This is a genomic window from Longispora sp. NPDC051575 (genome assembly GCF_040681875.1).
GTDB lineage: Bacteria > Actinomycetota > Actinomycetes > Mycobacteriales > Micromonosporaceae > Longispora.
On record NZ_JBFAZP010000007.1, the window covers coordinates 283978 to 394134 of the forward strand.

Consider the following 110157-nt stretch of genomic DNA (forward strand, 5'->3'; position numbering starts at 1 on the left):
GGGTCCGCGTGTTCTACCGGGAGACCGGCTCCGCCGACGCCCCGGTGCTCCTGCTCCTGCACGGGTTCCCGTCCGCGTCCCACCAGTTCCGGGGGCTGCTCGGCGCGCTGGGCGACCGGTACCGGATGATCGCCCCTGATCTGCCGGGTTTCGGGCGCACCGAGACCCCCGAGGGCTTCGCGTTCACCTTCGAGCGGCTCGCCGACATCACCGAGGGCTTCGTCAAGGAGCTCGGCCTGGAACGGTTCTTCGTCTACGGCTTCGACTACGGCCTGCCCACCGCGCTCCGGCTCGCCGGCCGGCTGCCCGAGCGGATCGCCGGCCTGATCGCGCAGAACGGCAACGCCTACGCCGAGGGCCTCAGCGAGATGGCGCACGGCCTGCTCACGGCCACCCCCGACCAGATCCGTCCGGTACTGGAACCCGAAGGCACCCGGCGGCAGTACCTCACCGGTGCCGCCGACCCCGACCGGATCGACCCGGACAGCTGGCTGCTCGACCAGCACTACCTCGACCTGCCCGGCCGCAAGGACATCCAGGTCGAACTGGCCCTGGACTACCCGAGCAACGTCGCGCTGTACCCCACCTGGCAGGCCTGGCTCCGCGCCCACCAGCCGCCCACGCTCGTCGTGTGGGGCACGGAGGACCCCTTCTTCCTGGTACCGGGCGCGCGGGCCTACCTCCGCGACCTCCCCGACGCCGAACTGCACCTGCTGCCCACCGGACACTTCGCCCTCGAAGAGTGCCTGTCCGAGATCTCCGCCCTGATCACCCGCTTCATCGAGAGGACCACGTCATGAGGATCGCCGTCATCGGAGCCACCGGTTTCATCGGCCAGGCCATCGCCCACGAGGTCGCCGCGCGCGGCCACCAGCTGACCGCGCTCACCCGGTCCGGCGGGTTCGACGCCACGGACCCGGGCGACCGGCTCGACGGCCACGACGCCGTGATCGCGGCCGTCAAGGGCGACGCGACCGCCGCCGCCCGCGCTCTGCTCGCCGCCGCGCCCGCCCGGCTCGTGTTCGTCGGGGGCGGCGGCAGCCTGACGACCCCGGACGGCACCCGGCTGGTGGACCTGCCGGGCTTCCCCGAGCAGTACCGCAAGGAGGCGCTGGACGCCGCCGGGGCGCTCGACGTGTTCCGGGCCGCCGACACCGACGTGCACTGGTCGTTCGTCAGCCCGCCGCCCGCGCACCTGGTCCCCGGCGACAAGACCGGCGGGTACCGGGCCGAGGCCACCGACACCCCGCTCGTCGGCGCGGACGGGGACAGCCGGATCACCACCGGGGACCTGGCCTCGGCGATCGTGGACGCGGTGGAGCAGGGCACCTTCCGCCAGCAGCGGTTCTCCGCCGCCTACTGACGGCGGTCCGCCCCGCCCGGGACCAGTTGCCCCGGCTGTCGAGGCCCGGTCCGGGCGACGCGGGACGACCGAGGCGGATCCGCTCGCCCGTCCGGATGTTCGGGTCCGCCCGGAGTGCCCGGGTAGTGATGTCCCCGACAGAGGGTGGTGTCGGGGACCCGGGGCCGGAAGGATCGCGGCCATATGGACACCGCCGCGATCCTCCTGCTGCTCGCCGCCGCGCTGGCCGCCGGCTGGGTCGACGCGGTGGTCGGCGGCGGCGGACTCCTCCAGCTCCCGGCCCTGCTGCTCGCCGCCCCGGGCACGCCGGTGGCCACCCTGCTCGGTACCAACAAACTGTCCTCGGTCTTCGGCACCACCACGGCCGCGATCACCTACGCCCGGCGCACCAAGCTCGACCGGCGGGTGATCTGGCCCGCCGCCGGCCTGGCCGTCCTCGGCTCGGCCTGCGGGGCGCTGCTGGCCGGCTCGCTGTCCTCGGACGTGCTCAAGCCGGTGATCCTCGCGATCCTGGTCGGCGTGGCACTGTTCATCACGTTCCGGCCCAGCGTCGGCCTGGTCGTCGTCGCCGAACGCGACACCCGGCCGCGCCGCCTGACCGCCGTCGCGCTCGCGGGCGTCGGCATCGCCACCTACGACGGCCTGATCGGCCCCGGCACCGGCACGTTCCTGATCATCTCGTTCGCCACGGTGCTCGGCGCCGACTTCGTGCACGCCTCGGCGATGGCGAAGATCGTGAACGTGGGCACCAACCTCGGGGCGCTCGCGGTGTTCGTGCCCCGGGGCCACGTGATGTGGGGGCTCGGGCTGGGCATGGCCGCGTGCAACATCGTCGGCGCCCGGCTCGGCGCGCGCACGGCCCTGAAGCGGGGCGCGGGGTTCGTCCGGATCGTGCTGCTGGTCGTCGTGGTCGCGCTCGTCCTCAAACTGGGCTACGACCAGCTCTCCTGACCCGCACGGCGCGAAAACCCGGATCAAGGGCATCAGAGGGTTACGGGGGCGCCCGCCCCGGTGACTGAAGGTGCTGCCCGGGTGGTCCGGTCGGGGCGTTCGGATCAGCCCGGTCCGGGATCCAGGTCCGCAGTGGACGGACCCGGTCGGCGTCCGAGACCTCACGGAACCCGCGCAGGCTCGCGAACACCACCACGTTGCCCGTGTAGTGCCCCCGCCCCGCGTCGAACGCGCCCCCGCACGTGACCAGGCGCAGGTACGCCCCGTCGTCGCGGCCGTACACCTCCGCCGCGGGGAACCGGTCGCCCGGGTACGAGGCCACCCCGTCGACCTCGAACACCGCCACCGTCCCGTCGAGGCGGGTCACCTCGACCCGCTGGCCGGGGCGGAGCGCGCCGAGCCGGTAGAACACGGCCGGGCCGGTCCGCCGGCTGTCCACGTGGCCGAGGAGCACGGCGCTGCCGCGTTCGCCCGGGGTGACGCCCTCGCGGTACCAGCCGGCCAGGTGCGCCTGGTCCAGCGCCGGGGTCTCCACCTCGCCGTCCGGGCGGAGTCCCACCGGGCGCACCGGGGCGCGCAGGTCGATCGGCGCGGCGTCCACCCGGACCGGCTCGGACGGGGTCATCCGGGGCGCGGTCGGGTCGAAGGGGCGCGGCTCCGGCACGTACCCGTCGGAGGGTTGCGGGGGTTGCTCCGGTGCGGCGGCGAAGCCGGCACCGACCAGGCCGCCGCCCGCGACCGCGAGCGCGGCGACCACCAGCCACAGCCCCAGGCTCCGCGCGCTCACCCCGGGCTCCGGTGAGCCGGATACCGGGGGCCACGTGCTCGGCGAAGCCCGCCCACAGGGGCACGCCTGTGCCGGCCGCTCGCTGACGCGGTCGGCCCACCGGCGCCGGGAGCTGTGTTCACGCGGGCACCAGTCAGGAGATCGGGCGGCGGCGGAGCAGGAGGAGGCCGCCGGCCGCCGCGAGGGCCAGCGCGCCGCCCCCGGCCGCGACCAGCCCCGGGTCGGGTCCGCCGGCCGTCGCGCCGTCCCCGGTGGCCGGCCGCCCCGCCGGGCTGACCACGAACGCGGTCCTCGGCGTCAGGTCGTCCTCGCAGAACACCCACACCGACCAGGTGCCCGACCGGCCGTTGCGCGGCACGGTGACCGCGCCCCGGCCGCCCGGCCCGAGCTTGCTGACCACCTCGGGGCGGGTGGTGGAGCCGGGGCCGGCGATGTTGATGTCGCTGCCCTCCCGGCAGCCGCCGGTGACGGTCACGGTGACGGTGCCGCCGGGCGGGACCGTCGCGGGGGAGACGGTCACCGTGGTGGCCAGGGCGGTGCCGGGGGTGGCGAGGAGCAGGGCGGCGGTGCCGAGGCCGAGGGTCGAGGCGATCCGGGCGGCGGCTGCGGTGGGTCGGGTGGTGGCTCGGTCGGGCCGCCCGTCGGTGACCTGAGCGGCGGTGATCCGGGCGGTGGCCGGGGCTGAGTCGGCGGCGACCGGAGTGGACCGGGTGGAGCGGGGAGTGGGCCGGGTGGTGGCGACCAGGGTGCCGGCGGCGGGCTGTCCGGTGCGTTTCATGGTCGCGGCTCCTTGGGCGGGGAGTGGGCTCTCGTGGCCTAAGTAGTTAATTACGCCCTATGCGCCTTTTGTGCAATAGATCCGGCGCTGTGACGGCCCGCACCCGCTAACGACCTGCGCGGCGGGCTTTGTCCGGTCTAGCATCATTCGCTATGGCGAATGATCTCGATCAGCCCGTGGTCACAGCCACCGCGCCCGCCCCGCCGGAACCGGTCCCGCACTGGACCGCCCCGCCCCGGAGCTGGCGGCGGTACGTGCCGAAGGTGTTCGCCGCCCTGCTCACCCTGGTCGCGGTGCTCTCCGCGCTGTCCGCGATCAGCTCGGGGCTCGGCCGGGGCGTGCACCCGGTCCGCTGGTTCGTGGACAACCTGCTGCTGCCGGCCCCGGCCAACCTCGGCTACGCGGTCCTGGTCGCGATCCTCGCCGCCGCGATCGCCCGCCGGAAACGGGTCGCGTGGTGGGGGCTGCTGATCCTGCTCGTGGTGCAGCTCCTCGCCCTGCTGCTGGTCGGGCTGCTCGTCCTCCTGTACTTCACCGACACCGGCATCCGGGCCGAGATCGAGGCCGACGCGCCGATCCGGACCTGGGAGGTCTGGACGCTGGGCATCAGCTCCGTCCTCACCCTGATCATGATCGTCGCGCTGCTGCTGGCCCGCCGCGAGTTCTACGCCCGCGCCCGGCCCGCGAGCCTGGCCCGGGCGGTCGGCGCGTTCCTCGCCCTCCAGGCCGTCTTCATCGGGATCGGGTTCTCCCTGGTCTCGGCGTTCCCCGGCGACCTGGTCGGCACGGTGCCCAAACTCGGCTACACCGTCGGCCGGGTACTCCTCGGTGGCGTGTTCGACCTGCGCCGCGCGGGCCGGGCCCCCGGCTGGGTCAACCTGGTCCTCGGCCTGATGGGCGCCATCTCCCTCGTCGTGGCCGTCGTGCTGCTGTTCCGTTCGCAGCGGGCCCGGTCGGCGCTGCCCGTGGAGGACGAGGCGCGGATCCGGGGCCTGCTCGCCGAGTACGGGGACGCCGACTCGCTCGGCTACTTCGCCACCCGGCGCGACAAGGCCGCCGTGTTCGCGCCCAACGGCCGGGCCGCCGTCACCTACCGGGTCGAGTTCGGGGTGTCGCTGGCCAGCGCCGACCCGGTCGGGGACCCGGCGGCGCACGACGCGGCCATCCAGGCGTGGCTGGACCGGTCGCGGTCCTTCGGCTGGGTGCCGGCCGTGATGGGCGCCTCGGAGGAGGGCGCCACCGCGTACGACCGGTGCGGGCTCAAAGTCATGCAGCTCGGCGACGAGGCGATCCTGAGGCCGCGCGAGTTCGCCCTGGAGGGCCGGGACATGCGCCCCGTCCGGCAGGCCGTGAACCGGATCGAGCGCGCCGGGTACACCTGCCGGGTCCGCCGGCACCGCGACATCCCCGCCGACGAGCTGACCCGGGCCGCCGAGCTCGCGGTCGCCTGGCGGGACACCGACGCCGAGCGGGGCTTCTCCATGGCCCTCGGCCGGCTCGGCGACGACGCCGACGGGGACTGCGTGCTGGTCGAGGCGGTGGACGCGGACGGTCGTACCGTGTCGCTGCTGTCCTTTTCGCCCTGGGGTTCGCACGGCATCTCCCTGGACCTGATGCGCCGGGACCGCACGGCCGACAACGGGCTGATGGAGTTCATGGTCGCGACCCTGATGCGCGAGTGCGGCCGGCTCGGCGTGGACCGGGTGTCGCTGAACTTCGCCGTGTTCCGCGCCGTGTTCGAGGAGGGCGCCCGGATCGGCGCCGGCCCGATCCTGCGGCTGTGGCGGCGGATCCTGGTCTTCTTCTCCCGCTGGTGGCAGCTGGAGACCCTCTACCGGTCCAACGCGAAATACCATCCCGAATGGGTACCGAGGTTCCTGTGCTACGGCGAGCGCCGCGAACTCGCGAAGATCGGGATCGCCGCCGCCATCGCCGAGGGCTTCCTGCCCGTGGCCGGCGCGCACTCCTCGACCCTGCACACCACCAGCCCCGAGGGCCTGACCGCCGAGGTCGCCCGGTTCGCGCCCCTGATCAGCCGCGCCGAACCCGGGGCCCGGGTCGGGTCGGAGCAGACGCGGGTCCGGCTGGCCAAGCTCGACGCGATCCGGGCGGCCGGCCGGGACCCGTACCCGATCGGTTTCCCCGTCACCACCTCCTGCGCCGCCGTGGCCGCCGAGCACGGCCACCTCGAACCCGGCACCATGACCGGCCAGCGGGTGTCCCTCGCCGGACGGGTCGTCCTGGCCCGCGACCACGGGAAGATCGGGTTCGCCACGATCCGGGACTGGACCGGGGACCTGCAACTGTTCCTGCGCGGCGAACCCCTGGTCGGCTGGAAGTCCGATGTGGACTTCGGCGACCACGTCGGCGTCACCGGCGAGGTCGGCATGTCCAAGCGCGGCGAACTGTCCGTGTTCGTCGACGAGTGGACCCTGACCGCCAAGTGCCTGCGCCCGCTGCCCGACAAGCACCTCGGGCTCGCCGACAACGAGGCCAAGGTCCGGCAGCGCTACGTCGACCTGATCGTCAACCCGGAGGCGCGGGCGACCCTGAAGGCCCGCAGCGCCGTGGTCCGTTCCCTGCGCAACACCCTCGACGACCACGGCTTCATCGAGGTCGAGACGCCCATGCTCCAGGCCATCCACGGCGGGGCCAACGCGCGCCCGTTCGTCACGCACATCAACGCCTACGACATGCGGCTGTACCTGCGGATCGCCCCCGAGCTGTACCTCAAGCGGCTCGCGGTCGGCGGGGTGGAGCGCGTCTTCGAACTGGGCCGGACGTTCCGCAACGAGGGCGTGTCCTTCAAGCACAACCCCGAGTTCACGATGCTGGAGGCCTACCAGGCGTACGCCGACTACATGGTCATGCTCGACCTGACCCGCACCCTGATCCAGTCGGCGGCCCGCGCGGCGCTCGGCACTACCGTGATCACCCACGAGGGCACCGCCTACGACCTGGCCGGCGACTGGCCCGTGATCGCCATCAACGACGCCATCTCGGCGGCCCTGGGGGAGGAGGTCGGCCCGGACACGTCGGTCGACCGGCTCCGCGAGCTGTGCGAGTCCCGGGAGATCCCGTACGACCCCAAGTGGGGCCACGGCCAGCTGATCCTGGAGCTGTACGAGCGGCTCGTCGAGCACCACACCCTCGCGCCCACCTTCTACAAGGACTTCCCGACCGACGTGTCCCCGCTGACCCGCCAGCACCGCGACGACCCGCGCCTGGCCGAGCGCTGGGACCTCGTCGCCTTCGGCACCGAGTTGGGCACCGCGTACTCCGAGCTGATCGACCCCGTGGAGCAGCGCCGACGGCTGACCGAACAGTCGCTGCTGGCGGCCGGGGGCGACCCGGAGGCAATGGAACTCGACGAGGACTTCCTGACCGCGCTGGAGTACGCGATGCCGCCGACCGGGGGGCTGGGGATCGGGGTGGACCGGGTGGTGATGCTCCTGACCGGGGGGACCATCCGGGAGACGCTGCCGTTCCCGCTGGTCAGACCCCGCTGAGCCCGACCGCGCCGGTCCTGCCCCGGCGGAGCCCGCCGCGCTGATCCGGACCGCGCCGGTCCCCGCCCGGTCGGACCGGCCCCGCGGAGCCCCCGCCCCGGTGGCGACCGGGACCGGCCCGCTCCGCGACCCGGCCCCGGTCCGGCGGATCCCCGGACTCACCGCCTCCCCAGTGGTTCAATGAGGGGTAATTGTCGAGAAATGGGGCGGCGATGGCGGGGGAGCGGACGCGGCCGTGGCGGCAGGTCGCCGTACTCGGCGTCATCCTGGTCGGACTCTGGTCCCTGGTCCTGTTCACCGGCCCCGGGAAGCTGTTCAGTACCGAACGCCTCAAGCCCCGCCTCGGCCTCGACCTGGTCGGCGGCACCACCCTCACCCTGATCGCCCGCACCCCCGACGGCAAGCCGCCCTCGCCGAGCAGCCTCGAACAGGCCCGGCGGATCATCGAGAACCGGGTCAACGGCCTCGGCGTGGCCGAACCCGAGGTGGTCACCGAGGGCGACTCGAACATCAAGGTGTCCGTCGCGGGTTCCGGCGGCGACGCGATCAAGCAGGTCGGCCAGCCCGCGCAGCTGAAGTTCCGCAAGGTGGTGGGCGGCGCGCCGGTCACGGCCGCCGAGCCCGCCCCGCCCGCCGACGGCCCCGGCACGCCCACCCTGGACCAGGTCAAGGCGAAGCTCGGCCCGGCGTACGCGGTCGCCGAGGCGATGGCCACGCCGGAGGAGGCGGTCGCGAAGGCCGCCGAGCTGGCCCCGTTCGGCACGCTGACGCCGAAGGAGGTCGCGGTGCTGCCGGCGGCGCTCCAGCTCCGGGTACCCGCCGTGACCTGCCGGCAGCTCAACGAACGCCCGCCGGGCAGCATCGACCAGGCCGACGTGCAGGTGGTGGCGTGCGACGAGGGGTTCAAGTACCTGCTGGACGTGGCCAAGGTGGTCGGCACGGACGTGTCGGGGGCCAGCTTCGGGTTCCAGCAGGGCTGGCAGGTGACCCTGACGTTCACCGGGGACGGCCAGAAGCGGTGGACGGACCTGACCCGGGAGGCGTACGACAACGGGGCCATGAACCAGGTCGCCATCGTGCTGGACAACAAGGTGGTGTCGGCGCCGAGGATCCAGGGCGTGATCAACTCCGACGCGCAGATCACGGGCTCGTTCAGCCGGCAGCAGGCGGAGGAGCTGGCGAACCAGTTGAAGTACGGCGCGCTGCCGTTGTCCTTCGAGCAGGGCGAGGCGAACTCGATCTCGGCGACCCTGGGCACCGAGCAGCTCCGGGCGGGCCTGCTCGCGGCCGGGATCGGCATGCTCCTCGTCATCGTGTACGCCCTGTTCTACTACCGTCTCCTCGGCACCGTCATCCTCGGCAGCCTGGTGATCTCGGCCCTGCTCACCTATGCCGCGCTGGTGCTGCTGGGCCGGCAGATCGGCTTCACCCTGACCCTGGCCGGGATCGCCGGTTTCATCGTGTCCCTGGGCGTGGCCGCCGACTCGTTCGTCATCTACTTCGAACGCCTCAAGGACGAGATCCACGAGGGCCGCTCGCCGCGCAGCGCCGTGGACCGGGCCTGGATCCGGGCCCGGCGCACGATCATCTCCGCGAACGTGGTGACCATCGGCGCGGCCGTCGTGCTCTACGTGGTCTCCGTCGGCGCGGTGAAGGGGTTCGCGTTCGCGCTCGGCCTGGCCACGATCCTCGACCTGCTGGTCGTGTTCCTGTTCCGGCACCCGATGATGACGATGCTCGCCGGGATGCGGGCGTTCCTGTCGCCCCGGGTGTCGGGGCTGGGCCGGGTGCTGAAGACAGCGGCCCCGGGGCGCGGCTTCCTGGCCCGGCTGTACCGGGGCGAGGCGAAACTCGACATCGTGGGGAAGCGGCGGATCTGGTACACCGTCTCGTTGGTCATCGTGGTGGTCGCGGTCGTGAGTTTCGTGTTCCGTGGCTTCCACCTGGGCATCGAGTTCAAGGGCGGAAACTCCTTCCAGGTACCGGCGTCGTCGGCCGCCAGCGTGGACGTCGCCCGGGACGCGGTCACCGCCGCGGGCGCGGTCGTGGTCTCCGCCCAGCGGGTCGGCGGCACCACCCCCACGTACCTGGTCCGCACGGCCCCGCTGACCGCCGAGAAGACCCTCGCCGTGAAGAACGCGGTGGCCACCACCCTGAAGGTGAGCCCCGACCAGGTGTCCGACAACCGGGTCAGCGCCGCGTGGGGTTCGCAGATCACCCAGGCCGCCCTGTGGGGGCTGCTCATCTTCCTCGCGCTCGTCATCGCCTACCTCGTCGTGCGGTTCGAGTGGCGGATGGCCGTCGCCGCGATCGTCGCCCTGATCTTCGACCTGATCGTGGCCGCCGCCGTGTACTCCCTGATCGGCTTCGAGGTGTCGCCCTCCACCGTGATCGGCATGCTGACCATCCTCGGCTTCGCCCTGTACGACGTCGTCGTCGTGTTCGACAAGGTGCAGGAGAACACCGAACGGGTCACGGCGGGCACCCGGCAGACGTACGCCGAGGCGGCCAACCTCGCCGTCAACCAGACCCTGATGCGCTCCATCAACACCTCCGTCATCGCGCTACTGCCCGTCGCCGGGATGCTGTTCATCGGGGTCGGCTTCCTCGGGGCCGGCACCCTGAAGGACCTGGCCCTCGTCCTGTTCGTCGGCATGGCCACGGCCGTGTTCTCCTCGATCCTGCTGGCGACCCCGATCACGGTCGACCTCAAGTACCGCGACCGGCGGATCCGGCTGCACGACGAACGGGTCCGGTCCAAGCGCACGGCCCTGGCGACGGGCTGACCCCACCGGCCGGCAGGGGAGGAGCCGGCCGCAGGGTCGCACCCGCGCCGAGGGGACCCGCGCGGGCCACCGCCGCCCGGCCGCACCGCCGCCCGCGGTTCACGGGTCGCCCGGCCCACGCGGCTCGCGGGTCGCCCGGCCGCGCGACGCTCACGGGTCGCCCGACCACTCCGTGCGCCGAACCCCCGCCAACCGCCACAGCCGCCACCCGCCCCCGGGCCCCCACCGGGCCAGATAGCCGTGCCCCCGGGCCAGCCACGCCTCCCCGTGCGACGTCGGCACCGCGGCGGCGGGCACCCCGGAGCGCCACAGCCGGTACGCCCGCCCCGGGGTCACCCACGGCCCGCCCGACACGGTCCAGGACCGCCCGTCGTGCACGAGGCCGTAGGTCGGGCCGGGGGCGAGCCAGTACGGATAGTCGGTGTCGGCGTGGAGGACCAGCCCGCGTACCCGGAAGAGTCCTGCGGTTTCCCGGGTGTCGAGGAGGCCCAGCGCCGTCGCGGTGCGCGGAATCATGCCCCCAGCTTCGCGAACCGGCCCCGCCCGGACCATGGCATCCATGTCGCATCCGTGTGGCAGTTGTGTGGCATCTGCGCCGCTGACCAGGCGGAACACGCTCCAGTAGGGCATCTAGGCCGTCCCCAGGCCGTCATCGGGCTTGGCTTCGTCCAGGAGGCCGTGGAGGGCGTCTCGGGTGATCTCGTCGTCGCCGGGCATCAGGTGCATGTAGACCCGCAGCGTGAACGCGGGGTTGGAGTGCCCGAGGTACTCCGACACGGCCCTGATGCTGCGGCCGGCGTCCAGCAGCGCCGAGGCGTAGAAGTGACGCAGTGCGTGCATGCCGTTGCGGGGATCCTTGGGGATCCCGACCCGGGCGCAGATCCGCCGCCAGTGCACGTCGAAGGTGGGCCGGCTGATCGCGGTGTGTCTTTGACTGGTGAACACCAGCGGCACGGTCACCAGCTCGGCGGAGTCCGGGTCCTCCCACGGCAGGGTGATCAGGACGGCCGGATGGTTGGCCAGATGCTTCCCCAGGGTCTGTCCCACACTGACCGGCAACGGTGCCCGCCGCTCCTTGTCGCTCTTCGGCAGACCGAAGACGAGGCGGCCCCGGATCCACTTGATCTGGCGTCGGACATGCAGCCAGCCGGTCTCCGTGTCGATGTCGTGGGTTCCCAGCCCGAAGACCTCACCCTGACGCAGGCCACACGACGCGGCGACGTCGACCATGGCCCGGTAACGCGGCATGAGACCCGCACGCATCGCCAGCACCCGATCAAGGGTCCACGGCACCACCTTGCGCTGTTCCGCCTTCGGCCGAATCACCGACTTGGCCGAACAGGGGTTCTTGCCGATCAGACCGTCATCAACAGCGGCTTCCAGGATCATGTTCACGTGGGAGAACAGCGACGAACGGTAGGAGCTGGCGAGCTTGGTCGCAAGCTCGGCGTCCCACTCCCGGATCTGTGAAGGGCCGATCGACGCCAACGGACGCGAGCCGAAGAACGGCAGGACATGAAGTCGCAGGTTGTCGCGCGTCTGCACCCTCGTGGAGACGTCGACAGGCCGCAGATCAAACCACCGATCCGCGTACGCGGCAAACGTGATCCGACCGGCGTCCGGATCGATGTAGGTACCGCTCAACTTCTTCGACTCGACCTCGATCAGGAACGCGTCAGCCTCCCGTTTCTTCCTGTCCGGGAACGACTCCGACTTCTCCCTGCCGTTCGGCCCGATGTAGCGGACCCGGTAGCGCATCCCCTTCCCGTAGAGGTCGCTCCGTTCCAGCACGGGCTTGCCAGAAGGCCCCAGGACGGGCTTTCCCTCCTCATCCTTGACGACCCTGTGCCAGCGGTCTTCTACGTGTCCCATGTCAACTCTTCCTTGACGCGAACCAGGCGTGGACGTCGGCGGGGTCATAGCGCAGCTCCCGGCCTACTTTTGCCGCCAGCGGGCCGTAGGAGACCTTGCGCCAGCGGTAGAGGGTGGCGACGGGTACGCGCAGGAACGCGGACACGTCTTCGATGTTCCAGAGGTTGGCCGGTGGTGTGGGTTTGCTGGTCATGGCGTGTGTTCCTCCCCGGTGTGCTGGTCTGTTCAGGCGTGCGTTCCTTCCTCGTGGGCCAGGTCTTCTCGGCCTGCTTTCTGGTGTTCGCGGGCGAGGGCGGCGGCGGTGTTGGCGAGCATGGCGTCACCGGTGTTGCGCCATCCGGACCCGGCGTAGGTGAGCCGTCCGACGATGAGCGTCGTTTCTTCCTCGACGTGCTCGACGGCGGCGATCGGGTTGTACTCCGGGCCGTTGCCTTCTGAGCGTCGGTAGGTGACGCGGGCGTGGCGGAGGGCGGCGAAGGTGACGGAGTAGCGGCGGGCTTTGGTGAGGAAGTGTCCGCCGAAGCCGAGCATGTGAGCCCAGCGGCGTAGCCCGGTCCAGGCGTTGACGCGTCCGAGTCGCCAACAGGCGGCGATGAGCCGGGCGGGGTGTGAGCCGGCAGGATCCGCGTAGACGCCGATGGTGTCGCCGTCGAGGCGTCGGGAGCTGTGACCGGTCGACTCGGTGCCTTTGGTCGAGTACTTGGCCAGATAGCCGGCGACCATGGAGTCTGTGACCGTGTTGTCCCCGGACAGGGTAATGACCCGCACGTCGACCTGGCGGCCCCAGCCGATCAGCCACCCGGACGACCGGTCGGGATGGGTGTCGGTGGTGTAGGAGATCGCGGCGGCGGCGTGCTTGACGGCGTCGTCGATGTCGGAGACCGTCATCCCGGGCGGGGGTGGCAGCACGAGGGTTTTGTCGTCTGGGTCGACGGCGTCCAGGCGCAGGAGTACGTGGAAGTGGACGGCTCCCCGGATCTGGAACTCAGCGGCTTTGCCGTGGGAGACGGCGAGCTTGCCGGGGATGCCACGGCGGCGGCGTAGCCGGTTGAGGTAGCGCTCGATGTGCTGCTTGGTGCGTCGCCACAGTTCGCCGGCGCCGTGGTTCCAGACGACTTGGTGGTCGTGGTCGTAGCAGTCCAGGCACAGTGGATGCCCGAGGGCACCGTCGTCGTGTTCGTGGCGGGCGAAGCAAGCCGCGGCTTGGCCGTGTTCGCAGTCGGGGGTGTCGCGGCGGGCGTGGCAGGGTTCGGGTCGGCAGCCGCAGCGGTTCTTGTCCGCGCAGCTGTGCTTGCGGACGTGGCGGGTGTGCACGGGCCCGAAGCTGGGGGCGGTGAAGGTGGCGAACACGGCCGGATGCTGCGAGACGGTGTCGGGCACGGACTTGCCTCCGACGAGGCCGGCCCGGAGGAGTTGGAAGGCGTCGCGGCGGTAGACGACGGAGCAGGCTGGGCACACGGCGGCACGTCGGTTCCCACAGGCCTTGTAGATGACGCCGTCGGGGAGGGCTTCGGTGTGCAGGGCGGATAGCTGGGCTCCGGTGCGGGCGTCGAGCGTGAGGACCTGGCCGTGAAGCCGGATCGGGTGCGCGCAACCAGCAGCCGGCCACACGTGATCCAGCCACTCGAAGTAGTCGCCCTGACCGGCTCGGGCCATGACGTGTTCACGGGTGTACAGCGGCGATCCGGTGGACACGGCCGTACCCGGAACCGCGATGGGGGTCCCGGGTACGGCGGTGAGCAGCGGAGCAACCATCAGGCAGCCACCGGCATGTCAGCGGTGGTGTCACGCTCGACGGCGAGGATTACCCAGCGGTGACCATCCTCGCGGGTGATCATGTAGTAGGGGTTGAGGTACCACGGCCCCTGATAGCCGAGGTGGGTCGTGGTGACCGACCGGATGGTGGTGGTGTTGGTGCAGTGCCGGCAACGGCGATGCGGTGCTTTCGCGGTGCAGGGCACGGTGGCCATGACGGTGCCGACCTGGATGGTGACCGGGGACTCGCACTCACCGCCGGGCACGACGGCGACGATGTGCTGTTCGGACCGCACGACGTGCGGGGCGGCGTCCCCGGGGCAGGTGTGGGTGTAGTCGATCCGGTCGACCAGGGTGTGGGTCATGCCGACACCCCCGAGCAGCCGAGGCACTCGCCGTAGCGGCGAGGGATGTAGTACTCCTTGACCTCACCGCAGGTAGAGCAGGTGCGCCGGGCCAGCAACGCCCGACCGATCGCGGCGAGTTGGGCGGGGGTGGCCTGCCTCTTGGGCAGAGCCTTGGTGATGTCGTAGAGGTAGGCGACCCGGCGGCCCTTGCGCCAGGAGATCTCACCCACCACGTCCTGACCACCCGGACGCAGGCCCAGTGAGCGGAGCTGTCGAACGGTTGCCAGCCCGGAGGGGGCCAGGTTGAAGCGGTAGACGGGGATGCCCATCACTTCTCACCGCCCCAGCGCTGCTGGGCGGCCTGGCGGGAGATGCCGAGCCGGGCGCCGATCTCGGCCCAGGAGTAGCCGAAGTCCCGCAGGCCCTCGACGGCGTTGAGGAGGGCGGCGTCCAGCTCGGCGGACAGGTTCACCAGGTCGGTCAGGCCCTCGACATCCCCGGAGGCGACCCGGCGACCGTGAGCGCGCACGATCCGGCGAGCGAACTTGGCGAACGCGTCGTTCTCGACAACGCGCTGCGCCTGGTCGGGCGTCAAGTTGCGCTTGACGGTGTTCTTGCTCATGCCGCACCACCGGACTGAGCGGCACGCCACGCCTCGGCGGCGTTGTGCATCGTCGCTGAGACCTCATCGGCCGTGCGACCGTGGGTGTCGTTCCAGACGTCGACGGACTCGATGTCGTCGCACGCGCAGTCGTCGGGGTTGATGTCGATCGGGCAGGTGCACTGCCTGATGCTGTTGATGTATTCGCCCAGGACGCGGACGGCGTCGCGCTCTCCGGTGACCTGGAAGATCGCCCCCAGGGCGCAGGCTGGCGGGTAAACCATGCCGAAGCTGAGCGTGTCGACGTCGAAGTACTGGTCCTGGCACCAGCCGTAGGCGGTGATGTAGTCGGCGGCAGCGTCCAGGACGTCAGCCGGGGTCAGCAAGTTAGGCTTCATGACAAACCTCTTCCTTGATGGGTTGCGGTTGCGGGGCTGGTCGGTCTTGGCGGAAGGACCAGCCCGGAAGGTTTCCGGGGCCGCACCCAAGTGGATGTGGCCCCGGAGACGTTGTTGGTCAGCTCTCGACGCGCAGGAGCTGCCAGCTCAGGACGACCAGCTGCATGGTGTGGTCGGACTTCTTGAGGTTGTTGGCAAGCGCCAGCACCTGCTTGGTGGAAGTGATCTCCTCGGGGAGACACACCTCAGCGGAACCGAAGCCGGATCCCACGTGGTTGGAGAAGTTGTAGGCGATGTAGTAGAAGTGCTTGGACATGTGGTGTCTCCTTTGAGACGGGCGGCCCTGAAAGCCGCTGTTGGTGGATGGGTCTGCCGTCCAGATGCCGTTCAACGGCTCGGATGTGTTGGCAGGCAAGAGAAGTGCGCCTTTCGGCTGCCCTCCTCGGCGGCCCGGTGACGTGGTGTGACATAGGTCGACGTCACGGGGTAGCCGACTGGGGCTCACGACGGGCCACTCGGCCCTGTACGGCTGGACAATCGGCGGCGGATGGCGTGCATGGGAACCTCCTGGTTGGTGGTGTTGGGCCGATCCGTGGTGACTGCGACCGGCCCAACGGGGTCTCGGCCTAGTCCTGGACGAGGAGGCCGGACGTGCGTCGCGTCCAGGCGGCGTAGTCGGCGATCGCGTGGATGTCGGAGTCGGTGAGGTACGCGGCCTTGATCCGGCGGGGGAAACCGCCTTCTGCGAGGAGAAGGGCCTCGCCCTGGTTCTCGGGGGCGATGGTGTGGGCGGAGTGGCCGAGTTCGGCCCAGCCGTTGCCCAGCACGATGTTCGAGCTGTTCGGGGTGGTGCACCGGAAAGCGGCCCGGTAGCTGAACAGGTCCCGCAGCGACGCGGGGATGATGTCCCAGGACGGACGCTGGGTCGCGGCGACGACGGGAATGCCGCAGGCACGGCCACGGGCCACCAGGTCCCGCAGGAGCGTCGCGAACTCCTCTTGTTCCTGCTTGGTGCCGGCGACGGTGGAGTAGTAGGCGATCTCATCGAAGATCGCGACGAGGATGCGCATTCCGTCAGCCGGTGTGATCTTGCGCCGGCCACGGGCCATCAGCCAGGCGTAGCGGTTGTCCATGACGACCTGGAGGCGGCGCAGGGTGGCGATGGCGTCGGTGATGTCGGGGCCGACGAACTTGTCGGCGCAGTCCCGCCACAGGCCCAGCTCGACCTGCTTGGCGTCGAAGAGGACCAGGCGGCTGTCGTGCGCCATAGCCGCGTGGGCGCAGACGGTGTTGAGGAGGCCGGACTTGCCGCCACCGGGCTCGCCACCGGCGAGGAGGTTGCGGTAGACGAAGGTGGTGTAGACCGGCTGGCGGTTCTCATCGATGCCGATGAACACCGGGTCGTACATGCTCAAGGCCGAGGCGACCGGAACCGAGTCCGGGCGAGCCACGGCGGCCGGGTTGGTCAGATTGGGCTTCGGCAGGGTGACCGAGGTGAGCACGGTAGCCATGAGAATCACTCCTTCAGGTGGCCGAAAATGGGCGCAGAGATCCCCGCAGGAGGCCCCTGCGCCCGTCGTGCGAATGGGTGGGTGGTTCGGCCGGCTAGATCCAGTCGGCCATGTCGTCCCCGGCATCGGGCTCGGGACGACGCTGGTTGTTGGTGTCGTTGGCACGCTTGCGTTGCTGAGGCGTGCCGTTGACGGCCGGGGCTTCCGGCACGTCGGTGAGGTCCAGGGCCTCGGGGACCAGGACCAGGGGCTTGACGGTCGCCGGGGTGTTCGGGTCGACCATGTCGACCAGCGGCGAGACGACCTGACCAGTGAGCACGTGACGACGCTTCAGGTCGACACGCACCAGAGCCGCGTAGGAGGATGAGCCCTTCGAGATGGACACCTCCGAGCACCAGCAGGCCGTAGCCAGCTTGTCCGTGCGGGACTCCAGATCGCTGATCGACAGACCCGGACGCAGCCAGATCCACGTCCGCTCACCGACAGGCGTCGGCCAGGCGAACAGGATCAGCGGTAGACTGCCCGTGCGGTTGGCAGTGATGAACGAGTTGAAGCAGACCCGCAACCGGTGCCGCACCACCAGGCACATCGCAACAGCGATGATCCAGCGGCGAACGACCGGGACAGCAGCGGGAACGCCCACCACCAGGGCGACGACCAGGAGCCGCACCACCATGTTGGTGTGCTTGGCAAGTTGGACCCAGCCGACGAGCAGGACCAGGCCGACAACGAGTTCCGGAAGCCACCACCAGATGACCCGGATGACCGCCCACGTGCGGACCAGGGTCCACGCCACAGCGGCACACCCAGCACCCAGCAGACCGCCCACGAACGCGGCCAGGACCGGGTGCATCCTGTCGGCCAACACGACAGCCGACAGCAGCCCCACCGACAAAAGGGTGAGGTAGAAGGCCAACTTGGCCCTACGGGCAGACGACCGGTGAACCCGGTCCTCGATCACGGTGACAGTCCCGGAACGACGTCCGAAGAGACTGCGTCCATTAGACTTGGACATGACACGTCCTCCCTCACGGGTGTTGACGAGTTGGAAGAGGTGCAAGGCCGGTATGGATTGCGAGTCGGTGCCGGCCTTGCCCTCGTATTTCTTGCTCAGGTCACCAGGTGACCTCTCATGCTGCGATCAGGTTCATGCGAGTCGGTAACGAACCCGAGCGAAGCGGACACTTCCTACTTGCTTGACTAGGACCCGGCCTTACCGGACGGTCCCGCCAGCGGCTTGATCTCCGTCGCCCGGTAGGCGACACCGTGCTTGCCGTTCTGGTTCCACGGCATCGCCTCGAACGACGCCAGGGTCACCGTCTGCCCCAGGTTGACCTTCGGCATCTCTCCAGCCACGGTCACGCTGATCACGGACGCACCCTCACCGGCCTGCATGGCCACGACCTGCACGCTCCACATGGGCCGCCCGTCGCGGTCCCGCCGCTGAACCTTGTTCTGGTCGACCTTCTCCTCGACGTCCTTCGACACCGTGAAGACCATGTTGGTCGTGTCCAAGAAGTGCTTCATGACGTTGACTCCCTTCGAGCCTCTGAGCCTCCCCCGTCAAGAGGGGGCTTGACTACGGCAACCGTACAGGGCGGGCTTGACGATCGTCAAGGGTGCTCTTGACTTTTCTTGGTGCCAGATCTTGGACGGCGTAAAGGGAGGGGTTTACACCCCCTCTATGCTGGAGGTATGGCCCAACGACACGACGGCGGGGGACAGGACCCGGCTGCCGCTCTGGCTGCATTGATCAGCGCATACGAGAACGCGGCGAAGGCATTTCGGGCGATCCCTGAACCTCAAGTGGCGTTCGAGTACGCCACCGAGCTAGCGAACACGCTGCGTGATCTTGCGACATCCGGAGCGGGCCTTCGAGCCCAAGCCGTCAAGCAAATCTGGGATGCAGAGCAACTTTCCCTGTCCGGTCTCGCGAAGCGGATCGGCGTTTCAAAGCAACGCGTTGACCAGCTACTAAAGACCGCAGAAGCAGAACAGGAGGACAGCAGTGAGTGAACCGATGACTGTCTTTGTCGAGGTATGGCCGGTCGCAGCCGATGAGGCCGGGATTTGGCTTCTCAGCGGTGACGACGCGTGGCGCTGGAAGACGCCGGTGATGGCCGACTCTGAACCGCATGGCGAGGTCGAGTTATTGCTAGCGAACAACGAGGCCCTTGAGAGCACTGCCCTCACTCACTCGACCTCGTGGAGGACTGACGGGACATCCGTCGTGCTGACCTACGTTGCAGTTCTGCGATGTGTCGAGGCGGTGCGAGCGACTTGGAAAAGCGCCAGGCCGATCAGCGTGCCCCTGACCAATGCTGTCGGAGCACCTCCGACCCATGCTCCCGTCGAAGCTCCTGCCCCCAGGTACATCGACGTGCTCTTGCACGGAGTTCGACACCTGCGATTTCTACTCGACACGGATGCGACAAGCGCGGCAGCTCTGGATGGGCATTGGCCTCGACACCTTGAAGACCTTCAGCCCTCCCTTGCCGGGATGTACAGCCAGCGCCACATTGAGCCATAGGCAGAGCCGCACCGCAGCGAATTGGTCCGCTCTCCGTGGGGGCGGACCCGCTTTTTGTCTCGATACGTGTGAGAACTTTCTGTACGTCTTCAAGGCGGCCCGCAAAACGCGGGCCGCGCGTGCGATCCGGCCGCTGCCGGGTGGCCCCGGCGGACGCGGCCGGCAGCCCGTCCGCACGCAGACGCGAAGGAGCCCCGGGCCGCCTGGACTACAGGAGGTGCCGGGGCTTCCGGTTGTTCGGTGGTCTAGCTCGCGGGGGACGGGCCCCCGCACCCCCAACTTCCAAACCGTCCGGGGTGGTCCGGACCGTGCCCGCTCTCGGTGGGTGGTCCAGGCCGTGCCCGAGCTGCCGGGCCGTGCGTGGTCAACCGTTGTGGTCGAGGGTGCCGAAACGAAGATCGCCAACCACACCCGCCAGGCCGTCCCCAGGCCGTCATAGGCCGCGAGTAGGCCGTCAAGCGCCGCCCAATGTTGCCCAGTGTGGACCAAGGTTGCCGTCTATCTGGCCAGCTCAGAAGCATGGTCAACACGCTGACCAGGGCCACGGCAATACTGTCAGACGCTAGTGGCAGTTTTGTGGCATGCGCCGTCCCCGCACCCCTCTCGCCGCGCGCCGCCGGGCCCGGGGCCTCAGCCAGGAGACCCTCGCCGAGCGGCTCGGGGTCGACCGGTCCACAGTGGCGCGGTGGGAGGATGCGCGGACCGTGCCGCAGCCGGGGTTCCGGCCCGGGTTGGCGGCGGCGCTGGGCTGGTCCGCCGACGAGCTGCACGCGGCCCTGACGGAGCCCGGCCCCGCTGTCCCGACCGCCTCGGGAACGGAGGATCCGGTCCCGCCGGAGGGGGAGGCGGGCCTCCTCGACCTGCACGACCGGCTCTACGCCCTGGCCCGCCGCTACGACACCGTCCCCTCGGCCCGCCTGCTCGCCCCGGTCGCCGCCTGCCACCGCGAGGCCTCCGCCCTGGCCCGCACCCTCCGCGACCCGGCCCTCCTGCCCCGGGCGCGCACGGCCCTCGCGGAGGCCGCCATCCTCCTCGGCCGGGTCGTCTGGGACGCCTCCGCCCGCACGGAGCACACCACCGCCCTCGCCCACTTCGACCGGGCGGCGGCGATCGCCCGGGCGGCCGGCGACCCGGTCGCGGAGACCCACGCGCTGCTCCGCACCAGCTACGTCGCCCTCTACGGCCGGCACGACCCCGCCGCCGGGGCCGTCCTCGCCCGCCGCGCCGTGGCCAGCGCCCGGCACAGCCCGTCCCTGCGCGCCCTCGGCCTGCTGCACGTCGCGGAGGCGCACGCCACGCTCGGCGCGGCCCGCGACTGCGAGGCGACCCTCGACGCGGCGCACGGGCTGCTCGCCGACTTCGACGTGGACGACGTGGGCCGGTTCCTGCTCGGCCCGGTGCCGGGGCCCAGGCTCGCGGCGGTCTGCCACCTGCGGCTCGGCCACCCCGCCCGCGCCCGCGCGCTCCTGGAGGGCGCGGCAGACCTGCCGACGACCAAGACCACAACCCTCCTGTTGGGTACGCTGGCGCGCGCCCACGCCCGCGAGGGCCACCTCGACGCGGCGGTGGCCACCCTGCACCGGGCGCTGAGCCAGCTCGACGGGCACCGGGGCGCGGCCGGGCTCCAGGCGGTGCTGGGCGCCGTCCGCGACCTGGACCGCTGGCCCACCGACCCGGCCGTCGCCACCCTCCGCGATCATCTCGCCACGCTCCGCGCGGCTTGACCGTGCCGATCGCCGCGTCCGGCACGCGGCCGTAAGCCTCCGAGTTCTCTGCCGTGCGACGCCGCCCGGAGCCTGGTGACGTGGCCCGTGCGTGCCGTCGCGGGGTATACCGGTCGCCTTGACCGGGCGTTCCGCCGAAGCCTGGTGAGACGGCCCGTGCGCGCTGTCGCGGGGTAGGCCGTGCGCCTTGACCGAGTATTCCGCCCGAAGTTTGGTGGCGCGGTTTGTGCGCCTGGTCGTTGGGGGTGTGCCGTGTTGTTGGGGTGTGCCGTGCGCCCGTCACGCCCGGGGCCCGATCCCGGATCCGGTATCCGTTACTCGGTATCCGGCTCCGGCGAAGTCGGCGGCTCCGGGCGGGCGGGGTGCCGAAAACGTGCCACAAGCTGGGCGGCGGTTCCTCGGTACCCGGGAATGTCGGTGGCACCGGGTAGCCTGCTCTGCGTGCTGACTGTCTCCACCGTGAATGTCAACGGCCTGCGCGCCGCCTCCGGCAAGGGCTACCTCGAGTGGCTCGCCACCACGGGCGCCGACGTCGTCTGCCTGCAGGAGGTGCGCGCCGAGGCGCACCAGCTCGCCGACGAGGTCCGCGAACCCGAGGGCTGGCACACGTTCTACGCGCCCGCCGCCGCCAAGGGCAGGGCCGGTGTGGCCGTGCTCACCCGCCGCGAGCCCTTCGAACACCGGGTCGGCTTCGGCTCCACCGAGTTCGACGGCTCCGGCCGCTACCTGGAGGTCGACCTCCCCGGCGTCACCATCGCCAGCCTCTACCTGCCCTCCGGCGAGACCGGCACCGAGCGCCAGTCGGAGAAGGAACGCTTCATGGCGGAGTTCATCGACTACCTCGCCGGCCTGCGCAAACGTGCCGAGTCCGAGGGCCGCGAGGTGCTGGTCTGCGGCGACTGGAACATCGCGCACCGCGAGGAGGACCTGAAGAACTGGAAGACGAACAAGAAGACGGCCGGCTTCCTCCCGGAGGAGCGCGCCTGGCTCACCCGGCTGTACGACGAGGTGGGCTACGTCGACGTCGTCCGCAACGTGCACCCGGAGGGCCCGGGCCCGTACACCTGGTGGTCGTACCGGGGGAAGGCCTTCGACAACGACGCCGGCTGGCGGATCGACCTGCACGTGAGCACGCCCGGCCTGGCCGCCCGCGCGACCGCCGCCCGGGTGGAACGCGCGGAGAGCTACGAGGACCGCTGGTCGGACCACACCCCGGTCACGGTGACGTACGCCCCACAGAGTTAGAGCCCCGCGTGTGCCCCGGGGCGGCGGCGCGGTGTCGGGTCCGCGCCGCCGCCCCGGGCGACCGGGTGCCGCTCAGCTTCGTGCGGCGGGCGGGTGATCCGGGCCGTGGGCGGTGAAGCTGCCGTGCCGGCTCGCGCCGTGTTCGGCGGGCGGGTAGTCCGGGCCGTGGGCGGCGAAGCCGGGGTGCCGGCTCGCGTCGTGTGCGGCGTGCTGGTGATCCGGGCCGTGGGTGGCGCGAAGCTGGGGTGCCGCCCCGGTCCGCGTGCGGCGTGAAACTGGGGTGCCGCCCTGGTCCTCGTGCGGCGGGCAGGGCGTTCCGGGCCGTGGGCGGAGTGAAGCCGCGGTGCCGGCCCGGAGTCGTGTGCCCCGGGGGCGCGTGGTGATCCGGGCCGGGCGGTCAGCGGGTCAGGAGTTCGAGTTCTCGCAGTGGTCCTTGGCCGCGTAGACGACGCCGGTGGCGAGGTTGCGCAGCGGGTACACCCGGTTGGAGACGTAGAAGTCCGCCGACCAGACGATGTTGTCCCTGGTCCAGGTGTAGTTGTGCGTGATGACCGGCGAGCCGCCCAGGCTGCCCACGACCGACGCGCTCAACGACGGGGCGGACCGGACGGGCTGTCCCACACCGGCGGCCGTCACGTTGTAGAAGCAGTGGTTGGGGACCGCCGCCGAGGCCGCCGTGGGCACGGCGACGGCCGCCAGCGTGGCCGCGCCGGCGAGGGCGAGCGCCGCGAACCGGGAACGGGTAAGGACAGAAGTCATCATTGCCTCCTGGGTTGGGAACGCGGAACCTCCCGCGCCCCTCCAGCAGACCCCGCCGGCCCGCCGATCGGCACGCCGAACCGGGTTCACGAAGTGGACATGACCACTAGTTACGCGCTCCCGGGTGTCGGAGTGCCGCTCGTCCGCGCCGTGGTCGCGGACCCGGGCACGTAGAACGTGTCCGGTCCGGGGCGGGAGCACGTCTCCCGCCCCGGACCGGGGGTAGATCTGGGGGTCAGGGGCCGGTGGTCGGACCGCCGACCCGGCGCCGGTGGATCAGGAGGGCAGGGTCCAGTCGATCGGCTCGGCGCCCTGGGCGGCCAGCAGCTCGTTGGCCCGGCTGAACGGCCGCGAACCGAAGAAGCCCCGGTCGGCCGACATCGGGCTCGGGTGCACCGACTCCACACAGGGCGTCGAGCCCAGCAGCGGCTTGAGCCCCTGGGCGTCGCGGCCCCACAGGATCGCCACCAGCGGCTTGTCCCGGGCGACGAGGGCGCGGATCGCCTGGTCGGTGACCTTCTCCCAGCCCTTGTTCTTGTGCGCGCCCGGGTTGCGCGGCGCGGTGGTCAGGGACCGGTTGAGCAGCAGCACACCCTGCTCGGCCCACGGCGTCAGGTCACCGGTGGCGGGCTTGGGCAGGCCCAGGTCCGTCATGTACTCCTTGAAGATGTTGATCAGGCTCGGCGGGATCCTGCGCGTCTCGGGCGACACCGAGAAGCTCAGCCCGACGGCGTTGCCGGGGGTCGGATAGGGGTCCTGGCCGACGAGGAGGAGCCGGACGTTGTCCAGCGGCTGGGTGAAGGCGCGGAGGATGTTCTCCCCGGCGGGCAGGTAACTGCGCCCGGCGGCGATCTCCTCGCGGAGGAATTCACCCATCGCGGTGATGTTCGGCTGCACGGGCTCCAGCGCGGTAGCCCAGCCCGGATCGACGAGTTCGGTCAATGTTGCCACGCCACGAAACCTTAGTCGCCACCCCCGACAAAACCCTCTCCGGGCACCGAACTGCCCCCGTGCCAGCGACTATCCACCGACCACGGCCCGACAGCCACGCACCGTTCGCCATTGCTCGTTCGGCACGCGCCGTTCGTCGTGGCCTGTTCGGCAGGCATCAACCGCTCGGCGCAGCCGTCACGCACTGTTCGCCACGGTCGAACCGTCTCGGCCGAGCCCGCATGGACGGACCTTCGACGCCCTCGACGCCTCCGGCACTCCCGGCGCGGACGGTCCGGCGCGGCGCGGGGCAGAACGCGCCGCGCCGGCCCCCGCGTCCCGGCCCGGCCCGGCGACAATCCGGGGCGGCCCCCGAGACGGAGCCCGGCCCGGGCCGGCCCCGCGACGGAGGCCGGCCCGGTCGCCGGCTACGCGTTCTGCGCGGCGTTGTACAGGTTCGCGGCGTCCGCGCCGAAGTACGGGCCGAACATCCACGTGTTCGAGAAGCTGTACTTGAAGCTGTTCACCGAGTTCAGCAGCCCCGTGCCCGCGCTCTCGTTGAACTGCAGGAACCACGGCCCCCCGCTGGCCCCGCCCGTCATGTTGCAGGTCAGCCCGAGGTCCCCGGTCCCGAGGAACTCGTTGAACGCCTTGCCGCTGCAGTAGATGAGCCTGGTGCCGTCGTAGGGGGCGGCGGCCGGGTACCCGAACGCGTACATGTTCTGTTGTTTCGCCTGGTTGAATGCGATGCCCTGGGCTCCGACGACGTCGGTCAGGTACGCCCCGTTCAGGGTGCTGACGACGGCCGCGCCGATGTCGTAGCTGATGTTCTCGCTGGCGACCCACTGCGGGGTGGCCTGCAGGGCGCGGGCGCTCCACGTGCCGTAGGGGGTGGTGCCGTTGTTGTAGGCCGGCGCGAACACCCAGTTGGTGTGGAACGCGCCGTCGAGTTTCACGCAGTGCCCGGCGGTGATGACGGTGCTCTTGTTGGCGCTGGTCACGGCGTTGCCGGAGCAGGAGGCGGTCCGGCCCTGGTAGGTGAAGAACACCCGGCCGGCGGTCTTGACGATGTTCCCGGCCCCGGTCCAGGGGCCGCCGGACTGCGGGATCACGGTCGGGGCGACGGCGGACGGGGCGCCGGCGGCGACCTGGTGGGTCGGCGGGACGGCCACCCGGGGCGCGTCCATCGGGGCGGCGGCGCGCATCCGGTCGGGGGTCCAGAAGGTCCGCGCGGCCTGCTGGGACCGGTCGGTGACGAGGGTGTCGGCGGGGCGGGCCACGGCGGTGCCGGAGAACGCCACGACGCTGAGTCCGGTGGTGAGGAGGGCGGCGGCGGAACGCCACAGGGTGCGGTTCATGTGGTCTCACACTCCAACGGTCGAGAGGTGGTACCGGGTTCCGCCGAAGATAGTGGAAACTTCTCATGTTTTGCTAGTGATGAACTTCGATGCATGCTGAATGTGGCACAGCGCGGACCCTTGCGGGCCCCGGCTGTCACATAGGGAAAACCCTTGATTTGCGCGGCATCCTGCGCAGATGCGCGTCATCGGAGGACAACTTCGCGTCTGCCCCTTGACAGTGCATTATTCATAAATCTAAATCTGTGTAAGGCCTAACAGGCCCTGTTACATGAACCCCTCATCATGGAGCGTGAACATGACTCCCAAGAGCTTCCTGCGCGGTGTGCGGAACGTGACCATCGCTGTCGCGGTCGCGAGCAGCGCACTGCTCTTCGGTGGCGGCGCCGCCCAGGCCGCGCCCGCGGCCGCCCCGGCGCCCCTCGCCGTCCGGACCGTGGTCTACAACGCCAGCGGCGCCGGCCAGTACTCGGGCACCACCGACCAGGCCGCCGCCATCTGGAACCAGCGGGTCCCCAACCTGCGGCTCGTCAAGACCGGCACCCCCACGATCCGCGTCTACGTGACCAACAGCGGCGGCTCCCGCGCCTACGTCCAGGGTCTGGGCCGGGGCACCGTCTACATCGACACCACCCAGGTCAACCAGGGTCACAGCCCGCTGCGCATCCTCGCGCACGAGCTGGGCCACATCCTCGGCCTGCCGGACAACTACAACGGCAACTGCGCGATCCTGATGTCCGGCGGCAGCGCCGGCACGTCCTGCACCAACCCGAACCCGAGCACCTCCGAGGCGTCCCGCGTGAACTCGCTCTTCGCCTTCGCGCCGGCCCTCGCCGGTCGGGATGACACCTTCGTCGCCCCGGTGACCCGCATCTACTAGGAACGGTAAGTCCGGAGCCGCCGGTCCCACCACGACCGGCGGCTCCTCCGCGCCCTCAGCCCGGAACCGACACGCTCCCGCCGGACCCGACACGCGCCTGGCCAACGACGACACGCCCCCCGGCCGGCCACGACCGGCGCCCGGCCCGCGACGACGCGCGCCCGGCCCGCGACGAGGGGCCGGTCAGGCCTTCTTCTCCGGCCACAGCCAGTTGTTCAGGCACTCCCTGGGCTGCTGCGGGTACACCGGAGGACGCACGCACGGGTACGTCCCGGGCGGCGGGGTACCCGCCGGGGACGGTGGCTGGGTCCACACCGAGTCCGAGGGCGACGGCTTGGGCGACTCGGCCGGGTCGTCCGGTTCCGGGTTGATCACCGTGGTGCCCGACGGCGACGGCTGCGGCCAGACCGACGGCGGCACCGCCCCGGCCGGCCCACCGGCGGCCCCGGCGGCCAGCAGCGCCGCGATCAGCAGCCCCCCGCCTACAATGGCAACCAAACGTCGCATTACATCCCCCCTCGTCGGCCAGGTATGCCGGAGGGGATCATTGCGCGCCCGGCCGGGCGAATGTAAGGCTTCCCTCTGGCAAAGAAGGGCGTGTCCACAAGTGGACACCCGACGCGCCCGGTCAGCCGCCGGGCCGTCGGTGGGCCCCGCGGTGGGGGAGGGAACCGGTGTTCGAGCAGTTCGGAGTGTCCAGTGTGGCCGTGTCCGCCTACCGGATCCTCCTGGCCCACCCCACCACCGTCCCCGAACTCGAGGCGATGCTCGGCCCCGACGTCGCGGCCCGCGCGCTCGCCGAACTGGCCGAGCACGGACTGCTCAAACAGGTCCCCGGCCCCGAGGGCCCGGTGACGATCCTCGGCCCCGAGCGCGCCGTCGACCTGCTGATCGCCCGCGAGGAGGAGGCCCTGGAGGCCCGTCGCCAGGCGCTGTCCGGGCTGCGGGACTCCGCCGAGGGGCTGGTGTCGGAGTTCATCGGCGGCCGCAGCCGTACCGTCGAAGGGTTGATCGAGGAACTGCGCGGCCCGGACGCCGTGCGGTCCCGGATGCACCAGTTCTCCCGGAGCGCCCGGCGCCGGGTGTGGAGCGTCAACCCGGGGCCCGCGCTGCCGCCGATCGCGCTGGACGCCGGCCGGGCGATGTCGCAGCAGAGCCGGGCGCGCGGCGTGCACAGCCGGACGATCGTATCGGTCGCGGCGGCGGCGGATCCGGACATGGCGGACTTCCTGCGCGAGTGCGTGGCCGAGGGCGACGAGGTGCGGCTGCACCCCGACCCGCCGCTGCGCCTGCTGCTGGTCGACGAGGACGTGGCCCTGGTGCCGTACGACCCGGCGTGGCACGGCCACGGCGCGTACGTCCTGCACGGCCCCGCCCTGGTGCACCCGCTCACGACGGTCTTCGAGGTGCTGTGGCGCGAGTCGGAGCTGTTCGGACCGGTCGCCGAGCCGCTGGACGAGGCGGACGAGGCCCGGCTGCGCCAGGTCGTCGACGCGCTCGCCGCCGGGCAGAAGGACGAGGCGATCGCGCGCCGGCTCGGCGTGTCGGTGCGTACCGTCCGGAGGCTGATCTCCCTCGCGGTCGAGCGGCTGGGGGCGGAGAGCCGGTTCCAGGCGGGGGTGTTCGCGGTCCGCCGGGGCTGGGTCCGCCCCTGACCGCCCCCGGACCAGAGCCGCCTCCCGGCCGCGCGGGCCGGCCCTGAGAGCGCGGCCCGGCCCGCTCCGTGGACACATGGCTTGCCCCTGGCTGCGCGACCGGCCACGGGACCGCGACCCGGCCCGCCCCAGGACGCGCCGCCCGCGCCCGTCCCGCGCGCCCCGCCGACCGGGGATATCCCCGCGACCAGCCCCGACCCCCCGACTAGGCTGGTGATCATGGCTTCCGTGCTCTCCCTGAACATCGGCAGGATCATCCCGACCGAACACGCCGGCGTCGGCGAGACCGGCATCGACAAGCGCCCCGTGCCCGGCCCGGTGGCCGTGGCCGCCCCCGGCCCCAAGGGCGTCGGCGGCAGCGGCCTGGCCGGCGACCGGATCCGCGACCTGCGCCACCACGGCGGCGACGACCAGGCGGTCTACGCGTACGCCCGCGAGGACCTCGACGTCTGGGCCGCCGAACTGGGCCGGGAACTGCGCGACGGCGTGTTCGGCGAGAACCTGACCACGACCGGCCTCGACGTGACCGGCGCGCTGGTCGGCGAGCGCTGGCGGATCGGCGCGGAGGTCGTGCTGGAGGTGACGTCCGCCCGGATCCCGTGCCGGACGTTCGCCGGCTGGCTGGGGGAGCGCGGCTGGGTGAAGCGGTTCACGGAACGCGGCGTCCCGGGGGCGTACCTGCGGGTGGTCGTGCCCGGGGAGATCCGGGCCGGCGACCCGGTCGAGGTGGTCCACCGGCCGGAGCACGACGTGACCGTGGGGACGGCGTTCCGGGCCATGACCACCGACCGCGACCTGCTGCCGAAGCTCCTGGAGGTCCGGGGACTGCACCCGGAGGCGCGGAAGCAGGCGCGGTCCGGCGGCACGATGGTCCTTGACGGGTCCTGACCGCCGCCCCGGAGCCGAGCAGCCGCCCGACCCGTGCTCCGAGCCTGAGCCGTGCCGTGCCGTGCCGTGCCCCGAGCCTGAGCCGACCCGCGCCCCGAGCCCGAGCCGCCGCCCGCACCGAGCAGTGCCGGCCCCGGGCCCTGCCCCGTCCCCGCCCATGACAACTGTCATGCCAAGATCATGACTCGCGGCCGAGGCCCACCCCGCCCCCTCCCGGCAGAGTCGAGGGCATGACAACGACAGCGACTGTCCAGGCCGGAACGGCCGTCAGTCTGACCGGACTGCACAAGCGCTACGGCGACCTCCGCGCCGTCGACGGCATCGACCTCACCATCGCCCCCGGCGAGGTCGTTGCCCTCCTCGGCCCGAACGGGGCCGGCAAGTCCACCACCGTCGACATGCTCCTCGGCCTGAGCCGGCCCGACGCGGGCGATGTCCGGATCTTCGGGAAGACGCCGCGCGAGGCGGTCCGGGCCGGCGTGATCGGCGCGATGCTCCAGAAGGACAACCTGCGGGCGAACGCCACGGTCCGCGAGACGATCGAGATCGTCGCCACCCTGCACGGCAAGCCCGGCCGGGTCGCCCCGACGATGGCGACGGTCGGCATCACCGACATCGCGAAGCAGAAGTGTGGCAAGCTGTCCGGCGGGCAGAAGCAGCGGGTCCGGTTCGCCCTGGCCATGGTCAGCGACCCCGATCTGCTGGTACTGGACGAGCCGACGGTCGCCATGGACGTCGAGATCCGCCGGCAGTTCTGGCGGTCGATGCGGGAGTACACCGACGCGGGTCGCACGGTGCTGTTCGCCACCCACTACCTGGAGGAGGCGGAGGAGTACGCCGACCGGGTCGTCCTGCTCCGCGCCGGCCGGGTGATCGCCGACGGCACCGTGGCGCAGGTCCGGTCCGCCGCGTCCGGTCGTACCCTCCGAGCGGTCGTTCCCGACGCCACCGAGGCCCAGCTCGCGGCCCTGCCCGGGGTCACCTCGCTGGAACTGCGCGACGGCCGCGCCGTCCTGAGCTGCGCGGACTCCGACGCGACCGTCCGTGCCCTGCTGCACCGCCACCCCGAAGCCCACGACATCGAGATCGCCGCTGTCAACCTCGAGGACGCGTTCCTCGCGCTCACCGGAGAGGACGCCCGATGAACTTCCGCTACCTGGCCATCGAGGCCCGCCTCGTACTCCGCAACAGCCGTTTCACGGTCTTCACGGTCGTGATGCCCTCGGTGCTGTTCCTCATCTACTGCGGCCTGTGGGCCAAGAACGGGGCCACCTACCCCGACGGCTCCCCGGTCGCCGCGTCCCTGATGGTCGCCATGGCCGGCTACGGTTCGATGGGCGCGGCCCTGTCTACCGGCGCGCAGATCGCCATGGAGCGCGGGATCGGCTGGCAGCGCCAACTGCGGCTCACCCCGATGTCGGGCGTGACGTACATGCTGACCAAGGGGCTGCTCGCCATGCTGATGGCGTTCCCGACCATCGCCCTGGTCTCGCTGCTCGGCGTCATCCAGGGCGTGGAGCTCGGCGGCGGCCAGTGGTTCCGGCTGATCTTCGGGCTGTGGCTCGCCGCCGCCCCGTTCGCGGTGCTCGGCATCATGATCGGCCAGTACGCCACCGTCGACAGCCTCCAGCCGATCGTCAGCGGCCTGATGATGGTGCTCGGCCTGCTCGGCGGCATGTGGATCCCGGCGCAGATCGTGCCGGACTGGATGCAGAACATCATGAAGATCACGCCGACGTACTGGCTCCGCGAGGTCGGCCAGGCCGCCTTCGCCCCGCACCCTGTGCTCGGCACGGCGGCGGCGGTCCTGGGCGGGTACGCCGTGCTGGCCGGTCTGCTGGCCGCCCGCCGGTACGTGACCGACACGGCCCGCGTCTAGTCTCCCGCTATGACGACTTCCACCCGCCCGGCGCCGGTACCCCCGGCGCCGGGCGCCGTGCGCGGCCCCCTCGGTCGGCGGGCCGGCGTCGTGATCACGGTGTTCTTCTCGCTGTTCCTGGTCTCGTTCGCGGTCGACGTCCTGCGCGCCGACGGCTCCACGGCCGCGAAGACCGCGCACCTGGCGGTCCTCGCCGTGTACGGCCTGAGCTACGGCTTCGGTGCGGTCCTGCTGTGGAACGCGGACCTGCGCCGCAAGCTGGCCCTCGTCGCCTGGCTGACCGTGCTGCTCGTCGCGCTGCTGGTCATCGGCGGGCTGGGCACGATGATGCTCGCGACGTACATCATCGGCCCGTTGTCCGTGATGTTCCCGTTCCGCTGGACGGTCGGCCTGGCGGGGGGCCTGCTCGCGGGCCTGCTGGTGGCGATGGTGGTCACCGGCCAGGAGGTGATGGGCGCGTGGCTGGGCCTGCTGGCCGTCGCGGCCTCGGTCGCGCTGATGGGCCGGCTGATGACCGTCAACCGGGAGCTGCACACCGCCCGGCACGAGCTGGCCGCGATGGCCGTGAGCGAGGAACGGGCCCGGGTCGCCCGGGACCTGCACGACGTCCTCGGCCACAGCCTGACCACGATCACGGTGAAGGCGGGCCTGGCCCGGCGGATCCTGGAGTCCGACCCGACCGGCGTGGACCGGGCCGTCGCCGAGATCGCCGACCTGGAACGGCTGTCCCGGCAGGCGCTGACGGAGGTCCGGGCGACGGTCTCCGGGTATCGGAAGGCCTCCCTGGCCGCCGAGCTCGCCGGCGCGAACGTGGCCCTGGCCGCCGCCGACATCGTGGCGGACCTGCCGCAGGCCGTGGACGACGTGCCGCCGGAGCTCCAGGAGTCCTTCGCGTACGTGGTGCGCGAGGGGGTCACCAACGTGCTGCGGCACTCGGGGGCGACCCGGTGTGGGATCCGGCTGGGGGCGAGCTGGGTGGAGGTCCGCGACGACGGCCCGGCCGAGGCGGCCACCGACGGGACCGCGCGTCCGACCGCCCTCCCCGGCAACGGCCTCACCGGCCTGCGCGAACGCCTCGCGGCCGTCGGCGGCACCCTCGACGCCGGCCCGCTCGCCGGCGGCGGTTTCATGATCAGGGCGTCCGTGGAGGAGAAGGCATGATCCGGGTACTGCTCGCCGACGACCAGGCGCTCGTCCGGGGCGCCCTGGCCGCGATGCTCAGCCTGGAGGCGGACATCGAGATCGTCGCCCAGGTGGCCTCGGGCGACGAGGTGCTGCCCGCCGCCCGGGAGACCCTGCCCGACGTGGCGCTCCTCGACGTCCAGATGCCCGGCAAGGACGGCCTGACCGCCGCCGCCGAACTGCACCGCGCCCTGCCGGCGGTCCGGATCGTCATCTGCACGACGTTCGGCCGCCCCGGGTACCTCGCCCGGGCCATGGCCGCCGGGGCCGTCGGCTTCGTGGTCAAGGACGCGCCCCCGGAGCAGCTGGTCGACGCGGTCCGCCGGGTGCACGCCGGCCTCCGGGTCGTCGACCCCGCCCTCGCCGCCGAGTCCCTGGCCACGGGCGCGAGCCCGCTCACCCCGCGCGAACACGAGGTCCTCCTCGCCGCGGTGGCCGGCGGCACGGTCTCCGACCTGGCCCGCACCCTGCGCCTCTCGGAGGGCACGGTCCGCAACCACCTGTCCTCGGCGATCGGCAAGACGGGCGCGCGCACCTCCCCGGAGGCGGCCCGGATCGCCGAGGAACGCGGCTGGCTCTGACCCCCAGATCAACCCCTTCCATCTGATTACGGTGAGCGGTCCCCGACACCTGAAGGCACTGCCCAGCACCAACCCGACCGGGCGCCCGCGCCACCGGCCCGCAAAGGCCCCGCCAACCGGTGCGGCCCGGCCGAACACCTGCCGCGAGGCCCCGCCCGGCCAGATGTCCCGAGCTGAACGGCCGCGAAAGGCCCAGCCCGGCGGGGCGGTCCGTGGCTGGCCGACCTCCGAAGCCCCACCCAACGGGGCGCCCGGCGCTGAACACCTAGCCGAGCCCCACCCAGCGGGGCGTCCGGCGCCGAACACCCAGCCGGCCCCCACCCAGCGAGCCAGTCCGGGGCCGCACCCTCCAAGCCCTCCCGGCAGGATGCCCCGGTGCCGAACGGCGAGCCCAGCCCCCACCCAACGGGGCGTCTCGGCGCCACCCCTTGAGCCCCCTCGAAGCGCCGCTCGGGGGGTGGGCAGCCCCCTGAACGATCGGTAGGCTCCGCCCCATGACCTACTCCATCGTCGCCCGCTCGGCCGACGGCTCCGCGCTCGGCGTGGCCGTGGCCAGCAAGTTCCTCGCCGTCGGCATGGCCGTCCCCGCCGCCGAGGCCGGAGTCGGCGCCCTGGCCACCCAGGCGTACGCGAACCTGGCGTACCGCCCCCAGGGCCTCGCGCTGCTCCGCACCGGGCTGGCCGCCGCCGACGTCGTCGCGGGCCTGACCGCCGCCGACCAGGGCCGCGCGGACCGCCAGCTCGGGGTGGTGACGCCGACGGGCGACGGGGCCACGTACACCGGTGCGGGGTGTTTCGACTGGGCCGGCGGCCTGGCCGGAGACGGTTACGCCGTCCAGGGCAACATCCTCACCGGCCCGGAGGTGGTCGCCGAGATGGAACGGTCCTGGCTGGGCAGCGCGGACCTGCCGTTCCCGGAGCGGCTGCTGCGCGCCCTGGCGGCGGGCGAGGCGGCCGGCGGGGACAGCCGGGGCCGGCAGAGCGCGGCGCTGTACGTCGTCTCCCCGGGCGGCGGCTACGGCGGCCTGAGCGACGTGGCCGTGGATCTGCGGGTGGACGACCACCAGGACCCGGTGGCCGAGCTGGCCCGGCTGTACGTGCTGCACGACCAGCTGTTCGGGCACGCCGACCCGGAGTCGCTGCTGCCCCTGGAGGGCGCGGTGGCCGAGGAGGTCGCGACCCGCCTGACCGCCCTCGGGTACGCCGTGGACCGGGGCCTGGACGCCGGGCTCGCGGCCTGGGCGGGCTCGGCGAACATGGAGGAGCGCCTGGTGGAGGGCAGGATCGACCCGGTCGTGCTGGAGGTACTCCGCGCAGGTTAGGGTCTGGTAATGGTTCAGCGCTTCCTGTATGGTTCAGGCGTGCTGACCGCTGAGACCCATCTCGACGCCATGACCCGGATCGGCCGGGCCCTCGCGGACGAGACCCGGTGCCGCATCCTCGTGGAGCTGGCCGCCGCCCCGGCCTACCCGAGCGAGCTGGCCGACCGGCTCGGGGAGTCCCGGTCGAAGATCAGTAACCACCTGTCCTGTCTGCGGGGCTGTGGCCTCGTCGTCGCCTCGTGGGAGGGCCGCAAGGTCCGCTACGAGATCGCCGACCCCCGGCTCACCCACGCCCTCGGCGACCTGCTCGGCGTCGTCCTCGCCGTGGAACCCCACCCCGAGGCCGACGGCCCGCACCCGACGCCAGACGGGCCGCACCCGACGCCAGACGGGCCGCACCCGACCGCCGACGGACCGGGCCCCGTGGTGGACCACCCGCACCCGACGGCCGATCTCCGGCACCCGGCCGCCGTCGACGCCCACCGCCCCGGACACGTCACGCCGCACCGCCTGCCCCGCTCGCTCCCGGGCGCGCCCCTTCCCGTAGCCGCCGAGCCCGCCGGGCTCCACCCCGCAGACCAGGACGCCCGATGAGCCACGACCACTCCCACGGCCACGGCCATTCCCACTCGCACGGCGTCTCCGCCGACGCCGACCGCCGCTGGCTCACCATCGCCCTCGTCCTGATCACCGGCTTCATGGCCGTCGAGGTCGTCGTCGGTCTCGTGGCCCAGTCCCTCGCCCTGATCTCCGACGCCGCGCACATGCTCACCGACGCGGCCGCGATCGTCCTGGCGCTGATCGCGATGCGGCTCGCGGCCCGGCCGCCGCGCGGCGGGTACACCTTCGGGCTGAAGCGGGCGGAGATCCTCTCGGCGCAGGCGAACGGCCTGAGCCTGCTCCTGCTCGGCGCCTGGCTGGCGTACGAGTCCATCGAGCGCCTGATCGACCCGCCCGAGGTCAAGGGTGGTCTGATGCTGGTCACCGCGCTGGCCGGCATCGTGGTCAACGTCGCGGCGGCGTGGTGCCTGAGCAAGGCGAACCGGTCGAGCCTCAACGTCGAGGGCGCGTTCCAGCACGTCCTCAACGACCTGTTCGCGTTCATCGCCACCGCCGTCGCGGGCCTGGTCGTGCTGCTCACCGGCTTCACCCGGGCCGACGGGATCGCCACCCTGATCGTGGTGGCCCTGATGGTGAAGGCCGGTGTGGGCCTGCTCCGCGAGTCCGGCCGGATCCTGCTGGAGGCCGCCCCCGCCGGGTTGGACCCGGAGGCGCTGGGCGCGGAACTCGCCGCCGTCAAGGGGGTCGCCGAGGTGCACGACCTGCACGTCTGGCAGATCACCTCGGGGCAGCCGGCGCTGTCGGCGCACATCCTGGTCGACCGGGGCGGCGACTGCCACGCCGTGCAGGCCGAGATCGAGGTGCTGCTCCGCGAGGGCCACCACCTGGACCACACCACGCTCCAGGTGGACCACGCGGCGGCCGAGGGCCACTGCCTGGAACCCCACGGCCAGGTGTACCGGTCGGTCTGACCTCCCGACGGCCCGCTCTTCGGGCAGGATGGGGTCATGTGCGGCAGGTACGTGTCCCGGCTCGCCCCCGAGGCGATCGTCGAGGAGTTCGGCGTCGACCGGGTCGCCGTGTCCGAGGTGCTGGAGCCCGACTTCAACGTGGCCCCCACCAAGCAGGTGTACGCGGTCCTCGACCGGATCCACGAGGACCACCCGGAGCGCCAGCTGCGTTCGGTCCGCTGGGGCCTCGTCCCGTCCTGGGCGAAGGACGTCAACATCGGCCGCAAGCTGATCAACGCGCGGCTGGAGTCGGCGGATGAGAAGCCGGCGTACCGCAAGGCCTGGGAGAAGCGCCGCGCGATCCTCCCGGCGGACGGCTTCTACGAGTGGACCCCGGAGAAGACCCCGTTCTACCTGCACCGCCCCGACGACGGCGTCCTCGCGCTGGCCGCCCTCTACGAGCTGTGGCGCGACCCGGCGCTGCCGAAGGACGACCCCGACGCGTGGCTGTGGTCGGCCGTCGTGCTGACCACGGTCGCCACCGACGAGGCGGGCAAGGTGCACGACCGCGCGCCGCTCGTCGTCCCCGCCGCCGCGTACGACGCCTGGCTGTCCCCGGCCGGCCACGACTCCGACGCGCTGCGCGCCCTGCTGGTACCGGCGACGAGCCTGGTGGTCGCGGACGAGGTGTCGCGCGAGGTGAACAACGTCCGCAACAACGGCCCGTCCCTGATCACCCGCGTCGCCTGACCCGGGAGCGGCCCTCCCGCGCACCGTCCCGCGCCGCCCGACAGCCGACGGCGTGGTCCGGTCCGCATCCCCGCTGCTCCCGGCGGAACCGTGGTGGCCCCGCGTCGCCTGACCCGCGGCCCGCCCGTCCGCCGCCGGTCGCCCACCGTTCCGCCGCCGTTCGGATCCCGTACGTTGTTGTCTATAGTGGACAAATAACACGATGCGTGCATGACGCGAACCCTCGCCCGCCTCGCCACCCTGCTCACCGCCGCCCTCGCCGGCACCCTGCTCGCCACCCCCGCCTGGGCCGACACCGTCTCCCAGCCGCTGCGCACCGCCGTCGCCGGCCTGCCGGTCGCCGCCGAGGTCCGCACCGGCTACAACCGGGACCTGTTCCCGCACTGGGTGGACGCCGACAGCGACGGCTGCAACACCCGTTACGAGGTACTCATCGCCGAGGCCACCACGACCCCCTCGGTCGGCTCGGGCTGCGCCCTGTCCGGCGGCCGCTGGTACTCCTACTACGACGGCGCCTCCTGGACCAACCCCGCCGACCTGGACATCGACCACTTCGTGCCGCTCGCGGAGGCCTGGGACTCCGGCGCACGGAGCTGGACCACGGCGCGCCGCCAGCTGTTCGCCAACGACCTGGGCGACGTGCGCTCGCTGGTCGCGGTGACCGACAACGTCAACCAGGCGAAGGGCGACCAGGACCCGGCGACCTGGATGCCGCAGCTGGAGAAGTGCCGCTACGTCGGCGAGTGGGTCGCGGTCAAGCTGCGCTGGCGGCTGACCGTGGACTCCGCCGAGAAGTCGGCCCTGACCACCCTGGCCAACGGCTGTTCGAACGTCACGATCACGGTCACCCGCGCCTTCTAGTCCACGGGCGGTCCGCGCCGCGACCCGCGCCGCGCGCCACCCGGCCACGCGGACGGTCCACGTCGATCCTGTGTGGACTGCCCAGGTCAGTACCCGAAAAGGGGCCGTTCCGGATCTTCCGGGGCGGCCCCCGTGTAGCAAAGCCGACAGCGCGTTGTGACCTTGGCGTGACAGTGGGACCCTCCAGTCAACCATCGTCAGATGTCGATTGGATGAACTCCATGCGCGCTAGATCCTTGATAGTCGCCCTGCTGGTCGCGGTGTGCGGCGCGGTGCTCGGGCCGGTCGCCCCGGCCCAGGCCGCCACCGCCGACCAGTGGGGCTTCGCCCTCGTCGACAACCCCACCGTCCCCCTCTTCACCACCCTCAACACCAGCCGCCAGTGGGGTACGTGGAAGACCGCGTTCCCGGCCAGCTGGGCGTCCGGCGGCAAGCTCGCGACGGGCCGGTTCCGGGTGAAGTTCCCGAACATCGGTACCCCCAAGGGCTTTGTGCACGTCACGCCCGTGAACCGGACCGGCAACTACTGCGAGATCGTGTTCTGGACGCCCTCGGGCGCCGACGAGATCGTGGACGTGCAGTGCCACAAGCCGGGCGGCGCGGCCGACGACACCCCGTTCACCGTGCTGTGGAGCGTCAGTTCCGGGGTGCTGCCGAGCAGCCAGCCGGGCAGCCACGCGTACCTGCGCTACGGCACCGCCGGCATCACCGACTCCTACAACTCCACCGGGCTCGGCGCGGCGGGCGGCCCGACCGGGGTCGGCCAGTACACGTTCAAGCTCTACGGGGTCGGCCTCGCCACGATGCTCTCCGGCAACCTCCAGGCCACGGCCATCCAGCCGAACGCGGCCCCCCGCCGGTGCAACATCTACAAGTGGAGCTTCTCGGGCACCGACATCCTGGCCACGGTGTACTGCTACAACCAGGCCGGCGCCCTGACGAACTCCGAGTTCACCCTGTCCTACCACCGGGAACGCACGGTGCTGGGCTCCTTCGCCCCGCCGAAGTACTTCGGGTACGTGTGGAGCGCCGGCAACGTCGGGCAGACGAACTTCAACTACCCGACCGCGCTGAACGCCAACACGATCGGCGCGACGATCCCGGTCGGCCGGTACATCGTGAAGTACCCGAACCTGGGCGTGAAGGAGACCACCGCCCAGCTCACGGCCAACAGCCCGACGTCCAACTACTGCAACCTGACGTCGGCGTGGAGCTACGCGGGCGTGGACGCGGTCGTGGACGTGATCTGTTTCGACAACGCCGGCAACCCCAAGGCGGAGGTGTTCCTGTCCACGTTCACGTCCCGGATCTGACCCGGGCCGGCCACGGCGGGGCCCGGCCACGGCGGGGCCCGGCCACGGCGGGGCCCGGCCACGGCGGGGCCCGGCCACGGCGGGGCCCGGCCACGGCGGGGCCCGGCCACGGCAGGGCCCGGCTCCCGGCCGGAACCCGGGGCGCGGTCCTCGACCACCGCGCCCCGACCCGAGTCCGACGCGGCCCCGGAGGTGCGATCCGGGGCCGCGTCCCGGCGGGTTACACCTTCCCCCGATGTGACCTGAGACACCATACTGATGAGTAATCGTCGACCCTGGGGGTTCCGTTATGCGCAGTACGATGCAGGATGTCCCGCTCAACCTCTCCCGGCTCCTGGAATACGGCGGCACCGTGCACGGCACCGCCCGCCTCCTCACCGCCGAGCCGGGCGGCTACCGGGAGTCCAGCTACGCGCACGTCGCCGCGAACGCCGCCCGCCTCGCGCACGCCCTGGCGGAGCTCGGGATCGGCGAGGGCGACCGGGTCGCCACGTTCATGTGGAACAACCAGGAACACGTCGAGGCGTACTACGCGGTGCCCTGCATGGGCGCGGTCCTGCACCCGCTGAACATCCGGCTGCCCGCCGACCAGATCCTCTACACCGCCCGGCACGCCGAGGACCGGGTCGTCATCGTCGACAACTCCCTGCTGCCCGGCTTCGTCAAGCTCCTCCCGCACCTGCCCGGCATCGAACACGTCATCGTCAACGGCGCGTTCGAGCAGCCCGAGGGCCAGAACTTCCACCTGTACTCGGAGCTGATCGCCGACCGCCCCGACACGTACCCGTGGCCGGTGCTGGACGAGAACACCGCCGCCGCGATGTGCTACACCTCCGGCACCACCGGCGAACCCAAGGGCGTGGTCTACAGCCACCGCTCCATCTACCTGCACTCGATGGCCAGCGTCATGCCGGACGTCTTCGCCATCTCCTCCCGCGACCTGATCCTGGGCATCGTGCCCCAGTTCCACGTGCTGGCCTGGGGCCTGCCGTACTCGGCGTTCCTGGCCGGCGCGAGCCTCGCCATGCCGGACAGGTTCCTCACCCCCGAACCGCTGGCCGCGTTCATCGCCGCCACCCGCCCGAACAAGGCCGGCGGCGTGCCCACCATCTGGCAGGGCCTGCTCCAGCACGTGGAGGCCACCGACGGCGACCTGTCCTGCATCACCGAGGCGATCATCGGCGGCTCGGCCTGCCCGCCCAGCCTGATGGAAGCCTACGACCGGCACGGCGTCACCCTGCTGCACGCCTGGGGCATGACGGAGATGTCCCCGCTGGGCTCCCTGGCCCGCGCGCCGCTGGGCACCCCCGACGACCAGGTGATGGCGTACCGCCTCACCCAGGGCCGGTTCCACGCCGGCGTCGAGGCCCGCCTCCTCGGCCCGAACGGCGAGATCCTGCCGCACGACGGCGCCAGCGTCGGCGAACTCCTCGTCCGCGGCCCCTGGATCACCGCCGGCTACTACAAGGGCGAGGTGTTCCCCGACGGCTGGCTCCGCACCGGCGACGTCGGCCGGATCAGCCCCGACGGCTTCCTCACCCTGACCGACCGCTCCAAGGACGTCATCAAGTCCGGCGGCGAGTGGATCTCCTCCGTGGAACTGGAGAACCACATCATGGCCCACCCGGCCGTCCTCGAAGCGGCCGTGGTCGGCGTCCCCGACGACAAGTGGGGCGAGCGCCCGCTGGCGACGGTCGTGTTCCGCGACGACGCGGCCGTGTCCTTCACCCAGCTGCACGCCTTCCTCGCCGAGCGCCTGCCGCGCTGGCAGCTCCCGGAGCGCTGGACCCTCCTCGAGGAGGTCCCCAAGACCTCGGTCGGCAAGTTCGACAAGAAGCAGATCCGCGCCCGCCACGCCTCCGGCGACCTGAAAATCGAAACCCTCTAACCCCTTTTTCAATTACGAGGCACGGCCACCCCATCTGACGTTGCCCGCCCCACCGCCGCCCCGCCGCCCCTCGAAGTAGCCGGGGCGGCGGTGGTCCCAGCTGGCCCGACCGACGTCGCCGGCCTCGTGGGCTGTCGACAAGGGAGGGGCGGACGTAGGCTCGGTGGATGGCGTACCTCGGGCAGCGCATCCGGTACTGGCGTCGCGTTCGCGGCGGGATGACCCAGGAGGTCCTGGCGGGCCTGACGGGCTGTTCGCAGTCCTACATCTCGAAGGTCGAACAGGGCGTCAAGACGGTCGACCGGCGGGCGACCCTGGTCGCGATCGCCAACGCGCTGGACATCACGGTTGCCCAGCTCCTCGACCAACCCGGCGACCCCGCCGATCCGCGCAGGTCCCAGGCCGTCGCGGCGGTGCCTGCCATCCGGGTCGCGGTCGCCGAACTCCTGCACGGTGAACGCCGCCCAGCCAGGCGCACCGCCGAGGAGACCCGCGCGGCGGCCAGTCACGTGATGGCGCTGCGGCAGGCCTGCGACTTCGGGGGCTTCGCGCCATTGCTCCCAGACCTCTTGCATGATCTCGCCTGGGCAGGACCGGCGGACCTCGCCGAGGGCGCCTACCTGACCTCGTCGCTGCTGCGCGCGATCGGCTACCGGGACCTCGCCTGGCACGCCGCCGAGCTGTGCGTCCGGGCCGCCGAGAACTCGGGCGACCCCGCATGGGTCGGGGTCGCCCGGCACACCCTGGCGCACGCCATGCCGATCGAGGCCCGCGCCTCCGCCACCCTCGCCGAGAACGCCGCCAACGCCCTCCAGGCCCACACCGCCGACCCGATGGCCCGTCGGGCCTACGGCATGCTGCACCTGTCCGCCGCGTTCCTGTCGACCGTCACGCACCGCCCCACGGACACGGCCGCACACCTCGCCGAGGCCGAACGCGAGGCCCGGACCCTGGGCGAACCGACCGGCCCCGGCACGCACTTCTCCTTCGGGCCGACCAACATCGTCCTGTGGCGGATGGCGGTCGCCCTGGAGTCGGGCGAACCCGACCGGGCGCTGGAACTCGCGGACCAGGTCCACCCCGGGGCACTACCGCACAAGGACCGGGCCTGCACCTACCACCTGGACCGCGGACGCGCGCTGGCCGCGACAGGTCGACGGGATCGGCAGGCGCTCGCCGCGTTCCTGGACGCCGAGCGGGCGGCCCCGCAGTTCTTCCGGCTGTCGACGGTCGCCCGCGACGAGGTGTCCGCGATGGTTCACCGGGCGCGCCGCAGGACCGTCGACTCCGATCTGCGCAGGGTCGCCTCCCGGTTGGGTGTCTATGACCTGGCGGAATAATCCTTCGCCCGACTTCTCGTAGTTTCTCCGTCACGGGCTGATTCCCAGGCCGTGTGGGTGCGGCGGGAGTCCGATCGAACTTCCCCGGTCTCGGACTCCTGCCGCCCCTCCTAGACGGAGGAGGGTCAGCGCGATGGGCGAGCACCACAGGTCACGTGGTCAGTTCTGGGATCGGCCGGCAGGGGAGCCGTCCCCCTTCGCAGCCCTGGTCAAGCTCCTCGCCGATCACATCCTGGCCGCGCACAGTCTCAGCGAGGGCGGCCTGTGCCTGTGCTGCCGCGTGCTGTGGCTCCGCCGGGAACGCTATCCGTGCGACGCGGCGACCACAGCCCTGCAAGCCATCGAGGCCACCCGCCCCGAAAGGCGGACCCGGTGACCGCAACCGGTCGGGCAAGGGTGGTGGAGCGGCCGTGTCCGTATCGGGCGGCCGGGTTTCCGACGGTCAGCGTGGACGAGGCGGTCGAGACGGTCGCCCTCGGGCAGGGGAGCTGGCGCGCCGAGTTCTGCCGGCGCTGCGGGGGCTGCCACGTCGCCCGGCGAACCGGGCACGCCACCCGACCGCGCGCGTCACGGGGAACGCTGGTCCTGCGTGCCACGTTGCTGCTGACCGTCGGTGTCGTCGTCGCGGCGCTCGCGCTGTCGGTGGCGGGCCGGCTCTGAGGCCTCGTACCCGTCGAATGGGTCTCGTGAAGTGCAAGGCCACACGGCCCGTGCGCTGCCGCATCCCGAACAGCGAACAAGAATCGTGCACCACGGGCACGGATCGGCGACCAGGTCCGGCGCGACGGGCGCGTGTCCCACGTCTCGGACCAGAGTGCCGGTTCACGGCGGAGAGCCCGGCGGCCGTCCCGCGCGGGACGTAGGGTGTCAGCATGATTGATCTTCGCAGCGACACGGTGACCAGGCCCGGCCAGGAGATGCGCGCCGCGATGGCCCGTGCCGAGGTCGGCGACGACGTGTACGGCGAGGACCCCACCGTCAACGCCCTCCAGGACCGGGTCGCCGCGATGTTCGGCCACGAGGCGGCGCTGTGGACGCCGACGGGTTCGATGGCCAACCAGATCGCCGTGCAGCTGGTCGCGAGCCCGGGGCAGGAGATCCTCGCCGACACCGACGCGCACGTCCTGGCCTACGAGCTGGGTGCGGCGGCGGCCTACGGCGGGATCGGCAGCCGCACCTACCGCGAGCTGTCGGAGGTGCCCGCGATGGTGCGTTCCGAGGGCTACCACGCCGTCCCGACGGCCGCCGTGGTCGTGGAGAACACCCACAACCTCCGCGGGGGTACGGTCGTCCCGCTCGCCGACCTCCGGGCCCTGCGCGCGACCGCGGACGAGCGCGGGCTGGCCGTGCACTGCGACGGTGCCCGGATCTGGCACGCGCACGTGGCGACGGGCGTGCCGCTGGCCGAGTACGGCCGGCTGTTCGACACGATGGCCGTCTGCCTGTCGAAGGGGCTGGGCGCGCCGGCCGGTTCGCTGGTCCTCGGCAGCGCGGAGCGGATCGCGCGGGCCCGGCCGATCCGGAAGCGGATGGGCGGCGGGCTGCGCCAGGTCGGCATCTACGCGGCGGCCGGCGACTACGCGCTGGACAACATCGCCCGGCTCGACCAGGACCACGCCCGGGCGGCCCGGCTTGCGGGGGCGCTCGGGGTGGCGGCCGAGACGAACATCGTCCTGTTGAACGTGCCGGACGCGGCGGCGGTGATCGCGGGCGCCCGGGCGGGTGGGGTGCTGGTCGGGGCGATGAGTCCGACGATCGTCCGGCTGGTCACGCACCAGGACGTGGACGACGCGGACATCGACACGGCCGTGGCGGTGCTGAAGCCCCTGCTGTAGCGGGCCCGGTCACGGCCTCGTCGCGGGGCCGATCCGGAGCGGGCCCGGTCGCGATCTCGTCCCGGGCCGATCCGGAGCGGGGTCGGCCTCCGGAGAAGGGGAACCCGGGCCCATGGTGCGGCCGGGGCGGGAGCCCGGCGTCGGCCTGTCACCGGGCACGCAGGGGCGGGCCCGCTGGCGGTCGAGGGCGGAGTCACCGGGTCCTGGCGCGGCCCCGGGCCCCGGGCCGGCGGCCCCAGTCTGGCGACCCCGATCCGGTCGGCCCCGGCCCGGGGGAGTCCGGCGCCCACGGAGGGGCACCGGACTCCCGGGGACCGGGGTCGGGCGGAACATCACTGCGGGCGACGCCACATGGGCCACAGGGGAGTGCCGTCCGGCACCGTGAACGGCTCGCCACGGAGTTCGTAGCCGTGCCGGAGGTACAGGTCCCGGCTGTCGGGGCTGCTCGCCTCCAGGTACGCGGGGCGGCCCGCCGCGTCCAGCCCCTCGTGCCGGTGCCGGAGCAGCGCGCTGCCGATCCCCTTGCCCTGCCGGCCGGGGAGGACGGCCAGCAGCGCCAGGTGGTCGTGCGGCTCGTGCGGGTGGTTCGCGTCGAAGATCTCGTCGAGGGTGTGGAACCGGTCCGTCCAGGGGCCGCAGATCTCGGCGAGCCGGCGGTCGTAGTCGTTCGGCGCGGGCAGCGGGGAGCCGTCGCGGGGGAACCACACGGCGGCGGCGTCCCGGGCGACGGTCAGGTGCACCTCGCCGAACTTCAGGGCGTGTTCGACGAGGATCAGGAACTGGGGCGGCAGGATCCTGGCCCGGTCGACCGGGTCGGGGACGAGCCACCGCGCCACGTCGAGTTCGTTGAACGCCTGGGCGATCAGGCCGGCAACGAGGTGCGCGTCGGTGTCGCCGGCCCGGGTGATGCCCACGGTGCTCATCGGACGCCCTCGGCGCCGACCCGGGGCTGGACCGGGGCCTCGGGGGCGAGCACGCTCGGGCCGGTGCGGCCGATGGAGCTGTTCGCGCCGAGGCCGATGGACCGGTACACGTCGGGGCGGGTGGCCTTGAGGACCAGGGCCCAGCCGATGCCGATGGCGGCGGCCAGCGGGAACAGGGCCGGGATGATCCAGCGCAGCGACGAGGTGGGCTCGACGCCGAGCAGGCCGGAGAAGTTGCTCACGGAGATGACGACCATCGCGGTGAGGGCCAGGACCGCAAGGCCCGGGGCGATCTGCCGCCGCCAGGCGGACTCGCCGTTGGGCTCGCGGTTGAAGAAGCCGATGACGGCCACGGAGGTGGCGGTGATCAGGAGGAGTACGCCGAACGCGCCGCTGGTGCCGGCCCAGAAGAACAGCTGGGTGAGCGGGTCGAGGCCGGCGGCGGCGTACACGACGATCACGAGGAGGCCGAGCGCGCTCTGGGCCAGGGAGCCGACCTTGGGCGCGCCGGACCGGCGGCTGGTCCGGCCGAACGCGGCGGGCAGCACCCGCTCGCGGCCGAGGGCGAACGCGTACCGGGCGATGGTGTTGTGGAAGCTGATCATGGCCGCGACGAGGCTGGTCAGCAGGAGCGCGTGGCCGATGTGGACGGCCGTGGTGCCCAGGTGCGCGCCGGCCAGCACGAAGATGGTCTCCGGGCCGTCCTTGCGGGCGGTGTCGACGATGTTCTGCGGGCCGGTGGCCACCGTCATCGCCCAGGCGGACAGGGCGTAGAGGCCGGCGATGATGCCGACGGAGACGTAGGTGGCGATCGGCACGGTGCGGCGCGGGTTCTTGGTCTCCTCGGCGAACACGGCCGCGCCCTCGAAGCCGACGAAGCCGGTGACCGCGATGACGAGCAGCGCGCCCAGGCCGGACACGAACAGGTTGCCGGGCTTGAGGGTCTCGTAGCTGACCGTGCCGCCGGACGGGTTGAGCAGGCTGGACGCGTCGTAGACCACGATCACGGCGATCTCGGCCACGAGCAGGACCGCCAGGATCTTGCCGTTGATGTCGACCCGCATGACGCCGAGGATCGCGACGAGCGCCCACGAGACCAGGGCGATGGCCCACCACGCCAGGTCGAGGCCGAACCACTCGTCGAGCAGCGGCTTGGCGATGAAGCCGAAGCCGCCGTACAGGCCGACCTGCATCATGTTGTACGCGAGCAGCGCGACCCACGCGGCCCCGATCCCGGCCGGCCGGCCGAGTCCCCGGGTGACGTACGTGTAGAAGGCGCCCGCGTTGGACACGTGCCGGGCCATCGCGACGTACCCGACGGAGAACAGGATGAGGACGGCGGCGACGGCGAGGAAGGCCAGGGGGAGGCCCGTGATGCCGGTGACCGCGTACCCGGTCGTGATGACGCCGCCGACGACGGTCAGGGGGGCGGCGGCCGACATGACGAAGAAGACGACGGCGGGCACGCCTAGTCTGCTGCTCGCCAACGCCTGGGACACGCGGTCCGGGCGGTTGCGTCCGGTCTTGGACATGGGGGGTGTCTTCCTTCGGATGGGGGATGGGGAGGTGCACGGGGGGAGACGTGGGGGCGTCAACCCCTGTGGGTCAGGACGGCGTCCCCGACGGCCGCTTCGACGTGCCCGGCGAGTTCGCGCAGGGAGGCCGGCAGGGTCGACACGATCCGCCGCAGGTACCGCCGGGCGGCCGCCTGGTTGCCGTCCCACACCACGGTCTCGAACAGCCCGGCGGCCTCGATGAGCGACGCGAGGGCCATCTCGTGCAGGTCCATGGGCCGGCCCTCGGTGAGCGACATCCGGAGCCGGGGCGCGGGCCAGCCGGTCTGGGCGAAGTCCACGGGCACGTACTTCACGGTGGTGCGCCACAGGATCCGCGACTCCTCGCGGTGCAGGAAGCCGAGTTCGACGAGCCGGTGGGCGACGTTCTCGGAGGCGTTCTGGCTGAGGTAGGCCAGCCAGGTCCGGATGTCGCGGTGCTGCGGGGAGCCGAGCATGTCGCCGAGGACGACGGCGGCGAGCGGGTCGGCGGGGGGCTGGCGGTCGATGACGGTGACGATGCCGTTCTCGATGGCCAGGCACTGGAACAGGACCAGTTCGCCGAGGAGCGCTCCGGCGAGCCCGAGGTCGGTGGCCCTGCCGTGCAACCGGCGACGCCCGTCGGTGTCGTCGTGGGCGATCAGGAAGAACTCGTCGGCGAGTAGCACCGGGGTTGTCTCCTAGAAACGGGCCATGGTCGCGAGGCGTGGGCGGGACCTCGTAAACATCACTGGATGTATTGATGTGTCGGGCGTGCCGTGCCAAGCAGGGTCGATGCGGCTACAGAATAGGTGTGCGTCTCCCCGTGGGCAACCAGCCACAGTGGGTTATCAGCCTGCCGGCACCCCTGGCCTGCGCACACTCCATTGTGATCTGCGCCTCACCCCTCCGGTCAAAGTTGATCATCCGTCCGGACGGGTGATACATAATGTATTACATCCGATCCACAGTGGATGTCGCCGGGGGAGCCGGCGTGGGATACACCAACTCAAGGAGTAGGCATGCGCAAGTACGCACAGCGGGGCGCGGCGGCGGCGGTTCTCGCCGGTCTGGCCACCGCGGGGCTGATGGTCGCGGCGGGTCCGGCCTCGGCCAGCAGCAGCGAGTCGTGCAGCTCGACGTTCTCGGGCGGCGGCATCACGTACCGGGTCTGCGTCTACACGGACGGCGCCTCGGCGCACTCCTACGCGCAGGTGACCGGGGGCAGCCCCTTCAGCCCGGTGAACGTGTTCACCGGCGGCCGCAGCTACGTCGTCGGCGGCGCGCAGCTCGGCCAGAACTCGGGCCCGTCCCGGGTCTACGGCAACGCGCAGTACTTCCTCGGCGGCGACGCGGTCGGCTGCGGCGCGACCGTGAAGGCGGAGTTCAACGCGAGCGCGAACTACGGCCCGTTCGGTCCGACGGTCACCGTCGAGAAGACCGTGGTCTGCTAATCGGCGGGAACTGAGGAGGGGTGGCCCGGGCGAGAGCCCGAGCCACCCCTTTCGGCTTCAATTGTCTGCAAAGTCGACTAGTCGTCCTCAGTGGTCGAATGAGCGGTCGCGCGACTGTACATGATGGATTAAGTCAGTCCGGTTCTCGTCGCTAATACGGTCGGAGAATCGACGGTCAACGCGTCGCTCCCGTCCATTCCCGCACCACCACACTCGCCATCAGTCGCGGGGCCGGCGCGGCGTCCCCGGAACGGCGGGCGGTAGGCACCATGGCGGGCACCGGGAATTCCAGTGTGACCGAGGTGACCAGGGTCCACGCGGTCGAGACCGCCGGCAGCGTGGACTCGCCCTGGGTGGCCCAGTCGGCCGTCAGCAGCTTCGTGGCGGGGCTGCCGCCCTCCGCCCAGCGCCGGGTGGCCAACGCGGGGTCGGGCAGCCGGTGCAGGCCGAACAGGCAGGCGATGTGGGTCGGGACATGGGGTGTGTCGGCGGCGAACATGGCGTCCTTCGGCCAGGCCCTGACCAGGTCAGCCTGGCCGCGGGCCGTGGCCAGCGCATCGAGTCGCGACAGCTTGGCGGGATCGACGTCGACCGCGTAGACGACCCCCGTCGGGGCCACGGCCGCCGCGATGGCGAGGTTGTCCTCGCCGGTGCCGGCGCAGTAGTTGATGACCCGGTCGCCGTCGGAGCATCGTCCGATGCTCAGTACGGCGCGGGTCGTCTCGGCGAGCGCGATGCGGTAGGTGGCGGCCATGTACTCCGACGACGTGAGTGCTTCACTCATTGCCGGGTTCCTTATCGTCAACGGGGGGTGTCAATCGATAACTCGGCCAGGCTATGGCAAAGATTTGGCCCAATCAAGCAAACCGGTGTCACGATCTCGGGAAAACAAATTTTCTCCAGCTATTGACTTCTGATCATTTTCGCCGGGTCCCGAATTGGTGCGCCATTTGCAATAGAGGGCGTCCCTCCGGGTCGGGTTCACGACTGACAAAACCGCAACTGAGCGTTGTAATACCAGGCTCCGGCCCCGGTCCGCGCTCCGTGCGGCGGGGCGACTCCGGACCCCGGGTGTCCCGGGTGACGACTGCGGCTAATTCGGGAATCTACCCGTTTGCCGAGTTTCTCATGATTCACTGATTGCCAACCGGCGGGGCGCGTCCCCGCAGGTCACGGCTGTTATTTCGGTGGAACGTTCACACAGTGGACATCCTTTGACCGGTGGTACTGAAGGCGATGAATATCAAACCTGCTGTACCACCCCTCTCAAGGAGTACCCAATGTCTCCACTCTGGTTACGCTCCGGAGTTGCCCTCGGCACTCTGCTCGGCGCGATCGCCGTCGGCTCCGTCCCCGCCCAGGCCGCCCCCACCGACGACACCACCCTCCGGCAGACCGTGGCGACCACCCTCGTCGCCCAGCACGGCGCCCAGGCCCGGGCGGCGTACGCGAGCCCGGCCCTCGCGGCCCCAACCCTCGAGACGATGGTCGAGCCCAAGCGCCGGTCCGGTGCCTGGGTCTTCGGCGGCGCGATCATCCGGGTCCCCGGCGGGGTCGAGGCCTCCCCGGTCACCGCCCTGTTCCTCGCCCAGCGGGTGCGCGGCGCGTGGCGGGTCACGCTGGAGGGCACCCCCGAGTTCGGCGCGGCGGCCCGGCAGGCTCCGCTCGCCGTCGTGGACGCCGAGGAGAAGGCGCTCTTCAACCAGCCGGCCCCCCTCGCCGGCACGCCCACCGGGCTGGCCCTGCCGTGGGAGCAGAACAAGGGCTGGGCGCACTGGGGCGTGCACGGCAACTCGGGGACCTCCCGGCCGTACAACTCGATCGACTTCTACGGGGGCGACGGCAAGGTCCGCACCTCCCGGGCCGGCAAGCTCTACCGGTTCTGCACCACCGGCGGCACCTGGCCCTTCCTGAAGGTGGTGCACGACAACGGCTACACCACCGGCTACTACCACCTGCGCAACACCACCACCAAGGCCGACGGCTCCGACGTCACCCTCGGCGAGCAGCTCGGCAACATCGCCGAGGAGCTGCCGTGCGGCGGCTCGGCCAACGGCGACCACACCCACTGGACGCTGTGGCAGGGCAGTACCGCCATCGCGGTCCAGGGCAAGGACATCGGCGGCTGGACCTGGTACGAGGGCACCAGCGCCTACCAGGGCTACGCGGAGCGCAACGGCACCAAGATCTACGGCAACACCTGCTGCAACCTGGTCAACTACGGCGGCGGCGGCCCCACCCCGACCGGTACGACCGGCACGGTCAACTCGGGCACCTTCACCACCGTGAACGTGCGCAGTGGACCCGGCACGACGTACTCGGTGGTCGGCTCGCAGGCGCACAACGACGTCATCCAGGTCGCGTGCGTGGCCACCGGCGGCTCGGTCACCGGCCCGTACGGCACCACCTCGGTCTGGGACCGCAAGCCCGACGGCGGGTACATCTCGGCCGCGTTCGTGAAGCTGACCGCGGGCCAACCGGCTCCGCCGGCCTGCTGAGTAGGGCTACCTGGCGGTAACATGGGGTTCCCGGTGCGAGGAGGAACCCCATGTCCGCCACCCACGAGGTGACCAACCAGGTGCCGCCGCTGGTCGGGCGCGATCTCGCCGAGGACCCCGCGCTCCTGGAGGGCGTCGGGCGGGAGGGCGCGGACTGGTCGGTCCCGACCCTGCGCGAGCTGGGCACCCTGGCGGGCACGGAACACTCCCGGGACCTGGGCCGGCTGGCCAACGAGAACGAACCGGTGCTGCGCACCCACGACCGGTACGGGCACCGGATCGACGAGGTCGAGTTCCACCCGGCGTGGCACGAGCTGATGACCACCGCCGTCGGGTACGGGCTGCACGCCGCGCCCTGGGCCGACGACCGCAAGGGCGCGCACGTGGCCCGCGCCGCCCAGTTCTACGTCTGGGGCCAGGTCGAGGCCGGGCACAGCTGCCCGGTCTCCATGACCTACGCCGTGGTGCCGGCCCTGCGCCGCAACCCGGAGCTGGCCGCCCGGTTCGAGCCGCTGCTGACCTCCACCGTCTACGACTTCGGCCTGCGCGAACCGTCGACCAAGCGCGGGCTGGTCGCCGGCATGTCGATGACCGAGAAGCAGGGCGGCTCGGACGTGCGGGCCAACACGACGACGGCGGTCCCGCGACCGGACGGGACCTACCGGCTGACCGGGCACAAGTGGTTCACCTCCGCCCCGATGTCCGACCTGTTCCTGGTGCTCGCCCAGGCCCCGGCCGGGCTGTCCTGCCTCCTGCTGCCCCGGGTGCTGCCCGACGGCACCCGCAACCCGATGCGCCTGGTCCGGCTCAAGGACAAGCTCGGCAACCGGTCCAACGCCTCCGCCGAGGTGGAGTACGAGGACGCGACCGGCTGGCTGGTCGGCGACGAGGGCGACGGGGTGCGCACCATCCTGGAGATGGTCAACATGACCCGGCTGGACTGCGTGCTCGGCGCGGCCAGCGGGATGCGGACCGGGGTGCGCGAGGCGGCCCACCACACGACGTACCGCACGGCGTTCGGCAAGGCCCTGCGCGACCAGCCCCTGATGCGCAACGTGCTCGCCGACCTGGCGCTGGAATCCGAGGCCGCCACCACGGTCGCCCTGCGCCTGGCCGGGGCCAAGGACCGGGGCGAGGACGACTTCCGCCGCCTGGCCCTGGCCGTCACCAAGTACTGGGTCTGCAAGCGCGGCCCCGCGCACGCCGCCGAGGCCCTGGAGTGCCTGGGCGGCAACGGCTACGTCGAGGAGTCCGGCATGCCCCGGCTCTACCGGGAGGCCCCGCTCGTCTCGATCTGGGAGGGCTCCGGCAACGTGGCCGCCCTCGACGCGCTGCGCGCCATGCGCCGACCGGAGACGGTCGAGGCGTTCCAGGCGGAACTGGCCCTGGCCGTCGGCGTCGACCCGCGCTACGACGCCGCGCTGCGGGCCCTCGCGCTGGCCGACGCGACCGAGGCGGGGGCGCGCCGGCTGGTGGAACGGCTCGCGCTGCTGCTCCAGGCCTCCCTGCTGATCCGGTACGCGCCGCCGGCCGTCGCCGACGCGTTCTGCGCCTCGCGGCTCGGCGGGGACTGGGGGATCGCGTTCGGCACCCTGCCGGCGGGCGCGGACCTGACGGGCATCCTGGCGCGGCTGGGCTGACCCGCCCGGCCGATCCGCCCCCTCGACCCGGCGGCCCCGCCCGGGCCACGCACCGGAGCGCCCTCCGGCGGCGGAGCCGGCGGATCCCGTGCCGGGTGCCCCGGACGGCCGCCGCGCGCCGGGGGAGGTGTCGCCGTAACCCCCTGATCGTGGTGTATTTCGATCGACCGGTGGCGGGCGCGCGGGCCAGGATGGGGCGATGCTGAGACCCGACGTCCTCGACTACTACAACCGCGGCGGCGAGCGCACCCGCCTCGCCGCCGGCACCGGCCTGCTGGAGTACCTCCGCACCTGGGACATCCTCGAACGCGCCCTCCCGGCCGCCCCGGCCGACATCCTCGACGTCGGCGGCGCGACCGGCGTCTACGCGGCCCCGCTCGCCGCCGCCGGCCACCGGGTGCACGTCGTCGACCCGGTCCCCGACCACGTGGCCGCCGCCGGGGCCCTGCCCGGGGTCACCGCCGCCGTGGGCGACGCCCGGGCCCTCGACGTCGCCGACGCGAGCGTGGACGCGGTGCTGCTGTTCGGCCCGCTCTACCACCTGACCGACCGGGCCGACCGGGTGCTGGCCTGGGCCGAGGCCCGCCGGGTGCTCCGGCCGGGCGGGGTGGTGCTCGGCGCGACGATCGGCCGGTTCGCGTCCCTGTTCGACGGCTTCGTCAAGGGGTACGCCGCCGACCCGCTCTTCGTCGGCCTGGTCCGCGACGTCCTGGCGACCGGCGTGCACGGCGGCGGCCCGTACTTCACCACCGCCTACTTCCACCACCCCGACGAGCCGGCGGCCGAGGCGCGCGACGCCGGGCTGGCCGTGCGCCGGGTGGTGTGTGTGGAGAGTGCACTGTGGATGGCCGGTCGGCTGCCGGAGGTGCTCGCGTCCCCCGATCAGCGCGCGCTGATGCTGGAGCTGCTCCGGGGCATCGAGGAGGAACCGGCCATGCTGGGCACAAGTAGCCATCTGATCACGGTCGCGGGGCTCTTAAGTGACTCTTAAGCACAATGCCTTTTCTTCTTAAGTCAGAGTTTGGCTAAGTTGCGTCACCCCCTAGCAAGCGGAGGACGCATTGAACCCCCTCACTGCCAGTCGACTGCGGCGATCCGCCCTCGCCGCCGTCGCACTCGGTGCCACCGTCGCGTTCGTGGCCCCGGCCACGGTCACGGCCGCGGCCCCGAGCGCACCGGCCGCCGTGTGGGCCGCGGGCACCCGGGCGTACCTGGTGATCACCGCCCCCAACGACACGACCGGTGCCAAGACGGCCGTGGCGAACAACTCGGGCACGGTCTTCGCCTCGTACGACGCGATCGGCGTCGTCGTCGCGCACTCCTCCTCGGCGTCGTTCGCGGCGACGATGCGCGGCGTCTCCGGCGTCCAGCAGGTCGGGGCGACCCGGACCTCGGACGTGCCGGCCGACGCGTACAACCCGGCGCTCCCGCCGAACCCGACCCAGAGCACCACCACCCTCGCCGAGTCCAACCGCTGGGACATGACCCAGATCAAGGCGGACCAGGCGTGGGCGGTCACCACGGGCTCGTCCTCGGTCAAGGTCGGCATCCTCGACACCGGGGTGGACGACCAGCACCAGGACCTGTCGCCGAACTTCAACGCGGCTGACTCCGCGTCCTGCGCGTACGGCAAGGCCGACACCCGCACCGGCGCGTGGCGCGACGTCGGCCAGCACGGCACGCACGTCGCCGGCACCGTCGCGGCGGCCAAGAACAGCAAGGGCGTCATCGGCGTCGCCCCCGGGGTGAAGATCTCCTCGGTCCGGATCGCCGAGCCCTCGACCAGCCTGTTCTTCGCGGAGAACACGATCTGCGGCTTCATCTGGGCCGGGGACCACGGCTTCAAGGTCACCAACAACAGCTACTTCACCGACCCGTGGCAGTTCAACTGCCCGGACAACGTGGACCAGGCCGCCATCATCGAGGGCGTCAAGCGGGCCACGGCGTACGCGGAGGGCAAGGGCGTGCTGAACGTGGCCGCCGCCGGCAACTCCAACTACAACCTGGCGAACAAGACGACGGACTCCGAGAGCCCGAACGACTCGACGCCGGTCACCCGCACCATCACCAACGCGTGCATCGACATCCCGACCGAGCTGCCGGGCGTCGTGACCGTGGCGGCGATGGGCAACGGCAACGTGAAGGCGTCGTACTCCAACTTCGGCAACGGCATCATCGATGTCGCGGCCCCGGGCGGCGACGGCTCCAGCGGGGTCTACTCGACCCTGCCGGGTGGCAAGTACGGCAACATGAACGGCACCTCGATGGCCAGCCCGCACGTGGCCGGCGTCGCGGCGCTGCTCGCCAGCACCAACCCGACCGACACCCCGGCCCAGCTGCGGACGAAGCTGACCAGCCAGGCCAAGGACGTGGCGTGCCCGTCGGACAACCGGTGCACCGGCACGACGGCGAACAACGCGTTCTTCGGCGAGGGTCAGGTCGACGCGCTCAAGGCCGTGGGCTCCACGGTCCCGCCGGGCGCGTACTTCGAGAACCTCGCCGACGTGGCCGTCGCGGACAACGCCACGGTGACGTCCTCGATCACGGTCAGCGGCGTCACGGGCAACGCCCCGGCCACGCTGAAGGTCGGCGTGGACGTCAAGCACACCTACCGTGGTGACCTGGTCATCTCGCTGGTGGCCCCGGACGGCACGGTGTACCTGCTGGAGGACTTCGCGAACAACGACAGCGTGGCCAACGTGATCAAGACGTACACGGTCAACGCCAGTTCCGAGGTCGCCAACGGGGTGTGGAAGCTCAAGGTCCAGGACATCGCGAGTCAGGACGTGGGCAAGATCGACGCCTGGAACCTGACCTTCTAGAGGCCTGTGCCCCGGACCTTCTCCCCTCAGGAGGTCCGGGGCACCGCTCGCGCTTTCAGGGGAGGAGTGGCCCTGCTGGGAGGCTCTGGACACTCCTCCTCTGAAAGCCCTGGTCCCACCGCTTCCGCCGAAACCCGGGAAGATCCTTTTCCGGGTACCGGTCGAGGCGGTGTTCTTTTGGTCTACCGGCCCGCCGGGTCGCCGGCCCGCCACTCCCGCGCCAGCAGCGACCAGATCTCGTCGTCCAGCCGGCCGTCGGGCCCCGGGTTCACCTCGCGCAGCACCCCGTCCCGGCTCATCCCCAGCCGGCGGGCCACCGCGATGCTGCGCTCGTTGCCGGCGATGGTGCGCCACTCGACCCGGCTGAGGCCGCGCACCCCGAACGCCCAGTCCAGCAGGTACCCCACAGCCCGGGTCACCAGGCCGTTGCCCTGCGCGGACTCCTCCAGCCAGCAGCCGGCCTCGGCCACCCCCGAGGCGGCGTCGAACGACACGAACAGCACGCCGCCGACCAGGGTGCCGTCCAGCCAGATGCCCCAGATCCCGCCGGAGTCGGTGGCGACCCGCTCGGCGTAGCGGCGCAGCACGTGCCGGGCGCCGTCCAGGTCGGCGGCCACGAAGGACGCGCCGACCCAGGGCGCGATGTGCGCGCGGCACCGGTCGAGGTTCGCCAGGAACTCCTCCGCCCGCCAGGGCTCCAGCGGTCGGAGTTCGGCGCGGTCACCGAGGGGCAGGGCGAACATGGCAGCCTCCTTATACATAACGAACGTTCGGTAGGTACGCTAACACGCATGCCCCCCGCCCGAGGAGATCACGAAGCCCGCCGCCGCGACGTCTCCGAGGCCGTCTGGCGGGTGCTCGCCCAGCGCGGCTTCGGCGGCCTGACCCTGCGCGCCGTCGCCGCCGAGATGGACGCCTCGACCGGCCTGCTCGTGCACTACTTCCCCAACAAGCGCGCCCTCGTCGGCCACGCGCTCGACGTGCTCTTCGAACGCACCGAGGCCCGGGACCGGTTCGAGCCGCCCGCCGAGGGCCTGGCGTCGCTGCGGTCCGGCCTGTGCGACATCCTGCCCCTGACCGGGGACGAGCCGGCCATGAGCAGGATCTGGGTCGGCTCCTGGGACGTCGCGCTGTCCGACCCGGAGCTGGGCGCCGAGCAGGCCCGCCGCTACGCCCGGTCGCGGGACAAGCTCCAGGTGCACGTCGAGGCGGCCCAGCGGCGCGGGGAACTGCCGGCCGGGGCCGATCCGTCCGATGTGGCGGCCACGGCGCAGTCGTTCGCGCTGGGGGTGGTGGTGCAGGCGCTGCTGGATCCTGCGGCGTTCCCGGCGGAGCGGCAGGTGAGCCTGCTGGACGAGTTTCTGGCGGGGCTGGCGGCGGGGGCCGGCACCGACGGGTAGCCGCTGTCCGCCGGGGCCGCGCCGGGTCGGCCGCGTCGTCGCGACCCGGGCCCGGCGCGGCTGGGTCAGGTCGGCGCGCCCCGCCTCAGGCCAGCTCGGCCAGGAGCCCCCGCACCGCCGCCGAGACGTCCTCGGCCGACCACTCCAGGCTCCACGACGCCACCGTGACCTCGGTCTTCGACCAGCCCGGCGTGCCCGCGTCCCAGAAGCCGCCGAACAGCAACTCCCCGGTGCGTTCCGCCAGGGCCAGCCCGGCCTCGTTGACCCGCTCCGCCGGGTACGGCAGCCAGACCTGGAACTCGTGGGTGTGCGGCACCTCCGGGTGCACCGTCACGTGTCCGGCCAGCGCCCGTGCGACCACCTTGGCGTGCGCGAGGTACTCCGGCAGCCGGGGCAGTTCCGTGTCGAGCCCGATCAGCCCGGACAGCGCCGCCGGCCACTGCTGGAACAGGTTGCCCCCGTACCGGTGCCGCCACGCCCGGGCCTCCGCCACGAAGTCCGCCGGGCCGGCCAGGGCCGCGCCGGAGATGCCGCCGAGGGTCTTGTAGAAGGACACGTACACCGAGTCGGCGAGCGCGGCGATCTCCGCGAGGCCGTGCCCGAGGTGCTCCGTGCACTCCCACAGCCGGGCCCCGTCGAGGTGCACCTTCGCGCCCCGGTCCCGGGCGGCGGCGACCGTGGCGGTCAGTTCGTCCCAGGTGGGCAGCAGGAAGCCGGCCTCGCGGAGCGGGAGTTCCAGCATCAGGGTGTCGAAGGGCTCGCAGCCGGCGACCTCGTCCGGGGTGGGCAGCCGGGGCGCGGTGGTCGGCCACACGGCCCGCAACCCGGACAGCGTCGAGTACGCGTGCCGCTCGTGCACCTCCGGGTGGAACAGCGGGTGCATGGCCACCGTGCCGCCGTGGACGCGCAGCGCCACCTGCTGGGCCATCGTCCCGGTCGGGAAGAACAGGGCCCCCTCGGTGCCGAGCAGCTCCGCGACCCGGGTCTCCAGGGCGGTGACCGGCCCGCCGTCGCCGTACATGTCCCCGCGTTCGAAGGCGCCCACGTATTCGGTGAGCTGGGCGAGCCGCTGCCCGGGGGTGGGCGCGGGCGCGCCGCCGAGCCATCTGCGGCACCCGCGCATGATCCGGCGCCGCTGTTCCACCGCTGTCTCCGTCATCCGTCGATCTTGCCACGGGGGAAAACGGCTGGCGCGGTCCGCGACAATCAACCCCATGATCCGGTACTCGACCGACACCTCCGACCTGCGCGCCGACCGGTTTGCGGGCTTCTTCGTGGGCTGGCCCGCCGCGCCCACCCCCGAGGCGCACGCCGCCGCCCTCCGGGGCAGCCACCGGGTGGTCCTCGCCCTCGACGGCGACCGGATCGTCGGGTTCGTCAACCTGATCAGTGACGGCGTGCTCACCGGCTTCGTGCCGTGGCTGGAGGTGCTCCCGGAATACCAGGGCCGGGGGATCGGCGCACAGCTGGTACACAGGATTCTTACCGAAGCCGCACATCTCTATTCCGTGGACCTCGTCTGCGATCCCGACGTGAAGCCGTTCTACGAGCGTATGGGCATGATCGAGCTGGTCGGGATGGGTGTCCGGCACCGGTCGGTGCTGGGGCACTTCCCCCTGAGCCCGGAGTTATGCGTCTGATCGAGGACAATGCGTCCACTGTGGTCAATCTAGGCTCCTCGCACCGTGCTCACTACTCTCGGTGATCACGTCGTGAAGGGGAACCGCCATGCGAAGAACCCCCGGAGCGCTCCTCGCGCTCGCCCTGCCCCTGTCCCTCCTCGTGGTCCCGTCGGTGGCGCAGGCCGCACCCGTACCGGGATCGAACGTGCTCTACACCACCGACGCCCAGTTCGACCAGGGCGTGCCGAACGACGTGAACCACGACGCGCCCAACGGCAACCAGCTGCAACTGGACAAGGCCCAGGCGTTCTTCCCGTTCGTGAACATCGCCGCCTCGGCGCGCGGCACGATGGTGCGCGCCGACGTCGACACCGGCGCGATCGTCGGCGAGTGGAACTCGGCGCCCGCCGGCCAGGGCAGGGACCCGTCCCGCACCACGGTCGACCGGTTCGGCAACACTTGGCTGTCCAACCGGGCCGAGGCCGGCGGCGGCAAGGGCTCCATCACCCGGGTCGGCGTGATCGTCGGCGGCACCCGGGTCAACTCCGACGGCACCCCGAACCCGGTCGGCGACTACCTCGCCGGCCCGTTCGGCTACAACACCTGCGTCGACCGGAACTCCGACGGGCTGTTCGCCACGTCCCGGGGACTCGGCGACATCCGGCCGTGGACCAACGCGGGCGGCGCGGACAGCAACGGCGGGGTCACCACCGCCGCCGACGAATGCCTGATCAACTACACCCGGGTCGCCGGCACCAACACCCGCACCGTGGCCGTGGACGGCAACAACGACGTGTGGACCGGCGGCTCCAACACCGCGCACCAGAAGGTCGACGGGGTCACCGGCCAGACCGTTCCCGGCAGCTCCTTCAACCTGGGCTGCGGGGGCTACGGCGGCCTGATCGACAAGGCCGGCACCCTGTGGTCGGCCCGGTACGGCGCCAACCTGCTGCGCTACGTCCCCGGCACCGGTGGAGCGTGCCTGGACACGACGCACGGCGACTACGGCCTGGGCATGGACCCGGTGACCGGCGAGATCTGGCACACGACGGTGCAGTCCAACGCGGTCGTCAAGCTCGCCCCGAACGGCACGGTGCTCGGCACGTACCAGCACGGCAACCAGTACGCGCAGGGCGTGGCGGTCGACCGGAGCGGCAACGTGTGGGTCGCGCACTCCATCCTGGGCGCGCAGACCACGGTCGGGCACCTGCGCACCGACGGCACGTACGTCGGCAACGTGACCCTGCCCGGCGGCTCCGGACCCACCGGGGTGTCCGTCGACACCAACGGCAAGGTCTGGGTCGCGAACCTCAACACCAACAACGCGATGCGGATCGACCCGGCCGCCGGGGCGGTCGGCGGCGGCGGGCACCGGATCGGCGCGGTGGACCTCACCGTGGACCTGGGCGCGGGCGCCAACCCGTACAACTACAGCGACATGACCGGGTCCGTGCTCGGCGAGATCACCGCCCCGCAGGGCACCTGGAACGTCGTGCAGGACGCCGGGTTCGCGGGCGCGCCGTGGGGGAAGGTCACCTGGAACACCGAACCGCAGGGCAGCGTGCCGCCGGGTACGTCGATCACCGTGGAGGCGCGCACCGCCGACACGGAGGCCGGACTCGCCGCGAGTCCGTACCTGCCGGTGGGCAACGGGGTCCAGTTCGGACTCGTCGGCCGGTACATCGAGGTCCGCACGACGCTGAGGGCCAGCCCCAACGGGGCCAGTCCGATCCTGTCGGACCTGCGGATCCAGACGTCGAAGCGGGCGGGCACCTTCTCCTGTCAGGCGACGGCGCTCAACCTGGCCGGCATCATCGTGACCCGGGCGAACCCGCCGGACGTGCCCTGTGTCGACGACCACGAGGTGCTGGCGAACGCGAACCTGTCGGCGGGCATCGTGACCGTGAAGCTCACGGCGCTCGACGCGGTCACGAGCCTGACGCCGGACAACCAGAACCTGCCGCCGGCGGCCGGGGACAACGCGACGTCCACGACACAGATCGACCAGAGCCGGATCACGGCGGGTGCCGTCATCCCGCTGGTCACCATCGAACTGGGGGTGGTGCGGTCGAAGGCGTCGGTGACCTGCGTGGCCGGGCCGAGCGGGCTGATCCCCGAACTGTCCGGCGCCTCGCACATCGCCAGCCTGAGGATCAACGGGGTGGCGGTCACCGTGGGCAGCGCCCCGCTGACCATCGCGCTGGTCGTGGGTGAGCTGCGGCTGAACAGCACGACGATCTCCGGCGGCGTGGTGGTCCAGCAGGCCGTGGCCCTGGACACCCTGCTCACCGACGTGGTGATCGGTGAGGCCCGGGCCAACGTCGAGGACGGGCCCTGCCACCTGTAGAGACACGGGGAGGGGGCGCCGCGGGCCGGCGGCGCCCCCTCCCCGCGGGTCACTGCGCGGCGTGCACCGCGATGTTGAACTCCCCGGTGCCCAGCGCCCCGTACAGCGACAGCCACAGGGGCAGGTACATCTCCAGACCGCGCGCCGCCCGGACCCCGCCCACGTCCAGCACCCGGGCCGCCGGCCAGCCGAACTCGCCGAGCAGCCCCCGGACCAGCTCCTTCGCGTCGGCGTCCTCGCCCGCGACGAACACGAGATGGTCCCCGGGCACCGTGTCCGGGCGGACCATCACGGAGGCCGTCACCGTGTTGAGCGCCTTGACGACCCGGGTCGCCGGGTACGCCGCCTGGATCCGCTCCGCCAGGCTGTCGGTGTTGGCCACCGCCAGGGTCGGCGGGAGCCCGGCCGAGAAGTCCAGCGGATTGGACACGTCGATCAGCACCTTGCCGGCCAGGTGGCGGTCCCCGGCGGCCGCGAGGGCCTCCAGGGAGCCGGTGCCGGCCGTGCAGTTGACGACGATCGCGCCGAACTCCGCCGCCTCGGCGAACGTCCCGGCCCGGCCGTGGTGCGCCGACGCCCAGGCGGTGGCGTTGTCGTTGCCGGCCTGGCGCGCGCCCATGGTGACGGCGTGCCCCAGTTCGACGAGCCGGCTGGCGATGGTCCGGCCCACGGTGCCGGTACCCAGTACCCCGATGTTCATGATCTTGATTCTAGGCCGCGACCGCCAGGGTGAGGCCGAACAGGCGGTCCGGGTCGGTCCACCAGCGGGTCGGCTCGAACCCGGCCGCGCGCAGCTCCGCCGCCACCCCCGCCTCCCGGAACTTCGCCGACACCTCGGTGTGCAGCTCCTCCTTGGCCGCGAACTCCACGGTCAGGTCCAGCCGCGCGAGGTGCACCCGCATGTCCCGCTCGGCCCGCAGCCGCATCTCGATCCACTCGCGCTCGGCGTCCCAGTGCGCGACGTGCTCGAACGCGTCCACGTCGAAGTCCGCGCCCAGCTCGCGGTTGAGCACCCGCAGCACGTTCCTGTTGAACTCGGCCGTCACCCCGGCCGCGTCGTCGTAGGCCCGGACCAGGGTGCCCGGGTCCTTGACCAGGTCCGTGCCGAGCAGCAGCCACTCGCCGGGCTCCAGGGCGCCGCGCAGGTCCGCGTAGAACCGGGCCCGCTCGTCGGGGATCAGGTTGCCGATCGTGCCGCCCAGGAACGCGACGAGGCGGGACTCGGCCCTGGGGATCAGCTCCAGGTGCCGGTTGAAGTCGGCCACCAGGGCATGGACCCGCATGTTCGGGTACTCCGCGTGCACGGCCACCGCCGCCGCCTTCAACGCGCTCACCGACACGTCCAGCGGCATGAACAGCTCCGGCGCCAGCGCGTCGAGCAGGAGGCGGGTCTTGTCCGAGGACCCCGAGCCCAGCTCCACCAGGGTCCGCGCGCCGGTCAGCTCGGCGATCTCGGGCGCCCGGGCGGTGAGGATGGCCCGCTCGGTGCGGGTCGGGTAGTACTCGTCGAGCTGGGTGATCTCCTCGAACAGCTCGCTGCCCCGGGCGTCGTAGAACCAGCGGGGCGACAGCCACTTCGGGGTGGCCGTCAGTCCGGCCGTGGCGTCGGCGCGCAGCTGTTTGGCCAGGTCGGTGTGGTCGAGGTAGATGTCGAGTTCCATCAGATGGCCTCCGTGGTCGTACCGGTCCGGGTCACGGTCACGATCCGGTGATCGTCCACCGCCACCCAGTCGCCGGCGGTGTCGAACGGTTCCGATGCCACGGTCCCGGGGCGGGTCCACAGCGAGTGTCCGCAGGTACTGGCCACGATCGTCTCCCCATCGGTCAGCAGTAGGTTGAGCCTGGCGGTCGGGGCCGCCTCGTACACCTCGGTCACGGTGGCGGCCACGGCCTTCACCGGGTCCATCCCGGACCGCAGCCGGTCGCGGACCAGCGCCCACACCAGGGCGGAGTCCGTCGGCGCGTCCAGGGTGATCAGGTCGAGCACGGGCAGCTTCGCGGCCACGCCGGTGATGATCTCCGGCCAGCCCCGGACCACGCCGTTGTGGCTGAACAGCCACTGGTCCTCGGTGAACGGCGCGCACGCCGTCTCCACCACCGGCATCCGGGGCGTGGCCGCGCGCACCGCGCCGACGATCGCGCCCGAGCGCACCGACCGCGCGAGGGAGGTGAAGTTGGTGTCGCCCCAGATCGGGACCGCGCGCCGGTACCGCACCGGGGGAGCGCCGTCGCCCGGGTACCACCCGACGCCGAAGCCGTCCACGTTGATCGTGCCGCCGCCGCGCATGTCCCGTGGGGCCCACGCCTGGTGCCGGAGCGAGTGCTCCGGGTCCAACAACAGCTCGGCCAGGGTGACCGGTTCTCCGACGTACGCCAGGTGACGGCACATGTGTTAGCTCCGTTCGTCGTCGTCAACATCCCGAGCGCAGCGGAACCCGGCGAAGATCTGCCGCCGGATCGGGTAGTCCCAGTTGCGGAACGTGCCCCGGCACGCCGCCGCGTCGGTGCCGAAGGAGCCGCCGCGCAGCACCCGGTACTCCGGCCCGAAGAACGCTTCCGAGTACTCCCGGTACGGGAACGCCCGGAAGCCCGGGTAGCCCGTGAACACCGAGGACGTCCACTCCCACACGTCGCCGACCAGCTGGTGCACGCCCAGCGGGGAGGCCCCGGCCGGGTACGCGCCCACCGGGGCGGGGGACAGGTGCCGCTGGCCCAGGTTCGCGTGCTCCTCGGTGGGGTCGTCGTCGCCCCACGGGTAGCGCCGGGACCGGTCGGTCGCCGGGTCCCAGCGGGCCGCCTTCTCCCACTCGGCCTCGCTCGGCAGCCGCTTGCCGGCCCAGCGGGCGTAGGCGTCGGCCTCGTACCAGCACACGTGCACCACGGGCTCGTCGGCGATCCGGGGCTCCGTGCGGCCGAACCGGGTGTACGTCCCGTCGGGGCCCCAGTGCGCCGGCCCGGTCAGCCCCGCCGCGCGCGCGTGCGCCCAGCCGTCGGGCGTCCACCAGCGCTCGTCGGAGTAGCCGCCGTCCCGGACGAACGCCTCGAACCCGGCGTTGGTGACCGGGGCCGCGTCGATCAGGAAGGCCGGCACGTCGACCCGGTGCGCGGGGCGCTCGTTGTCCAGGGCCCACGGCTCGAAGTCCGTACCCATCGTGAAGGGTCCCGCCGGCACCAGCACCTCGCCGGACACCGGACTCCCGGGCGGCGGCGGGACGGCCGGCAGCACGGGGTCGCCGACCCGGAGCTGGTGGGTGGCGAGCATCGTCTCGTCGTGCTGCTGCTCGTGCTGCACGATCATGCCGAACGCGAACGCGTCGGTCAGCAGGGGCCGGCCGTCCAGCGGGGCGGTCTCCAGCACGTCCTCGACCTTGTGCCGGACTTCCCGGACATAGCCCCGGGCCTCGGCGGGGCCGAGCAGGGGGAGCGAGGGACGGGCGGCGCGGGAGTGCTGGAAGGCGTCGTACAACGCGTCGATGTCGGACCGGACCGGCTCGCGGCCGCCGACGTCGCGCACCAACCAGAGTTCCTCCTGGTTGCCGATGTGCGCCAGGTCCCACACGAGCGGGGACATCAGGGGGGAGTGTTGCCGCACCAGATCGGCGTCGTCCACGGCGTCGGTCAGTAACAGGCTCCGCGACCGGGCCCGCTGCAACTCGCCAGCGACCCGGGCCCGAAGATCATCGGGGTCGGCCACATTTCCTCCTCGCACCCCCATTCTTGCCCACCACACGTCCCCAAGACCAGGATCAGGTGACTGAATGTCGACAATCAGGGGCAGCTCTCCGGCATGATCGGCAACTGTAACCGACCAGGTGTTCGAAAGAAGTCGCAGAAAGGTGTCGCCATCCCCACGTGCGGATGACGACACCTTGAAGGTCCGGGGTCCCGGTCGTCCCGTTGCCGGTCGGCCGCTGATCCGGACCCTCCCCGCCCCCCGGTCAGGGGCGCGGCCCACGAGGGGCCGAGGTCAGCGCCTGCGGGAGAAGCGGCGCGACCACCCGCCGGTCGCCGTGCCGACCGCGAAGTTCAGTGCGAGGAAGAGCAGGCCCGCCGTGGTGAGGGTCGTCGCGTCGATCAGACCCGGGTCGATGCCCGCGAGCTGGAAGAGCAACGCCAAGCCGAACAGCACGGCTGCGATGATGGCGAACATAGTGCCTCCTGTCGATGAGTACTTCCTATTGCCCCGTCCCGCCCGGTTCCAAACCCCGACCTGCCCCAAAGTGCCACCGGTCCTGCCCCGCGCGCCCTGTGGCGGACCCCACCCCCGGCGGGATCGTGAACTGTGGCCCTCGAGTGTCGACAGTGCGGTCAGGCGAACCCTGACGGCGCGGAGTTCTGTTCGGCCCCCTCGTGCGGGGCCTACCTCCGCTGGGACGGCCCCGCCGGCCAGCCCGTGCGGCAGCCGACCACGGCCGTACCCGTCGTGTCCCCCGGCGACCGGGCCGGCGCGTCCCTCGTCCTCGCCGACCGGCACGCGGCCGTCGAGCCGGGGGAGACGACGGCGGTCACCCTCAGTGTCCACAACGGAGGGACCCGGGTCGAACAGTTCACCCTCGCCGTCCTCGGCCCCGCCGCCGCGTGGGCCACCGTCGAACCGCCGACCCTGTCCGTGTACCCCGGCGACCGGGCCGAGGCCACCGTCCGGTTCGCCCCGCCGCGCGGCTCCGCCAGCCCCGCCGGCCGGGCGTCGTTCCGGGTCCAGGCCGCCTCGACCGTGCACCCCGGGCTGGTCGCCACGGCCGACGGCACCCTCGACGTGGGCGTCTACCGCGAACTCGGCGCCGTCCTCGTCCCCCAGAACACCTCCGGCCGGGGCCGCACCCGGCACCGCCTCGAACTGACCAACACCGGCAACGTCGTCGAACCCGTCCGGATCACGGCCAGCGACCCGGACGGCCGGCTCCGGTTCGGCGTCCCGGCCGGCGACGTGGCCGTCCCGCCCGGCGGCACCGCCGTCCCCCTCACCGTCACCGCGCCCTGGCGGTTCGTGGGCGCGCCCCGGCCCCACCGGTTCACCGTGCAGATCACGCCCCGCCCGCCCGCGCCGCCCGTCCGGCTCGACGGCGGCCGGGAGGCGGTGGCCCTGTTCACCCGGTCGGTGCCGATCCTCGTCGGGGTCCTCGTACTGCTCGCCGGGATCGGCTTCGGCGCGGCCAAGGTCGCGCCCCTGCTGACCAGCCAGCCGTCCGGCCCGACCCCGACCCCAGTCGCGACGGCGGCGAGCCCCGTGCCGAGTGTGTCGCCGCCGTCGCCCTCCTCCACCCCGTCCCCGTCCGCCTCGCGGTCACCGTCGCCCTCGCCCAGCCCGAGCGCCACGGCCGGGCCCGCCGACGCGTGCAAGCCGGCCTACGTGTGGCGGGAGGCGTTCCCGTCCGACCACGTGTGCGTCCTGCCGGCCACGCACAGCCAGGCGCTCGCCGACAACGGGGCGGCGTCCTCGCGGTGGACCAACGGCGCCTACGGCTCCCGGACCTGCGTCGCCGGCTACGTCTGGCGCGAGGCGACCCCCACCGACACGGTGTGCGTGACCCCGGCGACGCGCACCCTGACGGGGCAGGACAACGCGCAGGCCACGGCCCGGTCGCAGACCCCGCCGAAGAACTGCCGCTCCGGGTACGTGTGGCGCGAGGCGTTCTCCACCGACTACGTGTGCGTGACGTCGGCGGTGCGCACCCAGGCCGGCCAGGACAACGCCCAGGCCGGCGCGCGCCGCGAACCCAACGGGGGCCCGTCGGGGGCGGACACCTGCAAGGCGGGCTACGTCTGGCGGGGCGCGCGGGACGCCGACCACGTGTGCGTGCTGCCGGCGGTCCGGAGCCAGACGGCGGCGGACAACGCGGCGGGTGCGTCGCGGACGGTGCCCTGACGGCGCGCGCGGGCTCAGGCCAGCGCCGGTGTCCCAAGAACTCCGCCGGCTCGGGGCACCAGGCCAACAGGCGCTGCCGGCTCGGGCACCGGCCCGCAGACCCAGTCGGCCCCGGAGCCCGTCCCCGGGCCCGGGGTGCCCGATGGGGCACGGACCACTACCCCCACGACGGGACCAGCTGCCCGTTTCGGGCGACGGAGGCCCGGCACAAGATCTAGTTACGTCTCGACAAGGAGGACCGGATGCCCACCTACCAATCCCCCGGCGTGTACGTCGAGGAGGTCGAAGCCGGTTCGCGGCCCATTGAGGGCGTGGGCACCGCCATCGCGGCCTTCGTCGGCTTCGCGGCGGCCGGCCCGTACAACACGCCGACCCTGGTGTCGAACTGGAGCCAGTACACGAAGGCGTTCGGCGAGTTCGCCGAGGGCTGCTACCTGCCCCAGGCCGTGTACGGCTACTTCCTCAACGGCGGCGGCAACTGTTACATCGTCCGGGTGGGCGGCGAGCGCGCCGACGGGGAGACCGCCGAGCTGCCGGCCGGCCCGCAGGCCGTGCTGGGCCCGTACCGGGTCGCCGCCCGCGACCCCGGTGCCCGCGACCTGGTCGTGGAGGTCACCGGCCCGACGGGGGAGAACCCGCCCGACGACCGGTTCACCCTGGTCGTGAAGCGGGACGGCAAGGCCGCCGAGACGTTCGAGAACGTGACCGCCCGCAAGGGCCGCGACAACGTGGTGACCCGGGTGAAGGACGGCTCGAAGCTGATCACCCTGACCGAGCAGCAGACCGCCGGCGCGGCCACCCGGCCCGACCTCGGCTCGGTGGCACTGAGCGCCCCGCCCGCCCCGCCGGCCGTCCCCGCCCGGGTCGTCGCCGACGTGTACGTGGGCGACGTCTCCGACCGCACCGGCTTCGGCGGGCTGGAGGCCGTGGACGAGGTGACCATGGTCGCGGTGCCCGACCTGATGAGCGCGTACCAGGCCGGGGCCGTCGACGGCGAGACCGTCAAGGCCGTGCAGCTGGCGATGATCGCGCACTGCGAACTGATGGGCGACCGGATGGCCATCCTCGACGCGCCGCCCGGGCTCAACCCGCAGCAGGTCCGCGACTGGCGGATGAACGACGCCGGCTACGACTCCAAGTACGCCGCCCTGTACTACCCCTGGATCAAGGTCTTCGACCCGGCGACGGGCGCCAACAACTTCATCCCGCCCAGCGGGCACATGGCCGGGGTGTGGGCGCGCAACGACGCCTCCCGGGGCGTGCACAAGGCTCCCGCCAACGAGATCATCCGGGGCGCGGTGGCCCTGCAGACCCAGATGACGAAGACCGAGCAGGAACTGCTCAACCCGATCGGGGTGAACTGCATCCGGGCGTTCCCCGGGCGCGGGATCCGGGTGTGGGGCGCGCGCACGCTGTCGAGTGACCCGGCGTGGAAGTACCTCAACGTGCGGAGGCTCTTCAACTACCTGGAAGAGTCCATCATGAACAGTACCCAATGGGTGGTTTTCGAACCCAACGACGACGCCCTCTGGGCCCGGATCCGGCGCACGGTCGCGTCCTTCCTGGTCATGGAGTGGCGCAAGGGCGCGCTGTTCGGGCTCACCCCCGACGAGGCCTACTTCGTGCGCTGCGACCGGGAGACCAACCCGGCCGAGGGCATCGATCTCGGCCAGGTGGTCTGCGAGATCGGGGTGGCGCCCGTCAAACCCGCCGAGTTCGTCATCTTCCGGCTGTCGCAGTTCTCCGGCGGCACCAGCCTGGTCAACGAGTAGCGGAGAGGTAGAAGCGGATGGCGCTCCCCGATTTGGACAGCTCGGTCGGCCACTCGTTCGGGCTGGAGGTCGACGGCGTGATGATCACGCAGATCAACGAGGTCAGCGGCCTGAAGTTCGAGCAGGACGTGATCGAACTCAAGACGAACACCCCCGACGGCAAGTACATGATCAAGAAGTTGCCCGGCCGCGCCAAGGCCGGCGAGGTCACCTTCACCCGCGGCCTGACCGGCAGCAACAGCTTCGAGAAGTGGATGAAGGACTCGCGGCTCGGCAAGATGGCCGACGCCCGCAAGACCGCCGCCGTGATCATCTTCGACTACGAGCAGAAGGCCATCAAGCGCTACATCCTGCACGGGGCCTGGCTCAAGAGCCTGGAGATCGGCTCCCTGAAGGCCGGCGACACCAGCATCCTCACCGAGAAGGCCGTCGTCACCTACGAGGAGCTGATCGTCGAATGAGGCGCACCGCCCCGGCGCCGGCCGAGACCCCGGAGCGGCTGCGGACCGAGTTCGCGTTCGAGCTCCCCCGGGGGTACGTCGACCCCGCCGGCACCCTGCACCGCTCCGGCGTCATGCGGCTGGCCACGGCCCGCGACGAGCTGGTCCCGCTGCGCGACGACCGGGTCCGCGAGAACCCGGCGTACCTCACCGTCGTCCTCCTCGCCCGGGTCATCACCGAACTCGGCGACGTGACCGACGTGCACGCCGGCGTCGTGGAGGACCTGTTCGCGGCGGACCTCGCGTTCCTCCAGGACCTGTACCGCCGGATCAACAGCGAGGGCCACACCCGCGCCGGGGTGGCCTGCCCCTCCTGCGGACACGCGTTCACCGTGGACATGGCGGGCGGTGGCCGCCCGGGGGAATCGTGACGTACGCGACCGACCGGCTGCACGAGGAGATCGCGTACGTGGCCTACCACTTCCACTGGGCGCTCGACGACATCCTCGACCTGGAGCACGCCGACCGGCTCCGGTACACGAACGAGATCGCGAAGATCAACACACGGATGAGAGGGCCGGGCTGATGGGGTACGACACGGGGCCCGCGCCGGACCGGCTCGGGGGAGGCGGCCGGCTCGTGGTCGGGGAGCTGGGCGCTGCCGGGGGTCGGGGCGCGGCTGGCGGCTGGGCCGTGGGCGGTGGCCTGGCCGTGGGCGGCGGACGCGGGACGTGTGACGTCGTCGGCATGGAGCAGAAAGTGGCCCAGGGCTGGCCCGTCGTAGGGGGTCGCAGCGACCGGGTCACGGCGTTGACAGCGGTCCGGGGCGGATTCGTGGGCGGCGGCCGGTCCGCTGCCCACGGTTGCGTCGAAGCCCGGAAGTCGTGGATCAGGGGCCGGTGCGTCGGGTTGTGTCCGCTGGTGGTCGGAGGGCGTTTCGTGGCGTACGGCGGCGGCGAGGCCCGGATGCGATCGTCGGTCCTGGCTGGGCGCGCGGGAACCTGCCCGCTCGTGGCGCGGGGGCGGTGAAGGCGATGTGGCCGTGGAAGCGTGCCGCCCCGGCCGACGCGTCTGGGCCTTCGGCCACGGGCGGGACCTCGCCGCAGGCCGGGCGGGGCTCGTCGTTGCCGGAGGTCGCGCGGGCGCCCGTCGGGGACTGGCGGCACCTGCCGCCGTTGCAGCGGGTCGTCGCCGAGCATCCGGTGACGAACCCGACCGCGCGGTTCAGCGCCGGACTCGCCGCCTGGCAGGACCCGACGTTCCTGGCCCCGTTGCGGCACGCGGTGGGACCGGGGGAGCCGTCCGGGACGGTCGAGGTCGCACCGGTGCCGCCGGCTGCTTCCGAGCGGGCGGACGAAGGGCTGCCCGCCGTGGAGCAGGGGACGGTGTCCCGGCTGGTGGACCGGGTGGTGCAGCGGTTCGGCGGCGGAACCGGTGACGGCGGACGGCCCCGTGCGGCACGGAATCCGGAGTTCGGTGCCGTGCCCATGACCGGTGGCCAGGCGGACACGGGTCTGCCGCTGGCCCCGATGACCGAGCCCCCGACCTCCGGAACCCGGCCCACAGCGGACAGCGGCCGGTGGCCGGGCACCGGCGTGGGCGAAGCCGCGGTCCAGCGCTCGGTCGGCGGGTCCCACGACGGGTCACCCGCAGGCGGCACCTCCCTGGCGGGGCCCTCGGACGGAGAGCTCGCGGCCGGTCAGAGTGTCGCCCCGCACGCTCACCCGGGCCATGACGACACCGGGCACCTGGGCTGGGACGACGCCGCCCACCTGGGCCGAGGCGACGCCGGGCACCTTGGCTGGGACGACACTGGGCACCTTGGCCATCCGCATGACGAGTCGAGCCAAGACACGGCCACGGCCGGTGCCGCCTCGTCGGTGCAGCGCGACCTCGCGGACGCGCCGCTGCTCGGTGTGACCGCGTCTCTGGCCTCCGCCCGCGACGGTGCCGACCCGGCAGTCGATCCTGGCGGGCCCGCCGGAGCCGGAGACCGGGGCATCGGGGCCGGCGACCTCGGCCCAGGTCGCACCGGGACCGTCCCCCCGGACCCCACGTCCTCCCACGGCGGGCCGGCCGTCCAGCGCGAACTCTCCATGGCCCCGGGCGACGGGCCGGCCATGGGACCGGGCGGCGGCCCGACCGACGGCTCGGCGGACGAGGCGATCCCCGGTGTGGGGGACGGGTCCGTGGGCACGCCGTTCGGCCTGTACCCGGGATCCACCGCCACCTCCGGCGAGATGGCCAGCGACAGTACCGGCCTGATCTCCGGTGGTCTCAGCTCCGGCACGTTCACGACAGGATCGGCGTCGGGCACGGGCGGGCACAGCTCGGCAGGCTCCTCTCTCCAGCGTTCGACCAGCGCTGACCCGTCGTCGGACGGCCAGACGTCATCCGGCCGGAGCTCCGCACCCGGCCAGGCGGGACCTGGTCGGGGCACGGCGCCTGGTCGGGGAACGGCGCTTGGTCAGGGCACGGCGCCTGGTCAGGGCACGGCGTTCGGCTCGGGCCCTACAGGACCTACGGGGGTCTCGGGAGCCTCAGGGGCGATCGGCGGCCCGACCGGCGCGACCGGGAGTGCCGGCGCGACCGCGCAACGGTCCGTGGGCGACGGTCCGCGACGCCGCCGGCTCGGCCTCGGCGCGCCCCTGGCCCCGGGTGAGCTGCCCACGGCCCTCCAGCGCGAGGCAAACCCGGATCAGGGGGGTACCGGCCACCACGACCGTTCCGCCCAGCGCACCACCGGCCTGCTGGGTGACCCCACCGATGGCCCCACCGGCCCCCCGGGCACCACCGTCGACTCCGCCTTCACCTCAGACTCCTTCCCATCCTCCAGCCCCACACAGGGCCCCTCCGGCCTCCTGGGCGGCCCCTGGGACTCCGCACAGGCGGACAGCCCCTGGGAGCCCGCGCGGTCGGGCGGAGCGGAAGGCCCCGCCGACCTGTCGGCCACCACTGGCTTCGATGACCTATCGGATGCCGGGGCCACTTCGGTTCTGTCCGCCGGCACCGGAGACTCCACGGGCCTGCTCGGCGCACATGGCCTGGGCGACAGCGGTGACGCCGGCCTGCTCGGTACCCGTCGCCTGGGTGACAGCGGGAACTCCGCCGGCGAACTTCCGGGCTCCGCGAACGCGCTCGGCGGCACCGGGACAGCCGACCTGGCGGGCGGCATCCAAGGCTCCCGACCCGGCGGATCCGCGCCAGGGGGCGGCCCGGCGAGCGCCCCGACGGTCGGCGGAGTCGTGCAGCGCCTCGCAGGTGACAGTGGCCGAGATGGCGCCGATGGCTCCCCGTCGTGGAGCGGCCCGGGTGACCTGTCAGCCCAGAGCGCGCCGGCCACCGGTCCGACCTGGTCCGATACCGCCGGTGCCCTTCCCTTGGGCCCAGAGTCGACATCCACGGGGGACGGCCCGCCGGGGACGGTCCGGGTCCTCGCCGCACCCACTCCGACCCCCGGGCCGAGTACCGGTCTCCTCGGTCACCAGCCCCTACCCCTGGCCCTGCAACGAGCCCAGGATCCGTCCCACCCGGGGACGACCGCCCCGTTCCACCCCGGAGCATCGTCGCCCCACGCCGGGACGTCCTATCCAAGTCACGCCAGCCAGCCATCCCTCGCGGGGACAGTCACCGCGTCGAACCCCGGCACGGCCTCCGCGTCCCACGCCGGCATGTCCTCCCCGTTCCATGCGGGCATGGACTCCCCGTTCCACGCCGGAACGACCTCCCCGCCCTACGGCGGGACGCGGAGCCCGGCCCGGTCCGAGGTGACCGTCCAGACCTACCCGTCGACGGCGGCACTCCCCGGCACCCGGGCGCCAGCGGCACCATGGCCGACCGGAGCCCACCCCGCGCCATGGACGACCGCAGCCCCGTCCGCTCCGTGGCCCTCCGCCCAGCCGTTCCCCGTGGCCACCACCCAGCCCGACCCGCCCGACCCCGACCCGCCGACCCACGTGCAACGCCTCCCGGAACCGGACGCGCCGTCGATGACACCGTCCCTGGTCCGTACCGAGGAAGCGTTCGTGCAGCGGGCAGAGGCCGCACCGGCCCCGGCCCCCGCGACCGGCGACGGCGCCCCGCAGGAGGAACTCCTGAAGAAGCTGTTCGACCCCCTGCTCCGCCGCCTGAAGGCCGAACTCCGACTGGACAGGGACCGCCGGGGCGCCCTCACAGACCTCCGCCACTGACCCCCGACCACCAGCCACCGACCACCAAACCACCCGACCACCGGCCACCCACCGCAGGCCACCGACCGCAGGCCACCCCACCACCGGCCCACCGACCACGGACCCCGACCCGAAGCCCGGCACCACCCCGACACAGCGCCCGGCACCCCAGCCCACAACACCCGATCCACCAGGAGGAACCCATGGCGGGAAGGCCCGACGTCGAGGCGGTCGCGATCTCCTTCGTGGTGACCGTGGACGGCAACAGCCTCGGCGCGTTCCAGAGCTGCGAGGGCCTGGGCGTGGAGGTCGTGATGGAGCAGCGGGAGGAGGGCGGCCAGAACGGGTGGGTGTGGCAGTTGCCGACCCGGATCAAGTACCCGAACATCAAGCTCACCCGGCCGGTCACCGCCGACAGCAGGAAGATCGCCGCCTGGTTCGCGGACCTGTCCAACGGGGTGAAGCGGATGACGGCCATGATCGAGGCCCGCAACGCCGTCGGGCTGAAGATCGTGGCGTGGAACCTGCACGGGGTCGTGCCGGTGCGCTGGACGGGGCCGCAGCTCACCCTGGACAGCCCGAAGGTGGCGACGGAGACCCTGGAGCTGGCACACCACGGGTTCGTGGCGTCATGACCGGGCCGGTCACGTTCACGGCGGCGGGCACGTCGACGCACCGCAATCCGGGCGGCGGGCGGGACGGGGCGCCGGCGAGCCTGCAACGGGCGTTCCTGGAGATGCGCGAACCCCCGGCGGACGGGGGCACGGCCGCCCCGGGCGCGACGGTGATCGACAACATCGACTTCCAGTTCAACCCGAAGGAGCTGACCCTCACGAAGGCGGCGAAGTGGGGGCGCAACCCGCAGGCGAAGGCGAAGAAGGCCGGGCCGCCGGAGTTCCTCGGTTCGGAGCCGGCGAAGTTGTCGTTGGAGCTGTTCTTCGACGCCACCGAGAAGATGAACGACGACGTGGTCAACGCGGTGGAGAAGCTGTTCACGTGCACGGTGCGGTACAAGAAGATGAAGACCCCGCCGTGGGTGATCTTCCACTGGGGCGGGCTGACCAGCTTCCCCGGGTTCCTGAAGTCGGTGTCGGCGAAGTACACCCTGTTCACGCCGGGCGGCATCCCGGTACGGGCGGTGTGCACGGTGAGCCTGGAGGAGATCTCCGGGGAGCAGGGCGGCCAGAACCCGACGTCCGGCGCGCTCGCGGCCCGGGACGTGCACGTGATCGTCGCGGGGGACACCCTGCAGTCGGTCGCGCACCGCGCCTACGGGAACCCGGCGCTGTGGCGGGCCGTCGCCGAGGCCAACGGGGTGGACGATCCGCTGCGCCTGGCCCCGGGCCGCCGGCTGCTGGTCCCCGGGCTGGAGGAGATCACCCGTGGCCAATGAGAGCTTCGCCAACACCCTCGTCGTGGAGGTCGAGGACGTGCCGCTGGCCGCCGACGTGGCCACGATGCTCACGTACGCCTATGTGGACGACAGCCGCAACCTGCCGGACCTGTTCGTGCTCCGGTTCCGCGACCCGCAGCACGTGGTGCTCGACAAGGCCAAGTTCGTGATCGGCGCGAAAGTGGCGCTCAAAGTGCAGACCGCCGAGCCGACCGGCCCGCAGCTGCTGCTCGCCGGGGAGGTCACGGCCCTGGAGGTCGAGCTGGACCCGTCGGGTTCGGTGACGGAGGTCCGGGGCCTGGATGTCGCGCACCGGCTGTTCCGGGGCCGCCGGGTCGCCGCCTACCCCAACATGACCGTGCCCGACATCGTGCGCAAGGTCGCCCAGCGGGCGGGGGTGAAGACCGGGACCCTCGATCCGGTACCGGGGGTCAGCGGCACCGCCCACACCCAGCTCAGCCAGGACAACGTGAGCGACTGGGAGTTCCTGTCCCGGCTCGCGGACCTCGTGGGCGCGCAGCTGGCCGTGGCCGACGGGAAGCTGGACTTCCGGCTGCCGGCGGCCCCGAAGGGCGCCCCGGACCCGCGGGCGAAGGCGCACACCGACCCGCTGGTCCTGGAGGCCGGCCGCAACCTGGTCTCGCTGCGCGCGTGCGTGTCGGCCGCCGAGCAGGTGCCCAGTGTCGAGGCGCGCGGCTGGGACTTCGAACGCAAGCAGGAGGTGTCGGCCACCGCCGTCCCGACGACGGCCGGCGCGGAGGTGGCGGGGCTGGACCCGGTGGAGCTGGGGCGGAAATTCAAGAGTCCGCCGTACGTGGCCGCCGACGCGTCGTGGCGCACGCCCGGCTCGGTCCGGGCCACGGCCGCCGCGTTGGCCGCCCAGCTCGGCGGCGCGTGCGTGGAACTCGACGGCGTGGCCAAGGGGAACCCGAAGCTGCGGGCCGGTGCGTCGGTGGCCCTGGGCGGGGTGGGCGAGCAGTTCGCGGGCAAGTACGTGCTGACGAGTACCCGGCACCTGTTCAGCGACCACGGGTACGAGACGGCCTTCATCGTCTCCGGCCGGCAGGAGCGTTCGCTGTTCGGGCTGGTCCAGGCGGGCGGCGCGGACACCCGGGGCGACCGGGGACTGGTGCCGGGGATCGTCAGCGACGTGCGCGACCCGTTGGAGCTGGGCCGGGTGCGGCTGACGTACCCGTGGCTGGCCAAGGACTTCACCAGCGGCTGGGCCCGGCTCGTGGCGCCCGGGGCGGGGAAGGGGCGCGGGGCGCTGTTCCTGCCGGAGGTCGGCGACGAGGTGCTGGTCGGGTTCACGGGCGGCGACATGGACTCGCCGTACGTCCTCGGCGGGCTCTACAACGGCAAGGACACCCTGCCGAAGCTGTCGGCGGCGCCCGTCGACGGCGGCAGCGGCGAGATCGCGGCCCGCGCCCTGGTCTCGCGCACCGGGCACCGGCTCGAACTGGTCGAGAACGACGGCGTCCTGCTCGCCACCGGGGACGGGAAGCTCTCGGTGAAGCTGGACAAGAAGTCGGGGAGGGTGACCGTCACGGGCGCGCGGGGGCTGGTGCTCGACGCCGGCACCGGCAAGGTCGAGATCAAGGGCACGGGCGTCAGCGTCGACGGCGGCAGCGGTCCGGTCGAGATCAAGGGCCAGAAGGTCTCGGCGCAGGGTACGGCCGAGGCGGAGCTGAAGGCCACCGGCCAGGTGACCGTCAGCGGCGGCATCGTCAAGATCAACTAGGGGGAGTCATGCCAGCAGCGGCGCGGGTCGGCGATCCGACCGGCCACCCGGGGGTGGTGACCGGACCGGGGTGCCCGACCGTCCTGATCGGCGGGGTGCCCGCGGCCCGGGTGGGGGACCTGCACACCTGTTCCTTCCCGCCGCCCGCCGTGCACCCGCCGACCCCGCTGGTCCCGCCCGGCTGCCCGACGGTGCTGATCGGCGGGATGCCGGCGGCCCGGATGGGGGACATGGCGGGCTGCGGCGCGCCGATCCTGATGGGCTGCCCGACCGTCCTGATCGGAGGCTGACCGTGTCGTCGATCCACACGGGAACCCGGCGCGCATCCCAGGGAGGCCACGGTGAGTGAGTTCGTCGGGAAGGGCTGGGCGTTCCCCGTGCGGACCGACGCCACCGGCTCCATCGCCCTCGTCGGCGGCGACCGCGAGATCGCCGAGAGCATCCGCCTCATCCTCGCCACCGCGCCCGGCGAGCGCCCCATGCGCCCCGAGTTCGGCTGCGCGGTGCACGACCTGGTGTTCGCCCCGGCGGATGTCGCCACGGCCGGCCGGATCGCGTACGAGGTGCGGCTGTCCCTGGAGCGCTGGGAGCCCCGGATCACCCTGCACGACGTGCGGGTCGGGTTCGCCTCGGTCGAGGAGGGCATCCTCATGATCGACATCCGGTACGAGATCCGGGGCGACAACGACCCGCGCAATCTGGTGTTCCCGTTCTATGTGATCCCCACCCACGAGGAGGCGGACTGATGTCCCTGCCCAGCCCGAACCTCGACGACCGGCGGTTCCAGGAGCTCGTCGACGAGGCGAAGCGCATGGTGCAGCAGCGCTGTCCGGAGTGGACGGACCACAACGTGTCCGACCCGGGCGTGACGCTGATCGAGACGTTCGCGTTCATGGTCGACACGGTGCTGTACCGGATGAACCGCGTCCCCGACCTGCACTACGTCAAGTTCCTCGACCTGATCGGGGTACGCCTGTTCCCGCCGACCGCCGCGACCGGCGAGGTCACCTACCGGCTCGCCGCCGCCCAGCCGGAGACCGTCGTGGTGCCGGCCGGGGCGCAGGTCGCCAGCCAGCGCCTCGACACCGAGGACCCACTGCTGTTCACTGTCGACCGGGACCTGCGGATCGTGCCGTGCGCCCTGGACCGGGTGCTCACGGCCACCGGGAGCGACGTGCCCGCCGACCGGTCCGAGGAGCTGGCCGCCGGGGCGGGGCTGGCGTGCTTCGCGGCCCAGCCCGTACCCGGCGATGTCGTGCTCTTCGGTCTCGACGTGGCCGTGCCGCACTGTCTGGTGCTGCTGCGGGTCGACTGCGACGTGGCCGGCGTCGGCGTGGACCCGCGCGACCCGCCGCTGGTGTGGGAGGCGTGGACCGGGGCCGGCTGGGAACGGTGCGAGGTCGACGCCGACTCCACCGGCGGCTTCAACCGGCCCGGCGACGTCCTGCTGCACGTGCCCGCGAACCACACCCCGTCCGTCCTGGGCCGGCACCGGGCCGCCTGGCTGCGCTGCCGGGTCGTGGAACCCGCCCAGGGCCAGCCGTTCTACCGCGCCTCGCCCCGGCTGCTGTCCGTCGCCGCGTCCACGATGGGCGGCACCGTCGGGGTCGTGCACGCCGACGTGGTCCGCGACGAGGTCGTGGGCATGTCCACCGGCGTCCCCGGCCAGCGCTTCCCCCTCGAACACCGGCCGGTCGTCGCCGACGCCGAACCGCTGGCCGTGCTCGTCGACGCCGACGAGTGGCGGGAGGTGACGTCGTTCGCCGGTTCCGGGGCCACCGACCGGCACTTCATGGTCGACCGGGGCGCCGGGGAACTCCTGTTCGGGCCGGCGGTCCGCGAACCCGACGGCGGGCTGCGGCACTACGGGGCCGTGCCGGCCAAGGGCACGACGATCAGGATTCCGGTGTACCGCACGGGCGGCGGCCGGCGCGGCAACGTCGCCCGCGGCATGCTCCAGATCCAGCGCGACCCCGTCCCGTTCGTGTCCACGGTCGCCAACCGGGCCCCCGCGACCGGCGGCGTGGACGGCGAGTCCGTCGAGGACGCCGCCACCCGGGGCCCGCTGACCCTGCGCACCCGGGACCGCGCCGTCACCGCCGAGGACTACGAACAGCTCGCCCGCGAGGCCGCCCCCGACGCGGCCCGGGTCCGGTGCGTCCCCGTCGGCGAGGAGTCCGGCGCCGTACGGGTCCTCGTCGTCCCCGCCGTGACCGCCACCGACGACCTGCGGTTCGCCGACCTCAAGCCCAGCGCCGCCCTGCTGTCCAAGGTGTCCCGGCACCTGGAGGAACGCCGGTGCATCGGGGCCCGGATCTCGGTGGAGCCCCCGTTCTACCAGGGCGTCACCGTCGTCGCCGAACTCCAGGCCCGGCCGCGCACCGAACCCGAGGTGCTCCGGTCCCGCGCCCTCCAGGAGCTGTACGCCTACCTGCACCCCATCACCGGCGGCCCCGACCGCACCGGCTGGCCCTTCGGCCGCCCCGTGCACTCCGGGGAGATCTTCGCCGTCCTGCAACGGATCCCCGGCGTCGAACTCGTCGAGGAGGTCCGGCTGTTCGGCGCGGACCCGGTCTCCGGCAACCGGGGCGGCGCCGTACCGCGCCTGACCCTGTCCCCGAACGGCCTGGTCTTCTCCTACGGCCACCAGGTCCGGGTCGGCCGGGCATGAGACTCGGCGCACCGGACCTGACGACGGCGCACCCGATCGGGGAGCGCCTCCCCGGCGTGTACCTGGAGAACGCCTTCACCCAGCGCTTCACCGAGGCCCTCGACCAGGTGCTCGCCCCGGTGTTCCTGGCCCTGGACTGCTTCCCCGCGTACCTCGACCCCGCCCTGGTCCCCGAGGACTTCCTCGACTGGCTCGCCGGCTGGGTCGCGCTGTCCCTCGACGAGAGCTGGCCGGTCGCCCAACGCCGCGACCTCGTCGCGCACGCCGTGGAACTGCACCGCTGGCGGGGCACGAAACGGGGCCTGGCCGCGCACGCCCGGCTGCTCACCGGCGGGGCCGTGGAGGTCGTCGACAGCGGGGTGTGCGGCTGGTCGGACGTCGCCGGCGGGGAGGTGCCCGGGAGCGGGCCCGCGCAGGTGGTGGTGCGGGTGGCGGTGCCGGATCCCGGGTCGGTCAACCAGCGCCGGTTGCGGGCGGCGATCGTGGAGGCGGTACCGGCGCACGTGTTCGTGACGGTGGAGGTGGTGGCGTCGTGATCGTGTGTCGGCAGTGCGGGGAGCGCGACGAGGCGGGGGCGCAGTTCTGCGGGGCGTGCGGGGCGTTCCTGGAATGGGAGGGGACATCCACCGCCGAGGCCAGACCCGCTGTCCCGCCCACGGAGCCCCGGCCCGCAGCGCCCGCGCCGCACGCCCGGCCGGAAGCCCCCGCCGCGCATGCCCAGCCCACTGGCCCGGAGGCGAACCGTCCTACCTGGAACTTCACCCGGCCGGAGCCTCATCCGGCGCCCCGCCAGGCCCCCACGCCGCCGCCGGCTCCCGACGCGCCTCCGCCGGTGCGCGAAGTGCGCCCGCAATCCCCGGCCCCGGCCGCGCCCCTGCCGCCGCACGGGTCTTCTCAGCCGTCCCCGACTCCCGCCGTATCCCCGCCGCCCCGCGAGATCCCCCCGCCCCCTGACCAGTGGACCCCCGCCCCGGTCCGCCCCACCGAACGCCAGCCCACCGACGAGACCACCGTCCGCCGCCCCACCCGCCACCATGCCGAAGACCGCGCCCCGCTCCCCGGCGAGACCGTCTGCCCCGCCTGCGGCACCGGCAACGACCCGGCCCGCCGGTTCTGCCGCCGCTGCGGCGGACCGCTCACCCCCGCCGCCGTCGTGGTCCCGCCCACCCGGTGGCAGCGGCTGGTCGGCTGGGTCTTCCCCCGCCGGGTGTACGACGCCGGCACCCGCCGCACCGCCCGCCGCACCATCAGCTGGCGCCGCCCGGTGCTGCTGCTGGCCGGCGTCCTCGCGCTGGTGACGATCGCGGCGACCCCGGGCCTGCGCGCGCTCCCCGGCAAGGGCCTGGCGGCCGTCCTGGACCGCACCTCCAAGCCGGCGGCCCGGGTCCCGAGCGCCGCCCGCGCGTCCGGTTCGGCGGCCGGCACGTCCCCGGACCGCGTGTACGACGGCAAGAACGACACCTACTGGGCCCCCACCGGCCCGGGCGGCTGGGTGGAGGTGGACTTCGCGAAGGCGTTCCGGCTCATCGACGTGATCGTCACGCCCGGGGTGTCGGCCGACCAGAAGGCGTTCGTGGCCGGGGGCCGGCCGGCGGTGCTCACCGTGGAGGTCACCGACGGGGCCGGCCGGGTGACCCGGCTGACGTGGCAGGTCCGGGACGCGCCGGGGGCGCAGACGTTCCCGGCGCGCGTCAGTGACGCGCGCCGGGTGCGGTTCACCGTCGGGTCGGCCTACGGACCCCCCGACCGCCCGGCGGCCGTCGCCGAACTCGAGTTCTTCGGCCGATGACCGGGCACACCGCCGGCCGACGCCGACCGCACCGTCGGCCCCGACACCGACCCGGCCGGCGACCGCGCCCCGACCCGGCCCGCCCGGCGACCGCGCGGCCCGCCCCGACCCGGGCCGCGACCGTGCCCCGGCCCGCCGCGACCGTGCCCCGGCCCGCCGCGACCGTGCCCCGGCCCGCCGGGCCCGCCCCGGGTCAGTCGAGCGTCGCCACGACCTCGGCGTACCGCTGCCGGGCCCGCCCCGCCGCCGCCCGATCACCGAGCCGCGTGCAGGCGTCGATGAGCAGCCGCCAGCCGGCGTCGCAGTACCGGTCGATTTCTGTGCACTGTTCGGCCGCGGACACGGCCTCGTCGTGGTCGTCGCGGAGCATGGCCGAGCGGGCCAGGTCCACGGCGGCGGTGGCGGCCCGGCGGCGGAGCGCCTCGCGGGTGCCGACGACCCACTCCTCGGGGCCGTCCTCGGGGAGCAGTTCGCCGTGGTAGACGTCGAGCGCGGTGCGCAGGGCGACGGCCAGGGTGTCGAAGTCGCCGGCGAGCCGGGCGTCGTGCGCGGTGTCGATGGCGGCCCCGAAGGTGGCCACGTCGGAGTACCCCCCGGTGGGGAGCACGAGCTGGTAGGCGTCCCCGGACCGCGCCAGCTGGCAGGACCCGCCGGCCTCGGTGTCGAGGAACTTCCGCAGGCTGGAGAGCGTGACGTGCAGGTTGTGCGTCGCGGGGACGGCGTCGGTGCCGGGCCACAGCGCGTCGATCAGGGTCTCGCGGTGCACGGAGTGCCCGGCGCGCATGGCGAGCAGGCGCAGCGCCGTACGGGTCCGGGGTTTGATCGTCGAGTAGTCGATGGGACGCCCGTGCACCCGGAGCCGGAATCCGCCGAAGCACCGGATCTCGATCCGTGAGGTGTGGACGGTTCTGAACGGGCTGCGCTGTGCGAGTGTGGACACATGCCCTCCCGTGGAGTTACAGCAGGTCAGGGCAGAATCCCACGCATAAGATCGTGTATGTCGATAGAGCCCGGTATCCGACAGTAGTTTCAACCGATCGTAGGGTAATCTGCGCAGGGCGCGCGGGCCACCGGATTCGAGGGTCCTCAGAGGGCTGTCGGGACCGCGGGCGGCAGCGCGCCGGCCCGGGTGCCCGTCATGACCGGCGGCTAACGGGGCAGCTCCCGGACCAGCACCTTCCCGGTCGCGTTGCGCGGCAGAACCTCGAGAAACACCACATCCCTGGGTACGGAGAACCGCGCCAGGTGCTCCCGCACGTGCGCCCGCACCGCGTCCGCGTCCAGCGAGGCCCCGGGATGCAGCACCACCCAGGCGGCCAGCCGCTGCCCCCACTCGGGATCGTCCACCCCGGCCACGCAGCATTCGAGGACGGCGTCCATCCGGCTGAGCAGGTCCTCGACCTCGCGCGGGTACACGTTCTCCCCACCCGAGATGATCATGTCGTCCTCGCGGCCGTCGACGAACAGCCGGCCCTCGGCGTCGAGGTGCCCGACGTCGCCGGTCCGGAGCATGCCGTCGCGGATCTCCTTGCCGTCCCCGTGGGTGTACCCGTCGAACAGCATCTCGTTGGCCACGAAGATGTGCCCGGTCGCCCCGGCGGCGGTCTCGGTGCCGTCCCCGTCGAGGATCGCCAGCCGGGTGCCGAGCGGCGGGCGGCCGGCCGTGCCGGGGGCGGCGCGCAGGTCGGCGGGCTGGGCGACGGCCACCCAGGACGCCTCGGTGGAGCCGTACAGGTTGTAGAGCACGTCGCCGTAGGAGTCCATGAACTCCGTCGCCAGGTCCCCGGGCAGCGCCGAGCCGCTGGCGGCCACGACGCGCAGGGCGGGCAGCCGGGGCACGTCGCCGTGGTCGAGGAGGCGTTGCAGCATGACGGGTACCACCCACAGCGCGGTGCAGGCCTGCTCGGCGAGCAGCCGGTTCACGGCCGCCGGCTCGAACTTGCGCCGCAGCACGAGGGTGGCCCGCAGCGCGGTGGAGAACTGGAGCCCGCCGAAGCCCCAGGTGTGGAACACGGGCGCGGCGATCAGCACCTTGTCGCCGACCCGGAGCGGGATCTTCGACAGCATCGCGGCGACGGGGGCGAGGCTGTGCGCGGCGGGCCGGCGGGCACCCTTGGGCGCGCCGGTGGTGCCGGAGGTCAGGATGATGGTCCGTCCGGCCCGGTCGGGCGGGGACAGCGGTTCGGCCGCCCCGTCGGCGCAGATCCGTTCCAGGTCGCTGGCGCCGCTGTCGGACCAGGCGGTGTAGCGGGGCAGGTCCACCCCGTCGAGCGCGAACTCCTCGTCGGCGACCAGGACCTCGACCCGCTGCTGCTCCAGCACGGTGCGCAGCTGGCCGGCCGACAGCCCGGTGTTCAACAGCACGACGTCCGCGCCGACCTTGCTCGCCGCGATCATGGTCTCGATCGCGCCGCGGTGGTTGCGGCACAACAGGCCGATCCGGGGGGTACCGAACCGCGCGAGGTCCCGCGCCAGTCGATTGGTCCGCAGGTCCACCTCCGCGAACGTCAGGCTGCCCGCGTCGTCGATGATGGCCGTGCGGTGCGGGTCCCGCCGGGCCGCCGACGTGTACTCCCCGGCCAGGCTCAGCCCCCACCGGGCGAGCGCGCCCACCTGGCGGACGATCCGGTCGGGTCGCCCGGGGTTCAGCAGCCCGCTGCGGACGAAGGTGGTGGCCAGGCGGGTGAGTGCGCCGATCGAGTACACCTGCGGTCTCCCGGGGGACGAGGGCGGGGGCGGGCGGGGCGTGGGCCGGCCTCCCCCTGGGGGAGCCAGGGGGAGACCGACGACTGCGTGGAACTAACGCAGTGACGCGCCGGAGATCTGGCGCGCGATGACCAGGCGCTGGATCTCGGACGTACCCTCGAAGATAGTGAAGATCTTCGAATCGCGGTACCACCGCTCGACCGGGTGTTCCCGGCTGTAGCCGTACCCGCCGAGGATCTGCACCGCCTGCTCGGTGGTGCGCACCGCGACCTCGCCGGCCTTGAGCTTGGACATCGAGCCCTCGCCCATCGTGAACTTCTTGCCGTTGCGGCCCATCCACGCGGCCCGCCACACCAGCAGCCGGGCGGCCTCGATGTCCATGGCCATGTCGGCGAGCATGAACGCGATGGCCTGGTTCTCCACGATCGGCTTGCCGAACTGCACCCGCGTCTTCGCGTACTCCAACGAGTACTCGTACGCCGCGCGGGCGATGCCGATCGCCATCGCGCCGACCGACGGCCGGGTCAGCTCGAAGGTCGCCATCGACTTGTTGCTGGCCTTCCTGCCCTCGCGGGCCTTCGCCAGCCGCTCGTCGAGCGCCTCCTTGCCGCCGAGCAGGCAGGAACCGGGCACCCGGACGTCGTCGAGGTACACGTCGGCGGTGTGCGAGGCGCGCAGGCCCAGCTTCTTCATCTTCGTCGGGCTGGTCAGCCCCGGGGTGCCGGGCGGCACCACGAACCCGGCCTGGCCGCGCGAACCGAGCGCCGGGTCGACCGAGGCCATCACGACGTGCACGCCGGCGATGCCGCCGTTGGTCGCGAAGCACTTGTTGCCGTTGAGGACCCACTCGTCCTTGGCCTCGTCGTACACCGCGCGGGTGCGCATGGCGCCCACGTCGGAGCCGGCCTCGGGCTCGGTGGAACAGAACGCGGCGACGGCGGGGTTGGCCTCGTCGCCGTAGCACTGCGGGATCCACTCGACCAGCTGCTCGGGCTCACCGGCGGAGTAGATCGAGGCCACGGCGAGGTTCGTGCCGTAGATGGCCAGCCCGATCCCGGCGTCGCCCCAGAACAGCTCCTCCAGGGCGATCGGCAGGGACAGGCCCGTGCCGTCGGCCCAGAACTCGGCGACCGTCTCGAAGCCGTAGAGCCCGATCTTCGCGGCCTCCTGGATGATCGGCCAGGGGGTCTCCTCCCGCTCGTCCCACTCGTGGGCGGCGGGGCGGATGACGGACTCGGCGAAGCCGTGGATCCAGGTCCGCAGCTCCTCGTGTTCTTCCGTGAGCTCGAAGTCGACCACGTCGTTACGCCTTGGGGATGTTGAACAGGCTGGCGAGACCGGCCGCGAACCCGAGGTCGCCCTTGATCTTGATCTTGCCGGTCATGAACTGCACCGGCGGGGAGGCGTTGCCCGAGGCGAGCTTGAGGAACTCGGTGCCGTTCAGGCTGATGGTCGCGCGGGGCTCGCCCTCGCCGTCCTTGTTGACCGTGCACTCGGTGCCGTTGAGCACCGTCTCGTACAGGTCGTAGCCGCCACCCGGCTTGTCCAGGATCTTCCAGTGCAGGATGGCGTTGGTGGACTTGCCGCCCTTGTACACCTGCTGCATCCGGTTGAACACCTCGTCGAGGACCGTGGTCCGCGCGTCGGGGTCCTCCAGGATCTGGGCGAACACCTCCTTGGGCGCGGTCTTCACGAGCTTCGCGAAGTCGCTCGGGCTGATCTCGCTCAGGTTCCCGAAGCCGTCGATCTCGGCCATGGTGTTTCCTCCGTTTGCTCTAACCTACTTGCGAGTAAGGTTACGTCGCGGTAGGTAGACTGGCAAGTATGACGACGACTAAATCGCGGCGACTTCCCCGGGCGGTCCGGGAGCGGCAGATGCTCGACGCCGCTGTGGCCGTGTTCGCCGAGCACGGGTACCACGCCGCCTCCATGGACGAGATCGCCGAGCGCGCCGGCATCTCCAAGCCGATGGTGTACGCCTACCTCGGCACCAAGGAGGAGCTCTTCGTCGCGTGCATCCACCGCGAGTCCGAGGCGCTCATGACGGCCGTGGCCGAGCGGATCGTGGGCGACATGGCCCCCGACGAGCGCCTGTGGCAGGGCCTGCGGGCCTTCCTGGGCTTCGTGGCCGCGCACCGCGACGCCTGGATCGTGCTGTACCGCCAGGCCCGCGCCCAGGGCGTCCCCTTCGCCGGCGAGGTCGAGCAGAGCCGGTCCCGGGTCGTCGACGCCGTGAGCGCCCTGCTGGGCGGCGCGGCCGAGCGGATGGAACCCGGCCCGGTCAAGGGCGACCTGGCCGCGATGGCCACGGCGCTCGTCGGCGCGGGCGAGGCCCTCGCGGACTGGATCGCCGACCACCCGGACGCCGACCCGGAGGTGGCGGCGGCCCGCCTGATGAACCTGGTCTGGCTCGGCTTCGGCACCCTGCTCACCGGCGCGCGCTGGACCCCGCCCACGGCCTGAGCCCCTCGGCCCGGGTCGGCGGGCACGGGCGGACAGGGGCGGGTCCGGTGACGACGACCGCCGTCACCGGACCCGGGGGAGCGGCGGCGCCCAACAACGCCGCCGCCGGGTGTCGAGCCCCCCTACGACACCGTCCCGCTCAGGTGCGGCCTGCCGGTCCGCACGTCGTGCACCGCGAACTCCCCGCCCTCGGCGGAGAACCCGACCTTCGCCGGCAGGAGTACGGGCAGCTTGAAGCGGACGTCCACCGTGTACGCCTCCGGCAGCCGACCCTCCAGCGCCGCCAGGCACCGGGCCTTCGTCCACATCCCGTGCGCGATGGCCTTGCGGAAACCGAAGACGCGCGCGGTCAGCGCGTAGAGGTGGATGGGGTTGGCGTCCCCGGAGACCGCCGCGTACCGGCGCCCGATGTCGCCGGGCACCTGCCAGACGGCGCCGGGCCTCGGCGCCTCGGGCCGGTCCACCCCGCCGGCCCTGTCACCGGCTCCGGCCCCGTCACCCGAGCCGGAGTCCGAGCCCCCCTTGCGCAGATACGTCGACCAGTCCTGCCACACGAGCTCCCCGTCGACCCGCGCCTCGCTCACCACGTCGAACTGCCGCCCCTTGTCGTGCGGCCGCAGGTCCACCGCCCGCACGGTCAGGCTCAACGCCTCCGAGGCGAGCACCGGCCGGTGCACCGTGATCCGGTTGGCGATGTGCACCAGCCCCAGTACCGGGAAGGGGAAGTCCGACCGGGTGAGCAGGTCCATCTGGAGCGGGAAGGACAGCACGTGCGGATAGGTGGCCGGCAGCGCGTCGGACACCCGGAACCCGCACACCCTGGCGTACGCCGCGAGCGCGCCCCGGTCGACGGTCACCTCCCGGTGTCCCTCGGCCGCCGGCAGGCTGTCGCCCCGGTGGGTGACCGTGGCCAACGCGCGCAGCACGCTGACCACGTCAGGCCCCCAGCAGGCTCTGACCGCAGACCCGCACGACGTTGCCGGTGACCCCGCCGGAGCCCGGGTGGGCGAACCAGGCGACGGTCTCGGCGATGTCGACGGGCAGGCCGCCCTGGGACAGCGAGTTCATCCGCCGGCCGGCCTCGCGGATGAACAGCGGCACGGACGCGGTCATCTGGGTCTCGATGAACCCGGGCGCGATGGCGTTGATGGTGACGTCGCGCTGGGCCAGTTCCGGGGCCCAGGACTGGACGAAGCCGATCACGCCGGCCTTGGAGGTGGCGTAGTTGGTCTGGCCGACGTTGCCGGCGATGCCCGCGATGGAGGACAGCGAGATGATCCGGCCGCCGGGGCGCAGTACCCCGAGGAGGCCTTCGGTGATGCGTTCCTGGGCCGTGAGGTTGACGGCGAGGACGGCGTCCCACAGTTCGGGCTTCATCCGGCCGAGGGTCTTGTCGCGGATGATGCCGGCGTTGTGCACGACGATGTCGACGCCGCCGTGCCGTTCGCGGAGGTGCTCGGCGAGGGTGGCGGCCGCGTCGTCGCGGGTGATGTCGAGTTGCAGGGCGGTGCCGCCGACGGAGTTGGCGACCTTGGACAGGGCCTCGCCCATCGCGGGGACGTCGAGGCAGACGACGTGCGCGCCGTCGCGGGCCAGCACCTGGGCGATGGCCTCGCCGATGCCCCGGGACGCGCCGGTGACCAGGGCGACCTTGCCGTCGAGCGGCTTGTCGTCGAACGCGGTTCCGACGGTGCCGGGGCCGATCCGGATCACCTGGGCGTCCACGTAGGCCGACTTCGCCGACAGCAGGAACCGCAGGGTCGAGTCGGCGGCCTCCTCGGCGCCGGGGGCCACGTACACCAGGTGGGCGGTCGCGCCGCGTTTGAGTTCCTTGCCCACGGAGCGGACGAAGCCCTCCAGGGCGCGCTGCGCGGTCCGGGTGCCCCGGCCGGAGGTGTCCTCGGGCGGGGTGCCGAGCACGATGACCCGGCCGGAGGCGGCGACCCGGCGGATCGTGGGGTGGAAGAAGTCGAAGAGCTGGCGCAGTTCGGCGCTGGAGGTGATGCCGGTGGCGTCGAAGACCAGTGCGTGGTACCGCGCCTCGGGGGCCTCGCTCGGCTCCGTGTGTACGGTGGCGTCGACGGCGGACAGCGTCTTGGTCAGGGCGGCGTCGAGCCTGCCACCGGGGGCGGCGCCCAGCAGGACGGGGCCGGCCACGACGGGCTGGCCCGGCCGGTACCGGCGGAGTTTCGCGGGGTCGGGCAGCCCCAGCTTGGGGACGAGAAAGCGCCCTGCGCCGGACGCGGCGAACTTCTGGTACCGATCGGTCATGGAAAAATGCCTCCCTACTCCGGCGTAATCTTACTCGCCAGTAGGTTAGAGTGGAAGCATGACCCAGAAAATTCGCCGGGTCGCCGTGATCGGCGGCAACCGGATCCCGTTCGCCCGGTCCAACGGGCCGTACTCGCACGCCGCGAACCAGGACATGCTGACCGCCGCGCTCGACGGGCTGACCAGCCGGTACGGGCTGGCCGGCGAGCTGCTCGGCGAGGTCGCCGCGGGCGCGGTGCTCAAGCACAGCCGCGACTTCAACCTGACCCGCGAGGCGGTGCTGGGCAGCCGACTGGACCCGAGGACGCCGGCCTACGACGTGCAGCAGGCGTGCGGCACCGGTCTCGAAGCGGCGATCCTGGTCGCGAACAAGATCGCGCTCGGCCAGATCGAGGTCGGGATCGCCGGGGGCGTGGACACCACCTCCGACGCGCCGCTCGGCGTCAACGAGGACCTGCGGCAGATCATGTTGGACGCCAACCGGGCGAGGTCCCTGGGCGGCAAGCTCAAGCTGATCACCCGTCTGCGGCCCGGCCAGCTCGTGCCGGACATGCCGCGCAACGCCGAGCCCCGGACCGGGAAGTCCATGGGGGAGCACGCCGCGGTCACGGCCGCCGAGTGGGGAGTCACCCGCGAGGACCAGGACGAGCTGACCGCCGCGAGCCACCACCACCTGGCCGCCGCGTACGAGGCCGGGTTCTTCGACGACCTGGTCACCCCGTACCTGGGGCTGAACCGGGACCAGAACCTGCGCCCCGATTCCAGCGTGGAGAAGCTCGCGAAGCTCAAGCCGGTGTTCGGCCGGGGCGAGGGCGCGACGATGACCGCCGGCAACTCCACCCCGCTGTCCGACGGCGCGGCCGTGGTACTGCTGGCCAGCGAGGAGTGGGCGAAGGCGCACCGGCTGCCGGTCCGGGCGTACCTGACGTTCAGCGAGACCGCCGCCGTCGACTACGTGCACGGCGGGGAGGGCCTGCTGATGGCCCCCGCCTACGCGGTGCCGAAGATGCTCCAGCGCGCCGGGCTGACCCTGCAGGACTTCGACTTCTACGAGATCCACGAGGCGTTCGCGTCCCAGGTGCTCGCGACCCTGAAGGCCTGGGAGAGCCCCGAGTTCTGCAAGGAGAAGCTGGGCCTGGACGCCCCGCTCGGCGCGATCGACCGTTCCCGGCTGAACGTGAACGGCTCCTCGCTCGCCGCCGGGCACCCGTTCGCGGCGACCGGCGGCCGGATCGTGGCCACCCTGGCCAAGCTGCTCGAACAGAAGGGCTCGGGCCGGGGCCTGATCTCGATCTGCGCGGCCGGCGGCCAGGGCGTCACGGCCATCCTGGAGCGCTGACCCGCGACCGCCGCCCCCGCGCGTAGGGGGCGGCGGCCGGGGACCGGCGGTATCCGACATCACGTCGGGTAACTAGGGCACTTCGTGGGGTGTCGAGGGCGGGGTCGAACCGTCTACTGTGTCGAGAAAGCCACCCGACACGGAGGTACCCGCGATATGGCCGACGCCCGGCAGCTCCTCGAGGACTACGTTTCGACCGGGAAGGTCATGCAGGTCGCGACCCTGAACGACGAGGGCGCGCCGGTGGTGTGCAACGTGTGGTTCGCGAGCACCCTGGCCCCGGACCGGCTGTACTTCATCTCCCGCCCGACCCGGTTCCACAGCGTCAACATCCGCCGGGACGCCCGGGTCGCCGGCAGCGTGCTGGCCATCGACCTGACCGAGCTGGGTCAGGACGTCCGGGGCGCGACGTTCACCGGCACGGCCGTGGAGCTGCCCACCACCGGGGTGGACGACGCGATCGCCGTGTTCGCCGGCCGCTGGCCCCGGGCGGCCCGCGCGATCGACGCCCAGCGGATGGCGGACGGCGAGAACCACCACCGGATCTACCGGATCGACGTGGACGGTTGGGTCTTCTTCGACGAGGAGAACTTCCCCGACGCCCCGCGCCAGCCGGTCGACGCGGTCACGGCGTAGAACCGCGGGTCAACCCCACCATCCGGGTACGCCGCCGCGCGGTCAGACGCTGGCGCCGAGCAGGTCGCCGACCCGGACCTGCTCGGTGAGCAGCCGCCGGAAGCCGTCCGGCACCGTGGCGGCGTAGGCGCGGCAGAGCCGTTTGCCGGCGGGGTAGTTGAAGCCGTAGGTCCGCGTCTCCGGGGCGGTCATGAACCGGATCGCCCGCCCGGCCTCCTCGGCGGTCACCAGCCACCAGCGCCGCAGGTACTCCGTCACCTCCGCCTCGCCGGCCCCCTGTTCGTGCAGCATCAGCGACGCGTTGACGCTGGACCATCCGCACGCCTCGGCGGCCCGGGCCAGGGTGGCCGACCGGTCGAGGTCGAAGTCGACGCCGGTGTCGCGCATGATGCGGGCGAACGCGTCCCCGGCCGCACCCCGGAGCAGCGTCTCGGGGGCGATCTCCCCGATCCCCTCGGCGATCAGCGACTGCGGGGTCGGCTCCAGCACGATCGTCTCCTCCAGCCGCCCCTGGCCCCGGACGAGCGCGACCTCCTTGCACACCCGTTCGGCCTGGTGGCCGGGGTACGTCTCGTGCAGCACGAGATGCAGCAGGTGGTAGGCCGTCATCGGCCGGCTGACGTTGATCTCGACCTTGCCGCGCAGGCCGCCGAGGTAGGAGTTGTACCCGTTCCAGGGCACGTCGCGCACGAACTCCAGGTCGACGCCCTCCCCGGGCGGCAGGTCGACGAGCTGGCCGGTCCGCGCGCGGGCCTCCGCGAGGATCGCGACCACCGCGCCCTCGACCCGGTCCGCCGGCACCCACATCGACCTGTGCCACTGTTCCTGGCGCTCGGCCAGCGATCCGGTGCCGGGCAGCAGCGCGTCGAGGTTCTCGTGCGCCTCGGCGAACACGGCCTCGTCGGTCATGGTCGGGCGCACCCCGTAGTAGCCGTGCACCTCGTCGGTGTAGGAGCGGGACTCGCCGGCCAGCATCCCGGCGCTGGTCCGCAGGCCGGTGACCTGGTCGCGCAGCCAGCTCTCCGGCAGCTCGGCGAGCAACGCGTCCGCCTGGTCGACCAGCTCGTGGGCCTCGGGCAGCTTCTCGGCGGCGACCTCGGCCGCGAGTTCCGGCGGCCCCACGTAGGAGTCGACGGTTCCCTCGACGAGCCGGTCGAGCCGCAGCCCCAGCCGGACATAGCGCTCCGCGACGGTTTCGGTCATCCGCCGAGCCTACGACCGGCACCGGAGTTCTGTCCGCCCCGGACAGCGCGCACGCCCCGGACAACGGGGTCTGCCCACCTCCCAGCCGGGATCGCACGGCCGGTGCCTCCCAGCCGGGACCCGCACGGCCGACCCACCTCCCAGCCGGGATCGCACGGTGACCCCCGCCTCCCGGCCGGGACCGGAGCCGCCCTACCCGAGTGCCCGGGCCAGCAGTTCCCGCCGGTTGCGCGCCCCCGTCCGCGCGAACACCGACTTCAGGTGGTCCTGCACCGTGTGCTCGGACAGGAACATCCGCCGCGCGACCTCCCGGGTGTCCGCCCCGCCCACCAGGTGCCCGACCAGCTCCGCCTCCCGGGCGCTGAGCCCGTGCACCCGGCAGTACAGGGGCACCCGGTCCGCCGGGGAGGTCTCCTCGATGGTGACGGCGATGTCCCGGCCGCCGATCCGGGCCGCGCGCAGGGTCAGCCACAGCCCGTCGGCGAGGTGCACCCGGGCCGACGCCGGGTTGCCGTCCACCCCGGCCTCGACGGCGAGCAGTTGGGCCGCCACGTTGTAGGCGCTCGCCGGGATCGGGGGCCGGTCCGGGGCGGGCGGGACGAGTACCCGCAGATAGTCGTGGGTTTCCGGGGTCTGGCCGAGCACCGTCAGCTCGGGGGACAGCAGCAGGACGAGCGGGCCGAGCCGCCGGGCCCCCGCCGGCCGGGCGACGAACGTGTCCGCCAGGCTCCGGCGCAGCGCCGCCGCGACCGGCCCGGCGAGGTCCGCGAGCAGCGCCGCCTCGCCGGGGTGGAACACGCCGGACGTCCGCCACAGGTCGAGGAACGCCCAGCAGCCGTGCCGGTCGCGGAACACGACGGAGGCGACGTCGCGGACCCCGTACCCGTCGAGAAGTTCCCGCCACAGCTGGCTGCGCGCCGGATCCCCCGTACTGAGCAGCGCGACCGGGGGTTCGGTGAGCCCGGTCCACCGGTTGGTGTCCGTCAGGTACTTGAGCCGGATCAGCCGGGGCAGGTCCCGCACGGTCGGCACGGCGGCCAGCGGCGCGACGCCGACGGAGGTCTCCGGGTCGGTGAGCACGAACGCGTGGAAGTCGAAGCCGACGGCCCGGCGCAGCTCGTCGAGCAGCCGTTCGCGCAGCTCCCGCGCGTCCCCGGCCGTCCCGCACGCCCGGACGATCCGCGCCGCCGTCTCCGCCGATCCCGCCATCCCCCGAGCCTAGGCCGCCTCCGGTGCGCGCCGACCCGGCGGCGGGCGGAAACCCCAGAAACCTGGGATGGGGGTACGCGCCCGCGCGGTCGACGCTGGAGGCAGAACCCGAGGAGGTAGCCATGACCACACTGCGGATCGAGCACGCCGTCACCGACTACGGCACCTGGAAGGCCGCGTTCGACCGGTTCGCCGACGCGCGCCGGCAGGCCGGGGTGCTCCGGCACCGGATCCACCGCCCGGCCGACGACCCCCGGTACGTCCTGGTCGACCTGGACTTCGCGACCCGGGCGGCGGCGGAGGGCTTCCTCGGCTTCCTGCGGACCCGGGTGTGGGCGGTGCCGGAGAACGCCCCGGCCCTGGCGGGCGCCCCGGAGACCCGGATCCTGGAACCGGCCGAGAACTCGGCCCAGGAGCCGCGACCGGCCGGGTGACCTGACGGGGCCGGTGCTCAGCCGATGAGCTTGCCGAGCCGGGCCAGGCCCTCGGTGAGCACCCCGGCCGGCGGCCCGTAGGAGAACCGCACGTACTCCCCGTGCCGCCGCCCGCCCCGCCGGCGCCGCCCCGGGTCCACGTCGAACAGGTGTCCCGGCACGGTGATCACCCGCTGTTCCAGGGCGGCGTCGAAGAACCCGTCGGCGTGGTCGAGCCCGGCCGGCAGCCCCGCCACGTCGCCCCACACGTAGAACGCCCCGGCCGGCGGGGTGTCGACCCGGACCCCGAGCGCGCGCAGCCCGTCGACCATCAGGTCGCGCTTGACCCGGAACGCGGCCCGGGTCGCGGCCGTCTCCCGGTCGGCGTACCCGGGGTCGAGGGCCGCGAGCGCCGCCCGCTGGGTGACCCGGGACGGCCCGCCGTCGAGGCCGCCCCCGGACCGGTCGAGCACCTCGATCGCGGCGCGCGGCCCGAGCACCCAGCCGAGCCGCCACCCCGGGTACCGGAAGCCCTTCGTCAGCCCGTCCACGATCAGCACGTCGTCGGCGTCCACGTCGGCCACGTGCGCGGCGGCGCTGACCGGCCCGCCGTCGTAGACGAACTGGCTGTAGAACTCGTCCACCACCAGCGCGCAGCCGCCCCGGCGGGCCCGGTCGACCAGGTCGGCGAGGTCGGGGCCGGCCAGGACCGTACCCGTCGGATTGCACGGGTTGGACAGCAGGAACGCCCCGATCCCGGCCCGCTCGACCAAGGCGGTGAGCGCGGCGGGGGCGAACGGGACGGCGGCCGGCACGGGGCTCAGCCGGGTCAGGTGCGCGCCGATCAGGTCCTCGTAGAACGAGTAGTCGAGGTCGCGGTAGCCGATGGCCAGGTCGCCGAGCGCGGTGAAGATCCGGTTCAGGGCGAGCCGACCGCCGGGGGTGACCGAGACGTTCGCGGCGGTGTATTGACTCGCGAGGCCCCGCCGGTAGAGCCGGTTGTAGTGCTCCGCGATGGCGGTGCGCAGCTCGGGGGTGCCGTTCACCGGCCCGTAGCCGTGGTCCTCCGGCGCCAGGTCCACGCCGGTGATCCGGTTCGGCGCGCCGGGCAGCGGGCCCGTCTCGGGCTGGCCCTGGCCCAGGTTGACCCACTCGGGGTCGCCCGGGGTGAAGCCGCGCCGGAGCGCCTCGTGGACGACGTACAGGACGCCGGCGGGCGGGACGTCGCGCAGGTAGTGGGGCACCCGACCATCGTCCCGGGCCGGCGAACCCATCGGCAAGACTGAGGCTCCTTTGTGTACCCCAAAGCTGTGGTTATGGTGGTGCGGTGATAGACACCCGTCAACTCGAGATGTTCGCCGCCGTCGTGCGGGCCGGTTCGTTCTCGGCCGCCGCCCGCGAGCTGAACTGCAGCCAGCCGGCGATCAGCCAGCAGATGCGCGCCCTGGAACGCCACGTCGGCGGCCCGCTGTTCCTCCGGGTCGGCCGGGGCCTGCGGCTCACCGAGGCGGGCCGGATCCTCGCGGAGCGCGGCGCGGCGGTCCTCGACGAGCTGGCGGTCACCCACCAGCAGGTCCGGGCGGTGGCGGCGCTGGACTTCGGCACGGTGCGGATCTGCGCCTTCCCGAGCGCCAACACGTCGATCGTGCCGGGGGCCGCCGCCGCGCTGTCCACGGAACGCCCCCGGCTCCGCCTCGAACTGATCGAACGCGAGCCCCCCGACTCGTTCGCGCTGCTCCGGCACGCCGAGTGCGAGCTGGTGATCGGGTTCTCCTACGGCGACGAGGACGAGGAGGAGGCCACCGCCGGCATGCTCCGGGTGCCGCTGCTGGAGGACCGGTTGGCCCTGCTGCTGCCGGTCGGGCACCCGTTCGCCGACCGGGACCGGGTGGACCTGGCCGAGATGGCGGGGGAGCGGTGGATCGGCGGCTGTCCGCGCTGCTCGGGGGCGTTCGTCCGGGCGTGCGAGCGGGCCGGGTTCACCCCCGACGTCGTGTGCGCCACGGACGACAACCTGGCGATCCAGAGCCTGGTGTCGGCGGGGCTGGGCGTGGCGCTGGTCCCGATGCTGGTGCTGTCGTTCCTGCGGCACCCGAGCGTCGTGGCCGTGCCGGTGGAGTCGACGATCCGGCGGCGCACGGCCGTCTACACCTGGCCGGACCTGATCCGGGTGCCGGTGGTCCGGGCCACGATCGACGCCCTGGTCACGGTGGCCCGCCGGACAGCCGCCTAGCCGGTCACCAGTCCTCGGCGGATCGGTAGTGCGACGACCGGACCAGGCTGCCGTTCTCCAGGGAGATGGCCTGGTACTTGCCGGTGGCCACGATGCGCTCGTAGAGCTTGTCGAGCAGGTCGGGGATGTCCTCGTACACCTGCTCGATGTTGACGGTGCAGAAGTGGGAGCCGAACGGCTCGTCGTCGTCCTGGCAGCCGTCCACCCCCGCCGAGAGGCTGAGCCAGTAGCCCTCCTCCCAGCGGGCGGAGTAGAACAGCGGATTGCCGGGGTACGGCGGGAAGGGCACTCCCAGCGCGTCCGCCAGGTCCGCCGCCACGGTCGCGAGGAACGCCGCGCCCGTGTCCGGGACCCGGGTCAACGGGCCGAACATCACATCATGGTCGATACTCAACGGCGGAATTCCTGGGTACGGGGGCATTCGGGCGCGCCCAGGATACCGGCGCGGGGCAGGCGCCGCCCGGAGTTCCATAACCGCCGCTTATCGGCCCCCAGGAAAGCACCGTCTACTCACGACAGGCGCTCGCTGCCATCGTGACGACATGGCCACCGACAGCATCGAGACCCCCGTCCGGACTTCCGTGTCCGTGTGGCCCGGCCTCGCCGTCGTCGGGGCCGGGGTCGCCCTGGCGGTGCTCGCCAACCGGCTGCTGCCCGCCGTCAGCGCGCTCACCGTCGCGGTGCTGCTCGGCGCGGTCGCGGCCAACGCCGGGCTGCTGCGGCCGTCGTTCACGCCCGGGATCAGGCTCGCCAGCCGGCGGCTGCTGCGGATCGGGGTCGCGCTCCTCGGGCTCAAGCTCGTGTTCGGCGAGGTGCTCGCCCTCGGGCCCGGCGTGCTGGCCCTCGTCGCCGTGGCGGTCGGCGTCACGTTCGTCGCCACCCGCTGGCTGGGCCGGGTGCTCGGCGTCGGCGAGGGGCTGTCGTTGCTGGTCGCGACCGGGTTCTCCATCTGCGGGGCGTCGGCGGTGGTCGCCATGAACGGCGTCCGCGAACAGGACGAGGAGGACGTCGCCAAGGCGCTCGGCCTCGTCACGCTGTGCGGCAGTGTCGCGATGTTCGCGCTGCCGGCCCTGTACCCCCCGACCGGACTGTCGCCGGCCGGGTACGGCATCTGGGCCGGCGGCAGCGTGCACGAGGTCGCACAGGTCGTCGCGGCGGCCGCACCGGTGAGCGGCGCGCTCGCCGTGGCGGTCGCCGTGAAACTCACCCGGGTCGTGCTGCTCGCCCCGATGCTCGCCGTGGTCAGCGTCGCCGAACGCCGCCGGCACGCCGCCGCCCCGGTCGGGGAACGGCCGCCGCTCGTGCCGCTGTTCGTCGTCGGCTTCCTGCTGATGGCCGCCCTGCGCAGTACGAACGTGCTGCCCGCCGCCGTGCTGGAGGTGGCCACGTTCGTCGACGGGCTGCTGCTGGCCGCCGGGATGTTCGCGCTGGGCACGGCCGTCCGGCTGCGGTCGCTGTTCCGGTCCGGGCTGCCGGTGCTGGTGCTCGGCCTGTTGTCCTCAGCCCTGATCGCCGCCCTCGTGCTGGTCGGGGCGCTCCTGCTCACCTGAGCCGCACCTCCCAGGGCACGGTCGTTCGTCGACCGGGCCACCGTTTCCGACCCCCGAAGGAGTCCTGCCATGTCGACCCGACTGCTCTCCCCGGTCGCGGCCCGCCTCGTCGGGGACCTGCGCGCCGCCGTCGCCGCCGGACCCGCCCGCGTCACCCGGACCCTCGCCCGCTACCTGGGCGCCGACGACCTGCTCGGCGCGGACCAGCGGATCCCCGACCCGACCGCCTACCGCCAGCACGTCCTGCACGTCGAGGACGACGGCAGCTTCTCCCTCGTCGCGCTCGTCTGGCTGCCCGGCCAGGCCACCTGCGTGCACGACCACGTGTCCTGGTGCGTCGTCGGCACGTACGTCGGCGAGGAGGAGGAGACCGCGTACCGGCTCGCGGGCGACCACCTCGTCCCGGTGCGCACGACCCGTACCCCGCAGGGCGTCGCGTCGTTCCTCGTCCCGCCCGGGGACATCCACTCCGTGCGCAACAACTCCGACGCCCTCGCGATCTCACTCCACGTGTACGGCGCGGACATCGGCGTGCTCGGCAGCAGCGTCCGCCGTCGCTACGACCTGCCGATCCACCAGGGCTGATGCGAGGCGAATAGCCGGGATTGGCAAATGGCGCAAAGGCCGTCACCTCGGTGTGTCACACCCCGTTGTCCCGGGTGCGTGACGCGAGGAGGACAAAATGGCCGTGCGGTGGGAGACCGTGTTCGTCGAGAACTACGGTCGGTTGGTGCGGGCCGCCTATGTGGTCGATGCCGGGCAGGACAGCCGGCAGCGCCGCTGGGCGCGGGCCCACCGGCTCGTCCGGCGGGCGCTGCCGCTGCGGTCCGGCCGGCAGGTCGCCGCGGACCCCGACGCCGGGTACCGGACGCTGCTCACCCGGGTGCTGACCCGGTCGCTGGGCCGGCGGTTCCCGTGGCCCGGCCCGTTCGGGCGCGGCGCAGGGGTCGCTCCGGCCGGCGGGCCCGAGCACGCGGCGGTCGACCAGGCCCTCGCGGCCGTGGAGCCCCAGGCCCGGGTGGCGTACCTGCTGCTGCTCGCCGAGGGCATGGACCGCAAGAGCGCCACGGGGGTACTCCAGGCGGTCGGCGTGCCCGACTCGTACGCGGCGGTCAACAAGGCGCTGAAGGTCCGCGACGCGCTGGACGCCGACTACGGGATCGACGCGGAACGGCAGTCCGAACTCCTCGACGAGCCGGCGATGAACCCGGCGGCCACCGAGGTCCGGGCCCCCGCGCCCGCGATGCTGCGCACCGCCCGGGTCGGCCGGGGCGCGCTCGGCGGGGCGGCCGGGATCGTCGCCCTCGTCGGGGTCGCGACCCTGGCCACCGGCGCGTGGAGCGGCCCGGAACCGCAGAAGGTCGAGCCGGTCCGCCCGGTCACCGACACCGAATGGCGCAACAACCCCAACCCGGTGCTGGCCGCCTGGCCCTCCCGCGGCTCCGAACGCGCGAACACGGCCCTGACCAGCAGGGCCGTGAGCGCGTGGCGCACCGGGAAGAAGCTCGTCGTCGGCCGGGGCGCCGACGGCAGCCCGCCCGCCGGGGTGCCGCAGCTGCTGTTCGCCGGCAAGGTGGACGGCAAGGACGTCGTGCTGCTGGCGGACAAGTCGCGGATCGCCCGGTACTCGGACAAGGGTCTGGAACTGTCGCCCATGCCCGTCCTCGGCACCGCCGGGGCGAGCGCGCTGCACCTGGTCGGCACCCGCTACCTGCTCGCGCCGTGGATCCAGAAGGCCCAGGTGGCGACGCTCGGCGGCGGGTGGCAGGACCTGGCGGCCGCCGACGGGATCACCGATCCGGTCCGCCCGGTGCCCGGGTCCTGCTACACGGGGCCGCTGCTGCGGCTGACGACCCAGGACGTCGCCGCCCCCGGCCCGTTGACGCTGGCCGACCTCGGTCAGATCAGCCTCGCGCACATCACCGTCGGGGACCCGAAGGCCGCGCGCTACCTGGACACCCAGGGCTCGTGGGAACGGCTCGGCTGCCAGGTCACCGAGTGGCAGGGCTCGGCCGTGGTGGCCGTGCACGCCTGGGAGTTCGCGACGGGCCCGCTGCCCGCCAAGGCCGGTACCGGCAGCTGGGTGTGCCTGCGCGCCGACCTGGTCGGCGGCGCCAACATGGTCCGCGCGGTCCTGCTCGGCCCGGGCGGCACCGCCACGACCGTGGCCCAGGGCACCCGGCTGTGCAGCGCGCGCGGCGGACCGGTCGCCGCGACCGCGTGGTGGAAGGCCCCGTCCGGCTCGTGGTACCTGCTGGCGGCCGGTTCGCCCGGCGTCGACCGGATCGAGGCGGCGGCCGGAGTCCTCAAGGGCTCGTCGAAGACCTACCTGACCCTCGGCCCCGTGCCGAACCAGACCCCGACCATGACCGTGAAGGCGCGCGACGCGGCCGGCGCGGACGTCCCAGTGCTCGGTGTGATCGGAGGATGACCATGACGTCGATGCGGTGGGCGGTGGCCCCGGAGGACATTCCGAAGCCCCGGCGCGCGGTGGAACTGTGGGCCGTCATCTCGCGGAAACTCCCGGCGGGACGGCGCAACGACCAGCCGGCGCGCTACACCCGGACCCGGACCCGCAACGGGGCGCGGCACCGCTACTAGCCGGGACCCCGCCGCCGGTCGCCGGGAACGGCGGCGGGCGGCGGGGTCGGCTTCGGCGCTGGTTCCCGCCCGGAGCCCCGTGGGGCCACCGGACGGCTGGCGGGGGACACCCCGCTACTCCGACAGGATGCCGTAGAGCTTGCGGCGGGTCTCGTGGAGGATCTCCAGGGCCCGCTGCTTCTGCTCCTCGGTGCCGACCTGCCCGATCTGGCCGAGGGCCTGCATGATGGCCATCGTGGCGGCCCGCCCCTCGTGCGCGGTGCTGCCGGCCTCCTCGGTGTACTGCGTCCACGGCGTGGCGTCGAGCTTGCCCGCCGCCTCGCGACCCGCGTCGGTGAGGGTGAACCGCTTGCGGCCCTCGGACTCCTCGCCCGCGATCAGGCCCTCGTCCTCCAGGAGCTGGAGGGTCGGGTAGACCGAACCGGGGCTGGGCCGCCAGACGCCGCCGGTGCGCTGGTCGAGCTCGGAGATCATCTCGTAGCCGTGCATCGGGCGCTCGGTGAGCAGCCCGATGATGGCGGCCCGGACGTCGCCGCGCCGCGCGCCGCGCCCCCGGCCGTGCGGTCCGCGCATGCCGCCGCCGCGCCCGCCGCCCAGACCGCCGCGCCCGCCGAACGGGCCGAAGGCGTAGAGCCGGTCGGTGCCGGGGTGCTCGCCGCGCCGGCCGTGGTCGTGGCCCCGGCCCTCGCCGCGGCCGTGGTGGTGTTCGGGGCCGTGCTCTCGGCCGGCCCGCTCGAAGTGTCGTCGCATGGTGTTACCTCTTCGTTCGTCCGCGACAGCCCTGGTGGCTATCGCGATAGTGAAACGATATATCGGAACCGCTCGCGACGCAACGTTATCGACGTCATGGATTTGCTTCACACGCATAGGGTTCGACGTCGTACCGTTCATAGGGGTACGAGCAGGCGTCGGGAGGTCGATGTGCGGCAGATCGTGCGAAGGGCGGCCAGGGCTGTCCTGTACGACGATGAGGGGAAGTTGCTGCTCATTCGACGGACAAAGTCCAACAGGCCGGTATATTTCACAACGCCGGGCGGCGGGATCGAGCCGGGGGACTCCTCGCCGGTCGACGCGCTGCGCCGGGAACTGCGGGAGGAGCTCGGGGCCACCGCCGACCGGTACCAGCAGGTGCTGGTCAACACGTTCCCGTACGGCGAGGGCGTGGTCGTGCAGTACTTCTTCGTCTGCCGGCTCGTCGCCCTGGACATGTCCGCGCGGCACGGCCCGGAGTTCGACGACCCGTCCCGGGGCCGGTACGACCTGGCCCGGGTGCTGCCGCCGGCCGGGCTCACCGGGCTGCGGCTGCGCCCCGAAGGGCTGACGGACTTCCTCACCACGAACCACGAGGCGCTGCTGCTCGCGGTGGACCTCGCCCCGGCGGACCTGGTGCTCGTGGAGGAGCCATCAGACCCGTCGGCCGGGGAGCGCGGGGCCCAGCACTAGGCGTGCGGCTCCGGGGCGGTGGCCCCGGAGCCGACGGGATCAGGTCGCCGGGTACCGCGAGTAGTCGGCGAAGTTGCCGTACAGGCGCTCGGTGGGCGCGCCGACGGTCACCGCGTGCACCAGCAGCTCCCCGCCGACGAACGCCCCCTTCCAGGACGCCCCGCGCCCGCCGAACGGCTCGGCCCGGTCCCCGCGCGACCGGGGCTTGTTGATGCCCACCTTGAACGCCTGCACGTCCACGGCCAGCTTCTCGGCCAGCTCCAGGTCGTCACACGCGAGGCTGGCGACGAGCGAGCCGTTGGACGCGTTCATGGCCGCGAGCAGCTCGTCCTTCGTGTCCACCACGATGATCGTGTCCACCGGCCCGAACGGTTCGGCGTGCGCCAGCCGGGACCGGCCGGGCGGGGCGAGCAGGGCCACGGGGGCCACGTAGGCGGAGGTGTCCTGGCCGGGGAGGAAGTGGTCGCCGAGCGCGCCCCGGTACAGCGGAACGGCCCCGCCCTTGAGGGCCTCGTCGACCTTGCGGCGCAGCTCCTCGGCCTTCGCCGCGCTGATCAGCGGCCCGAAGTCCAGCTCCGGAAGCACCCCGTCGGCGCTCGCCAGCGGGTGGCCGAGCCTGATCGAGGACACCACCGGCAGGTACATGGCGAGGAACTCGTCGACCAGGTCGCGCTGGACCACATAGCGCGGGTACGCCGTGCACCGCTGTTTGCCGTACTCGAAACCCTTCTTCAGGTGCCCGGCGAGCAGGTCCCACTGGGAGAAGTCCCAGATGCCCCACGCGTTGAGGCCCTCCTGCTCGATGAAGTGCGGCTTGTCGGAGTCGAGGAGCGCGGCGGCCACCTTGCCACCGTTGGACCGGCCGCCCACGAAGGCGACGGCGCCGATCTCGGGCGCGCGGACCAGTACCTCCGAAAGCTCCTCGCCCCCGCCCGACAGCAGCGTGACGGGCAGCCCGGCGCGGCGCATCAACGCGTGCGCGACCGTCAGGCAGACGGCCCCGCCCTGGGTGGGGGTCTTGGCGATCACGGCGTTGCCGGCGAGCAGTTGCACGAGTTCGGCGTGCACGAGCACGCTCATCGGGTAGTTCCAGCTCGCGATGTTCGAAACGGGGCCCGGCAGCGGCTCACGGCCCTGCACCATGGGCCCGATCTCGTCCAGGTACCACCGGACGCCGTCGAGGGCCCGGTCCACGTCCGCGCAGGCCAGCCGCCACGGCTTGCCGATCTCCCAGCACAACAGCAGCGCGAGCAGGTCCCGCTCGCCCTGCAACGCCTCGACGGCGGCCGTGACCCGCGCGTGCCGCTCGGCGAGGGGTGTGGCGGCCCAGTCGCGGTGCTCGGCGGCGGAGAACGCGACCGCCCGCCCGGCCGCGTCGCCGTCGAGCCGGGGCAGCCAGCCGATCAGCGTGCCGTCCACAGGAGTGTGCAGGGCGGCGGGCCGGCCGACGTCGGACCAGCGGCCCTCGACCAGGTTCAGCAGCCGGTCGTCGGCGAACGCCTCGGGGGTCGCGGCGAGTGCGCGCGCGTGCACCTCTGCCCAGGCCGTGCCGGATACAACGGACAACGTCATGACGGCTCCTTCGCGGGACTCAGAAGAAGCGGCGGCTGCGTTGGCGTCGCTGTGGTGGGCTTCACCCTGCCGTGCGCACGGGCCGTGCGCAATAGCCTGTGACAAGCGTCAAATCCAAATCAAGCTCATGATTGGGTACGCCGCGCTGCTACCATCCGGCCATGATCAACGAGCCTCGCCGGCCGGCCGACACCCACCGCGAGCCCGACGCGCTCGGGGTCCTGGCCGCGTTCCTGACCGCCGCCCGCGAGGCCGTGATCGCCAAGGCCACCGGCGTCACCGAGGACCAGGGCCGCACCCCGGGCGTCGACTCGGGCACCAGCCTCTACGGCCTGATCCAGCACCTCGCGGCGGCGGAGACCTACTGGTTCGAGGTCGTCCTCCTCGGCACGGACCGCCCGGTCGACCTCGGCATGGACGTCCCCGCCACCGCCACCGGCCCCGACCTGATCGCCGACTACCAGACGGCGGCGGCCCGCAGCGACGCGAACATCGCCGCGGCGGGCGACCCGCTCGCCCTGAGCACCGGCACGAAGCAGCCGCCGAGGACCCTCCAGTGGATCGTCGCGCACATGATCCAGGAGACGGCCCGGCACGCCGGCCACGCGGACATCCTCCGCGAGAACATCGACGGCACCACGGGCCACAAACTCCGCCCCTGAGCCCCCGCGACCGCCCCGCCCCCGGACGTCCGGGGCCGCGTGCTGCGCGCCCCTGGCGGGCAGCCTCCGCTTCGGGTCAAGCCCGGCCTCCATGTGCCCCGTGGGCCTGCCGGCCCCGGGACCGTGTACTGCGCGAGCATGCCCGCTGTGAAGACCCCGCCTCCATGTGCCCCGTGGGCCCGCCGGCCCCTGGGACCGTGTGCTGCGCGAGTGTGCCCGCTGTGTGGACCCCGCATCCATGTGCCGGGTGGGCCTGCCCGAGCTGGGGGTCCAGCGCGCCGCGACCGCGTCCTGCGCGAACCTGCCCGCGCTGTGGGCCTGACACCCCGCCACCGTGTGCCGGGTGAGCCCGCGCTGGACGATGGGGGAAGCCGCGCTGCATGATCGGACGATGACCGACCCGCAGACCGTCGTCGAACGCCAACTCGCCGCCTACAACAGCCACGACCTCGAAGCCTTCGCCGCGACGTACGCCCCCGACGTCCGGGTGAACCGCCGCGACGGCAGCCACTTCGTCGGGCGCGACGCCCTGCGGGACCGCTACGCCGACCAGTTCGCGCTGGGCCGGTGCCGGGCCGAGATCCTCGGACGCCTCACCGAGGGCGACTGGGTGGTCGACCACGAGCTGGCGCACGGCATCGGGGACCAACCTCTGCGGGTACTGGTCGCCTACCGGGTCCGCGACGGCCTGATCGACCGCGTCGACTTCCTGACCTGACGATCGGGGCGCGCGGGTCCGTACCCGTCGAAGCCCTTCGCCTCCAGGCGCGACGAACCGGCGGCGGACACTCCACTCTGGACCGCCGCCACGGCGGAGCGTGCCTATGATCTTCGGCATGCCGCAGTCCGCCACCCCTGAACTCGTGCCCTACGCCGAAGCCGACGCCCGCCTCGGCGGCGCGCTGACCAGCGCGTTCGACGGCGGGTACGCCACCGCGCTGCTCTTCGACGGCGACCTCACCGTGGCCGGCGACTTCCCGGACGCCTTCCACGACCTCCTCGTGACGCGCGCCGTCGAGGTGGTCGTGGTCACCGGGAACCTGACGGTCACGGGTCGGGTCGGGTTCCACGACAGCCTGCCCGGCCTCTACGTCGGCGGTCGCACCGAGGCCGAGACCCTGGAGGCCGGCGACGCGGAGGTGCACATCCACGACGGCACGTTCACCTACCTGGTGCACGGCTACCACAACGACGGCACCCTGCGTACCGGGACCGTGGTCACGCCCTGGGTGATCGAGCACGAGCACGTGATGGCGGTGCACGCCCCCGGCGCCCTCCGGGTGGACGAGTTCGGCGACGCCGCGCGCGCCGACTTCGCCGGGGTCGGGGTCGCCGCCGCGTTCGTGTCCGAGGTCGTCGACGAGCACGTCGAACTGCGGATCGACGAGTTCCTGAACCGCCTGCGGGCCGGCCTGCCGGTGCTGCGGCCGGGTGCCCGGGAGGCGGCCGAGGCGGCGCGCGGGCACCCGGCCGGCGTCGAACACCGCTGACCGCGTCCCCTCAGATGCCCTCGCTGACACTCCCGTCGGGATGGTGCCGGTGGTACGTCACGCGCGCGGGATCCTGGCGCTGCTCCGCCTCGTGCTTCGGCACCAGCGTCGCCCACGCCTCCGTCTGTTCGCGGACCTGACCGTCCAGCCAGTCGGTGAACCGGGCGTGCCGCAGGCTCGGCCCGTCCTCGGGTTCCCCGCCTTCGCTGTACGACCAGACCTGCGGGTCGTCGCCGTCCCCGCGCAGGAAGTCGAACTGGTACCCCTGGTGCATGAGGATGACCCGGTCGGCGTCCGTCAGGGTGAACGCGACCTCGTTCTCCGCCAGCAGTTCCCGCGCGGCCTCGCCCAGTCCCAGCACGTCCGGGTGGAACACGTCGCTGCCCCGCAGGAAGCGCCCGGCGCCCCCGCCGATCAGCGACAGGAAGCAGCGGTAGGCCGCCGCGAGGGGTGCCGGCTGGTCGGCCCCGACGGCGCGGATCTCCTCGGCGGACAGCCCCCGGAACTGCTCCACGGTCGCCGTGGTGCCATCGGCGAGCATCGCCACCAGCGCACGGACCCGTTCCTCGGGCGGGACTTCCTCGGTCACGGCTACTCCTCCCCGTCGTCTCATCTCCGCGGGAGACTACCGGGAGCCGGGAGCCGGGAGCCGGGAGCCGGGAGCCGGGAGCCGGGAGCCGGGAGCCGGGCGCTGGCGCTGGGAGCCGGGTGACGCCTAGCTCGCGCGCAGCGCCAGCCGCGACAGCTGGTCGGCGGCCCGGGTCGTCTCCGGCAGCCGGTACTTCGGCGTCAGCGCCAGGGTCAGCTCCGTCGCGGTATCCAGGTCGTACAAATGCCCCACGGACACGAACACCGGCTTGACCCCCGCGCGGGTCCGCAGCACCCGGCCGATCACCTCGCCGTCGTCCACGAGCGGCGACCAGTCGCCCCGGTGGTCGCCGGGCTCGTCATAGGTACCCACGAAAAGGGTTTTCGCGACCCCGATCGTCGGCAGCCCGGTCTCCAGCCCGACATGGCACGCGAGCCCGAACCGCTCCGGATGCGCCAACCCCTGCCCGTCGCAGACCAGCACGTCCGGCGTGACGGTGAGCTTCCCGAGCGCTTCGAGCAGCGTCGGCAGCTCCCGGAAGGCGAACAACCCCGGCACGTACGGGAACGTGGCGAGGCCGGCCGCCGTCGCCTGCCGCACCGGGAGCAGCGACGTGCTGTCGAGCACGACCACGGCGGCGGCCACCCGGTCGGACCCCTCCGCGTAGGCGACATCGAGGCCGGCGACCGTCCGCGGGCTGGTCGGGCCGGGGCGGACCTCGACGCGGTGCCGCAGCTCCTTCTGGAGCGCGACGGCTTCTTCCAAGGTCCACTGAGCCATCGCCCGATCCTAGGCCCCCGCACGATGTGGTCACAGGACCCGCCGCCCGTCCGGTTCGTCCACCCCTGGTGTAGACGATCACCCGGCGAGCTTCCGGATAGGCTCGGGCCCATGGACAACGGAGCGGCGAGCATGTTCGTTGGCGCGGCGGCCGGGGTGGTGGTGCGCGCGGCCACCGAGGCCGACCTCGACGGCCTGGTCGCCTCCACCGCCGGGCTGTTCGCCGAGGACGCGGCCACCCGGGACGGTCTGCGCAACGCCGACTGGCCACAGGCCCACGCCAGGGCCTACGAGGAGGGGAACCTCGCCGACCCGGACGTCCTCGTCCTGGTGGCGGACCACGAAGGCACCATCGTGGGACATCTGACGGGTACCTTCCACGCGGCCTCGCCGATGTGGACCGCCCCCAAGGCGCACCTGGTCAGCCTGCACGTCGCGGCACCCTGGCGCGGCCATGACATCGGCACCCGGCTCGTGGCCGAGTTCCGCTCCTGGGCCGCCGAGAAGGGAGCCGTCCAGCTCCGGGTATCGGCCTACGCCGCGAACACCGCCGCGATCCGCTTCTACCAACGCCACGGCTTCACCCCGCTGGAGACGACCCTCGCGGTGGACCTGTAGCCGGCCGGGCGCACCCTCACGCCGCCGTGGCCAGGCACGGCGCGTCTCGTGCGGGCCGGCGCGGGCACGGGGTTTGTACAGTGGGAATATGTGGTTGATCGTGGGTGTCGCGGTGGCTGTGGTGTCCGTGATCGCGGCCGCCGTTGTCGCCGTCCGGACCGTCGCGCGGCGCCAGGCCCGCGCCGACCGGATCGCCGCACAGTGGCAGGCCGACCAGATCGCCAGCATGCCCCCGCTGATCGACCCCAGCCGCCCTCTGCTGCCCGACCGGCCCCGTCGGGAGACACAGACGGGTGGCGTGAGCTATTCGAGCGGCGAAACCGACATCATCGTGTCGCACGGCGGGGATTCCGGCGGCTCTGGCGGTTCCTTCTTCTAGCCGATCGAAGCCAGGCACCCGTCAGACCGCGCCACGACGGAACGGCACTCGATCACTGGCGTGTGTTCTCGGCTGATCCCACAAGGTGCCTACCGGATCCGGGAACTTTGGTACGCATCGCCTCCAGGTCTTCACGGAGCTGACGGGGGCCGACCGTGGCAAGAGCCCAGAGTGCGCTCAGGGAGCGCGCCTGTGTCCAGGCCGCCGGAGCACTCGGACTGTCGAAGTGGTCCACGCCAATTCCGAGCTGGTGGAACGGCGCAGTGTCCAGATAGCGGCCGCCCCCCGGACCACACAGGTACCGGGTGGCTCCGACCGACCGCGTGAGATCGGCGAGCCGGGCCGAGCGGTGGGATCGACTCGCTAGGTCGCTGCTGTGGTGGACAGCTCCAGACCAGCCCACCAACCGCAGGAGCGCGAGAGTGGACACGGTGGCGATCACGGCCATGCTCCGGGTCGCGTCGATGGCATCGGCGACCTGCTCGACAGCGTGACGCAATGCCGACCAGTGCCGTGACCGTGCGTAGAACTGAGTGACCATGCCGATGGTCCGACGTCGGCACAGGTGCCGGTCCACCACCTCGATATCGGTAATCCTGCTTGCCTGGCCGTGAGGGCGGTGGACAGGGAGACTCAGCCACTGAGTGCTTGTGGGGTTCAGGTCGGCCAACCGGGCACGGTGCTGGTAGTCGCGCGCGTTGGCTTGAACGTCGTCCAGGACGATCCAGTGGTCGGCGGTGTACAGCTTGGCGAGCGTGGACAGCCGGGGGAAGAAGTTCGGCTGGTGGATGGCGCACGTCGCCTCCGGCCACGTGGTCATATCAGCCGCGAGGTGTAGCCGACATCGATCAGCCGTCGGTAGGCGTCCAGGACGTCGTCCGAGATGTCCTGGACGATCGCGTAGCCGAGGTCGGGGTAGTCAATGACCCGCTGGGTGTCCCCGACCAGATTGGCCAGCACCAGACTCTCGTCGCCAATGCTGTCGATGTAGTCCGGCCAGGCCAGCGCTGCCGACGAGCAGAGCACTGTCTTGACCTCCGGCCAGACCTTGCGGCAGGTTGCGAATGCACGGCGCTGCATGGACGGCATGGACACGATCAGCACTGAACTCACGGGGACGGAGGCGTCTTCGAGTACCTGACGCGAAAGGCTTACGTTCTGTCCGGTGTTCGTAGCCCGGGGCTCCAGCAGGATCACCTGCTCGGGCACGCCCAGGACCACTGCGATATCACGGAACCGCGAGGCCTCGCCCTCGGGAAACTCTTCCGGCCTGGTCGGGTTGGAGCCACCCGTGATCACCATTTGGGGGAAGTAGCCCTGGTGGAAAAGGTCGGCAGCGTGATGCGGGACGCCAAGGTCGTGACCGCCCAGAACGATCCCGACCGAGCAGGGTCGAAGGTCATGACCGAGCTGGTGGTAGTCGTACAGGGTCTGGCCGTCCTTGTAGTCCTGGTCGCTGATCACGGAGCCGGATCCTTTTGTCTGGTCATGTCGTCCGGCGGATCGTCTGGATCGCTCGGACCTGGTGACTAAGACCGTATCGGCCTGCGATGACCTCAGCCCCGTCGAGCACCCGTTCTCCGTAGTCGCGAGTCGCGGGATCCGCGAGCAGAATGTGTCCGTGCGCCGTGTCCAGCCTGACCTGTTGCAGCGGTGAGTCGGTTCGTCGGTGTGCCAGCGCGAGTTCGATATTTCGGACGGCACTTGCGGTGTCGCCAGCAGCTCGGTGCGCGAGTGCCAGCTTCTGAATCGCGATGGACCACTCGTCGGGCTCATTGAGTTCCTCCAGGGTGCGGGCGGCATGCTCGATTGCGGCCACCGCCACGGACAGCCGGTCGGGTAAAGGCCGTTTTGACAGTGCGGTGCCGACCCACAACCGGGCGTGGGTGCGGTCCAAAGCCCCGAGCCGGCTGTCGTCGGCCAACGCGGCGTACTTGTGGGCGGCGCGTTCGAGATGACCGGACATCTCCTCGGTCACGGTGATCAGAAGTTCAGTCTGTGCGATCCGTCGGGGCTGTCCGAGGAGCGTGAACAGGTCCTTGGCCGCACGGTAGGCATGTTCGGCGGACAGCGGGCCGGCGATTCTGCCCTGGTCGCGACGCATGTGGCCGGCCAGCAGCAGGGACCGTGCTCGAAGCTGCTGCCCAGCGTCGCCCATGCTGTCGAGGTCAGGACGGCCGAGCCAGCGATCGAGAAGTACCCCGGCTGCCGGAAAGTCCTGGCGGCCGACCGTGACGTGCGCGCGGTCGAGATCGTCGGACCAGTCGTCCAGATCTGGCCCGCCGGTTGTTGCGGCAGGATCTGGCGGAACAGTAGGTCCTCGCAGTAGCACCTCGATCAGCAGCGGATCCAGAACCTGTCGTTCCAGGGTGCGCTGGATGGTGTCGGGCTCACGGCCGTAGTCGCGCGGATGGAACACCTGGTCGGCGGCTCGTCGGCGATCGTCCAGCCTCGGTGGCGTGGAGCCGCGTAGCGAATGGAACAGGATCTCGGCGACGTGCCGCAGGCGAGGGTCGGGCAACTCGGCCAGCACGACGGCGAACGCAGCGCTGTGATACGCCAGCCTGCCCAGCAGCTCCCGGGGCGGCGGGCCAGCCCATTGTTCGAGCAGGCGGGTCAGTTCGGGATAGCGACGGTCCCGCATCGTCAGGTCAGCCAGACCGGCACGGCGGAGACGTCGTAACTCGACGGTCAATGCCGCCGCGGTGATGCGACTTGCCACGGTCACCCCTTGAGATCCGGGAACCCGGTGTGCATCCCCACGCTAGCGGCGAGTGTCGATCAATCGTCCAGCCTCCGCCTAATTTCCGGCTTTCTGCCCACGCATCTTCCGGGAATCGTGAGCAGGCTCTGGTTCAGAACCAGGAGCAAGGTCACCGGACAGCTGATGCCACATCCCACAACCCCGACGGTTCATGAGTACCGACCTCCGAGTCGTCGGGTGCATCGAACCGATGTGGACCTCTGCACAGTGCGCCGCCCACCCTGGGCCCGATCGGCAAAGTGTGGAAGGGGGTGAACTCATGCGGGAATTCGGCAGATCCCAGGTGAATGGCAAGCCCAGGGAAGGCGAGCACGAGGAGGTAGACCACCAGCCGTAGGCCGTGTGGACCGGGCAGTCTTCCCGCTGCCCGGCCCATCATTTCTGCCGAGAGGGCCATGTCAATGCTTCGTCTTACGCCCGTCCAGATCGTCGACCTGGGCAGGGAACTTGCCAACTTCATCCATGCCTATCCGCCCAATGAGATCGATGCGGTGCTGTTTCTCGACCACCACGGCGTGTTCGGGTCTTCGGCGGGTCCGGATGCTCCCTCCGAGTGCCGGATCGTCATCAACAGGGCCGGTGTCGACTGCCTGATGGTCTTGCACACCTATACGACCCTGGATCTAGGGGAGACCCTAGGGCGCGAAGCGTTCGCGCAGCTTGTCAGCGGAGGCGTCGTGGACGACCTGACCGATCAACCGGATGTCGGTGTCTGCTGCACCACGACCAACGGGTGCTGGGATGCCAGCGGTGACCGGGTGGCAAGACTGACCCTGACACCCGGTCAGGTCTCAGAACTGCGTCTGCGGTGCGCTGTCACCCGCTGCACCGCCTATGTCGGCCTCTACCACCAGACCAGATCTGAATCCTCATGGAGGGAAGCCCGGTGAGTATCGAAGAGGACGCCGCCCGGTTGGGGACACTCACCGGGGAGCTGCCGTTCGCTCAGGCGGACGAGCTGATCATCGCCATCGAACACATCGGCAACAGCATGTGGAGCATCGTAGGTTCGAACGTCTCCCACCATCGGGTCAACGACGCGTCGGCGAAGCTGAAGGTTGCGATCGGGCACATCGACGAATGCAAGGCGGCCATGGCTGGCGCGCGTGACGACATCGTCAGCTACATCGGAGCCATCACCGGTTGAGGGACGGTGTCGGCCGCCGGCGGTTTTCCACCGCCAGCGGGGCCGAATTTCGACGACACTCGCAAGGAACCTCTCAAAGGGCGGCCACCTCTGGTCTCGGATTCACCTAACCCAACGTCGGCGGAGAACTTCGCCAGGGTTGTCAGGACAATGCTGCCTCGGCCGGTCGGCAAGGAGAAAGGCCGCAAGACCCATGGTCGGTGGCGCGACGAAGCCGACGGCAAGCTGCGTGAAGCGATTACGTCAGGAAGGGGCGACGGCCTGCACGAGGAGGCGCTGGGCATGCTCGATGCACTCGGCTTTCCTCGGCAGGCCGCTGCCATGGCTGAACACGTGGAGATCAAGCTCATCGCCCTCATGCGTCGACTGCGTACCTCCGACGCCACTCTTGTGATCAACAACCGGCCGTGTGGCTGGGACAACCCCGATTGGCTGTACGCGTGTGACAACCTGATACCCAGGGTGCTGTACCCCGGTCAGCGGATGACCGTGGAAGGCGTCGACGAGTACGGCCAGCGGATCAGTAGGACATACGAAGGAGCCCGAACGTAGTGGGGTACATGAGCTGGTGCCCGAGCCATGACACTCCTCTGGCCGGCCCCGAAGACGCGGCCAAGGCGTTCGACCGCTGGTCCGTCCTGTGGCAGCCATGGGGTAAATCCCAGGTGTCCATGTACTTCGGGCCCCTGGTGCCGGGGCTGGACGGCGCCGATGAATGGGACAGCAAAGTGCTGCGGGTGGACGCCGACTTCGAAGTCGGACGCGCAGCCGTCACCTGGCTTCCTGACGGCTCCTACGGCGTCGAACTTGGACCGACCGATGGGCCGATCACCGCAGGCTTCGGCGAGCCTGAAGAGATTCCCGCCGAACGCGCGCGCGTTTCAGTCGAGAAAGCGCGTGAGGCAATCATCGAGTACGTGA

At 72.2% G+C, this 110157-nt stretch carries 111 protein-coding genes and 3 pseudogenes (2 of these 114 cut by a window edge); 68 read left to right on the forward strand and 46 right to left on the reverse strand.

All coding sequences use genetic code 11. The features are described from left to right. The 3 genes from AB0M43_RS22110 to AB0M43_RS22120 form a co-directional block, all read left to right on the forward strand. Positions 1 to 800: the 3' portion of an alpha/beta hydrolase gene (locus AB0M43_RS22110; RefSeq protein WP_363727499.1), read on the forward strand. Its footprint begins 31 nt before the window's first position; 800 of the gene's 831 nt are visible here — the last part of the coding sequence; its start codon lies off the left edge, out of view; its stop codon occupies positions 798 to 800. After that, positions 797 to 1363, forward strand: coding sequence for an NAD(P)H-binding protein (locus AB0M43_RS22115; RefSeq protein ID WP_363727501.1), 567 nt, complete (start codon positions 797 to 799; stop codon positions 1361 to 1363). The genes AB0M43_RS22110 and AB0M43_RS22115 overlap by 4 nt, the downstream gene beginning before the upstream one ends. Before the next feature lie 183 nt (positions 1364 to 1546). Continuing rightward, positions 1547 to 2314: a TSUP family transporter gene (locus tag AB0M43_RS22120; protein ID WP_363727502.1), complete on the forward strand. Its 768-nt coding sequence runs from the start codon at positions 1547 to 1549 to the stop codon at positions 2312 to 2314. A 40-nt stretch (positions 2315 to 2354) separates the two neighbouring features. Here AB0M43_RS22120 and AB0M43_RS22125 read toward each other — a convergent pair whose 3' ends face one another. Both AB0M43_RS22125 and AB0M43_RS22130 read right to left on the reverse strand, forming a co-directional pair. Continuing rightward, on the reverse strand, positions 2355 to 3101 hold the full coding sequence (locus AB0M43_RS22125) for a class F sortase (RefSeq protein WP_363727504.1): 747 nt from the start codon (positions 3099 to 3101) through the stop codon (positions 2355 to 2357). A 133-nt stretch (positions 3102 to 3234) separates the two neighbouring features. Next, positions 3235 to 3879 (reverse strand): sortase-dependent protein, encoded by a 645-nt coding sequence (locus AB0M43_RS22130; RefSeq protein ID WP_363727506.1) that lies wholly within the window; start codon positions 3877 to 3879, stop codon positions 3235 to 3237. 152 nt (positions 3880 to 4031) lie between these two features. Here AB0M43_RS22130 and lysX point away from each other — a divergent pair, with 152 nt between their 5' ends. From lysX to secF, 3 genes and pseudogenes are all read left to right on the forward strand, one after another. After that, positions 4032 to 7388: a bifunctional lysylphosphatidylglycerol synthetase/lysine--tRNA ligase LysX gene (lysX, locus tag AB0M43_RS22135; protein ID WP_363727508.1), complete on the forward strand. Its 3357-nt coding sequence runs from the start codon at positions 4032 to 4034 to the stop codon at positions 7386 to 7388. Positions 7389 to 7600: 212 nt separating this feature from the next. Then, positions 7601 to 9184 (forward strand): annotated as a pseudogene (secD, locus tag AB0M43_RS22140) (protein translocase subunit SecD); the annotation flags it as partial. Between the two features lie 24 nt (positions 9185 to 9208). Next, a pseudogene (secF, locus tag AB0M43_RS22145) lies at positions 9209 to 10162 on the forward strand (protein translocase subunit SecF); the annotation flags it as partial. 162 nt (positions 10163 to 10324) lie between these two features. Here the strand turns inward: secF and AB0M43_RS22150 are convergent. The 12 genes from AB0M43_RS22150 to AB0M43_RS22205 all read right to left on the reverse strand — a co-directional run bounded on the left by AB0M43_RS22150 (position 10325) and on the right by AB0M43_RS22205 (position 18185). Next, positions 10325 to 10690 (reverse strand): hypothetical protein, encoded by a 366-nt coding sequence (locus AB0M43_RS22150; protein WP_363727510.1) that lies wholly within the window; start codon positions 10688 to 10690, stop codon positions 10325 to 10327. A gap of 114 nt (positions 10691 to 10804) precedes the next feature. After that, positions 10805 to 12094, reverse strand: a complete 1290-nt coding sequence (locus tag AB0M43_RS22155) for a tyrosine-type recombinase/integrase (RefSeq protein ID WP_363727512.1) — start codon at positions 12092 to 12094, stop codon at positions 10805 to 10807. Beyond that, the gene (locus tag AB0M43_RS22160; protein WP_363727514.1) at positions 12048 to 12239 is read right to left on the reverse strand and encodes a helix-turn-helix domain-containing protein; all 192 of its coding nucleotides are present in this window, start codon (positions 12237 to 12239) and stop codon (positions 12048 to 12050) included. Before AB0M43_RS22160 ends, AB0M43_RS22155 begins: the two co-directional genes overlap by 47 nt. 32 nt (positions 12240 to 12271) lie before the next feature. After that, positions 12272 to 13801: a replication initiator gene (locus AB0M43_RS22165; protein WP_363727516.1), complete on the reverse strand. Its 1530-nt coding sequence runs from the start codon at positions 13799 to 13801 to the stop codon at positions 12272 to 12274. After that, positions 13801 to 14166: a hypothetical protein gene (locus AB0M43_RS22170; RefSeq protein WP_363727518.1), complete on the reverse strand. Its 366-nt coding sequence runs from the start codon at positions 14164 to 14166 to the stop codon at positions 13801 to 13803. The genes AB0M43_RS22165 and AB0M43_RS22170 overlap by 1 nt, the downstream gene beginning before the upstream one ends. Beyond that, positions 14163 to 14477: an RRQRL motif-containing zinc-binding protein gene (locus tag AB0M43_RS22175; RefSeq protein WP_363727520.1), complete on the reverse strand. Its 315-nt coding sequence runs from the start codon at positions 14475 to 14477 to the stop codon at positions 14163 to 14165. Before AB0M43_RS22175 ends, AB0M43_RS22170 begins: the two co-directional genes overlap by 4 nt. Next, on the reverse strand, positions 14477 to 14770 hold the full coding sequence (locus tag AB0M43_RS22180; RefSeq protein WP_363727522.1) for a hypothetical protein: 294 nt from the start codon (positions 14768 to 14770) through the stop codon (positions 14477 to 14479). The genes AB0M43_RS22175 and AB0M43_RS22180 overlap by 1 nt, the downstream gene beginning before the upstream one ends. Continuing rightward, positions 14767 to 15147 carry a hypothetical protein gene (locus tag AB0M43_RS22185; RefSeq protein ID WP_363727524.1) on the reverse strand — a complete coding sequence of 127 codons (381 nt, stop codon included), beginning with the start codon at positions 15145 to 15147 and terminating at the stop codon, positions 14767 to 14769. Before AB0M43_RS22185 ends, AB0M43_RS22180 begins: the two co-directional genes overlap by 4 nt. 118 nt (positions 15148 to 15265) lie before the next feature. Then, entirely contained in the window at positions 15266 to 15463 is a 198-nt protein-coding gene (locus AB0M43_RS22190; protein WP_363727526.1) for a hypothetical protein, read from the reverse strand. 310 nt (positions 15464 to 15773) lie between these two features. Beyond that, positions 15774 to 16556 carry an FtsK/SpoIIIE domain-containing protein gene (locus AB0M43_RS22195; protein WP_363728017.1) on the reverse strand — a complete coding sequence of 261 codons (783 nt, stop codon included), beginning with the start codon at positions 16554 to 16556 and terminating at the stop codon, positions 15774 to 15776. A gap of 196 nt (positions 16557 to 16752) precedes the next feature. After that, positions 16753 to 17547 carry a hypothetical protein gene (locus AB0M43_RS22200; RefSeq protein WP_363727528.1) on the reverse strand — a complete coding sequence of 265 codons (795 nt, stop codon included), beginning with the start codon at positions 17545 to 17547 and terminating at the stop codon, positions 16753 to 16755. 311 nt (positions 17548 to 17858) lie between these two features. Then, positions 17859 to 18185 carry a hypothetical protein gene (locus tag AB0M43_RS22205; RefSeq protein ID WP_363727530.1) on the reverse strand — a complete coding sequence of 109 codons (327 nt, stop codon included), beginning with the start codon at positions 18183 to 18185 and terminating at the stop codon, positions 17859 to 17861. A 168-nt stretch (positions 18186 to 18353) separates the two neighbouring features. Here AB0M43_RS22205 and AB0M43_RS22210 point away from each other — a divergent pair, with 168 nt between their 5' ends. From AB0M43_RS22210 to AB0M43_RS22220, 3 genes are all read left to right on the forward strand, one after another. Next, positions 18354 to 18674 carry a hypothetical protein gene (locus tag AB0M43_RS22210; RefSeq protein ID WP_363727532.1) on the forward strand — a complete coding sequence of 107 codons (321 nt, stop codon included), beginning with the start codon at positions 18354 to 18356 and terminating at the stop codon, positions 18672 to 18674. Between the two features lie 1095 nt (positions 18675 to 19769). Further along, the gene (locus AB0M43_RS22215) at positions 19770 to 20912 is read left to right on the forward strand and encodes a helix-turn-helix transcriptional regulator (protein WP_363727534.1); all 1143 of its coding nucleotides are present in this window, start codon (positions 19770 to 19772) and stop codon (positions 20910 to 20912) included. 441 nt (positions 20913 to 21353) lie between these two features. Further along, positions 21354 to 22157, forward strand: a complete 804-nt coding sequence (locus tag AB0M43_RS22220) for an exodeoxyribonuclease III (RefSeq protein WP_363727536.1) — start codon at positions 21354 to 21356, stop codon at positions 22155 to 22157. 405 nt (positions 22158 to 22562) lie between these two features. Here AB0M43_RS22220 and AB0M43_RS22225 read toward each other — a convergent pair whose 3' ends face one another. The 3 genes from AB0M43_RS22225 to AB0M43_RS22235 all read right to left on the reverse strand — a co-directional run bounded on the left by AB0M43_RS22225 (position 22563) and on the right by AB0M43_RS22235 (position 25204). After that, positions 22563 to 22916, reverse strand: coding sequence for a hypothetical protein (locus tag AB0M43_RS22225; protein WP_363727538.1), 354 nt, complete (start codon positions 22914 to 22916; stop codon positions 22563 to 22565). Positions 22917 to 23192: 276 nt separating this feature from the next. After that, entirely contained in the window at positions 23193 to 23867 is a 675-nt protein-coding gene (locus AB0M43_RS22230; RefSeq protein WP_363727540.1) for a uracil-DNA glycosylase, read from the reverse strand. Between the two features lie 407 nt (positions 23868 to 24274). Further along, complete coding sequence (locus AB0M43_RS22235) at positions 24275 to 25204, reverse strand: peptidase (protein ID WP_363727542.1); 930 nt, start codon at positions 25202 to 25204, stop codon at positions 24275 to 24277. Between the two features lie 298 nt (positions 25205 to 25502). Between AB0M43_RS22235 and AB0M43_RS22240 the strand changes: the two genes are divergently transcribed. Continuing rightward, a complete protein-coding gene (locus AB0M43_RS22240; RefSeq protein WP_363727544.1) occupies positions 25503 to 26084 on the forward strand; it encodes a snapalysin family zinc-dependent metalloprotease in 582 nt (193 codons plus the stop codon). A gap of 183 nt (positions 26085 to 26267) precedes the next feature. Here the strand turns inward: AB0M43_RS22240 and AB0M43_RS22245 are convergent, their stop codons facing one another. Next, on the reverse strand, positions 26268 to 26582 hold the full coding sequence (locus AB0M43_RS22245; protein WP_363727546.1) for a hypothetical protein: 315 nt from the start codon (positions 26580 to 26582) through the stop codon (positions 26268 to 26270). Positions 26583 to 26758: 176 nt separating this feature from the next. Here AB0M43_RS22245 and AB0M43_RS22250 point away from each other — a divergent pair, with 176 nt between their 5' ends. The 17 genes and pseudogenes from AB0M43_RS22250 to AB0M43_RS22330 all read left to right on the forward strand — a co-directional run bounded on the left by AB0M43_RS22250 (position 26759) and on the right by AB0M43_RS22330 (position 43089). Next, positions 26759 to 27739, forward strand: a complete 981-nt coding sequence (locus AB0M43_RS22250; protein ID WP_363727548.1) for a helix-turn-helix transcriptional regulator — start codon at positions 26759 to 26761, stop codon at positions 27737 to 27739. 219 nt (positions 27740 to 27958) lie between these two features. After that, positions 27959 to 28627, forward strand: coding sequence for an MOSC domain-containing protein (locus AB0M43_RS22255; protein WP_363727550.1), 669 nt, complete (start codon positions 27959 to 27961; stop codon positions 28625 to 28627). Positions 28628 to 28857: 230 nt separating this feature from the next. Continuing rightward, the gene (locus AB0M43_RS22260) at positions 28858 to 29772 is read left to right on the forward strand and encodes an ABC transporter ATP-binding protein (RefSeq protein ID WP_363727552.1); all 915 of its coding nucleotides are present in this window, start codon (positions 28858 to 28860) and stop codon (positions 29770 to 29772) included. Next, positions 29769 to 30506 (forward strand): ABC transporter permease, encoded by a 738-nt coding sequence (locus AB0M43_RS22265; protein WP_363727554.1) that lies wholly within the window; start codon positions 29769 to 29771, stop codon positions 30504 to 30506. Before AB0M43_RS22260 ends, AB0M43_RS22265 begins: the two co-directional genes overlap by 4 nt. A 9-nt stretch (positions 30507 to 30515) precedes the next feature. After that, the gene (locus AB0M43_RS22270; protein ID WP_363727556.1) at positions 30516 to 31667 is read left to right on the forward strand and encodes a histidine kinase; all 1152 of its coding nucleotides are present in this window, start codon (positions 30516 to 30518) and stop codon (positions 31665 to 31667) included. Beyond that, the gene (locus AB0M43_RS22275) at positions 31664 to 32269 is read left to right on the forward strand and encodes a response regulator transcription factor (RefSeq protein ID WP_363727558.1); all 606 of its coding nucleotides are present in this window, start codon (positions 31664 to 31666) and stop codon (positions 32267 to 32269) included. Before AB0M43_RS22270 ends, AB0M43_RS22275 begins: the two co-directional genes overlap by 4 nt. A gap of 494 nt (positions 32270 to 32763) precedes the next feature. After that, on the forward strand, positions 32764 to 33591 hold the full coding sequence (locus tag AB0M43_RS22280) for a DUF1028 domain-containing protein (RefSeq protein ID WP_363727560.1): 828 nt from the start codon (positions 32764 to 32766) through the stop codon (positions 33589 to 33591). Between the two features lie 69 nt (positions 33592 to 33660). Beyond that, positions 33661 to 33939 (forward strand): annotated as a pseudogene (locus AB0M43_RS22285) (metalloregulator ArsR/SmtB family transcription factor); the annotation flags it as partial. 242 nt (positions 33940 to 34181) lie between these two features. Then, on the forward strand, positions 34182 to 35123 hold the full coding sequence (locus AB0M43_RS22290; protein WP_363727562.1) for a cation diffusion facilitator family transporter: 942 nt from the start codon (positions 34182 to 34184) through the stop codon (positions 35121 to 35123). A gap of 36 nt (positions 35124 to 35159) precedes the next feature. Beyond that, entirely contained in the window at positions 35160 to 35852 is a 693-nt protein-coding gene (locus AB0M43_RS22295) for an SOS response-associated peptidase (RefSeq protein WP_363727564.1), read from the forward strand. A 210-nt stretch (positions 35853 to 36062) separates the two neighbouring features. Beyond that, positions 36063 to 36713: an HNH endonuclease family protein gene (locus tag AB0M43_RS22300; protein WP_363727566.1), complete on the forward strand. Its 651-nt coding sequence runs from the start codon at positions 36063 to 36065 to the stop codon at positions 36711 to 36713. Positions 36714 to 36934: 221 nt separating this feature from the next. Continuing rightward, entirely contained in the window at positions 36935 to 38026 is a 1092-nt protein-coding gene (locus AB0M43_RS22305; protein ID WP_363727568.1) for a hypothetical protein, read from the forward strand. A gap of 289 nt (positions 38027 to 38315) precedes the next feature. Next, complete coding sequence (locus tag AB0M43_RS22310; protein ID WP_363727570.1) at positions 38316 to 39914, forward strand: long-chain fatty acid--CoA ligase; 1599 nt, start codon at positions 38316 to 38318, stop codon at positions 39912 to 39914. Between the two features lie 167 nt (positions 39915 to 40081). Further along, positions 40082 to 41254 (forward strand): helix-turn-helix transcriptional regulator, encoded by a 1173-nt coding sequence (locus AB0M43_RS22315; protein ID WP_363727572.1) that lies wholly within the window; start codon positions 40082 to 40084, stop codon positions 41252 to 41254. A gap of 133 nt (positions 41255 to 41387) precedes the next feature. After that, positions 41388 to 41630, forward strand: a complete 243-nt coding sequence (locus AB0M43_RS22320) for a hypothetical protein (protein ID WP_363727574.1) — start codon at positions 41388 to 41390, stop codon at positions 41628 to 41630. 71 nt (positions 41631 to 41701) lie between these two features. Beyond that, positions 41702 to 41914 (forward strand): hypothetical protein, encoded by a 213-nt coding sequence (locus tag AB0M43_RS22325; RefSeq protein ID WP_363727576.1) that lies wholly within the window; start codon positions 41702 to 41704, stop codon positions 41912 to 41914. 212 nt (positions 41915 to 42126) lie between these two features. Further along, a complete protein-coding gene (locus AB0M43_RS22330; protein ID WP_363727578.1) occupies positions 42127 to 43089 on the forward strand; it encodes a GntG family PLP-dependent aldolase in 963 nt (320 codons plus the stop codon). A 332-nt stretch (positions 43090 to 43421) separates the two neighbouring features. On the opposite strand, the gene AB0M43_RS22335 is transcribed toward AB0M43_RS22330, so the two are convergent. The 3 genes from AB0M43_RS22335 to AB0M43_RS22345 are packed head-to-tail and all read right to left on the reverse strand — an operon-like array spanning position 43422 to position 46233. Next, complete coding sequence (locus AB0M43_RS22335) at positions 43422 to 44012, reverse strand: GNAT family N-acetyltransferase (RefSeq protein ID WP_363727580.1); 591 nt, start codon at positions 44010 to 44012, stop codon at positions 43422 to 43424. After that, positions 44009 to 45544, reverse strand: coding sequence for an APC family permease (locus AB0M43_RS22340; RefSeq protein ID WP_363727582.1), 1536 nt, complete (start codon positions 45542 to 45544; stop codon positions 44009 to 44011). Before AB0M43_RS22340 ends, AB0M43_RS22335 begins: the two co-directional genes overlap by 4 nt. 59 nt (positions 45545 to 45603) lie before the next feature. Then, positions 45604 to 46233, reverse strand: coding sequence for a GPP34 family phosphoprotein (locus AB0M43_RS22345; RefSeq protein ID WP_363727584.1), 630 nt, complete (start codon positions 46231 to 46233; stop codon positions 45604 to 45606). Between the two features lie 333 nt (positions 46234 to 46566). Here AB0M43_RS22345 and AB0M43_RS22350 point away from each other — a divergent pair, with 333 nt between their 5' ends. After that, the gene (locus AB0M43_RS22350; RefSeq protein ID WP_363727586.1) at positions 46567 to 46998 is read left to right on the forward strand and encodes a hypothetical protein; all 432 of its coding nucleotides are present in this window, start codon (positions 46567 to 46569) and stop codon (positions 46996 to 46998) included. A gap of 175 nt (positions 46999 to 47173) precedes the next feature. Here the strand turns inward: AB0M43_RS22350 and AB0M43_RS22355 are convergent, their stop codons facing one another. Beyond that, positions 47174 to 47782, reverse strand: coding sequence for a hypothetical protein (locus AB0M43_RS22355; protein WP_363727588.1), 609 nt, complete (start codon positions 47780 to 47782; stop codon positions 47174 to 47176). 496 nt (positions 47783 to 48278) lie between these two features. On the opposite strand from AB0M43_RS22355, the gene AB0M43_RS22360 reads away from it, so the two are divergent. The 4 genes from AB0M43_RS22360 to AB0M43_RS22375 all read left to right on the forward strand — a co-directional run bounded on the left by AB0M43_RS22360 (position 48279) and on the right by AB0M43_RS22375 (position 53958). Beyond that, positions 48279 to 49496: a M23 family peptidase gene (locus AB0M43_RS22360; protein ID WP_363727590.1), complete on the forward strand. Its 1218-nt coding sequence runs from the start codon at positions 48279 to 48281 to the stop codon at positions 49494 to 49496. Positions 49497 to 49546: 50 nt separating this feature from the next. Continuing rightward, complete coding sequence (locus AB0M43_RS22365; RefSeq protein WP_363727592.1) at positions 49547 to 51136, forward strand: acyl-CoA dehydrogenase family protein; 1590 nt, start codon at positions 49547 to 49549, stop codon at positions 51134 to 51136. 199 nt (positions 51137 to 51335) lie between these two features. Further along, entirely contained in the window at positions 51336 to 52127 is a 792-nt protein-coding gene (locus tag AB0M43_RS22370) for a class I SAM-dependent methyltransferase (protein ID WP_363727594.1), read from the forward strand. Between the two features lie 70 nt (positions 52128 to 52197). Next, on the forward strand, positions 52198 to 53958 hold the full coding sequence (locus AB0M43_RS22375) for a S8 family serine peptidase (protein WP_363727596.1): 1761 nt from the start codon (positions 52198 to 52200) through the stop codon (positions 53956 to 53958). 182 nt (positions 53959 to 54140) lie between these two features. On the opposite strand, the gene AB0M43_RS22380 is transcribed toward AB0M43_RS22375, so the two are convergent. Continuing rightward, a complete protein-coding gene (locus AB0M43_RS22380; protein ID WP_363727598.1) occupies positions 54141 to 54701 on the reverse strand; it encodes a GNAT family protein in 561 nt (186 codons plus the stop codon). Between the two features lie 48 nt (positions 54702 to 54749). On the opposite strand from AB0M43_RS22380, the gene AB0M43_RS22385 reads away from it, so the two are divergent. Further along, positions 54750 to 55358 carry a TetR/AcrR family transcriptional regulator gene (locus tag AB0M43_RS22385; RefSeq protein WP_363727600.1) on the forward strand — a complete coding sequence of 203 codons (609 nt, stop codon included), beginning with the start codon at positions 54750 to 54752 and terminating at the stop codon, positions 55356 to 55358. An 85-nt stretch (positions 55359 to 55443) separates the two neighbouring features. Here the strand turns inward: AB0M43_RS22385 and AB0M43_RS22390 are convergent, their stop codons facing one another. Next, on the reverse strand, positions 55444 to 56517 hold the full coding sequence (locus AB0M43_RS22390) for a beta-eliminating lyase-related protein (protein ID WP_363727602.1): 1074 nt from the start codon (positions 56515 to 56517) through the stop codon (positions 55444 to 55446). Positions 56518 to 56572: 55 nt separating this feature from the next. On the opposite strand from AB0M43_RS22390, the gene AB0M43_RS22395 reads away from it, so the two are divergent. Further along, on the forward strand, positions 56573 to 56998 hold the full coding sequence (locus AB0M43_RS22395; RefSeq protein ID WP_363727604.1) for a GNAT family N-acetyltransferase: 426 nt from the start codon (positions 56573 to 56575) through the stop codon (positions 56996 to 56998). Between the two features lie 88 nt (positions 56999 to 57086). Further along, positions 57087 to 59327, forward strand: coding sequence for a hypothetical protein (locus AB0M43_RS22400; RefSeq protein WP_363727606.1), 2241 nt, complete (start codon positions 57087 to 57089; stop codon positions 59325 to 59327). Positions 59328 to 59376: 49 nt separating this feature from the next. Here the strand turns inward: AB0M43_RS22400 and AB0M43_RS22405 are convergent, their stop codons facing one another. From AB0M43_RS22405 to AB0M43_RS22425, 5 genes are all read right to left on the reverse strand, one after another. Further along, positions 59377 to 60027, reverse strand: coding sequence for an NAD(P)-binding domain-containing protein (locus AB0M43_RS22405; RefSeq protein WP_363727608.1), 651 nt, complete (start codon positions 60025 to 60027; stop codon positions 59377 to 59379). 10 nt (positions 60028 to 60037) lie between these two features. Continuing rightward, on the reverse strand, positions 60038 to 60988 hold the full coding sequence (gene egtD / locus AB0M43_RS22410; protein ID WP_363727610.1) for an L-histidine N(alpha)-methyltransferase: 951 nt from the start codon (positions 60986 to 60988) through the stop codon (positions 60038 to 60040). Beyond that, complete coding sequence (gene egtC / locus AB0M43_RS22415; RefSeq protein WP_363727612.1) at positions 60988 to 61716, reverse strand: ergothioneine biosynthesis protein EgtC; 729 nt, start codon at positions 61714 to 61716, stop codon at positions 60988 to 60990. The genes egtD and egtC overlap by 1 nt, the downstream gene beginning before the upstream one ends. 3 nt (positions 61717 to 61719) lie before the next feature. Further along, on the reverse strand, positions 61720 to 63021 hold the full coding sequence (gene egtB / locus AB0M43_RS22420; RefSeq protein WP_363727614.1) for an ergothioneine biosynthesis protein EgtB: 1302 nt from the start codon (positions 63019 to 63021) through the stop codon (positions 61720 to 61722). Between the two features lie 273 nt (positions 63022 to 63294). Further along, complete coding sequence (locus AB0M43_RS22425) at positions 63295 to 63477, reverse strand: hypothetical protein (RefSeq protein WP_363727616.1); 183 nt, start codon at positions 63475 to 63477, stop codon at positions 63295 to 63297. Between the two features lie 132 nt (positions 63478 to 63609). Here AB0M43_RS22425 and AB0M43_RS22430 point away from each other — a divergent pair, with 132 nt between their 5' ends. The 14 genes from AB0M43_RS22430 (at position 63610) to AB0M43_RS22495 (ending at position 79168) form a co-directional block, all read left to right on the forward strand. Beyond that, the gene (locus tag AB0M43_RS22430) at positions 63610 to 65193 is read left to right on the forward strand and encodes a zinc ribbon domain-containing protein (protein ID WP_363727618.1); all 1584 of its coding nucleotides are present in this window, start codon (positions 63610 to 63612) and stop codon (positions 65191 to 65193) included. A gap of 242 nt (positions 65194 to 65435) precedes the next feature. Continuing rightward, positions 65436 to 66965 (forward strand): phage tail sheath subtilisin-like domain-containing protein, encoded by a 1530-nt coding sequence (locus AB0M43_RS22435; RefSeq protein ID WP_363727620.1) that lies wholly within the window; start codon positions 65436 to 65438, stop codon positions 66963 to 66965. A 17-nt stretch (positions 66966 to 66982) separates the two neighbouring features. Next, a complete protein-coding gene (locus AB0M43_RS22440; RefSeq protein WP_363727622.1) occupies positions 66983 to 67426 on the forward strand; it encodes a phage tail protein in 444 nt (147 codons plus the stop codon). Continuing rightward, positions 67423 to 67836 carry a hypothetical protein gene (locus tag AB0M43_RS22445; protein WP_363727623.1) on the forward strand — a complete coding sequence of 138 codons (414 nt, stop codon included), beginning with the start codon at positions 67423 to 67425 and terminating at the stop codon, positions 67834 to 67836. Before AB0M43_RS22440 ends, AB0M43_RS22445 begins: the two co-directional genes overlap by 4 nt. After that, positions 67833 to 67991, forward strand: a complete 159-nt coding sequence (locus AB0M43_RS22450) for a DUF6760 family protein (RefSeq protein WP_363727625.1) — start codon at positions 67833 to 67835, stop codon at positions 67989 to 67991. The genes AB0M43_RS22445 and AB0M43_RS22450 overlap by 4 nt, the downstream gene beginning before the upstream one ends. Before the next feature lie 3109 nt (positions 67992 to 71100). After that, the gene (locus AB0M43_RS22455) at positions 71101 to 71595 is read left to right on the forward strand and encodes a hypothetical protein (RefSeq protein WP_363727627.1); all 495 of its coding nucleotides are present in this window, start codon (positions 71101 to 71103) and stop codon (positions 71593 to 71595) included. A 182-nt stretch (positions 71596 to 71777) separates the two neighbouring features. Continuing rightward, a complete protein-coding gene (locus AB0M43_RS22460; RefSeq protein WP_363727629.1) occupies positions 71778 to 72209 on the forward strand; it encodes a phage tail protein in 432 nt (143 codons plus the stop codon). Then, positions 72206 to 72967: a LysM peptidoglycan-binding domain-containing protein gene (locus AB0M43_RS22465; protein ID WP_363727631.1), complete on the forward strand. Its 762-nt coding sequence runs from the start codon at positions 72206 to 72208 to the stop codon at positions 72965 to 72967. Before AB0M43_RS22460 ends, AB0M43_RS22465 begins: the two co-directional genes overlap by 4 nt. Then, positions 72957 to 74708 (forward strand): VgrG-related protein, encoded by a 1752-nt coding sequence (locus AB0M43_RS22470; RefSeq protein ID WP_363727633.1) that lies wholly within the window; start codon positions 72957 to 72959, stop codon positions 74706 to 74708. The genes AB0M43_RS22465 and AB0M43_RS22470 overlap by 11 nt, the downstream gene beginning before the upstream one ends. Positions 74709 to 74716: 8 nt before the next feature. After that, positions 74717 to 74998 (forward strand): PAAR domain-containing protein, encoded by a 282-nt coding sequence (locus tag AB0M43_RS22475; RefSeq protein WP_363727635.1) that lies wholly within the window; start codon positions 74717 to 74719, stop codon positions 74996 to 74998. 51 nt (positions 74999 to 75049) lie between these two features. Continuing rightward, positions 75050 to 75454: a GPW/gp25 family protein gene (locus AB0M43_RS22480; protein WP_363727637.1), complete on the forward strand. Its 405-nt coding sequence runs from the start codon at positions 75050 to 75052 to the stop codon at positions 75452 to 75454. Further along, positions 75454 to 77379 (forward strand): putative baseplate assembly protein, encoded by a 1926-nt coding sequence (locus AB0M43_RS22485; RefSeq protein ID WP_363727639.1) that lies wholly within the window; start codon positions 75454 to 75456, stop codon positions 77377 to 77379. Before AB0M43_RS22480 ends, AB0M43_RS22485 begins: the two co-directional genes overlap by 1 nt. Continuing rightward, positions 77376 to 77915, forward strand: coding sequence for a phage tail protein (locus AB0M43_RS22490; RefSeq protein WP_363727641.1), 540 nt, complete (start codon positions 77376 to 77378; stop codon positions 77913 to 77915). The genes AB0M43_RS22485 and AB0M43_RS22490 overlap by 4 nt, the downstream gene beginning before the upstream one ends. Before the next feature lie 305 nt (positions 77916 to 78220). Beyond that, entirely contained in the window at positions 78221 to 79168 is a 948-nt protein-coding gene (locus AB0M43_RS22495) for a hypothetical protein (RefSeq protein WP_363727643.1), read from the forward strand. A 193-nt stretch (positions 79169 to 79361) separates the two neighbouring features. Here the strand turns inward: AB0M43_RS22495 and AB0M43_RS22500 are convergent, their stop codons facing one another. The 4 genes from AB0M43_RS22500 to AB0M43_RS22515 form a co-directional block, all read right to left on the reverse strand. Next, positions 79362 to 80108 carry a BTAD domain-containing putative transcriptional regulator gene (locus tag AB0M43_RS22500; RefSeq protein ID WP_363727645.1) on the reverse strand — a complete coding sequence of 249 codons (747 nt, stop codon included), beginning with the start codon at positions 80106 to 80108 and terminating at the stop codon, positions 79362 to 79364. A 209-nt stretch (positions 80109 to 80317) separates the two neighbouring features. Then, positions 80318 to 81874, reverse strand: coding sequence for an AMP-binding protein (locus AB0M43_RS22505; RefSeq protein WP_363727648.1), 1557 nt, complete (start codon positions 81872 to 81874; stop codon positions 80318 to 80320). 93 nt (positions 81875 to 81967) lie between these two features. Then, the gene (locus tag AB0M43_RS22510) at positions 81968 to 83173 is read right to left on the reverse strand and encodes an acyl-CoA dehydrogenase family protein (protein ID WP_363727650.1); all 1206 of its coding nucleotides are present in this window, start codon (positions 83171 to 83173) and stop codon (positions 81968 to 81970) included. Between the two features lie 4 nt (positions 83174 to 83177). Continuing rightward, complete coding sequence (locus tag AB0M43_RS22515; RefSeq protein ID WP_363727652.1) at positions 83178 to 83630, reverse strand: SCP2 sterol-binding domain-containing protein; 453 nt, start codon at positions 83628 to 83630, stop codon at positions 83178 to 83180. 68 nt (positions 83631 to 83698) lie between these two features. On the opposite strand from AB0M43_RS22515, the gene AB0M43_RS22520 reads away from it, so the two are divergent. Further along, on the forward strand, positions 83699 to 84337 hold the full coding sequence (locus AB0M43_RS22520) for a TetR/AcrR family transcriptional regulator (protein WP_363727654.1): 639 nt from the start codon (positions 83699 to 83701) through the stop codon (positions 84335 to 84337). Positions 84338 to 84459: 122 nt separating this feature from the next. Here the strand turns inward: AB0M43_RS22520 and AB0M43_RS22525 are convergent, their stop codons facing one another. Both AB0M43_RS22525 and AB0M43_RS22530 read right to left on the reverse strand, forming a co-directional pair. Continuing rightward, positions 84460 to 85263 (reverse strand): MaoC/PaaZ C-terminal domain-containing protein, encoded by an 804-nt coding sequence (locus tag AB0M43_RS22525; protein ID WP_363727656.1) that lies wholly within the window; start codon positions 85261 to 85263, stop codon positions 84460 to 84462. Between the two features lie 10 nt (positions 85264 to 85273). Then, the gene (locus tag AB0M43_RS22530) at positions 85274 to 86608 is read right to left on the reverse strand and encodes a 3-oxoacyl-ACP reductase (protein ID WP_363727658.1); all 1335 of its coding nucleotides are present in this window, start codon (positions 86606 to 86608) and stop codon (positions 85274 to 85276) included. Positions 86609 to 86666: 58 nt separating this feature from the next. Here AB0M43_RS22530 and AB0M43_RS22535 point away from each other — a divergent pair, with 58 nt between their 5' ends. Continuing rightward, a complete protein-coding gene (locus AB0M43_RS22535) occupies positions 86667 to 87947 on the forward strand; it encodes an acetyl-CoA C-acetyltransferase (protein WP_363727660.1) in 1281 nt (426 codons plus the stop codon). A gap of 156 nt (positions 87948 to 88103) precedes the next feature. Further along, on the forward strand, positions 88104 to 88583 hold the full coding sequence (locus AB0M43_RS22540; protein ID WP_363727662.1) for a pyridoxamine 5'-phosphate oxidase family protein: 480 nt from the start codon (positions 88104 to 88106) through the stop codon (positions 88581 to 88583). 42 nt (positions 88584 to 88625) lie between these two features. Here the strand turns inward: AB0M43_RS22540 and AB0M43_RS22545 are convergent, their stop codons facing one another. Together AB0M43_RS22545 and AB0M43_RS22550 are read right to left on the reverse strand one after the other, a co-directional pair. Beyond that, positions 88626 to 89786, reverse strand: a complete 1161-nt coding sequence (locus tag AB0M43_RS22545) for a hypothetical protein (protein ID WP_363727663.1) — start codon at positions 89784 to 89786, stop codon at positions 88626 to 88628. A gap of 192 nt (positions 89787 to 89978) precedes the next feature. Next, positions 89979 to 90995 carry a LuxR C-terminal-related transcriptional regulator gene (locus tag AB0M43_RS22550; protein WP_363727664.1) on the reverse strand — a complete coding sequence of 339 codons (1017 nt, stop codon included), beginning with the start codon at positions 90993 to 90995 and terminating at the stop codon, positions 89979 to 89981. Between the two features lie 122 nt (positions 90996 to 91117). Between AB0M43_RS22550 and AB0M43_RS22555 the strand changes: the two genes are divergently transcribed. Beyond that, the gene (locus tag AB0M43_RS22555) at positions 91118 to 91429 is read left to right on the forward strand and encodes a hypothetical protein (RefSeq protein WP_363727665.1); all 312 of its coding nucleotides are present in this window, start codon (positions 91118 to 91120) and stop codon (positions 91427 to 91429) included. Positions 91430 to 91446: 17 nt separating this feature from the next. Here the strand turns inward: AB0M43_RS22555 and AB0M43_RS22560 are convergent, their stop codons facing one another. Then, positions 91447 to 92652 carry a pyridoxal phosphate-dependent aminotransferase gene (locus AB0M43_RS22560; RefSeq protein WP_363727667.1) on the reverse strand — a complete coding sequence of 402 codons (1206 nt, stop codon included), beginning with the start codon at positions 92650 to 92652 and terminating at the stop codon, positions 91447 to 91449. Positions 92653 to 92735: 83 nt separating this feature from the next. On the opposite strand from AB0M43_RS22560, the gene AB0M43_RS22565 reads away from it, so the two are divergent. Next, positions 92736 to 93641 carry a LysR family transcriptional regulator gene (locus AB0M43_RS22565; protein ID WP_363727669.1) on the forward strand — a complete coding sequence of 302 codons (906 nt, stop codon included), beginning with the start codon at positions 92736 to 92738 and terminating at the stop codon, positions 93639 to 93641. Positions 93642 to 93645: 4 nt separating this feature from the next. On the opposite strand, the gene AB0M43_RS22570 is transcribed toward AB0M43_RS22565, so the two are convergent. After that, positions 93646 to 94014: a hypothetical protein gene (locus AB0M43_RS22570; RefSeq protein ID WP_363727671.1), complete on the reverse strand. Its 369-nt coding sequence runs from the start codon at positions 94012 to 94014 to the stop codon at positions 93646 to 93648. Positions 94015 to 94183: 169 nt separating this feature from the next. Between AB0M43_RS22570 and AB0M43_RS22575 the strand changes: the two genes are divergently transcribed. From AB0M43_RS22575 to AB0M43_RS22590, 4 genes are all read left to right on the forward strand, one after another. Then, the gene (locus AB0M43_RS22575; RefSeq protein WP_363727673.1) at positions 94184 to 95191 is read left to right on the forward strand and encodes a putative sulfate exporter family transporter; all 1008 of its coding nucleotides are present in this window, start codon (positions 94184 to 94186) and stop codon (positions 95189 to 95191) included. A 69-nt stretch (positions 95192 to 95260) separates the two neighbouring features. After that, positions 95261 to 95776: a cysteine dioxygenase family protein gene (locus AB0M43_RS22580; protein WP_363727675.1), complete on the forward strand. Its 516-nt coding sequence runs from the start codon at positions 95261 to 95263 to the stop codon at positions 95774 to 95776. 97 nt (positions 95777 to 95873) lie between these two features. Continuing rightward, positions 95874 to 97622 carry a hypothetical protein gene (locus AB0M43_RS22585; RefSeq protein WP_363727677.1) on the forward strand — a complete coding sequence of 583 codons (1749 nt, stop codon included), beginning with the start codon at positions 95874 to 95876 and terminating at the stop codon, positions 97620 to 97622. Then, positions 97619 to 97792, forward strand: a complete 174-nt coding sequence (locus AB0M43_RS22590) for a hypothetical protein (RefSeq protein ID WP_363727679.1) — start codon at positions 97619 to 97621, stop codon at positions 97790 to 97792. Before AB0M43_RS22585 ends, AB0M43_RS22590 begins: the two co-directional genes overlap by 4 nt. 114 nt (positions 97793 to 97906) lie before the next feature. Here AB0M43_RS22590 and AB0M43_RS22595 read toward each other — a convergent pair whose 3' ends face one another. Further along, the gene (locus tag AB0M43_RS22595) at positions 97907 to 98542 is read right to left on the reverse strand and encodes a PadR family transcriptional regulator (protein ID WP_363727681.1); all 636 of its coding nucleotides are present in this window, start codon (positions 98540 to 98542) and stop codon (positions 97907 to 97909) included. 183 nt (positions 98543 to 98725) lie between these two features. Between AB0M43_RS22595 and AB0M43_RS22600 the strand changes: the two genes are divergently transcribed. Next, complete coding sequence (locus AB0M43_RS22600) at positions 98726 to 99235, forward strand: NUDIX hydrolase (RefSeq protein ID WP_363728018.1); 510 nt, start codon at positions 98726 to 98728, stop codon at positions 99233 to 99235. A gap of 39 nt (positions 99236 to 99274) precedes the next feature. Here the strand turns inward: AB0M43_RS22600 and AB0M43_RS22605 are convergent, their stop codons facing one another. Next, positions 99275 to 100807 carry an aldehyde dehydrogenase family protein gene (locus tag AB0M43_RS22605; protein WP_363727683.1) on the reverse strand — a complete coding sequence of 511 codons (1533 nt, stop codon included), beginning with the start codon at positions 100805 to 100807 and terminating at the stop codon, positions 99275 to 99277. A 161-nt stretch (positions 100808 to 100968) separates the two neighbouring features. On the opposite strand from AB0M43_RS22605, the gene AB0M43_RS22610 reads away from it, so the two are divergent. The 3 genes from AB0M43_RS22610 (at position 100969) to AB0M43_RS22620 (ending at position 102959) form a co-directional block, all read left to right on the forward strand. After that, a complete protein-coding gene (locus AB0M43_RS22610; RefSeq protein WP_363727685.1) occupies positions 100969 to 101469 on the forward strand; it encodes a DinB family protein in 501 nt (166 codons plus the stop codon). 391 nt (positions 101470 to 101860) lie between these two features. After that, the gene (locus AB0M43_RS22615) at positions 101861 to 102187 is read left to right on the forward strand and encodes a nuclear transport factor 2 family protein (protein WP_363727687.1); all 327 of its coding nucleotides are present in this window, start codon (positions 101861 to 101863) and stop codon (positions 102185 to 102187) included. A gap of 118 nt (positions 102188 to 102305) precedes the next feature. Continuing rightward, positions 102306 to 102959, forward strand: coding sequence for a hypothetical protein (locus tag AB0M43_RS22620; RefSeq protein WP_363727689.1), 654 nt, complete (start codon positions 102306 to 102308; stop codon positions 102957 to 102959). Positions 102960 to 102969: 10 nt separating this feature from the next. On the opposite strand, the gene AB0M43_RS22625 is transcribed toward AB0M43_RS22620, so the two are convergent. Both AB0M43_RS22625 and AB0M43_RS22630 read right to left on the reverse strand, forming a co-directional pair. Continuing rightward, positions 102970 to 103548, reverse strand: coding sequence for an SMI1/KNR4 family protein (locus AB0M43_RS22625; RefSeq protein WP_363727691.1), 579 nt, complete (start codon positions 103546 to 103548; stop codon positions 102970 to 102972). Between the two features lie 126 nt (positions 103549 to 103674). Beyond that, complete coding sequence (locus AB0M43_RS22630) at positions 103675 to 104328, reverse strand: endonuclease V (protein WP_363727693.1); 654 nt, start codon at positions 104326 to 104328, stop codon at positions 103675 to 103677. A 111-nt stretch (positions 104329 to 104439) separates the two neighbouring features. Between AB0M43_RS22630 and AB0M43_RS22635 the strand changes: the two genes are divergently transcribed. Both AB0M43_RS22635 and AB0M43_RS22640 read left to right on the forward strand, forming a co-directional pair. Further along, complete coding sequence (locus AB0M43_RS22635) at positions 104440 to 104946, forward strand: GNAT family N-acetyltransferase (protein WP_363727695.1); 507 nt, start codon at positions 104440 to 104442, stop codon at positions 104944 to 104946. A gap of 88 nt (positions 104947 to 105034) precedes the next feature. After that, a complete protein-coding gene (locus tag AB0M43_RS22640; protein WP_363727697.1) occupies positions 105035 to 105325 on the forward strand; it encodes a hypothetical protein in 291 nt (96 codons plus the stop codon). A 52-nt stretch (positions 105326 to 105377) separates the two neighbouring features. On the opposite strand, the gene AB0M43_RS22645 is transcribed toward AB0M43_RS22640, so the two are convergent. From AB0M43_RS22645 to AB0M43_RS22655, 3 genes are read right to left on the reverse strand one after another with little or no spacing between them, the layout of a single operon-like run. Then, positions 105378 to 106145: a WbqC family protein gene (locus AB0M43_RS22645; protein WP_363727699.1), complete on the reverse strand. Its 768-nt coding sequence runs from the start codon at positions 106143 to 106145 to the stop codon at positions 105378 to 105380. Then, on the reverse strand, positions 106142 to 106789 hold the full coding sequence (locus AB0M43_RS22650) for a YdcF family protein (RefSeq protein ID WP_363727701.1): 648 nt from the start codon (positions 106787 to 106789) through the stop codon (positions 106142 to 106144). The genes AB0M43_RS22645 and AB0M43_RS22650 overlap by 4 nt, the downstream gene beginning before the upstream one ends. A gap of 22 nt (positions 106790 to 106811) precedes the next feature. After that, a complete protein-coding gene (locus AB0M43_RS22655; protein WP_363727703.1) occupies positions 106812 to 108047 on the reverse strand; it encodes a hypothetical protein in 1236 nt (411 codons plus the stop codon). Positions 108048 to 108484: 437 nt separating this feature from the next. On the opposite strand from AB0M43_RS22655, the gene AB0M43_RS22660 reads away from it, so the two are divergent. The 4 genes in view from AB0M43_RS22660 to AB0M43_RS22675 are tightly spaced (at most 8 nt apart) and all read left to right on the forward strand, a layout consistent with a single transcriptional unit that may run on beyond the window. Then, positions 108485 to 108979: a hypothetical protein gene (locus AB0M43_RS22660; protein WP_363727705.1), complete on the forward strand. Its 495-nt coding sequence runs from the start codon at positions 108485 to 108487 to the stop codon at positions 108977 to 108979. Further along, entirely contained in the window at positions 108976 to 109236 is a 261-nt protein-coding gene (locus tag AB0M43_RS22665) for a hypothetical protein (protein WP_363727707.1), read from the forward strand. Before AB0M43_RS22660 ends, AB0M43_RS22665 begins: the two co-directional genes overlap by 4 nt. A 6-nt stretch (positions 109237 to 109242) precedes the next feature. After that, on the forward strand, positions 109243 to 109788 hold the full coding sequence (locus AB0M43_RS22670; protein ID WP_363727709.1) for a DddA-like double-stranded DNA deaminase toxin: 546 nt from the start codon (positions 109243 to 109245) through the stop codon (positions 109786 to 109788). A gap of 8 nt (positions 109789 to 109796) precedes the next feature. Further along, positions 109797 to 110157, forward strand: partial view of an Imm1 family immunity protein gene (locus AB0M43_RS22675; protein WP_363728019.1) — the 5' portion only. 44 nt of this gene lie beyond the right edge of the window; the window shows 361 of its 405 coding nt (coding positions 1-361); its start codon is at positions 109797 to 109799; the stop codon falls past the right edge of the window.

Excerpts from the sequence above, each read along its gene's own strand:
- AB0M43_RS22115 (WP_363727501.1), top strand. The coding sequence starts at position 797 with ATGAGGATCGCCGTCATCGGAGCCACCGGTTTCATCGGCCAGGCCATC.
- AB0M43_RS22120 (WP_363727502.1), top strand. The coding sequence starts at position 1,547 with ATGGACACCGCCGCGATCCTCCTGCTGCTCGCCGCCGCGCTGGCCGCC.
- AB0M43_RS22130 (WP_363727506.1), bottom strand. The coding sequence starts at position 3,879 with ATGAAACGCACCGGACAGCCCGCCGCCGGCACCCTGGTCGCCACCACC.
- lysX (WP_363727508.1), top strand. The coding sequence starts at position 4,032 with ATGGCGAATGATCTCGATCAGCCCGTGGTCACAGCCACCGCGCCCGCC.
- AB0M43_RS22150 (WP_363727510.1), bottom strand. The coding sequence starts at position 10,690 with ATGATTCCGCGCACCGCGACGGCGCTGGGCCTCCTCGACACCCGGGAA.
- AB0M43_RS22155 (WP_363727512.1), bottom strand. The coding sequence starts at position 12,094 with ATGACCCCGCCGACGTCCACGCCTGGTTCGCGTCAAGGAAGAGTTGAC.
- AB0M43_RS22160 (WP_363727514.1), bottom strand. The coding sequence starts at position 12,239 with ATGACCAGCAAACCCACACCACCGGCCAACCTCTGGAACATCGAAGAC.
- AB0M43_RS22165 (WP_363727516.1), bottom strand. The coding sequence starts at position 13,801 with ATGGTTGCTCCGCTGCTCACCGCCGTACCCGGGACCCCCATCGCGGTT.
- AB0M43_RS22170 (WP_363727518.1), bottom strand. The coding sequence starts at position 14,166 with ATGACCCACACCCTGGTCGACCGGATCGACTACACCCACACCTGCCCC.
- AB0M43_RS22175 (WP_363727520.1), bottom strand. The coding sequence starts at position 14,477 with ATGGGCATCCCCGTCTACCGCTTCAACCTGGCCCCCTCCGGGCTGGCA.
- AB0M43_RS22180 (WP_363727522.1), bottom strand. The coding sequence starts at position 14,770 with ATGAGCAAGAACACCGTCAAGCGCAACTTGACGCCCGACCAGGCGCAG.
- AB0M43_RS22185 (WP_363727524.1), bottom strand. The coding sequence starts at position 15,147 with ATGAAGCCTAACTTGCTGACCCCGGCTGACGTCCTGGACGCTGCCGCC.
- AB0M43_RS22190 (WP_363727526.1), bottom strand. The coding sequence starts at position 15,463 with ATGTCCAAGCACTTCTACTACATCGCCTACAACTTCTCCAACCACGTG.
- AB0M43_RS22195 (WP_363728017.1), bottom strand. The coding sequence starts at position 16,556 with ATGTACGACCCGGTGTTCATCGGCATCGATGAGAACCGCCAGCCGGTC.
- AB0M43_RS22205 (WP_363727530.1), bottom strand. The coding sequence starts at position 18,185 with ATGAAGCACTTCTTGGACACGACCAACATGGTCTTCACGGTGTCGAAG.
- AB0M43_RS22210 (WP_363727532.1), top strand. The coding sequence starts at position 18,354 with ATGGCCCAACGACACGACGGCGGGGGACAGGACCCGGCTGCCGCTCTG.
- AB0M43_RS22215 (WP_363727534.1), top strand. The coding sequence starts at position 19,770 with ATGCGCCGTCCCCGCACCCCTCTCGCCGCGCGCCGCCGGGCCCGGGGC.
- AB0M43_RS22225 (WP_363727538.1), bottom strand. The coding sequence starts at position 22,916 with ATGACTTCTGTCCTTACCCGTTCCCGGTTCGCGGCGCTCGCCCTCGCC.
- AB0M43_RS22235 (WP_363727542.1), bottom strand. The coding sequence starts at position 25,204 with ATGAACCGCACCCTGTGGCGTTCCGCCGCCGCCCTCCTCACCACCGGA.
- AB0M43_RS22240 (WP_363727544.1), top strand. The coding sequence starts at position 25,503 with ATGACTCCCAAGAGCTTCCTGCGCGGTGTGCGGAACGTGACCATCGCT.
- AB0M43_RS22255 (WP_363727550.1), top strand. The coding sequence starts at position 27,959 with ATGGCTTCCGTGCTCTCCCTGAACATCGGCAGGATCATCCCGACCGAA.
- AB0M43_RS22260 (WP_363727552.1), top strand. The coding sequence starts at position 28,858 with ATGACAACGACAGCGACTGTCCAGGCCGGAACGGCCGTCAGTCTGACC.
- AB0M43_RS22265 (WP_363727554.1), top strand. The coding sequence starts at position 29,769 with ATGAACTTCCGCTACCTGGCCATCGAGGCCCGCCTCGTACTCCGCAAC.
- AB0M43_RS22270 (WP_363727556.1), top strand. The coding sequence starts at position 30,516 with ATGACGACTTCCACCCGCCCGGCGCCGGTACCCCCGGCGCCGGGCGCC.
- AB0M43_RS22275 (WP_363727558.1), top strand. The coding sequence starts at position 31,664 with ATGATCCGGGTACTGCTCGCCGACGACCAGGCGCTCGTCCGGGGCGCC.
- AB0M43_RS22280 (WP_363727560.1), top strand. The coding sequence starts at position 32,764 with ATGACCTACTCCATCGTCGCCCGCTCGGCCGACGGCTCCGCGCTCGGC.
- AB0M43_RS22290 (WP_363727562.1), top strand. The coding sequence starts at position 34,182 with ATGAGCCACGACCACTCCCACGGCCACGGCCATTCCCACTCGCACGGC.
- AB0M43_RS22295 (WP_363727564.1), top strand. The coding sequence starts at position 35,160 with ATGTGCGGCAGGTACGTGTCCCGGCTCGCCCCCGAGGCGATCGTCGAG.
- AB0M43_RS22300 (WP_363727566.1), top strand. The coding sequence starts at position 36,063 with ATGACGCGAACCCTCGCCCGCCTCGCCACCCTGCTCACCGCCGCCCTC.
- AB0M43_RS22305 (WP_363727568.1), top strand. The coding sequence starts at position 36,935 with ATGCGCGCTAGATCCTTGATAGTCGCCCTGCTGGTCGCGGTGTGCGGC.
- AB0M43_RS22310 (WP_363727570.1), top strand. The coding sequence starts at position 38,316 with ATGCGCAGTACGATGCAGGATGTCCCGCTCAACCTCTCCCGGCTCCTG.
- AB0M43_RS22315 (WP_363727572.1), top strand. The coding sequence starts at position 40,082 with ATGGCGTACCTCGGGCAGCGCATCCGGTACTGGCGTCGCGTTCGCGGC.
- AB0M43_RS22320 (WP_363727574.1), top strand. The coding sequence starts at position 41,388 with ATGGGCGAGCACCACAGGTCACGTGGTCAGTTCTGGGATCGGCCGGCA.
- AB0M43_RS22330 (WP_363727578.1), top strand. The coding sequence starts at position 42,127 with ATGATTGATCTTCGCAGCGACACGGTGACCAGGCCCGGCCAGGAGATG.
- AB0M43_RS22335 (WP_363727580.1), bottom strand. The coding sequence starts at position 44,012 with ATGAGCACCGTGGGCATCACCCGGGCCGGCGACACCGACGCGCACCTC.
- AB0M43_RS22340 (WP_363727582.1), bottom strand. The coding sequence starts at position 45,544 with ATGTCCAAGACCGGACGCAACCGCCCGGACCGCGTGTCCCAGGCGTTG.
- AB0M43_RS22350 (WP_363727586.1), top strand. The coding sequence starts at position 46,567 with ATGCGCAAGTACGCACAGCGGGGCGCGGCGGCGGCGGTTCTCGCCGGT.
- AB0M43_RS22355 (WP_363727588.1), bottom strand. The coding sequence starts at position 47,782 with ATGAGTGAAGCACTCACGTCGTCGGAGTACATGGCCGCCACCTACCGC.
- AB0M43_RS22360 (WP_363727590.1), top strand. The coding sequence starts at position 48,279 with ATGTCTCCACTCTGGTTACGCTCCGGAGTTGCCCTCGGCACTCTGCTC.
- AB0M43_RS22365 (WP_363727592.1), top strand. The coding sequence starts at position 49,547 with ATGTCCGCCACCCACGAGGTGACCAACCAGGTGCCGCCGCTGGTCGGG.
- AB0M43_RS22370 (WP_363727594.1), top strand. The coding sequence starts at position 51,336 with ATGCTGAGACCCGACGTCCTCGACTACTACAACCGCGGCGGCGAGCGC.
- AB0M43_RS22380 (WP_363727598.1), bottom strand. The coding sequence starts at position 54,701 with ATGTTCGCCCTGCCCCTCGGTGACCGCGCCGAACTCCGACCGCTGGAG.
- AB0M43_RS22385 (WP_363727600.1), top strand. The coding sequence starts at position 54,750 with ATGCCCCCCGCCCGAGGAGATCACGAAGCCCGCCGCCGCGACGTCTCC.
- AB0M43_RS22390 (WP_363727602.1), bottom strand. The coding sequence starts at position 56,517 with ATGACGGAGACAGCGGTGGAACAGCGGCGCCGGATCATGCGCGGGTGC.
- AB0M43_RS22395 (WP_363727604.1), top strand. The coding sequence starts at position 56,573 with ATGATCCGGTACTCGACCGACACCTCCGACCTGCGCGCCGACCGGTTT.
- AB0M43_RS22400 (WP_363727606.1), top strand. The coding sequence starts at position 57,087 with ATGCGAAGAACCCCCGGAGCGCTCCTCGCGCTCGCCCTGCCCCTGTCC.
- AB0M43_RS22405 (WP_363727608.1), bottom strand. The coding sequence starts at position 60,027 with ATGAACATCGGGGTACTGGGTACCGGCACCGTGGGCCGGACCATCGCC.
- egtD (WP_363727610.1), bottom strand. The coding sequence starts at position 60,988 with ATGGAACTCGACATCTACCTCGACCACACCGACCTGGCCAAACAGCTG.
- egtC (WP_363727612.1), bottom strand. The coding sequence starts at position 61,716 with ATGTGCCGTCACCTGGCGTACGTCGGAGAACCGGTCACCCTGGCCGAG.
- AB0M43_RS22425 (WP_363727616.1), bottom strand. The coding sequence starts at position 63,477 with ATGTTCGCCATCATCGCAGCCGTGCTGTTCGGCTTGGCGTTGCTCTTC.
- AB0M43_RS22435 (WP_363727620.1), top strand. The coding sequence starts at position 65,436 with ATGCCCACCTACCAATCCCCCGGCGTGTACGTCGAGGAGGTCGAAGCC.
- AB0M43_RS22440 (WP_363727622.1), top strand. The coding sequence starts at position 66,983 with ATGGCGCTCCCCGATTTGGACAGCTCGGTCGGCCACTCGTTCGGGCTG.
- AB0M43_RS22445 (WP_363727623.1), top strand. The coding sequence starts at position 67,423 with ATGAGGCGCACCGCCCCGGCGCCGGCCGAGACCCCGGAGCGGCTGCGG.
- AB0M43_RS22455 (WP_363727627.1), top strand. The coding sequence starts at position 71,101 with ATGGACTCCCCGTTCCACGCCGGAACGACCTCCCCGCCCTACGGCGGG.
- AB0M43_RS22460 (WP_363727629.1), top strand. The coding sequence starts at position 71,778 with ATGGCGGGAAGGCCCGACGTCGAGGCGGTCGCGATCTCCTTCGTGGTG.
- AB0M43_RS22465 (WP_363727631.1), top strand. The coding sequence starts at position 72,206 with ATGACCGGGCCGGTCACGTTCACGGCGGCGGGCACGTCGACGCACCGC.
- AB0M43_RS22475 (WP_363727635.1), top strand. The coding sequence starts at position 74,717 with ATGCCAGCAGCGGCGCGGGTCGGCGATCCGACCGGCCACCCGGGGGTG.
- AB0M43_RS22485 (WP_363727639.1), top strand. The coding sequence starts at position 75,454 with ATGTCCCTGCCCAGCCCGAACCTCGACGACCGGCGGTTCCAGGAGCTC.
- AB0M43_RS22490 (WP_363727641.1), top strand. The coding sequence starts at position 77,376 with ATGAGACTCGGCGCACCGGACCTGACGACGGCGCACCCGATCGGGGAG.
- AB0M43_RS22515 (WP_363727652.1), bottom strand. The coding sequence starts at position 83,630 with ATGGCCGAGATCGACGGCTTCGGGAACCTGAGCGAGATCAGCCCGAGC.
- AB0M43_RS22520 (WP_363727654.1), top strand. The coding sequence starts at position 83,699 with ATGACGACGACTAAATCGCGGCGACTTCCCCGGGCGGTCCGGGAGCGG.
- AB0M43_RS22530 (WP_363727658.1), bottom strand. The coding sequence starts at position 86,608 with ATGACCGATCGGTACCAGAAGTTCGCCGCGTCCGGCGCAGGGCGCTTT.
- AB0M43_RS22535 (WP_363727660.1), top strand. The coding sequence starts at position 86,667 with ATGACCCAGAAAATTCGCCGGGTCGCCGTGATCGGCGGCAACCGGATC.
- AB0M43_RS22540 (WP_363727662.1), top strand. The coding sequence starts at position 88,104 with ATGGCCGACGCCCGGCAGCTCCTCGAGGACTACGTTTCGACCGGGAAG.
- AB0M43_RS22545 (WP_363727663.1), bottom strand. The coding sequence starts at position 89,786 with ATGACCGAAACCGTCGCGGAGCGCTATGTCCGGCTGGGGCTGCGGCTC.
- AB0M43_RS22550 (WP_363727664.1), bottom strand. The coding sequence starts at position 90,995 with ATGGCGGGATCGGCGGAGACGGCGGCGCGGATCGTCCGGGCGTGCGGG.
- AB0M43_RS22555 (WP_363727665.1), top strand. The coding sequence starts at position 91,118 with ATGACCACACTGCGGATCGAGCACGCCGTCACCGACTACGGCACCTGG.
- AB0M43_RS22570 (WP_363727671.1), bottom strand. The coding sequence starts at position 94,014 with ATGTTCGGCCCGTTGACCCGGGTCCCGGACACGGGCGCGGCGTTCCTC.
- AB0M43_RS22575 (WP_363727673.1), top strand. The coding sequence starts at position 94,184 with ATGGCCACCGACAGCATCGAGACCCCCGTCCGGACTTCCGTGTCCGTG.
- AB0M43_RS22580 (WP_363727675.1), top strand. The coding sequence starts at position 95,261 with ATGTCGACCCGACTGCTCTCCCCGGTCGCGGCCCGCCTCGTCGGGGAC.
- AB0M43_RS22585 (WP_363727677.1), top strand. The coding sequence starts at position 95,874 with ATGGCCGTGCGGTGGGAGACCGTGTTCGTCGAGAACTACGGTCGGTTG.
- AB0M43_RS22590 (WP_363727679.1), top strand. The coding sequence starts at position 97,619 with ATGACCATGACGTCGATGCGGTGGGCGGTGGCCCCGGAGGACATTCCG.
- AB0M43_RS22595 (WP_363727681.1), bottom strand. The coding sequence starts at position 98,542 with ATGCGACGACACTTCGAGCGGGCCGGCCGAGAGCACGGCCCCGAACAC.
- AB0M43_RS22605 (WP_363727683.1), bottom strand. The coding sequence starts at position 100,807 with ATGACGTTGTCCGTTGTATCCGGCACGGCCTGGGCAGAGGTGCACGCG.
- AB0M43_RS22610 (WP_363727685.1), top strand. The coding sequence starts at position 100,969 with ATGATCAACGAGCCTCGCCGGCCGGCCGACACCCACCGCGAGCCCGAC.
- AB0M43_RS22615 (WP_363727687.1), top strand. The coding sequence starts at position 101,861 with ATGACCGACCCGCAGACCGTCGTCGAACGCCAACTCGCCGCCTACAAC.
- AB0M43_RS22620 (WP_363727689.1), top strand. The coding sequence starts at position 102,306 with ATGCCGCAGTCCGCCACCCCTGAACTCGTGCCCTACGCCGAAGCCGAC.
- AB0M43_RS22630 (WP_363727693.1), bottom strand. The coding sequence starts at position 104,328 with ATGGCTCAGTGGACCTTGGAAGAAGCCGTCGCGCTCCAGAAGGAGCTG.
- AB0M43_RS22635 (WP_363727695.1), top strand. The coding sequence starts at position 104,440 with ATGGACAACGGAGCGGCGAGCATGTTCGTTGGCGCGGCGGCCGGGGTG.
- AB0M43_RS22640 (WP_363727697.1), top strand. The coding sequence starts at position 105,035 with ATGTGGTTGATCGTGGGTGTCGCGGTGGCTGTGGTGTCCGTGATCGCG.
- AB0M43_RS22645 (WP_363727699.1), bottom strand. The coding sequence starts at position 106,145 with ATGACCACGTGGCCGGAGGCGACGTGCGCCATCCACCAGCCGAACTTC.
- AB0M43_RS22660 (WP_363727705.1), top strand. The coding sequence starts at position 108,485 with ATGTCAATGCTTCGTCTTACGCCCGTCCAGATCGTCGACCTGGGCAGG.